The sequence below is a fragment of the Flintibacter sp. HCN-6482 genome, assembly GCF_037892565.1.
Classification (GTDB): Bacteria; Bacillota; Clostridia; order Oscillospirales; family Oscillospiraceae; genus Lawsonibacter; species Lawsonibacter aceti.
This window is the reverse complement of sequence record NZ_JBBKBK010000004.1, coordinates 112,928-203,396: the sequence shown is the minus strand read 5'-3', so window position 1 is coordinate 203,396 and position 90,469 is coordinate 112,928. Positions and strand designations below refer to the sequence as shown.

The following is a 90,469-nucleotide window of genomic DNA, read 5'->3' as shown; positions in this document are numbered from 1 at the left end:
AGTTTTCTCTACAATTTGATATGGTTTTAGTCACTTCGGTGATTAAAATAGTAGGTGCTGATTAGGGCGAGGGTCCACCCGTTCCCATTCCGAACACGGAAGTTAAGCTCGCTTCTGCCGAAAATACTTGTCTGGAGACGGACCGGGAAGATAGGTAGTGCCTACACAAAGCAGGACAGTTAAATAACTGTCCTGCTTTTTTATTATAGTATTTTGCGGTATCTCAAGTCGGTAAGGACAGTTTCAGGCGAGAGGCTGACCTTAATACCGTATCCATCCCAAGTGAAATCGTGTTTTTCATAAAACCGCCGGGCTCTGCTGTTTTCCTGGAGCACATAGAGAAAGCATCCGGGATATCCTTCCCGTTTTAGGCGTGCGAGGATCTCCCTCAGGAGCAGAGAGCCATATCCAGAGCGCCAGTGCGCTGGGTAGACATAGAGAGAAACCAGCTCTCCCCACTGGGCCAGACTGGGTAAGCCTTTGGGCTGAAGCTCCGTCCGCACAGGGCCATATACTCCACAGCACAGGGGATGCTCACCATCGTACAAGATGAGCCCTTGAAGTTTTCCAGTACCGCAGTTATCATGAAAGAAGGGCACCCAGCGGTCATCCAGGATCTCACGGTCCAAGTAGTCTTTGGGAATAAGGCCGTGATAGGCTGCCCTCCAGCCCAATGCGTGAAGGAGAGACATGTCTTTGAAATGTGTTTCCGTATGGGCTTCTAAAAAACGCAGTTGCGTCATAGCGGCTCCTCCCTTGTATGGTCTTAATTTGTTAACGAATTGATACGTATCCGCTGTCTTCCACGATCTGCTGGCCCTGTTCAGAGAGAATCCAATCCAGGAAGGCATTCAGCTTTGGATTACTCTCCCTAGGATCTGGAGCTCCAATTGGAGCGGCAGTGATGGCAAAAAAGGAGTCGGAGATAGGGTAGCTGCCGTCCCGGATAGACTCCTTAGTTGGGGATACGCCATCCAGGGCCAGCAGACGTATTTGATCGTTGGCCGCCATTTCCGAGGCGTAGAAGCGGAAGGAAAAGCCAATAGAGTTTTTATAGTTCCGATAGCTGGCCACCTGCTGGATAATACCGCCCATGCCGCCCACCCGGTCCTCTTTCTCCGGCTCTATCAGGGGAAGACCATCCATCAGGCGGAGGAGGGCTGACTGGCTGCCGCTGTTTTCCAGCCGCTGGAAGGGGCGGATGGGCTGATTCTTCCCGCCTACCTGATTCCAGTTGGTGATCTGGCCGGTGTAAATACCCTGTATCTGCTCAACCGTCAGTCCCTCCACGGGATTCCTGCTGTTGACAAAAAAGACGAAGGCTTCCCGGCCAATGGGGGTCAGGTGGAGCTCTTTTGCGGCCCGCCTGGCCATCTCCAGCTGCTCCTGGGAGGGGGCGGCGGCGAAGATCAGGTCAGTGCGGCCAGTGATGAGCCGCTCGTAGGCGTTCACAGTGCCGCTGCAGGTGACAGAGCCATAGCCTTCCGAGGTATTGTTGTCGTACAGGGGATATTCCCCCTGGGGATAGACCGCTTGCACAAAGCCGGCATAAACCGGATACAGGGCGGTGGCGCCATCCAGGCGCAGAAGGTCTTCCCGGTGAAAGCGCAGGGTGGACTGCTCCTCCAGGTTGACAGCTTTGGTGCCCTCTGAAAAGGGCTCGTACTGCCAGAGAAGCAGGTCACGGTCATCCACCGTGGGGACGCTGCTCCGCCAAAGGCCGAAGGCGCAGTAAGCGCCGCAGCCGATGGTAACAGCCGCCAGACACAGTGCAACCCCCTTTCTCCACCGCCGGGGAAGGAGAATGGCAAGTACCGCGCCTGCCAGAAGGCTGGGCAGGAGGACCCAGGACGCCCTCTGGATATAAGGGGGAGCCATGAAGGAGACATAGATAAGGAGAGTCACTAAGAGGAATCCAAGAAAAAGGCCGATGAATATAGCTGCGAATACCCGGCGGATCACTGCTTTCCAGTTGACCTTCATAAGCTGTTTCTCCTTTCTGTTCCAGATCAGATATGGGTTAGATAGGAATCGACATCAAACTCCTCCAGGACACTGTCTTTTCGCAGGTACAGGGGATGGTGGGGGTGTCCCTTTTTTGAGCGTTTTCCGGCAGACCACCAAGAGGCGTGATAGTTGTGGCCCAGCTGGACCATATCCCGGACGCAGAGAGGCAGATAGTCCCGTTTTTCAATGATCGTCCCCCAGGCCGCCCATACAGAGGGTGAGCCGGACCGGTCCAGGGACAGGGCGTATGCGAAGGCCCTCATATTTTCATGATGGAGGGTGTGATTGCAGGTTTGCTCCATGTGATCTGGGTCTGTGGCCCGCTGGGCATATACGTTAAACATGAGGAAACTGTCATATCCGTTGTGGAGGGCCACACGCTCTACCGATTTCAGGGTGTTGTCCAGGGCATCCGGAGCTGCCGTGGAGGGATTGACACCTACACAGATCAGGGGGCGATCCCCTCTGGTTCCAAGGATGTATCGGTACTCAGAATAAAAATTGGGCACATAGAGCCAGCGGGAGGAGTCATAGTCGGGATTGGGCTCTTGAGCCTCCTCTAAGGCCTGGTCGAAGGAGATGAGCTCCAGCTGGGTGGTCTGGCAGGCAGGTATATGCATGGGGTATCCTCCTTTTTCTCTCTATTTTTATTATAACAGAGAGGCAAATAGAGGACAAGGGAAGAAAAAGTCTCCCAGTCCCTGCAAATATTTTCCTTGACAACGGGATAAAATGTTGCTATGATAGAAATATAAATAGGAATAATTCTTATTAAAAGTAAGGAGGAACTCATATGAACCGCAAAGCATTCAGCCGCATCAACTATGGCCTGTTTATCGTAGGCGCCGAGTTGGACGGCAAGCCTCAGGGCTGTATCGTCAACTCTCTGCACCAGGTCACATCCTCTATGCCCTTCAAGTTTTCCCTGACAGTAAACAAGAGTAACGAGACCTTCAAAGCCATCGAGGCGAAGGGGAGCTTTGCCGCCACGGTACTGGCCAAGGATACCCCAAAGGATCTGGTCAATCTGTTTGGCTATAAGTCCGGCCGGGTAGTGAACAAGTTCGATGGCTTCGACGTAGAGCGGGATGGGGCAGGAAATCCCTATGTGAAGGATCACGCTCTAGCCCGGTTTAGCTGTAAGGTAGTGGAGAAGCTGGATCTGGGCACCTATATGCTCTATATCGCTGAAACGACGGAGGCCGAGGTGCTGGGCGAGGGGCCTGCCCTGACCGTGGACGACTTCAAGAACGACGGGGGCTCTACTCCGCCCACCGCCACTGTGGTCCGAACCCTGGAGGGCAACGAGGGCTGGAGATGCACCATCTGCGGCTATGTGGCGGAGAAGGAAACTCTGCCCGACGGCTATCAGTGCCCTATCTGCCGGGCCAACAAAGACAAATTTGTAAAACTGTAAAAGGATAAAAAGGAGCTGTCCCAGGCGGACAGCTCCTTTTATTATTCATTTGTGGTTCGATTCAGTAGAAGAATGGCCAGGAAGATGGCCCCCATGCCCAGCAGTTTATAGAAGGTGACTGACTCATGGAACAGGCAGATCCCCAACAGGGCGGCCACAAAGGGCTCTACAGTGGCAAGGATGGCGGCTTTCCCCGCCTCGGTGTACCGGAGCCCCTCAGTGTACAGCAGGTAGGGCAGGATACAGCACAGCACCCCGATGCCCAACCCGCCCAGAATAGCCCGCCAGTCCGCCAGCGCCTCCAGATGGCGGGGAAGACCAGACAGGGGCAGAGAGGCCAGGGCGGCAAAGAGAAAGGTGTAGAAAGTGACCGTAGAGGAGGCGTATTGCCTAAGGGCCAGCTTGCCAAAAATTGAATACAGAGCGTAACCAAATCCGGCTCCTAATCCATATAGTATCGTCAGATAGGACACAGACTGCTGGCCCAGCGGGAGCAGCCCGGTGACCAGGACGCAGCCTGCAAAGGTCAACGCCAGGGCGGCCACCTTGTGGGACGTGATTCTCTCTCGAAAAAAGAGGGCGGACAGAAGGGTGACGAAGACGGGGGAGGTATACAGCAGCACCGCCGCCACGGACATGGAGCTGGTGGAGATGGCGGAGAAGTAGCACCAGTTGAAAAAGACCAGGGAGCAGACACCGGAGCCAAAGAAGTAGTACCAGTGCCGGGGCTGGATTTTCAGCGCTTTACGGTCCGTAGCGGCTAGAAAGAGGCCGTAGAGCAGAGCGGCTACCGCACTGCGGAGAGCCACTCCATCCATAGAGGAGAGACCGGCGGCGGTGAGCAGCTTCAAAAAGACGCCGATACAGCCCCAGAGGGCAGCGGCGGCGATAATGTTCCAGACAGCTTTTTTCTCCATGGGACTTGCCTCGATTCCTATCATTGGCTATACTAGGGACATATTACCAGAACTCCGGGGGAAAAGACAAGATGAAATATCCCAATATCCGCGCCGGTACTTTTCTAGCCCGGCCCAACCGCTTTGTTGCGCAGGTAGAGGTGGAGGGGAACCTCCAGGTCTGCCATGTGAAAAATACCGGCCGGTGCCGGGAGCTGCTAGTCCCTGGATGCCGGGTCTATCTGGTGGACAGTCACAATCCGGTCCGTAAGACCCGCTTTGACCTGGTAGCGGTAGAGAAGGAGGGGCCGGCAGGCCCTCTCCTGATCAATATGGACTCCCAGGCGCCCAACAGAGTATTTGGGGAGTGGGCGGCCGCCGGAGGGCTGGGGTTTGTCCCCACACTGCTTCGACCAGAGATGACATATGGGAATTCTAGAATCGATTATTACTGGGAGTTTTTGAATGGGGGAGAAAAGACCTCCGATTCTACCCGTGGGTTTGTGGAGGTGAAGGGGGTCACCTTAGAGGAGGACCGGATCGCCCGGTTCCCGGACGCCCCCACCCTGCGGGGCGTGAAGCATTTGGAGGCGCTGGTGGCGGCCCGACAGGCGGGATATGGGGCTGCCGTCTGCTTTGTGGTCCAGATGGAGGGGATGCGCTGGATGGAGCCCAACGATGCCACTCACCCCGACTTTGGGGAGGCTCTGCGCCGGGCGGCCCGGGCGGGGGTGGAGGTGATAGCGCTGGAATGTGGAGTGACTCCGGATACCCTTCGGATCCTGCGGCCTATTCCGGTAAAGCTGTAAAAAACAGGCTGTGGAGTGTCCTCTCCACAGCTTTTTGTATGCTCATTTGAAACAATGGGGGACGTGAGGTGAGGGAGGATTCAGATTTCCCGCCGACCCTCCAAGGCCCGCATTAAAGTCGCGTCGTCCGCATACTCCAGATGGCTGCCCACAGGGATGCCATAGGCCAGCCGGGTCACCTTTACCTGGAACGGCTTGAGCAGACGGGATAGATACATAGCGGTGGCCTCTCCTTCTGTGTCGGGGTTGGTGGCCATGATGACCTCAGCTACACCGCCGGCGGCTACCCGCTCCACCAGGGAGCGGATATGCAGGTCGTCAGGGCCCACCCGGTTCATGGGAGATATGACCCCGTGGAGCACATGATAGACGCCGCCGTACTCCCGGCTGCGCTCCATGGCCACCACGTCCTTGGGATCGGCTACCACGCAAACGGTGGACCGGTCCCGCTTCTGGCTGGCACAGATGGCGCAGGGGCCCTCCCCCTCGGTGAGATTCTGGCATACGGGGCAGCAGTGGATCACCTTTTTGGCCTCCAGGATGGCCTGGGCGAAGGCGGACGCCTCCTCTTCAGGCAGGGACAGGACATGGAAGGCCAGCCGCTGGGCCGACTTTAGACCAATGCCGGGCAGCTTGGCGAAGTGTTCTACCAGATTTTCAAGGGCGGGGGGAAAATACTGCATGACGGAGACCTCCAGGAGAGATAGGGAGCGGGATTAAATTTCTTTTTCAAAGGTGATGACCAGCCGGTAAGCCATAGCGGTTTCCCAGAAGGTGACGGCCTTGACAGTCCAGCCCTCCCGAGCCATTTCATTCATCTGGGCTTCAGCGTCCTCTGGGGTCTTAGCGGTACGGACAGCGTAGGATTTCATAAAAGGGCTCCTCTCATACCCGCAGGGCGGCGATGGCGGCGGGGATATCCTCCTTGCCGTAGACGGCGGAGCCGGCTACCAGTACGTTGGCGCCCGCCTCCACTACCAGAGGAGCGGTCTTGGGGGCAATGCCGCCGTCCACCTCTAACTCACAGGTGGGATGATACTTCTCGATGATGGCCCGGACCTGGCGGATGGTCTCCAACTGGGACTCCATAAAGGACTGGCCGCCGAAGCCGGGCTCCACAGTCATGACCAGCACCATATCCAACTCTTCAATATAGGGCAGGATGGCGTTGGCAGAGGTGATGGGCCGCAGGGCCACCGCCTTTTTTACCCCACATTCGCCCATGACCTTCAGGGCCTGGGCGATTTGGGTGGGGTGGTCGGCCTCCAAATGGACGGACAACAGGTCGGCTCCGGCCTTGGCGAAGTCCTCGATGTACCGCACCGGCTTGTCGATCATCAGATGGACGTCCAAAAACATGTCTGTACACTGGCGGATGGACTTTACTACCGGGATGCCAATGGTAAGGTTGGGGACAAAGCAGCCGTCCATCACATCCACATGGAGATAGTCCGCGGACGACACTTTTTTGATGTCCCGCTCCAGATTGACAAAATCGGCGGACAGAATAGAGGGAGCGATCTTTACCATGGTTGATGACCTCACTTTCAAACTTCGACGGAGAGACGGGATAGGAGCGGCTGGCGCGATGGGGCAGTTTGTGGCCCGGGCGCATAGGATACAGGGCGGAGAAGGGAGGCCTATGGCTCTCCCGGGTGCCCCGGGGGAGGCGGATCGCTCCAGGCCGATCCCACGGCCAAAACCGTCCGGTTCAGCCCGCTGGCCCGCCGCTTTTCAGATAGCCGCCCGCCGGAGGCCCGCCTCCGGCGGGCGGCAGAGAAGACTCAGGTATAGAAGTCGCCGGTATCCACCTCAGACACCTGATAGCCGGCCTGCCGCAGAGCATCCAGGATCTGGGCCTTGTGGTCGTGCCCGAAGGCCTCCAGGGTGACACGCAGCTCCACACCGGACTGGCGGTTGATGTTGACGAACTGGTTGTGCTCCAGCTTAATGATATTGCCGTTGTTTTGGGACAGTACACCGGCCACCCGCATCAGCTCGCCGGGGCGGTCGGGAAGCTGGACGGCAAAGGTGAAGATACGGCCCCGGCAGATGAGCCCGTGCTGGACTAGAGAGGCCATGGTGATGACATCCATGTTGCCCCCGGACAGGACGGACACTACATTTTTCTCCTTGCAGTCCAGGTGGCGCAGAGCGGCGACGGTGAGCAGCCCCGCGTTCTCCACCACCATCTTGTGCCGCTCCATCACATCCAAAAAGGCCTCCACCAGCTCGCCGTCGTCGATGGTGAGGATGCGGTCCACATTTTGCTGGATATAGGGGAACACCTTGTCCCCCGGAGTTTTGACGGCCACGCCGTCCGCAATGGTGGTAGCGGAGGGGAGGGTGACGATGTGACCAGCCTCCAGACTGGCCTTCATGGAGGCGGCCCCAGTGGGCTCAACCCCCACGACCTCAACCTGGGGGTTGAGCAGCTTGGCTAGCGTGGCCACGCCGGCGGCCAGCCCTCCGCCGCCGATGGGGACCAGGATCACGTCCACGTCGGGCAGGTCCTGGAAGATCTCATAGGCGATGGTGCCCTGACCAGTGGCCAGTGTCAGATCGTTGAAGGGATGGACATAGGTTAATCCCTGCTCCTCTGCCATCCGGGCGGCCAGCTCGGCTGCGTCGTCAAATACCTCGCCATGGAGGATGACCTGGGCGCCGTAGTCCTTGGTGTTGTTTACCTTTACCAGAGGAGTAGTGGTGGGCATGACGATAGTGGCGGCCACGCCGGCCGCCTGGGCGGCGTAGGCCACGCCCTGAGCATGGTTGCCGGCGGAGGCGGTGACAAGACCACGGGCCTTCTCCTCATCCGTCAGAGTGCTGATCTTAAAATAGGCCCCCCGAAGCTTGTAGGCCCCGGTGACCTGCATATTTTCCGGCTTGAGATAGACGTAGTTGCCGCAGGTTTTGGACAAGTAGGGGGAGTAAATCAGAGGGGTGGGCCGAAGAACACCCTGGAGTGTGCTCCGGGCGTTTTTAAACTGTTCCAGGGTAAGCATAGGAGGTTCTCCTTTTTATCAAATCAATTCTTTAAAATCATACTCAATCTTGGGGGAGAAGTCAATGAGATAGGGCAAAAAAGGAGGGCGATTTTGGGAGAAAGTGCCCTTCGCCTTGACACTGCTCCACTCCCGGTTGTACAATAAGACTATCTATATCCGAGTTTTGCTGCCCCGCCGGGGCGATGGAGGAAATTATGGCCAAGCATATCAAACCCTCGGTACTGCCCATTTATCTGGTGGGCGTGGTCTGGCTGGGCTATGCCCTGCTGTTTCCGCTGAAGTCGGCGGCTTCCTATGGGATCTGCGCGGTCCTCTCTCTGGTCGCCTTTATCGCTGGGAAGGCCGTCTTTCCCGACAAGGCTTTTGAGCTGGCCGGTGAGAAAGAGGACAGGCCCAAGGAGGAGCCTAAAAAGGAGAAGACCACCGGCGACCCGGCTATTGACGCGCTCATCCGGGAGAGGGACAGGGCGCTGTCAGAGATGCGCCGCCTTAACGACGCCATTGTGGACGAAAAGATATCCGCTCAGATCGACCATTTGGAGGATGTCACCGGAAAGATCATCGACCAGGTGGTGTCGCAGCCCAAAAAACTGTCCCAGATCCGCCGATTTATGGACTACTACCTGCCCACGACACTGAAGATCCTGAACGCTTATGATCGGATGGACTCCACCGGCATCGCTGGGGACAATATCAGCACCACCAAAGCCAAGGTGGAGCGCATGATGGACACCATTACCCAGGCCTTTGACAAGCAGCTGGACGCCCTGTTCGGTGAGGAGGCCCTGGACATCTCCACCGATATCACTGTGATGGAGAACCTGCTGGCCCAGGAGGGGCTGGGGGGAATGACTATGGGGGGCTCATCCAAGGAGGACGGTCCCAAGCTGGAGCTGTGAGGAGGAGAATATGAGCGCGGATACCAAGCAGTCCAGGATGAACCGGGCCCTGATTTGGACCTTTCTGTGGGTTTTGTGGCTGGGGGGCGGGCTGCAGAACCGGATGCTGGTCCCCGGCGCCCCCTACTTCTGGCTCAATCTGATCATCACACTGGCTGGGGTGGTTTTCGTCGGGTTTCACTGGTACCGTTATTTCACCTTCAAGGAGGACAAAACGGGCGGCAAATGAAAGGAGAGCAGCATGGCCAATTACCGCGAATTTATAAGCAAGCGCGAATGTCTGGTTAACGCTGTACTCTGGTCTGTGATCCCGGCCTTGCAGATCGGGCTTCTGCTGTTTTTTCCTGATAGACTCAGCGGAAACATGTTCTGGTGGTATGTAGCCCTGCTTCTGCTCCAGAGCTTGAGTTGCGCCTTCCATTGGCGGCGCTGGCTGGCCTATGATAAGAGCCCCAGGAACGATTGAGGTATGACTACTTTCATTTTAGGAGGAACCCAATATGAGTGACGAACTGAACCTGACACCCAAGCTGACCCTGGACCCCAGCGGGGCGGCCGCTGCCCAGCCGCCCGCCGCCCCGGAACTGACCTTGGACCCTGCCCCCGCCCCCGGTACTGCCGCTCAACAGGAGGAGCAGGCGGCCCTCCAGGCTCAACGGGACGCCAACGCCGTCAAGCTGGATGAGTCCATGCTCACCGAGGCGGAGCGGAAGATGGTGGATGAGTTCTCCCAGAAGATCGACGTCACCGATTCCAACCTGGTCCTCCAGTACGGGGCCGCGGCCCAGAAGAACATCGCCGCCTTTTCCGAGAGCGCCCTGAACAATGTAAAGACCAAGGACCTGGGCGAGGTGGGCGAGGCGCTGTCCTCCCTGGTGGTGGAGCTTAAGACCTTTGGCGAGCCGGAGAAAAAGGGCATTGCCGGATTCTTCCAGAAGCGGAAGAATGAGCTGGAGGCCATGAAGGCCAGCTACTCCAAGGCGGAGACCAACGTGAACAAGATCGTCAAGGTGCTGGAGAATCACCAGGTGGTCCTGATGAAGGACATCGCCATGTTTGACCAGATGTATGAGCTGAACACCAAATATTACAAAGAGCTGACCATGTATATCATTGCCGGCAAGAAGCGGCTGGAGTATCTTCGGACCCACGACCTGGCCGATTTGAAGAAAAAGGCGGAGGAGAGCGGCGCCCAGGAGGATGCCCAGGCCTACAACGACCTGGCTAACCTGTGTTCCCGCTTTGAAAAGAAGCTTCATGACCTGGAGCTGACACGGATGATCTCCATACAGATGGGACCCCAGACTAGACTGCTCCAGAACAACGACACGTTGATGCTAGAGAAGATCCAGTCCTCTCTGGTCAATACCATCCCCCTGTGGAAGAGCCAGATGGTGCTGGCTCTGGGCTTGGAACACGGGCGACAGGCCACGGCTGCCCAGACAGCTGTCACCGACATGACCAATCAACTGCTCCAGAAAAACGCCGATCTGCTGAAGATGGGCACCATAGAAACCGCCAAGGAGGCGGAGCGGTCTGTGGTTTCCATCGAAACACTGCAGCATACCAACCAGCAGCTTATCTCTACCTTGGATGAGGTGATGAGGATTCAGACCGAGGGCAGCCAGAAGCGGAAAGAGGCGGAGGCGGAGCTGGGCAGGATCGAAGGGGAGCTAAAGCAGAAGCTTCTTGAGCTAAGGGGCTAAGAGGTCCTGACGGCACAAAGAGCGGAGGCGCCGAAGGATCGCGCAGTTTCTGTGGGGCGGATCTCGAATGCGCCCCTACATAAATGACAAGGGGTTCCTATATGAAATTTTTTCAAAAGACCTGGGTAGCCTGGTTGTGCACAGCCGCAATGATCGGGGCGGCGGTGGTCATCGGCCTGAACAAGGAGAGCGCTGCAGTCCCGGAGCCGGGAGAGGTGGGGCTGGATACCAGCCTGTCCACCGCCCAGTTTGCGGATTATATCTGGGACCAGGCCGGCGTGCTCTCCGATAGCCAGGAGCGGGACATCTGCCTGTATAATGCCAACTGGGTCCAGCGATATGACAGCCTCATCGCGCTGGCGGTGGTGGACGGGGTGTCCGGCGATATTGGCGATTACGCCTATTCCTTGGGGGAGGAAATCGAGCTGGCCAGCAGCGACGGCATCCTGGTCATCGATGTGAAAAATACCAATGGCTATTTGGCCGTGGGGCCGGACTATCCCATGACAGACCAGCAGGTCACCAACTATATGGACCAGTCCCTCTATGAGTATGTGGCGGCGGGAGAGTACGGAGAAGGGGTGCTCAACCTCTTTGCCGATGTCAACCAATTTTATGTGGACAACTACGGCCTGGGCTATCTGGACAACGCCAATCACTATGGCGGCACCCAGAGGACCGGGGGGCTGGTAATGATGCTGGTCATTCTTCTGGCCATCGCGCTGGTGGCGGCCACCTTGATTGACAGCGCGCGCTATACCGCTTATCGTCAGCGATATTACGGAGTGATCAATCCGCCCTATGTGTTCCGGCCTATTCTGTTCTGGCACGGCCCCTCTTACGGCTGGTACCGCCGGCGGTGGCGTCAGCCGCCCCCTCCTCCTCCGCCAAGGGGGCCTAGAGGGCCCGGCGGTGGAGGCTTCAGCGGCTTTTCGGGTCCGGGCGGCGGCTCCAGAGGGAGCGGTTTTTCCAGTGGACCGAGAGGCGGCGGCTTCTCCGGTGGTTCCCGCGGCGGCGGCTTCTCCTCCGGCTCTTTCCGTGGAGGTGGCTTCGGTGGCTCCCGGGGCGGAGGATTTTCTGGTGGCCGCGGTGGAGGCTTTGGCGGAGGCCGAGGCGGCGGGTTCGGCCGTCGATAGAAAAATAGGGGCGTGTCCGTGGGGGTGGACACGCCCTTTTTGTCGCCCCCTGGGGAACGGCTTGGGACATACCTGGCGTTTGGACTTCATATACATCAGAGGAACAAACGATTCAGGAGAGTGATGGTCCATGAGAAAGTGCTCCGCCGACGTCAACCATATCCGCCTCCATGGCGCGGTAGGGGAGGCCCCAGTCTATTCCCATCTCAACCACGGCGTGGAGTTCTATACCTTCCCACTGGTGGTCCGGCGCCTGTCAGGCGCGGAGGATCAGGTGAACGTGGTGGCTCCGTTGGAGCTGCTGGAGTGCTGCGGACCGCTGGAGCGGGAGAGCGAGCTGACGGTGTTGGGGGAAGTACGGACCTTCAACAACCGAACTGGGGTAGGCAGTAGGCTGGTCATCAGTGCCTTTGCCAGAGAGCTGCGGCAGGAGCCGGGAGAGGATGAAAACCGGCTGGAGCTCTCCGGCACCCTATGTAAAACACCGAGCCTGCGGGCCACCCCCCTGGGGCGGACCATCTGTGATATGATCCTGGCGGTCAATCGCCGGTACGGAAGAGCGGACTATCTGCCCTGCATCGCCTGGGGCAGTTTAGCCCACCGGTGCGGAGGCATGGAGGTGGGGGACCAGCTTCGGCTGACTGGACGACTTCAGAGCCGAACCTATACCAAGGTCAGCGGAGACCGCTCCGAGGAGCGGGTGGCCTTCGAGGTGTCCATTATGTCGCTGGCGGCGGAGGTGCCCACAGAAAAAGAGGAACATACGGGATAAGGGAAGAGGGCCGCTGCCTGTTTGACAGCGGCCCTCTGATTCATGTAATTATCCCAGATAGGCTTTCTTCACAGCCTCATTGCTCAACAACTCCCTGCCGGAGCCGGAGATAGTCAAGCGGCCAGTCTCCAAAACATAGGCGGTATCCGCGATGTGCAGCGCCATGTTGGCGTTCTGCTCGATGAGAAGGATAGTGACGCCCTGCTTGTTGATCTCCTTGATGATCTCAAAGATCCCCTTGACCACCAGAGGAGCCAGACCCAGGGAGGGCTCATCCATCATCATGATCTTAGGCCGGGACATGAGGGCACGGCCTACGGCCAGCATCTGCTGCTCGCCGCCGGACAGAGTGCCCGCCGCCTGCCAGGAACGCTCCTTCAACCGGGGGAACAGGTCATAGACCCACTTGATGTCGTCCTCCAGGTCGTCATGGCGCAGATAGGCGCCGATTTTCAGATTTTCCAGTACCGTCAAATCGGGGAATACATGGCGCCCCTCTGGGACTAAGGTGATGCCTTTGGACACGATCCGGTCGGGAGAGAGGGCGGTGATATCGTCCCCCTGGAGATGGATGCGGCCCGCCGCTGGCTTTACCAGTCCGGCGATAGCCCGAAGGGTGGTGGATTTCCCGGCCCCGTTCGCGCCGATCAGTGTGACGATCTCTCGCTCTGGCACTTGAAAGGTGATTCCCTTCACGGCCTCGATGCCGCCATAGTTTACCTGCAATTCGTCAATTTTCAGCATCGTCCGCCACCCCCAAATATGCCTCAATCACCCGAGGATTGTTTTGGATCTCCTCCGGTGTGCCCTGGGCGATCAGCTTGCCGAAGTCCAGGACATAGATGCGGTCGGAGATCCGCATGACCAGATCCATGTGATGCTCGATCAGCAATACGGTTAAATCATACCTTGTGTGGATTTGCCGGATAAAGTCTGTCAGTTCGTGGGTCTCCTGAGGATTCATGCCCGCGGCCGGCTCATCCAGAAGCAGGAGCTTGGGTTCGGTGGCCAAGGCCCGGGCGATCTCTAGCCGCCGTTGTAGTCCATAGGGCAGGGAGCCAGCCACCTCGTCCTGAAGGTGATCCAGATTCTGCTCCTCCAGCAGAGCTATGGCCTCCCGCCGCATCCGTGCCTCCTCCTGCCTGCTCAGACGGAAGGTGGAGGAAAACACGTTGTGCTTGGCCCGCATATGCTTGGCGATCAACACGTTGTCCAGCACAGAAAGAGAGGAAAATAGCCGGATGTTTTGAAATGTCCGGGCCATCCCCATATGGGTGATCTGATCTGGGGTGGGGGCCAGTTTGTGGGTGAACATCCCCTGGTTCTCCCCCTGGTAGGTCTTTTTCATCTTGCCCTGGGGGAAATTCTCCACCATAGGCTGCCCCAGAAAAGAGACCCTTCCGTTGGTGGGCTCGTAGACCCCGGTGATGCAGTTGAAGGCCGTGGTCTTGCCCGCGCCATTGGGGCCGATCAGCGCCACGATTTCTCCCTTGTTTACCTCCAGGGACAGGTCATTGACCGCTACCACGCCTCCAAACTGCATGGTGACGTGCTCTAAATTGAGGATACTCTCACTCATTTCGCCACCCCCTTGGCTTTCTTCCGGCGCTTAAACAGATCTGGCAGTTCCTTGTCCCCCATGATGCCTTTCCGGAAGAAGAGGACCACCACCATAATGATGACGGAGAACACCACCAGCCGGAAGCCGTTGCGGAAGATGCCTGGGGCCTCGATGCCCAGGAAAGCGCCGTTGTCTAAGCCGCGCAGCCACCACTCGGAGGCAGCGATGAATAGGGTGGCCCCAATGACCGAGCCGGAGATGGAGCCGATGCCGCCCAGCACCACCATGAGCAGGATTTCATAGGTCATGGCGGACTTGAAGTTATTAGCCTGGGCGATGCCCAGCACCATGGCCATCCCCGCTCCGGCCACGCCGGCGAAGAAGGAGGAGATACAGAAGGAGAGCATCTTGTGGCGGGCCAGGTTGATGCCCATAGCCTCCGCCGCGATCTCATTTTCCCGGATGGCTTTAAAGGCCCGCCCGTAGGAGGAGTTGATAAGCAGGACGATGATCCCGATACACACTGTGGACATCAGGACAGGGATGAAGGTGGACAGGCTGATGGTCATGTCGCCCGCCTGGATCTTAAAGTCCGCAATCCGTATAAAGCTCTTTAGAGGGTTGGAGCCATTGGTCACCGGCCCCAGCTTTCCCCACTGAAAGACCGCGCGGATGACCTCCGCAAAGCCCAGAGTGGCGATGGCCAGGTAATCGCTTTTCAGACGCAGCACCGGCAGACCGATCAGCCAGGCCACCAGGGCGGCCCCCAGGCCGGCCAGCAGGACGGCCACGATTACCCCCAGAACGGTGCCGAAGGGGCCCAGAGCGCCGCTCAACGCCTCCGGGATGGAGAAGCGAACCGCCGCGTCATAGTACTGGTACACCGCGTCCCGGCTGTCAGAGGAGATGGTAAAGATGGCGTAAATATAGGTCCCGATGAGCATAAAGCCCGCGTGTCCCAGGGAAAACAGGCCCGTAAAGCCGGTCAACAGGTTTAGGGACACAGCCGCCAGGGCATAGACCGAAGCCTTTTGCAGCACCTTGAGGAGCATTGACATGTAGTCAGTGGGCTGGATCACCTGGTCCAGAACCAGCACTACCGCCAGCATCAATGCCACCAGCGCCAGGGAGATCAGGGTTTGCCTGTTATTTTTTTGCTGTATCATTTAACCCACTCCCTCCCGTTAAACCTTGTCCGTGGCCTTCTCGCCAAACAGGCCTGTCGGCTTGAAGACCAGGATCACGATCAGCAGCACGAAGGTAAAGGCGTCGGAGAAGGTGGACAGCTCCAGAGGGGACTGGATGATGTGAAAGGTGGTCAGAATGGTATCCAGCCCCTTGATCAGAGACTCAAACACGCCGATGATGAATGCGCCGATCACCGCCCCTGGGATAGAGCCGATCCCGCCGAACACCGCGGCTACAAAGGCTTTCAGGCCGGGCATGGCTCCAGAGGTAGGTACCACACCGGGATAGTTGGAGAAATAGAGCATGGACCCGACTGCCGCTAAAAAGGAGCCGATGATAAAGGTGACGGAGATGACATTGTTAATTTTAATCCCCATCAACTGGCTGGTTTCAAAGTCCTTGGCTACCGCCCGCATAGCCATTCCAACCTTGGTGTGGTTGATCAGCTGTACCAGCAGGATGACCAGTATGATAGTCAGCACCGGAGTGATCAGAGTGACCCGCTTGGTGGTAGCCCCGAACAGATCCACCTGGTCGGAGATCCAGGGGATGGTGGGATAGGTTTTATTCAGACCACCGGTGACATATAGGGCCAGGTTCTGCAGCAGATAGCTGACCCCGATGGCGGAGATCATCACGCTCATGCGGGGAGCGGAGCGCAGAGGCTTGTAGGCGATTTTCTCGATGACAAAGCCTAGAGCCACCGTCAGCAGCGCTACCACCGGCACCGCCAGATATAAGGGCAGGGCCGCCGAGAGATAGACCATCATCAGACCCGCCACCATAAACACGTCGCCGTGGGCGAAGTTAATCAGGCGCAGGATACCATACACCATGGTATAGCCGATGGCGATTAATGCGTACTGGCCGCCTACGGAGATGCCAGACAAAATATAGGGCAGTATAACCGTTGTGAATTGTTCCATGGGATTCCTCCCTCTCCGTATCAAAATGATCCCTCAGGCCGCCGAGAAAGAGGCAAGAGATCTCACGACCTTTCCGCAGCGACCCAAAGCCTTGTGAAACCGCGCCCGGCGGGGTTTTACTGTCCCGCCGGGCGCGGTGTACGATCTGAAAGGATAAGTCGAGCGTTGACTTACACGCCCTGCTCGCCCACCAGATCCCAGGCGCCGGTTTCTGTATTGCAGTGCTTCACATAGGCCAGATCCCGCACCGCGTCGCCGTTTTCATCGTCGAAAGCGATGTGTCCGGTGATGCCGTCATAGGTCACATCCCACAGCGCCGTCATCACATCGGCGGGATTGGTGGAGCCAGCGGCCTTCAGGGCCTCCAGAGCTACATAGTAGGCGTCGTAGCCCATGACGGAAACGGCGGCGATCATGTCGTTGCCGTTGTTATTGGTCAGGTTGGTGGAGTCGGAGTTGATCCACTCCTTAAAAGCTGCGTCAAACTCCGCGTTGCCGCCCTCCTGATAGAAGGTGGTGACGTAGAGATCGATATTGCTTTTGCCCTTGGCGGCCTCGGTGATTACGTTGGAATCCCAGGTGTCGCCGGCCAGCATGGGCATCCCCAGGTCCTGGGTAGCGGCCTGATCCAGAATCAGCGCCGCCGCCTCAATGGAAACAGGGGCGAAGAATACATCGGCGCCAGAGTTCTTGGCGCTGGTCACATAGGAGCTGTAGTCAGAGGTACCCTCGGGGAAAACCTCATACACACAATTTTCCTCACCAAAGGCCTTCATGAAGTAGTTGCACAGACCCACGGAGTAGTCGTCCCCCTGCTTGGCCAGGCAGTAAGCCTTGGTGGCGGAAAACTGGTCCTTGGCGAAGTTAGCCAGGACTGTGCCCTGGAAGGGATCGATGAAGCAGATGCGGAAGTAGTGGTCGTTGCCAATGGTGATCTGGGGGTTGGTGCAGGTCACGCCGATGGCGGGCACACCCGCGTCCCCAAAGGTGTCGGAAGCGGCGATGGACACACCGGAGCCATAGGAGCCCAGCACCACCGAGCAGCCGGCGGAAACCAGAGTCTGGGCGGCGGAGGGCGCCTTGTCGTTAGCGGACTGGTTATCGGCATAGACCAACTCTACAGTATAGGTCTCGCCGCCGATCTCCACAGTGGGAGTCAGGGAGTGGGCGTACTGCATTCCCAGGATTTCCTGCTTTCCGCCGGCGCCGTTGTCGCCGGACTGGGGCTCAAACACACCAATCTTAACCACCTTGTCACCGGAGCTGGTGTTGGAGGCGGAAGAAGTCCCAGTGTTGGAAGAACCGTTGTTGGAGGAATTGTTGTTTCCGCCACAGCCGGCCAGCATGGTCAGCAGAAGGGCGGCGGACAGGGCGCTGGCAAGGATTCTTTTCATGTTCACTACTCCTTTTCATTCCGGAATCAAGCGTTTTACAGATTGTCTGCCCTGTAAAAACACTTGTACGCAGGATATGATGGCATTATACCTTGTCACACAGAAAAAAGCAATATGGAATGCAGATTATTTTTGAAAAAATTGCAAAAATAGGACGAGCCATTTTCGTTGCTAAGGAAAATAGGAGAAGTATGTTTCGACAGTGGGGCGCATATAGATGAAGGGATCAGACTGATGTGGGAGATGATGATATGAAGGAGAAAAAGTGTAGACCAAAGATATTTTTTGTTCCAAAGAGGTGGGGGATCGGAATGGTCTGCCTCTGTCTAGCGGCGGTAATGTTCTATGTGGTCAATTATCCGGCGGCCGTTGGGACCGCGGCGACTACGCGGCAGTTGCCTATATACTGTGTTCAGAGGGACCAGAAGCTGGTGTCCATCAGCTTCGACGCGGCCTGGGGCAACGAGGACACCCAACAGCTGATTGATATTTTGGAGAAATATAAGGTGAAGGCCACTTTTTTTGTAGTGGGGGAGTGGGTGGATAAATACCCTGAGTCGGTAAAAGCTTTGGCTGATGCTGGACATGAAGTGATGAACCACTCCAATACCCATGCTCACTATCCGCAGTTGTCCGCCAATCAAGTGGTGGCAGATTTGAATGCCTGCAACGATAAAATTGAGGCGGTCACCGGAGTCCGGCCCACCTTGGTACGATTGCCCTATGGGGACTATGATGACAACTCCATCAACGCCGTCCGGTCAATCGGTATGGAGCCTATCCAGTGGGATGTGGACAGCCTGGACTGGAAGGACTTGTCAGCCGCCGATATCACGCAGCGGGTGGTTAGCAAGGTACAGCCGGGCTCCATCGTGCTGTTCCACAACGCGGCCCTTCATACCCCGGAGGCCCTGCCTGGTATCCTGGAAACCCTGATACAGGACGGCTACACCTTTGTCCCGATCTCCCAAATCATTCTGGAGGGGGACTACACCATCGATCACACTGGGCGGCAGTGCCCAGCGTAAAAGAGGCCCGCCCGGTCAAAAGCCGGGCGGGCCTTGTGTTTGCCTTTATGGGCAGAGTTTAGTCTTTCAGCTCGATGAGCAGCTCAATCTCTACGGGGATATTGCCAGGCAGTACGTTGGTTGCGATAGCAGAGCGTGCGGGCCGACCAGCAGGGTCGCCAAATACATCCATCAGGAGCTGGGTAGATCCGTTCATAACGGCGGGCTGCATATGGAAATCCGGGGGGCAGGCCACAAAGCCCAGCTGCTTGACAATCTGTTTAATACGGTTCAGGTCGCCCAGATGATTGTGCAAGACGGACAACAGGTTGATTGTGGCCAGTCTGGCAGCTGCCTGCCCCTCCTCTAAGGTGAGATCAGTGCCCACCTTCCCGCTGTATACGGCGCCGCCAGTGGGATCAGTGGGGCCGACACCGGAGGTATAGACCAGGTTAGAGCCAAACAGCTTGATGGGGGAGTAGAGGCCGCCCGGAGGGGGGGCAGGAGGCAGTTCAATGCCCAGTTCCTTTAAACGCTCATAAACATCCATGACAAGATTACTCCTTTCAAAATATGATGAGATCAAGGTCTAAAATCCACACAGATCTGTGTGAACACCTCGGCCGCCTTGGCCAGGTCAGAGATCTCAATGTATTCGTCATTGGTATGGGCCTGCAGGATACTGCCAGGGCCCATAACGATGGCGGGAATACCGATGCGGGTAAATTTGCTGGCGTCGCAGCTGAAATAGCCTCCTTCGATGGTGTGCTCTCCCATGATCGCATCACAGGCGGCTATGGCGGTCCGGACAATGGGGGAGTCCTCCTCTACCTCCATGGCAAAGTCAGTGACAAAAGGTTCTTGGATTTCCACCTCGTACTCGGGGTGGGAGGATAGCAGCGACTCCAGGCAGCCCAATACCTCCTGACGGACGGATTGGTAGGTCTCGCCCGGCAAGACCCGACGGTCAATTTGTATCTCACAGTAATCCGGGACAATATTGATTAGCTTGCCGCCATGAATTAGGGAGATATTAAAGGTGGGAGGCCCCAGCAGGGGATGCTTCTTCTGTTCATAAAGGGGAAACAGCTTTTTCTCCAGCTCACAGATTACATTGGCCATGGCCACGATAGCGTTCCGTCCCTCCCAGGGGCGAGAGCTATGTCCAGCAAGACCCCTGGATACGATCTTGAAGCGGACGTTCCCCTTACAAGCGCGACAGACGTGGACGCTTGTGCCTTCCCCAACCACGGCGGCATCAAAGGGGATACCATCTTCCAAAAGGCGAAGCACTCCCTTGTAGCTAAACTCTTCCTCTGCGGCGGCAGCAAAGTAGATGTCGGAGTAGGTCTCGATCTTATGCTCTTTGAGCAGACGCATGGCGTACATCATAGCGGCCACGCTGCCCTTGTCGTCCACACTGCCCCGGCCATACAAACGGCCGTTCTGAATCACAGGCTTGAAGGGTTCGATCTCCATCTCGTCCACTGTGACCGTGTCGGTATGCGCTTCAAAGCAGAGGGCGCCCTTGCCGGTACCCTTCAGATGGGCCAGCACATTGAATCGGCCAGGCAGCGCCTCCTGAAGGATATAGGGGATCTGGTACTGGTCAAAATAGCGGCAGATATATTCTACCATATTTTTCTCACCAGTGCCCCCCTTTTCAAACAGGGGATTGACACTTTCGATGCTGACCAGGTCGCAGAGCAGGCTGACCAGCTCATCTTCCTTGGCCAGTCCCTTGATGGTCTGTTCCATGACTGGCTCCTCCCATCAGTCCTTGGAGTCGTTCAGGTAGTCATTGACAGCCGCTTTCACTGCCTCTACATCGCGGTACTTGACAAAGGGGACTTCCTTCTGACCCTGCTCCATCAGCTTCAGATCCCGCATACCGTTGCCGGAGAGAACACACAGAACAGAGTCGGTGGGCTGGATAACGCCCTTAGCTACCAGCTTTTTGGCGCAGGCCACAGAGCAGGCGCTGGCAGGCTCGGCTACCACGGCCTCCTTACTGGCAATCAGGTGCATGGCCTCCAGGATCTCCTCGTCAGTGGCCTCCTCGGCGCATCCGCCGCTCTTGGTCAGAACATCCATGGAAGTGATACCATCGTATACACATACATCGGCGATAGCGAAGGCGACAGTCTGGGGGACACCGGGCCAGATTTCGGGGTTTTTCAGCCCCTTTTGGTATGCGTCAACCAGCGGGGCGCAGCCAGAAGCCTGGGCCCCTACGAAGCGGGGTATTTTGTCGATAAGGCCCAGCTCCAGCATATCCTTACAGCCCTTATAGATTTTGTTCATCAGGGCACCGCCCCCCACAGGGACGACAATCCAGTCGGGCATCTGAAAGTTCAGCTGCTTGCCGATCTCATAGCCCACAGTTTTGTAGCCGTCAGAGGGCAGAGGATTGGTCAGCATGTTGGTGGTCAGGGATTTCCAGCCAAAAAGCGCCTCGCCCTGCTTGGCCATGCTGATACAGTCATCTATTGTATGCTCCATGCGGATCAGATTGGCCCCGTAACCCCGTACCTGCCAGCCACGTTCAGCTACCGCTCCGGGGGGCAGGATGACGAAGCAGGGCATACCGGCCTTGGCAGAGTACGCGGCCATGGCATTTGCGGCGTTGCCAGCCGACCCCAGCGCCACGGCAGGGGTGTTCCTGGCCTTCTCGATGCTCAACGCAACGGTGGCAAACCGGTCCTTATAGGTCCCGGAGGGATTCAATGTCTCATTCTTTAGAAAGAGCTGCTCCACCCCGACGATTGGGCCCAGGTTACTGGCGGTGAGCAGGGGAGTATTGCCCTCGCTCAGGGTGACAGGCGCCTCCACGCCCTCTACAGGTAACAGATCGCGGTAATCCCACACGCCGGAAACACAGCCGCCCCGGATGACCTCTCGATAGTGGCTGGCATTGGCGGCCAGATCGAACTCCGGCTCCAGGAGCCCCCCGCAGCTTTCGCAGACATAGGGCTCAGTGTCCCGCTCAAAGGGTTTGCCGCATACAGAACATACCAAACGATACTTTTTCATAGACAAGATCCTTTCTGTGCCTGGCGGATGACCGCGGAATACAGGTCAACAGCCTTATGCAACTGGTCAATCTCGATATACTCATCCACAATGTGAGCCTGGTCCATAGAGCCAGGGCCGCACAGGAGCGTTTCCGTATAGCCCGCCTTGCAGAAATAGGACATATCACAGCAGCCCTTGAAATAGGTGACCGCCGCCTCCCGGCCAAACGCCTCCTGAAAAGCGTTTTTCAGTACAGTACATACCTGACCGTCAGGCTGGGTGCTGCTGGGAGTGACATTGATGAAGTCGCAGACCTCGTAGGTCACTTGAGTGCCATCGAACAGCCGGTGGAGGATATCCAGAATACTGGCGCGCAGAGTGTCCGCAGTCTCACCGGGGACAGTTCGACAGTCCAGGATGACCTCACTGGTGCCGGGGACAGCGTTCTCTTTCACTCCGGAGTGGAGCATGGTAGCGGTTATGTTTGGAGGTGGGAGAATGCCGCAGTCCAAGGACTGGCGATCCAGGTCAAAGCGCTCGACCTCCAATAGGAAACGGGCCATCTGATTGATGGCGTTGATACCCTCATAGGGCAAGCCGGAGTGGCACTGACGGCCGTTAATAGCCACCTTGAAGCGGGTCACGCCCCGGTGGGCAATACAGGCCTCCAACATGGTAGGCTCGCCGATGATGGCGATTGTCCGGCCGCCAGGAGGCTCATGGGACACATAATACTGGGTGCCCAAACCGTCCACCTCTTCATCCACAACAAAGACAAGCCGAAGTTCGCAGTCACGGGCTTCGCCCATTTCCACAGCCCGGATGGCACTGGCCATCATAGCGGCAATGCCTCCCTTCATGTCGCAGGAACCCCGGCCATACAAACGACCGTTCTGCTCTGTCAAATGAAAGGGATCGCACACCTGCCAGTCTCCACCAGGGGGAACGACGTCCAAATGGCCGGTAAAGATAATCCGGTTATCAGAGCTTCCATAGACAGCCACGACGTTAGAGCGGTTTTCCGCAATATCCTGGAGCTGGGTACGGAAGCCATAGCCCTCCAGCACCCCCGCAATATACTGGGCCAGGGGCTTCTCATTCCCGTTGACAGTTGGGAAGGCCACCATATCCCGCAGAAATTGCTGCGCTAATTCATGATAATGGTCCATGGTTGATCAAATACTCCTTTTCGGCACACCGGCCCTCCTGAACAAAAAGGAGGGCCGGCAGTAAGCTCATAATTAGCCCATAAGGCTTGGGATCCACATGGTCAGCGGAGGGATAAAGGCCACCGCAACCACAATCAAAACACCTGCGATAAAGAAAGGAATCAAATCTTTGACGACCGATTCAATAGAGCATTTGGCAATGTTGCAGGAGATGAACAGGGTGGTGCCCACAGGAGGAGTAAACAGACCCAGGGCCAATGCACACAGGCAGATAATGGCCATCTGAATGGGATCCATCCCCATACTTTGAGCAATAGGAATATAAATGGGCAGGAAGATATACAGATTTGGGACATTGTCCATGACCATGCCGGCCACGCCCAGCAGCAGCACCATCATAATGAGCAGCAGCCAGTTGGGCAGTCCCAGCCCCAGAAGGGCGTTGGACAGCTTGGTGGGCACCTGCTGGCTGATGAGGATGAACTGCATGATCGAGGCACAGGACACCACCATCATGACCACGGTGGTGCCAATAGCGGCATCCGCCAGCGCCTTGTAGATCTTTTTCAGATTCAGAGTCTTGTAGACGAAGATACCCACAAACAAGGAGTAGATGGCGCAGATGGAGGCGGACTCGGTGACGGTAGCAATACCGGTAACTACGCTGCCTACCATGAAAACAGGAAAAACCATAGCGATCAGGGCATCTTTGGTGGCAGCCCAGATCTCCGATTTACTGGCCCGTGCTTCACGGGGATAATTGTTTTTGATACCCATATAGGCAGTAATGGCGAGAAACGCAAGACCGATGATGATGCCTGGAATAGCGCCGGCCATAAAAAGTTTAGCCACGGACAGGTTGGTAATAGCGGAGATGACGATCATGGTACTGCTGGGAGGGATGATGATGCCAACCACAGAGCTGGTGGCGTTGATGGCTGCGGAAAAGGGAGGTGGATAGCCGCGGTCATTCATTTCAGGGATCAGGATGGCGCCTACAGAGGAGGCGTCCGCCACAGAGGAGCCAGAGATGCCAGCCAGGATCATGCTGGTGACCACGGACACACAACCCAGACCGGCGGGCAGGTGGCGGACCAGAACACTGGCAAAGTTGATCAGCTTTTTGGCGATACCAGCCTCGACCATCAGAGTGCCGGCCAACACGAAAAAGGGGACGGCCAAGAAGGAGAAGGATTGTGTCTGGGTAAAGAATTTTTGGGCCGCGACAGATAAGCTAGTGCCGTTGGTCAGAAGGTACCAGATCGATGCGGTTCCCATAGAAAAGGCGATGGGTACGCCAATGCAAATCAGCGCAAAAAACATAAGCGCCATAATAAGGATCAAGGTCATTTCGCAGCACCCTCCTTGTCGATCCTTACAATCTCTATCATCACATACTTAAGCAGATTGAAGGCGAGCATGATGCATACACCTACAAAGCCGATGAACATGGAACCATATGTAAAGGCCTTGCTCAGGTGAGTAAGAGCAAGGTACTCATCCACAAGAGAAAGGGAGAGGTCAAAGGCAGACTTAGCCATGACCGCGGAAAAGAAAAACATGGTGCCGTTAATAAAGATTACGGCGATGTGACGGACGATACCCTTGAATTTATCGAAAAATAAAACCAGGGCGGTGTTCTCCTGGCGCCGGGCGATGACAATCATAGCCATACAGACGATCCAGGGGAAGAAAATCGTGGTCAACTCCACAGAAACTACAATGGGCTTCCCAATTGTGCGGAAAATCACGTTTAGGAACACGTCCAAAGTCAGGGCCGCCATCATTAACGCGGCGATCCCTGTCATAATATTACAGAGAAAGTCAACGGCCTTCTCTATCGCTGATAATACTTTCATAGAACCTCCTCTGTTCACCATGTGTACAGGGGCGCTGGAGCAGCGCCCCTGTACACAAGCACACAAATGCAGGGTTAGTTGCGGTTAGCTTTAGCGGATTGCATTTACAGCCTCAACGATACGAGGATCGCAGGTGGCGAGATAGTCGTCGTAAACACCAGCGGTAGCGGTCTTGAAGCCTTCGACATCGGGGGTGGTGATCTCCAGGAAGCAGCCTTCGTCCTTGACCTTCTGCAGATACTCTTCCTCAGCATTGGCGCAGTAAGCGCGGGCGGCTTCCTGGGCCTTAGCGGCACCGTCCATCAGGATCTGCTGAGTCTCGGCGTCATAGGACTCGAACTTATCATTGCTCATCACCAGAGCGATGCCATAAGTGTACATATTCACGATAGCCAGGTAGTCCTGAACCTCTGTGAAGCTGTTCTGATAGATGGCGTCAATAGGGTTGAACTGGCCATCGACGACGCCCTGGCTTAGACCCAGGTACAACTCAGAAAAGGCCAGCGTGGTGGTGGCACAGCCCAAAGCGTCCATGGTCTTCAGGGAAACCTCTTCGTTGGTACAGCGCATATTGATGCCCTTCATGTCCTCCACGGAGTTGATGGGACGGACATTATTGGTGATCTGAACGGTGCCCAAATCGCCCCAGGCTACGATTTTGTAGCCATTGTTTTGGGCGATGTCCTTTAAGGCGTTGCCGAAGTCGCCGTCCAGCAGGGCATGGGCCTCGTCATAGGTGTCCACTAGGAAGGGCAGCCCATAAGCGCCGAAGTTGCCGTCTACGTTAGACATGGCAGTAACGCCGGGAATGGTGAAGTCCATGGAGCCGGTCTTTACCATTTCCACCATCTCCTGCTCGCTGCCCAGGGAGGAGTTGGGGAAGATCTCAACGGTGATACGACCGCCAGAAGCCTCGTTCACATAGTCGGCGAATACGTGGGCCATTTCGCCACGGACAGAGTCTTCCACAGTGTTGAAGCCCAACTGGAAGGAGTAAGAGGGAAGTTCTTCCTGCTGGGAACCAGAGGAAGTATTGGTGTTTGTGTTCGCGTTGGTGCTGCCGCTGTCTTTACTGCCACAGCCGGCAAACAGGGAGACCATCATGGTCAGGGAGAGCGCGAGAGCAAGTGCCTTTTTCATAAATCTACCTCCATAAAAAATGTGTGATTTACCACACGGGTCAGAGGTCGGCCAAAGCCCCACGCATAAAAGGATCTTGACAATTTCCCATGGGAAATTGTCAAGGCAGATCCCTGCCTTGACCTTATCTGATCACCATTGGTATGTATTTAACAATCCCACGCCGCCGCGGGACTATTAACACAGATACTGGATGGCCAGGGTGACCATTACCATACCGTCGAAAATCAGGATACCATATGAGATTATCTAGAACGGAGACTACGACCCGCACGGTCTACCTCATGGGCGAGAAACTTCAGAAGCGCTCCACAAAAAAATATATTTTCATAATGCGGAAATAAATTCTTTATTATGAAACATTTATGTAATATTAATAGCTTGTTTAAAGAAAAAAGTCAAGTAGTGAATTAATTTTTGAAAAGCTTGCATAAAAAAGTTTTAGATATTTGTCTATTCCAGACAAATTAAGGGCTGGAATATTAACAAATTCTTTATTTGCTAAAGAATAAAAAACCTGGGAGGAAAAGTTCCTCCCAGGAAAACGCTTTATAGAGCTGTACAGCCCATCATACGGCTGATATCGCGGGTCAACCGGAGCAGTTTGGGCAGCAACTGCTCCATAAACTTATCGGTCATTCGGAAAACAGGAGCAGAGATACTGACTGCGGCTACAGGGTGGTCAGACCAGTTGAAAATTGGGGCGGCTACGCAGCGCACACCTGGCTCGTGCTCCTCGTCATCCACGGCATAGCCCAACCTACGGACCCGCTCTAGACTGGAGCGGAGTGTGTCCAGATCTGTGATGGTCTTTTCTGTGTAGGTGTGGATCTCGGAGCTGTCCCATACCTTGATGACTTCCTCATCGGGGAGATAGGCCAGTATGCTCTTGCCCACTCCGGTGCAGTACATGGGATTGCGGCAGCCGACATAGGAGGCCATTCGAACCAGAGGGCGGGCGGGCTCCGCCTTATAGATGTAGATCACGTCGCTGTTATCCCGCTCTACCAAATGGACCACTTCCTGGCAGTCGGCGGCCAGCTCGTCCAGCATGGGCTTGGCGGCGGTGAGCAGATTCAACGCAGTGGAAACGCGGCTGCCTACCTCAAACAAGCGGAGTGTCAGCCGGTATTTGCCGCTCTCCTGGTCTTTGCACGCATAGCCGCGTTCAACCAACACGCCCAGCAGCCGGTGGGTCGTGCTGATGTGCAGACCAGTGGTGGCAGCCAGGTCGGACAGGGACATCCCCTGTGGTGCAGTGGAGAGCGCCTCCGTGATATCTAACACACGGGCCACAGACTGGACCGAGCCAGAGGATCCATTCATGTGATCCGCCCCCTTTACAATTATTTTTTCCAGCATAACACAATTTGTCATAGGTCAGCAATAGTTTTTACACAAAATAGAGACAAAAATTTTATGAAAAGAGAGGATTGACATGAGAGGAAAAAAGAGATATAAATGTGTTTGGATATCATAATACGATAAAAATTTTCATAATATGAAAAATGGAGGCCGCTATGAGAGAACAAGTTATCCAGATGGTAGAAGAGGAGAAGATCATCGCCATCGTCCGCGGCATCGATGCGGAAAAGTGTATGAAGGTGGCGGACGCCCTGTATGAAGGTGGAATCCGGCTGATGGAGATCACTTTCGATCAAAAGAATCCAGACTCCTTCCCAGTGACGGCCAACGCCATAGCCGAAATCGGAGCCAAATACCAGGGACGGATGCTGGTAGGCGCCGGTACGGTCACCACACCGGAATTGGTGGAGCTGGCTGCCAAGGCTGGCGCCAAGTACATCATCTCTCCTGACGTCAACGTGGAGGTCATCCGCCGCACACGGGAGTTGGGGCTGGTGTCTATGCCCGGTGCTATGACGCCCAGCGAAGTCATGACGGCGCATAACGCTGGAGCTGACTATGTTAAGCTGTTCCCGGCAGGCGAACTAGGCACCTCCTATGTAAAGGCTATCCGGGCTCCCATCAGCCATGTAAAGCTGCTGGCAGTGGGCGGCATCAATGAAAAGAACGTAGCCGACTATATGGCAGCGGGGATGTGCGGCGCCGGTGTGGGCGGCAATCTGGCCAACAAGAAATGGATCGAGGCCGGAGAGTTTCACAAAATTACCGAAACAGCCCGTGAGCTATTAGCTGCCGCAAAAAGCGTCAAGTGAGTAAGCGAAGAACGTGAATATCGCGGAGCCAATGAAATATCATCACAACGAGGAGGAAACTACAATGAAAAGAATTATCACCTTTGGCGAGATTATGATGCGCCTGAATCCGGAGGGGTACCTCCGTTTTGTCCAGGCGGACAAGTTCGAGGCCACCTATGCTGGCGGTGAGGCCAACGTTGCCGTGTCCTTGTGCAACTATGGCATGGACGCCGCCTTTGTCTCCAAGGTTCCGGCCCATGAGATTGGTCAGGCTGCGGTCAACGAGCTGCGCCGTTACGGTGTGGACACCAGCCTGATGATCCGGGGCGGCGACCGCTTGGGCATCTACTTTGCCGAAAAGGGCGCCTCCCAGCGGGCCTCCAAGGTGATCTATGACCGGGCCAACTCCGCCATTTCTCTGGCTAAGGCCTCTGAGTTTGACTGGGAAAAGATTTTTGCTGGTGCTGACTGGTTCCATTGGACCGGCATCACCCCGGCTCTGGGCGGCGAGCTGCCCGCCATCTGCCTGGAGGCTTGTAAGGCCGCCAAAAAGTTGGGCCTGACCATCAGCTGTGACCTGAACTACCGTAAGAAGCTGTGGACCCGCGAGGAGGCCGGCAAGGTCATGGCTGAACTGGTCCCCTATGTGGACGTGTGCATCGCCAACGAGGAGGACGCTAAGGATGTGTTTGGTATCGCTGCCACTGATACCGACCTGAATACCGGTAAGCTAAGTCACGAAGGCTACATCAGTGTGGCCAAGCAGCTGACCGAGCGTTTTGGCTGTAAGAAGGTGGCTATCACCCTCCGGGGCAGCATCTCCGCCTCTGACAATGATTGGGCCGGTATGCTGTACAGCGACGGAAAGGCCTCCTTCTCTCCCACCTACCGGGTTCATATCGTGGACCGTGTGGGCGGCGGCGACAGCTTCGGCGGCGGCCTGATCTATGCCCTTCTGTCCGGTTATGACGACCAGAAAGCGATCAACTTCGCCGTGGCCGCCTCCTGCCTGAAGCACAGCATCGACCACGACTTCAATATGATGTCTGTCAGTGAAGTGGAGTCTCTGGCCGCTGGCAACACCTCTGGCCGTGTCCAGAGATAAGGGGGACATTTCTATGGATATTGTTGAAAAACTGGGTAACGCGGGCGTCGTGCCCGTAGTGGTGTTGGATAAGGCAGAGGACGCGGTTCCCACTGCCAAGGCCCTGCTGGCTGGCGGCGTGGATGTGATGGAGATTACCTTCCGCACCGCCGCTGCCGCGGATTCCATCGCCGCCGTAGCCAAGGAGTGCCCCGAGATGGTAGTGGGCGCCGGCACCGTTATTACTCTGGAGCAGTGCGAAAAGGCCGTGGAGTGCGGTGCCAAGTTCATCGTCTCCCCCGGCTATAGCGACGAAGTGGTAGCCTGGTGTGTGGAAAACGGCGTGGCCATCACTCCCGGCTGTGTCACCCCTACGGAGATCATGGCCGCCATGTCCCATGGCCTGAAAGTGGTCAAATTTTTCCCGGCCAACGTCTACGGCGGCCTGAGCGCCATGAAGGCGCTGTCCGGCCCCTTTGGCTCTATGAAGTTTATCCCCACCGGTGGGGTCAATGGGCAGAATCTGGGCGAGTATATTGCCGCTCCCTTTATCCATGCTGTGGGTGGGAGCTGGCTGTGTTCCAAGGGCGACATCGCTGCCCATGCGTTTGACAAGATCACCCGCCTGTGCCAGGAGGCCCGCCAAGCCGTTCTGGGATTTGAGGTGGCCCATATCGGCATCAATACCGCTAGTGACGAGGCATCCATGGATGTGTGCCAGGGGCTGAAGGACGCTTTTGGCTTTGAGATTAAGACGGGCAACAGCTCCAACTTTGCCAGCAGTGCTGTTGAGGTTATGAAGAGTATGTACCTGGGCCAAAACGGTCATATTGCCGTAAAGACCAACAGCATTGCCAGGGCCGCTGTGGAGCTGGAGAAGCATGGCTTCCAACTGGATGAATCCACCGCCAAATATAAGGGTGAAAAGATGATTGCTGTCTATCTGAAGCAGGAGTTTGGTGGCTTTGCTGTCCATCTGCTCCAGAAGTGACCTTCTGAACAAGATGTTTCCCATTCCTTTCTTCATGTGGAAGGCCCCCGCTCGATTGCCATTTCGAGCGGGGGCCTTCCGTATACTATATTAAGAGCTTACGGGTGCCTAGCAGGACCGCCTTACTTAACCAAGTAGCCGCCGTCCACAGGAATGACGGCCCCGTTGAGGTAGTCAGAGGCCCGGGAGGCCAGAAATACCACTGTCCCCTTCATATCCTCTGGGGTGCCCCAGCGGTGGGCGGGGATCCGGTCGGTGATCTCACGGTATCGGGGGTTGCTGACATCGGTGAGTGCCACATTCATATCTGTATCCATATAGCCGGGGGCGATGGCGTTGACCTGGATTCCCTTGGAGGCCAGCTCATTGCACAGGGCTTTGGTCATCTGGGCCACTCCCCCTTTTGAGGCGGCATAGGCGGGGACGGTCATACCGCCAAAGAAGCTGAGCATAGAGGCAATGTTGACAATCTTCCCGCAGGGCTGTTCCTTTTTTAGAAATTCTTTGGCAGCCATTTGACACAGGTCAAAGGGAGCGGTCAGGTTGACATTGAGTACGTCCTTCCAGTCCTGAAGAGGAAATTCGGGGCTGGGGTGGCGGCGCTGTATGCCGGCGGCATTGACCAGAATATCCAGGCCGCCCAGCAGAGCGACGGCTTGGTCAAAGGCCTCCTGCCTGGCCCGGTCGTCGGCCAGGTCCACGGCGATGCCTTTGCACCAATAGCCCTTTGCTTCGAATTGGGCGGCCACCTCGATCACCTTTTTGCTGGTACCAAAGATGACTACAGCGGCGCCGGCCTCCATCAGGCCCTCCGCCATGCCGTGGCCCAGTCCTCTAGTGCCGCCGGTGACAATAGCCTTTTTCCCGGTGAGATCAAATAAGCTGTTCATGGGAAAACCTTCCTTTCTCCGCAGGCCTCTAGGCCCGCGCTATCATCGTGTATCAAAGGGAATAGCCGATCAGTTCAGTCAGTCGGACCTTCACTTCCCGCAACAGATCGGCATACCGATCCTGATTCTGTCTCATACGAGCGTCCGAGCTGGAAATACTGACCGCGTAGGCCGGCCTGCCGGTCACGTCCAGGATGTCAACAGCGACACAGGAGATGCCAGGCTCCCGCTCCTCCCAGTCATAGGATACCCCCGCCAGCCTGCATTCCTCCAGCTGGCGCTCCAGCTCGGGAAGGGAAGACACCGTGTTGGGGGTATAGGTGATGATCTGGGAGCGGGACCAGATGTCCTCCACCTCCTGGCGGGACATATCGGCCATCATGGACTTGCCCACAGCAGTGCTGTACATGGGTAGCTCCATGCCCAGGCAGGAGCCCATGACGACTACACCAGAGGAGGGAATGACCTTGTCGATATACCGGATATTGGTGTCCGACCGCTCGGCGAAGTGGATGGTTTCGCAAGCCTGCTCGGATAACTGCTGGAGCAACGGGTGGGCCAGCTGGATAACTGTGCTGTGCTGGGGCACCCGCTGTCCCAGTGCGAGCATCTTATAAGTCAACCCGTACCGGCTGGTGTTCTCATTCTGCCTGACATAGCCCAGCTCTGTCAGTGTGCCTAGAATGCGATGGACCGTAGTGACGCTGAGTCCGGTAGCGCCGTGGAGCTCCCGGACGCCCATCTCTCCCTGTGCGGCCAACTGCTCCAGAATGGAGAAGGCGCGAGCAACGGACTGAATGGTATCCTCGGCCATGGAGATTCCTCCTCTTGATTGGTGAATTTCAAATTTGGTTGACCGGATACAGCACCTTTTCCCCAGTGGCAAAGCGTACGGCCTCCTCGGCCACCTTGCGCTTCATCTCCTGGGCGGCCTCCTCGGAGTACCAGGCGATGTGGGGGGTGCACAGGAAATTCTCCAGCTCCAGCAGCTTGCTGGGGCGGGGAAGAGGCTCCTTCGCTGTGACGTCCAAGGCCGCGCCGGCGATCAGGGCGGTGGTCAGGGCGGTGTACAGGTCCTCCTCATTGACGATACCACCACGGGAGGTGTTGACCAGATAGGCGCCCCGCTTCATTTTTTGGAAGGCGGCCAGGTCGAACAAATCGCGGGTGCAGGGCTGGAGAGGGCAGTGAATGCTGATCATGTCGGCCTGCTCGAGCAGGGTGTCAAAGGATACGAGTTCCACTCCGTCAACCTGAGTGCCTGGCTGATACAAGGGATCATAGGCGATGCGCCGGCAGTCGAAGCCACCCATACGCTTGGCGAAAGTACGGCCGATGCGACCCATGCCCACGATACCTACCGTCTGGCCGGGGATGCGATGGATGGGCACCCCGTAGGAGTAGTCCCAGTCGGTGCCCTTGGTGTAGTTAACCATAGTGACAGTCTTACGCACCAGGGACAGCATGAGGGCCATGGCGTGATCTGCTACCTCGTTCATGCCGTAGTCAGGGACGTTGCATACCTGTACCCCCATCTCGGCGGCCGCGACGCAGTCGATATTATCTACCCCCACACCATAACGGACAATCATTTTCAGTTCGGGGCGCAGAGCCTGGATGACCCGGCGGGTCAGGGGGGTATACTGGTTCAGAATAATCTCGGCCCCCTTCAGCTGCTGAATAGCCTCCTCCTCCGTGTGGCACTGATAGAGGGTGAAATCCATACCAGCCTTCTGAAAGACGGCCTCCTCCTGGGCTAGATTCACATGGTCGTTATCGGAAATGACAATCTTCATGTTCCTCTCCTTACCTGCGGCAGTCCACCATGACCTTGACGGTGGGGACCTGGGGATCGTGGATCATATCGAAGACGTTGGCACAGTCGGACAGGGGCAGGACATGGCTGATGAGCAGCTCCAACTCGTCAGAGATGCGCTGAGTCAGCTCCACGGCCTGGCCAAAGTCCCGTTTGGTGTAAACACGGGTAGCAGTCATGTTCAGTTCACGGAAATGCATATCGGCTAGAGCCACGGGATGGGGGGCCTTATGTACGCCTACCAGGCAGATCATGCCGTCCGTGCGGCAGGGAGTAGTCATCTCCAAAGCGGCAGATTCGGCCCCGGTACATTCAAAAACAATGTCGGCCCCGTCTCCATTGGTGGCCTGACGGACATACTGGGTCAAGTCTGCTTCCTTGGAGTTGACCGCGTCAAAGCCCAACTTGGCGGCCATCTCCAGTCTGGCCTGATCAAAGTCGGAGATGATGATGCGGGAGGCTCCGCTGTGCTTGGCTACCACACCCACTAAGGCTCCGATAGGACCGGCTCCCATGATGACAATGCTGTCCATCGGCTTAAAGCCGGCTCGGTGCAGAGTGTGGACAGCCACAGCTAGAGGCTCGATGATTCCCGCTACTTTGCTGGAGACAGAAGCCGGGACCTTGAACAGTACATCAGTGTCACAGCACACATATTCGGCTACACCACCGTCTAGGTCGATGCCGATGATCTTCAGGGTATCGCACACATGGGGCCGGCCATTCCGGCAGGCAAAGCAGTGTCCACAGGAGATCAGAGGGTAGGGAGCAACTCGGTCGCCAACCTGAAAACCATTAGAGTCACCGGAGATATCTTCAATGACGCCAACAAATTCATGGCCTAGGACGAGAGGGGCCTTGGCCCGGGGATGGGTGCCGCTATAGATGCCAATGTCAGAGCCGCAGATACCGCAGTAGTCGATGCGGATCAGGGCCTGGCCCTCCTTGGGAACGGGCTTTTCCACTTCACGGACAGCCACCTTTTTAGGGCCTTCATAGATGAGAGCTTTCACAATGAGTTTCCTCCTTTTAGTGTTCCAATATACGGAACAATGTTTCGTAAATATATTTTAACACGCAGAAATAGAGAAAGTCAATACAGAACCAAAGAAAAGGACATATACGGGCTATATCCCGCCTGTACGCTCTTGACAATCGGCTGAGGGGGTGATATAGTACCTGTGTTAAAACGGCTGAGAAGGAGAAGAAGCCTGAATCGACCACCCAGAGAGGGGCGCCCTGTGCTGAAAGTGCTCTGTGGAAGCGATGGCTGGTACCACTCCAGAGCTGCCCGGGACGACCGGGCCGGGGCTTTCCCGTTACAGGAGGTCACAAGCGGCAAGTTGTCCCGCTTTGCCTGTTCACGACGCGCAGGACTGGCGGCCTACGGCTGCCTCCCTCCGGTCCGCCCGCGTTGATCGAGACGGCGCGGTGATTCTTGCAAGCAGGGTGGAACCGTGGTGCGTATCAATACGCTTCACCCCTGACACATATCAGGGGCGGAGCGTATTTTTTTGTTCCTTCCCCTAAACGCGAGAAAGGAGCGACTGAAAATGTCCGAAGAAAACATCTATACCTTTGAAAATCCCGAATACCGCCAAACCTACTGGCATACCTGTTCCCATGTGATGGCCCAGGCGGTCAAGCGTCTGTGGCCCGAGGTAAAGCTGGCCATCGGACCCTCCATTGACGAGGGCTGGTACTACGACATGGACGCCCCCTTCGCCTTTACTCCGGAGCACCTGGAGCAGATCGAGGCAGAGATGCGGAAGATCTGCAAGGAGAAGCTGAAGCTGGAGCGGTTTGAGCTGCCCCGGTCGGAGGCGATTCAATTCATGGAGGAGAAGGGCGAGCCATACAAGGTAGAGCTCATCCATGACCTGCCCGAGGATGCGGTCATCTCCTTCTATAAGCAGGGGGAGTTTACCGACCTGTGCGCCGGCCCCCACCTAGACTCCACCGGCCGCATTAAGGGCAACGCCTTGAAGCTTACCGCCTGCAACGCCGCTTACTGGCGGGGGGACTCCAACCGGGAGACTCTCCAGCGCATCTACGGCATCGCCTTCCCCAAAAAGGACGAGTTGGACGAATATCTGGCCCGGATCGAGGAGGCCAAAAAGCGGGACCACCGGAAGCTGGGCAAGGAACTGGGCTTGTTCATGCTCCGGGACGAGGGCCCCGGCTTCCCCTTCTTCCTGCCCAAGGGCATGACCTTGAAGAATACCCTGCTGGACTACTGGCGGCAGGTCCACAAGAAGTACGGCTATGTGGAGATTTCCACCCCCATCATGCTCAACCGTCAGCTGTGGGAGAGATCCGGTCACTGGGACCACTACAAGAATAATATGTACACCACGGTCATCGATGACGTGGACTTTGCCGTCAAGCCCATGAACTGCCCCGGAGGTATGCTGGTCTATGCCAGCGAGCCCCATTCCTATCGGGAGCTGCCCCTGCGGGTGGGGGAGATCGGCCTGGTCCACCGCCACGAATTATCTGGCGCCCTTCACGGCCTGTTCCGCGTCCGCTGCTTCAACCAGGACGACGCCCATGTGTTTATGACCAGGGACCAGATGCAGGACGTGATTCAGGAGACGGTCCGCCTGTTTGACGAGGTCTACTCTGTCTTTGGGTTGAGCTATACCATTGAGCTGTCCACTATGCCGGAGGATCACATCGGCACCGTGGAGGAGTGGGAGCGCAACCAGGAGATTTTGAAAAACGCTATCACCGACATGGGCAAGGACTTTGTTATCAACGAGGGGGATGGAGCCTTCTACGGCCCCAAGCTGGACTTCCACCTGGCTGACTCTCTGGGCCGTACTTGGCAGTGCGGCACCATTCAACTGGACAGCCAGCTCCCTGAACGCTTCGAGCTGGAGTACACCGGCGAGGACGGCCAGAAGCACCGCCCTGTCATGATCCACCGAGTGGTGCTGGGCTCTATTGAGCGATTCATCGGCGTTATCACCGAGCACTTTGCCGGGGCTTTCCCCGCCTGGCTCAATCCCGTCCAGGTGAAGGTGCTCCCTGTCACCGACCGGGCCGCACAGTATGCCGATCAGGTGTGCAAGGCCCTAGACCAGGCCGGCTTCCGGGTGGAGGTGGACCACCGCAACGAGAAGATCGGAAAGAAGATTCGGGAGGCCACTATGGAGAAGGTGCCCTATATGCTGGTGGTAGGCGACCGGGACGTGGAGAACAATACCGTGTCTGTCCGGCACCGCACCGGCGAGGATCTGGGTGCCATGTCCCTGACAGATTTCTCTGCTCTGCTGGCCAACGAAGTGGACAACAAGATTATCAAATAAATCACGCAAAAACCGCCGGAAACCCGTTTCCGGCGGTTTTTTTGCGCTTTGCGGGACATACTGGAAGGAGAAAAAGCTGGCCTGGCCGCCAAGGAGGAACGCCATGAAAAACGAAAGAGCTATGTATGCTATAAGCTACGGCCTGTTTGTTCTCACCGCCCGTCAGGGGGAGCGGGACAACGGCTGTATCATTAACACCGCCGTCCAGGTGACGGCCCAGCCCAACCGCGTTACCATAGCCGTCAACAAGGGAAACCTAACCCACGACATGATTCAGGAGACCGGAAAATTTAACCTGTCAGTCCTGTCTGAAGAGGCGGACTTCCAGTTGTTCAAGCGGTTTGGCTTTCAGTCCGGCCGGGATAGCGACAAATTTGCCGGGACCGAGGACCAGGTCCGGCGGGGGGAGAACGGCCTGCTCTATCTGACACGGGGAACCAACGCCTGGCTGTCCTGCCGGGTCGTGTCCCATCTTGACCTGGGCAGCCACACCCTGTTTTTGGCGGATGTGGAGGATGGAGACCTGCTCAACGACCAGGCCAGCGCCACCTATGCCTATTACCAGGGCCACATCAAGCCTGGTGATTTTACCCACGCCACCGGGGACAAGAAGCGGTGGGTGTGTAGGATATGCGGTTATGTATACGAGGGGGACGAGCTGCCGGCGGACTATATTTGTCCCTGGTGCAAGCACCCAGCCTCGGATTTTGAGCAAGTAAAATAAAAAACCAGGGCCGGAGGGAAACCTCCGGCCCTGGTTTTCGTCTTGAGAAATAAGATGGTTGCGGCAAGACGGATTTCAGGCTAAAATACCTTTAGAGGATTGATTCTTTTGCCGCGTCCAAAAAGGAGGAGCGCCATGGAGGACCATAAGATCATCGACCTGTACTGGGCCCGGTCCCAGCAGGCTATTGTGGAGAGTGACCAGAAATACGGGCCCTACTGCCGCGCCATCGCCCTTGGGATACTGGCTATGCGGGAGGACGCTGAGGAGTGCGTCAACGACACCTGGCTCCGGGCGTGGAACGCTATGCCGCCCCAGCGCCCCTCGGTGCTGTCTGCCTTCTTCGGCAAGCTGACCCGCAACCTGTCCCTGGACCGGTGGCGGCGGGAGCGGGCGGCCAAGCGGGGCGGCGGTCAGGTGGAGGTGGCTCTCCAGGAGCTGGAGGACTGCCTGCCGGACTGTAGGGTGCCAGACCAGGAGCTGGATGCCAGGGAGACAGCCGACCTGATCTCCACCTTTTTGCGGACCCAGCCGGAGCTGGACCGCCGGCTTTTTGTCCGTCGATACTTCCATCTGGAGGCATTGTCTTCGCTGGGAAAGCGGTTTGGACTGACGGAGAGCCAGGTGAAGTCCCGGCTCTACCGGACCCGCCAAAAGCTGAAGCTGTTGTTGGAGCATGAGGGGGTGGCCATATGACATCGGAGTATTTGCTGGATGCCATGGGGCTGCTGGACGACGACATGATCCAGGACGCGGAGGAGGGGGCCAAGCCGGCCTTTGACTGGCGGAGATGGGGGGCGTGGGCCGCCTGTCTGGCTCTGGTAGTGGCTCTTGGTTATGGCGCCTCTCAGTTAGGAGCAGGCCAAGATGGAAGCAGCGCTGATACTGCTGGAGGTATTCCCTCCTCCTCTTCTGGAGAGGCCGGCGCTGCAAACAGTGACAGCACTGCTACCGCACCGGGGGAGAACTGTCAGCAGGGAGAGGGCGCTATTCTGGTATACCGGGATGGCCAGACTTACCATATCGTCCGCTCTGTGGAGAAGCTGCCGGAGGACAGCGAGCTTTTGGGTCTGCTGGAGCGGAACGACGGAGCGTTCCTGTACACGGACAGTGAGGAATATGCGGGCTGTGAAGTCTGGGAGGACGGTAGCGGATTCCTCTATGTCCAGATGCCGGACGGCACCTTCGCCCAGGCGGAGCTGGTACAGCCGTAGATACAGGCAGAACAGTGGGGAGGATTTCGTTTCGAAGTCCTCCCCATAGTTGTTTCATGACAGATGAGACAGTGGATGGGAAAGAAGGGGCTCTTTTGGTCTGCCACCATATCGTCTCCGCCCCAAAGAGCAGAGACGAATGATTTTAAGGAGAGTGAAAGAGAACGGTCTGTTTAGCTGATATAGGAAAAGTATACCGAATGCTGCGTCACGTTCTTTTTATCCTCCTCATTTTTATTGTATCAAGATAGATTTACTGGCCGCTGATCTTCCCTAGAAGATTGGCATAGCTCACAGCGGCCTCTTCCCGCGTCAGGAAGGACTTGGGGCGGGCAATAGAGCCGCCCACCTCGCTCATGACGCCCGCAGCGACGGTCCGACGGATTTGACCAGCATACCCTGGCTCTGCCTTCTGCTGGGACAGGTCGTCCAGATAGCGGTCCATATATTTTTTCCAGTCCTCGTAAGACATCTGCTCCCCCTCCTGATAGTTGGGGCGGTAAGCGCCCACGATGTATGTTTTGTCCCGCTTCCGCCGCATGACGGAGCCGCCGTTGGCCTCGCTGCCGGAGCCAGTGTTGCCGTCGATGGTGGTGATATACTGTCCGTCCCAGTCCTCGCAGAGGCCTACGTGCTGGGCATTTTTCTTCCCATCAAAGTTGAAGAAAATGACGTCGCCAGGGCGATAGTCGGACACGGCCTGCGCCCTGTGGTAGGACAGGAGAGTGGGACAGTAGGCCGTTTTTCCCCCGCCGTAGTATAGTTCGGACGCCCCGGCTTCCCGGAAGCACCACCACAGAAAGACGGCGCACCAGGCGTAGCTGCCGCCGGACACCTCTCGGCCGTAGTAGGCTGTGTTGTATTTGACCCGGTTGCTGTCGGCTGGCTGCTCCTTGATGCCCAGCTCCTTCCGGGCAGTGGATAGGAGCCGTTCCACAGTCATTCTTCTGTACCTCCATCCACCGCGTCCTGGAGCTTCTGACTCTGGGTGCCAAAGTAAAAGGCGATGATAACCGCGTAGATGGTCATGAAATCCTGGTCGATACGGGAGGAAATTGCCAGATAGGCAAATACGCCAGTTAGAACCAGGGTGACGATACTTTTGACGGAAAAGAGCACGGACAGACGTTTATAAATGTTGTTCAAGGTTATCTTCCTTCCTGTTTGTCAATATCGTTTTAAGGGACAGGAGCAGCAGCTCGCCGCCGAAAAAACCGAGGATGACGCCTAGGAGCGCCGCGGGATCACTGCCGGTCCTAGACAGGATGCGAAGGGCCCACAGGCTGCTCAGACTGCCGAAGGCGACGCAGTATACCACAGTGACCTTGGCAAACAGATGCGGTACATCCCGGAGCCACTGAAACAGTCCTCTCATGGCCGTCCTCCCTTCAAATCCCGGATATCGTGTTCCGCCTCTGTCATCCGACCCTCCAACTGGTAGGTGCGCTCGACAAGCTTGTTGTGCTCGGCTACCTTGAGTTCCAGCTGTTCGATGCGGTAGTTGGTCAGCTTGTTGGCCACCAGGATGCCGCCAAAGGTACCCACCAGAGTGCCAATCAGGGACATGGACGCGGCAGCTAGGGCTGTATAGTCTATCATGGCGCCACCTCCTGGGACAGCTTTGGGTCCGTAGGTAAAAAGAGGGTGGGATGCCGGATGTGCTGCCAGCGGGGCGATTTTTCCGCTGTCCTGCCTTCCCTGGCCTCTGACCAGCCGGGCCTGTTGTCAATATGTTTGATAGAGATCACCTCCAATCTAACAGGGCACAGGTCCGTTGGAGGACGTTTTGGGACAACTAGACAGGAAAAGTTTTGTGGGAGTGCCAGGAGAGACTAAGAGATTCGGATGGTAAAAATAGGGACACACACAAGGGGCGGAAAATGGAGCTGAAGATGTACGGCAAGCCGGGAGAAAATGAAGCGGGATAGGGGTAACCTCTGTGGGATAATTCATCATTTTTTTTGTGAAGAAACCGTAAAAATTGGGGATGATATTGACAAACAACGAGAAGATGTATTTGCATTGTAAGGGAAATCATGGTATACTAACAAACTAATATGGGACCCGTGGCCCATAATTTTATCAGGAAAGCAGAGTTGATACATTTCCAATGTTAGACAGTGCCAGTATCGGGATGATTATTGCGCTAATCATTCTGATCGCCATGTCAGCCTATTTCTCCGCGACGGAGACCGCATTTACCTCACTGAACCGCATCCGCCTAAAAAATAAGGCGGACAACGGCAGCCGCCGGGCCGTCAAGGCCCTTGAGCTGTCAGAGGAGTACGACAAGCTGTTGTCTACTATCCTCATCGGCAACAATATTGTCAACAACGTAGCGACCACCATCGGCGCGGTATTGTTTATCAAGCTGCTTAATGAAGAGAGCGGCCCCGCGGTATCCGCTGCGGTACTGACCATCGTGATCCTCATCTTTGGCGAGGTCACCCCCAAGAGCCTGGCAAAGGAAAATCCGGAGGGCTTTGCCATGTTTTCCGTCTCCCTGCTCCAAATCTTCGTGGTAGTCTTGACTCCTTTGAATTTCCTGTTTACCCAATGGAAACGCCTGATGTCCAAGATCTTTCGCAGCAGACGGGACGACGGCATCACAGAGGAGGAACTGGTGGGCATGGTAGAGCAGGCCAGGACCGAGGGCGGCCTGGACGAGCATGAGGGAGACCTAATTCGTAACGCCATCGAGTTCAATGACCTGGAGGTGTCCGAGATCCTTACCCCTCGGGTAGATTTAGTGGCTGCTGAGGAGGGAAGCACCATGGAGGAGGTGGCCTCCCTCTTCGTGGAGAGCGGCTACTCCCGCATCCCTATCTATCATGAGACTATCGACAACATCGTGGGCGTCGTCCATGAGAAGGACTTTTACGCGGCCCGATACCGGGGAGAAACTATGCTGTCTCACCTCAAATCCCCTGTGTTTTATACCACTGGAAACACCAAAATATCAGAGCTGCTCCGTATCCTGCAGAAGAACAAAGCCCATATGGCCATAGTGGTGGACGAGTACGGCGGGACAGAGGGTATCGCCACATTGGAGGACATCCTGGAGGAACTAGTGGGTGAGATCTGGGATGAGCATGACGAGGTTATTGAGATATTCCAGAAGCAGCCGGACGGCAGCTATCTTATCGCCTGCTCCGCCGATCTGGATGATATGTACGATTTGTTCCAGGTCAAAGGAGCCTGTGAAGCGGCTACCGTGTCCGGCTGGGTCATGGAGCAGGTGGGCCGGGTTCCCGAGGAGGGAGACCACTTTGAGGCTGAGGGCCTGGATGTAACCGTCACCCGGGTTGAGCACCGGCGGGTGCTGGAGATCCAGGTCCGGATGATTGACTCCGGGGAAGAATGAGCAAAAAGGGTGCCGATACCTCTGGTATCGGCACCCTTTTTACATTACCGCTGTCTAGATACAGGGAAAGAGGGAACAAGGCGTTTTATCCGTTTCCGGCGCAGCCGTGCTTGTCCTCCCCGCAGGAATGGCTATGGCAGTTATGCTCCCCATCATGATGGTGGCTGCACATGGTGTCCGGATCATACTCCAACCGGCCGGCCAGCAGGTCGGCCGCCGCTTGGTCAGCGTCGCCGGTGACGCCGGGATAGAGCTGAATGCCAGCCTGGGCCAGAGCGGTCCTGGCCCCACCACCAATGCCTCCACAGATCAGGGTGTCCACCCCAAGATTTTGAAGGAATCCAGCCAGGGCTCCGTGGCCGCTGCCAGCGGCGCTGACCACCTGGGATGAGCGGACGGATCCCTCCTCCACAGAGTACACCTTGAACTGTTCACAGTGGCCGAAGTGCTGGAATACTTGGCCGTTTTCGTAAGTGACTGCGAGTTTCATCTTATTGACCTCCCAAGATTTCGCGGAGAGGGGAGTGGGAAAGGCGTTGGCCTCTCGGCAGCCGGGGCGGCCGTCCGGACCGCAGTCCCCGCAAAGGAGCGGCGATGCCTGGGCCAGAGCTGCCAGGGCAGAGGAGACGGCCATCAGGTCCGTTCCTGCTGTCCGATAGTGGGTAAAATAGCCTCGCTTCTCACTGGAGACCAGACCGGCCTGCCTCAATACCTTTAGGTGCTGAGAAACCGCGGCCTGTGAGATGCCCAGCTGACGGGCCAGGGCGCGGACGCAGTAGTCCCGGCGGCCAAGCAGCCGAAGGATCAGCAGCCGGTTGTCGTCGGCCAGAGCCTTCAGCGCGGTGGTCAGTTCCACATCCCGCCCTCCTCTCTGTTCTGTGATGCCCCTATCATAGCACGTTTTTTAAATAAGTCAATACTTAATTAAAAAAGAAAAAAGAGAAACCGCCAAGAGGCGGTTTCTCCCGTAAAATAATCAGTTTTTCAAGCTCTGCATGGGAGCGGGGATACGGCCGCCACGGGCCACGAAGGCGTCAGCGGAGAAGGGGTGGACGGGCTGCACTGGGGCGGACCCCAGCAGCCCGCCAAACTCCACAGTATCCCCAACCCCGCAGCCAGGAGCGGGGATGATGCGGACGGCGGTAGTCTTGGAGTTGACCATACCGATGGCCGCTTCGTCAGCGATAATGGCGGAGATGGTCTGGGCCGGGGTATCCCCAGGGACGGCGATCATGTCCAGCCCCACGGAGCACACACAGGTCATGGCTTCCAGCTTGTCCAGTGTCAGGGCGCCGGACCGGGCGGCGGCAATCATCCCCTCATCCTCGCTGACCGGGATGAAAGCGCCGGACAGACCGCCCACAGAGGAGGAGGCCATGACGCCCCCCTTTTTGACTGCGTCGTTGAGCAGGGCCAGGGCGGCGGTAGTGCCGTGGGTTCCACATACCTCCAGGCCCATCTCCTCCAGGATACGGGCCACAGAGTCGCCCACTGCCGGTGTGGGGGCCAGAGACAGGTCCACAATGCCGAAGGGAGTGTCCAGCCGGCGGCTGGCCTCCTGGGCCACCAACTGACCCATGCGGGTGATGCGGAAGGCGGTCTTTTTGATGGTTTCCGCCACCACGTCGAAGGGCTGACCCCTGACCGACTGAAGGGCGTGATGGACCACGCCTGGGCCGGAAACGCCCACATTGATGACCCTTTCCGGCTCGCCCACCCCATGGAAGGCGCCGGCCATGAAGGGATTGTCCTCTACTGCGTTGCAGAACACCACCAGCTTGGCGCAGCCAAAGCCGCCCCGGTCAGCGGTGCGCTCGGCCAGCTCCTTGATGGTCCGGCCCATCATGGCCACTGCGTCCATGTCGATGCCAGCCTTGGTGGAGCCCACATTGACAGAGGAGCAGACGATGTCGGTGGTAGACAGGGCCTCTGGGATGGAGCGGATTAGGATACGGTCCGCTTCTGTCATCCCCTTTTGGACCAGGGCGGAAAAACCGCCGATAAAGTTGACTCCCGTAGCCTTAGCGGCCCGGTCCAGAGCAGCGGCGAAGGGGGCGTAATTGTCTGTCCGGGCGGCGGCAGCTACCAGGGCAATGGGAGTGACGGAGATGCGCTTGTTGACGATGGGGATACCGAACTCCTTTTCGATGGCCTCCCCTGTGGTTACCAGCTTTTCGGCATAACGGGTGATCTTGTCATAGATGTTGTCACAGGCCGCCTTCACCTCGCTGTGGGCGCAGGAGAGCAGGGAGATGCCCATGGTAATGGTACGCACATCCAGATGCTGCTGGTCGATCATCTGGATGGTCTGCATAATTTCATGTTGATTGAGCATAGTTGAACTCCTTTTATGGTCCAGCTTGGACCTTTCAATAAAATCACGCCCCGCCTTCGCGCGGATTTCCTCTAGGGCAGACCTGGAGCGAAAAGGGGTCCTACATTCGTTCCGGTCCGTCCGCGCCGCGCCGCCGAACTCTGTTCGGCGCGGAAAGGACAGCGCAGGCCATTAGATCCGATGCATCGCGTTAAAAATATCCTCTCGCTGGATGCGGATGGACAGGCCCTGCCCCTGGCCGGCCCGGTCCAGAAGGTCGGACATCTCACCGATAGAGGCGCTACAGGCGGAGGTGTCCACCAGCATGACCATGGTGAAATATTCCTGGAGTACGGTCTGGGAGATGTCCAGAATGTTGATGCTGTGTTGGGCCAGCAGGGAGCAGACGGAGGCGGTGATGCCCACCCGGTCCTTGCCGATGACAGTGACGATAGCCTTCATGACGAATACTTCCTTTCATAGATACTATGTACGCGGAGAGAGGAGCGATTAGAGTGGAGATGTTTGATCTTCATGTACAACGCCTTACTCTTCACTCAGTTCATCGAGGGTCAACTCAAACCCATCTAAAAAGCGATCCATGAAGTACCGGAGAGCGGGGATCTGGTTTTGGCACAGGGCGGCGTAGGTCTGTTCCTTGGCCTTTTTGAACTCGTTGTTGCCCGCCTTGACCTCCTCCACACATTTGAGGTAGGCGGACAGCTTGTCCGCCGCCTTGACCAGGGCACGAACCTGGGGATCGGGGATGGTGAGGGCCTCGTCATAGGCGGGGCGCAGGTCCTCCGGAAGCATGTTCAGCAGCTTCTGCTCCGCCACCGCCTCCACCTGCTTATAGGCGGACTGGATGTCGGGGTTGTCGTACTTGATGGGGGTGGGCATATCGCCGGTGAGGATCTCGCTGGCGTCGTGGTACAGAGCGGCCACCGCCACCTGCCCCGGATCGATCTGGCCCCCAAAGTAGCGGTTTTGGATCACCGCCAGGGCATGTGCCAGGACGGCTACCTGGTGGGAGTGCTCCTGGATGTTTTCCAGCCGGGTATTGCGCATGAGCCCCCAGCGGTTAATGTACCGCATCCGGGAGATCATGGGAAAGAAGTGATGGGACACATCTGGGCCTCCTTAATCAGCGATTTGAAACAAAATTGATTGTAACATAGGCGCCTGGAGATGTAAACTGCTCTTTGAGGGAGAAAGGAAAAAAGAGGCGGCTGCCGCCGCCTCTGCTTAGAGATTTATGGTTTTGCACCCGAGCCCCTTCGCCGGGCACGGATCCCCAGGAAAATCAGGAGAAGGATCAGCGAGCCCCGGAGTATCCCGATAGCGGCGGCAAAATAACTGGCGTAGTAACGAAGCTCCGGATTTGTGAGGATCCAATACAGATAGCGCATTCCTCCAAACAGCCCCCAGGGGGATACAGAGGTGTGAGGGTTGAATACCAGCAGACTGATGGCCACCGCGGTCCACCCCATCCACAGCCAGGGATGCTTTTTACAAAGCAGCAGAGGCAGGCCCAGCAGCATGAGCCCCGCCCCAATCAGGGATACGAGCCCCATACCGCCCAGCACCAGGCCCAGCAGGCCCACGACCTCCAGGGCAGCTCCCGCCTTCTGGACAGGGGAGAACCCTCTCTGTTCCGCCGCATAAACCACCTGTGGCTCCGGGGGAGCGGGGCGTTCCCCCTCCCGTACCAGCTCGTCCACGCTGATCCCGAACAGATCGGCCAGCCGGATCAGCTTGTCCAGATCAGGTACCGCCTGTCCCGTTTCCCACTTGCTGACGCTCTGCCGGGATACGCCCAACTTCTCCGCCAGGTCCAGCTGGGACAGCCCACTGCCTGTGCGCAGCTCATAAATCTTTTGAGATAGCTCCATCCTGGTTTGCTCCTTCTGATTTTAGGTTTGATACAGGCCTGTTTTATGGTATGATTATAGAGGAACGAGGGACAAACGGCAACCAATCTCCCTTGGAAATTCGCGCAACCGGCGGTTGCGCGACTGGATTTTTTCGAAAGGAGCCCCATTATGGCCAAGAAAAACACCCGAAATACCAAGGGACGAATCATCGAAGCGGCCTGGCGTCTGTTTTACCGCCAGGGCTATGACGACACCACCGTGGAGGAGATCATTGCCGAGTCAGGCACCTCCCGGGGGTCCTTCTACCATTATTTTGAAGGGAAGGACGCCTTACTGTCCACGGTGTCCTACCTCTTTGACCAGAAGTATGAGGAACTGATGGCTACCCTGGACCCGGATGGAAACCGCTTTGACCAGCTTATGTACCTGAACCGGGAGCTGTTTGCCATGATTGAAAATTCTGTCTCCCTAGACCTGCTGGCACGGTTATACTCCTCCCAGCTGATCACCCGGGGGGATAAGCATCTGCTGGACCACAACCGTACATATTACAGGCTGCTGCGGCAGATCGTCCTCCAGGGCCAGGAACGCGGGGAGCTGCGGGGAGATGTGACAGTGAACGAGATGGTACGGGTGTACGCCCTGTGCGAGCGGGCCCTGATTTATGACTGGTGCCTGTCAGGTGGGGACTACTCCCTGCTTCAGTATGGAAAGACCATGATGCCCCGTTTTTTCCGGGACTTTCGTGCGGAGGAAGAAAATTTGTAGAATTGTATAAAATTTTAATTCATAAAATGTATAGTAGATAAATAAAGCAATACCAGAGCTTTTATGAAATTCTATGGAAGCATATTCCGGAGTTTATTCTATACTCTGTTCTGTATTTTATTCTGTTCTGACTTGTGGTAGAATACCCATACTGCCCCCATGGGGGACATCGCCTTTCCGGGGGGAGCCGGAAGGGCGGCTGTGTGTAGTAAGGGCGTAACTGCCAAAAGGAGAGAGCGTATGACCACTGAACAGATCTGTATTATGGCCACCATCATCGCGTACCTGTGTTTTGTCATCTTTACCGGGGTGATGATCGGCCGACGTTCCAAAAAGAGTGCCGAGGGCTTCTACTTAGGAGGCCGGGGCATTGGCCCTCTGGTCACCGCAATGAGCGCCGAGGCCAGCGACATGAGCAGCTATCTGCTGATGGGCATCCCAGGCCTGGCCTACTTGTCTGGTGTAGCCGATGCCAGCTGGACCGCGATTGGATTGGCTTTCGGTACTTATTTGAACTTCCTTCTGGTGGCGAAGCGGCTGCGCCGGTACAGCGTCCGCTTGGATGCCATCACCATTCCCAGCTTCATCTCCAAGCGGTATGGGGAGAAGAAGCCCGTCATCATGTGCATCTCTGCTCTTGTTATCCTCATTTTCTTTGTCCCCTATGTGGCCTCCGGCCTGGCGGCCATCGGAAAGCTGTTTAACAGCTTGTTTGGCTGGGACTATATGGTGGCCGTGGTCATTGGTGCCATCGTCATTATCAGCTATACCTCTGTAGGTGGCTTCAGCGCCGTGGCCACCATGGACCTGATTCAGTCCATCATCATGACCATAGCCCTGTGCATTATCGTCATCTTTGGCGTGGTCCAGGCGGGCGGTTTTGACGCCGTTATAGACCATGCCAAGACACTGCCCGGCTTCCTGAGCTTTGGCCAGACCTATAACGAGGCCACCGGTCAGGCCGAGCCTTACGGCCTGCTCCGTATCGTATCCATGATGGCCTGGGGCCTGGGCTATTTCGGGATGCCCCATATTCTGGTGCGTTTTATGGCGATCCGGGATGAAAACGAGCTGAAGCTGTCCCGCCGAATCGCCTCCACCTGGGTGGTCATCTCCATGGCTGTGGCTGTGTTCATTGGTATTGTGGGCCACGCCGTCTCCTCCGCCGGGCGTATCCCCTTCCTGGAGGGCAGCGCCACGGAGACCGTCATCGTCCAGATGTCTAACCTGCTGTCCAAGTATGGCATCTTCCCCGCTGTCGTGGCCGGGTGTATCCTGGCCGGCATCCTGGCGGCCACCATGTCCACAGCCGACAGCCAGCTTCTGGCCGCCTCCTCCGCCTTTTCGGAGAACATCGTCCAGAATGTCTTTGGCGTCAAGCTGACCAATAAGCAGAACATGCTGATTGCCCGGCTCACTGTGGTGGTCATCGCCGTCATCGCCATCTTCCTGGCCGCTGACCCGGACAGCAACGTGTTTAAGATCGTATCCTTTGCCTGGGCCGGCTTCGGCGCCACCTTCGGCCCCGCTATGCTGTGCGCCCTGTTCTGGAGGCGGAGCAACCGGCAGGGCATCATGGCCGGTCTGGTGGTGGGCGCTGTGATGATTTTTGTATGGAAATTCCTCATCTCCCCCATCGGCGGCATCTTCAATATTTATGAGCTGCTACCCGCCTTTGTCTGTGCTACCATTGCCATCGTGGTGGTATCCCTGTTGACGCCCGCCCCGGAGAAAGCGGTGCTGGACGCCTTCGATGACTATAATCAGTAACTATAATAAAACTTCCCGCTGCCAAGCAGCGGGAAGTTTTTATGTCAGTTTTCCTGTTCTTTGGGCTCCCCCTCGATTTCCTCTCCCTCCTCGTCCCGCTTTCGCAACCAGGCGGATACCAGCAGGGTGATGGGGATGGCGGCGCCGAATAGGATAATCTGAAGGGAGCGTGTGAAGTCCCTGCCCACGAACATCCAGGCGACGGCTCCGCCGTAGACCAGGGGGACAATGCAGCCCAAATACCAGTTGGAGGAGCCTCTGCCCCTTACCCAGGCCTGGATGACTACGGCGGCAAAGGCGAGGGTAAAAATGGCCCAGGAATTCACGACAAAACGCTCCTTTCAGCAGTAAAAAGTTACTCCAGATTCAGCTTGTTTTTCAAGATATAGCTGGTGCCCAGAAACATGAGGACGGTGGGGATTAGCAGCAGAGCGATGCCGGCCCATAGGGATAGGTGGCCGTCCAGATTTAGAGCCCAGTTCATCGGATACAGGGATAGGCGGTCCAGCACGTTCAGAATAAGGCTGCCCACGATGTCCAGTCCCATATAAGCAACCACGCTCATCAGTACCCGGTGGCGATGAAACAGGTGGCCAATCGCCATGGATAGATAGACCGAGGTGAATACCATGGCGAAAAATACCAAGATCATGACTAGAAATTCCACTAGGTAGAGAATGGAGTCAGGCTGTTCCATCAGCCCCTGGACGATCATCTTCCAAAAATCGAGATCAAAGAGATCGCTCCACTTTAAGGGCATCATCAAGAACAGGGCTAGCACTGCCACGACGGTATTGACTACGGTGACCACTAAAGCACACAACAACTTAGACAGTACAAGCTGCCATGGGTGGACTGGTAGGGTGTGCATCAGATACCCCTCGTCCCCCAGCAGACCACGGTAAAATCGGGTGAGTACGAACACGACGGAAGCAACAAACATGGAGAACATTACACCAAAAAATAGGGTGATGGAGATGATGGACATCCACTCCTGAGACACCACCCAGTTGGCCCCGCTATCGCTTGAGAAGGGTAGAGTGAAGCGGTTGATCAGGCCAATGATGAGAGCCGCTGGCCAGATGATGGAAAACTGTTTCCACATGGAGCGAAAGTCATATTTCAAAAGTTTGAACAGCATCAGTACAGGCCTCCTTCCATGGGTTGGGTCCGAAAGATTTCACGGAACAGGGCGTCCACGCTCTTGCCCTGCCGCTCCCGGATGTCGTCCACTGTGCTGTGGAGCATAATCCTGCCACTTTTCAGAAAGATCACCTCATCCAGCACCTTCTCAATATCGGCGATCAGGTGGGTGGAGATCAGGACAGTGCCATCCTCGTTGTAGTTGGTCAAAATGGTGTGCAGGATAAAGTCACGGGCAGCCGGGTCTACCCCGGCGATGGGCTCATCCAGCAGATAGAGTCGGGCTTTCCGGGCCATGACCAGCACCAACTGGACCTTTTCCTTGGTGCCCTTAGACATGGACTTCAGCTTATCCTTCGGCTCCACGCCTAGACTGCGGCACATGGCAAGGGCCTTGTCATAGTCGAAGTTTTGGTAGAAATCTCGGAACAGGTCGAAAAGATCCACCGCACGCATCCAGTTGGCAAAATACATCCGGTCGGGTAGATAGCTAACCATGGCCTTGGTTTCTGGCCCAGGGGCCTGACCGTCGATGGTCAGCCCACCGGTGGTGGGCTGGATCAAGCCGCACAGCAGCTTGATTAGAGTAGTTTTGCCACTGCCGTTGGGGCCAAGCAGGCCCACGATCCTCCCCTGGCCTACCTCCAGGTCCACACCGGACAGGGCGGCCTTGTGTCCATAGGCCTTCGACAGGCCGTGACAGACGATCAGTTTTTCGTTCATTGTTCCTCCTCCTTCAGCATCGCCGTGGCCTCTTGCTGGGAGTAGCCCAGCTCTGCCATGGCGTGATAGTATTGGTTGACGACCACATGGGCCTCCGCCCTCCGTACCGCATCCAGTATAGCGGTGTCTTGGGTGACCAGCCGCCCCGCCGTCCGGTCCGCCTTGGCCAGACCGTCCTGCTCCAGCTGGGCCAGGGCCCGCTGCATAGTGTTGGGGTTGACCCCCGCCTCCGCCGCCAGCTCCCGCACTGGGGGCAGCTTGCTCCCAGGGGGATAGACCCCGGTGATGATGCGCCGGGTCATTTGCTCGGCCAGCTGGAGCCAGATGGGCCGGTCGTCATTGAGTTTCCATTCCATAGAGGCTCCCTCCTTGTACTATTGTATTAAGTGATTAGTACAATAATACATTCTGAGGGATTTGTCAAGCCCAAAATAAAAAATTTGTGTCTGTTCTGATTTGTTACCTATGTAACGGGTTTGTAGCCGCTTTGAAAGGAAATAGAGATGTTTTTCTGGGAGTAGGCGGTATAATAGTGTATCATGCCTGCATTTTCCCTTAGTCGAGGGCTTGGAAAAAGAGGTTCCAAACAGGACACGCCTTGTTTGATAAGGAGGATTACAATGAAACAATGGAAAAAACTGCTGCCCGCCCTGCTGTCGCTGGCCCTGCTGGTTTCCTGCGGACCGAAAAGGCCGGGCACCGACACCTCGGTCGGGGATGTGTCCGCCCCTGGCACGGCGGCCCCCTTTGTATTCACCAGAGACAGCCTGCCCCGGCTGGATGGCTCCACCTCCACAGCGCCCATGGCCCAGGCCATGTGCGCGGTACTGCTGGGGGAGGGGCGGGAGCAGGTGGCCGACCTGGTCCAGTTCTCCCGGACCACCCAGTCGTACCGAAATTTGATGGCAGGCGCCGCTGATTTGCTGTTGGCCGCCGAGCCGGCCCCAGAGGTGGCCCAGGAGTTGAAACAGGAGGGGGAGTGGCTGCTGACTCCCTTTGCCACGGACGCGCTGGTGTTTGTGGTCAACGAGGACAATCCGGTGGACAGCCTGACTACCGAGCAGGTGAGAAAGATATACACCGGCCAGATCACCAACTGGAAGGAGGTGGGAGGAGAGGACCTGGACATTATCCCCTTCCAGCGCAACAGCGAGGCTGGGAGCCAGACTCTGATGGAGAAGCTGGTTATGGACGGTCTGGAGATGATGGATGCCCCGGAAGCCTGGGTGCCCGACTCCATGATGGGGCTTCTGGAGGCGGTGCGGGAATATGACAACTCACCCTCCGCCATCGGCTACACCGTGTACTACTACGCCAATGATATGGAGATGGCCAAGGGGCTGAAGGTGCTGACCATCGACGGGGTGTCCCCCTCGGCCGAGGCCATTCAGGCTGGGGAGTACCCATTTTTAAACCCCTACTATGTGGCCATGGCCAAGGACCGGCCCCAGGACGACCCCACCCATATACTGTATGACTGGCTGCTGGGGCCAGATGGCCGGCGGCTGGCGGAGGAGCTGGGCTATGTCCCCGCCTCTGACGCTGGGGAGCCCCTTATCCCGGTAGAGGTGGACTGGTCAAAGCTGGATGAGCAGGAAAAGCCTCTGCCTGATATTGGCGGCCGCTGGTATCAGGAGCGTGTGGAGCAGCTTCGCCCCAGCCAGGAGTATGGTCAGCTCGTCCCCTTCGAGGGGGCGGCGGGCTACTTCTCCTGGCAGGCGGACAACTGGCCGGAAACGCTGATAGGGCTGATGACCACTGGCGGCAAGGTGGTCATGGACCCGGTGTGTAGCGAGATCAGCCGGCTGTATTATACAGATGACGCCGGGGACAGCCAGACCCTTCCAGTGTGGGAGCTGGAGAAGGGGGACCCGGAGCGGGGCAGCCCCGGTAACGGCGCCCTTATCGCCCTGGCAGCGCAGGACGGGAGCTGGGTCACTGAATTTAGGTACTGGGGTGTTAAGGGAACTCCGGTGGGTATTTTCGCGGGGGATGGGCACAAGCTCTATCTGCTGCGTCAGGAGGATGGAACAGAGAAGGCATCCTGGTCATGGGACCAGCTTGGCATCGCCCACCCGGAGAGCTTCCCTTGGTGGTTCGCCGGCGATGTATATGAAAACGCCCAGTGGTACGATGGCGGATTTTTCCTGGGCTTCTGGGGAGAGAACTGGCGTAAAGCCCTTCTTTTGGACCCGGAAACGGGAGAAGTGACCGCTCTGACTGCTCAGGATTGGTGTGATAGGATACAGAAGCGATATCAGGACACTCTCTGGTGGGACAGCAAAACAGACGGCCAGGGCCAGGTCACTCTCACCTATGGGACGGACAGCTTTACCTTCCCCTCCCCCCTGCCGGAGGAGGAATTTCCCTATGTGACCGGCGGGGACCGGGTGATCTTCAACGATACCCAGGGGGACCGGTGCGCTGTGTCCCTGCTGAACGGACAGGAGGTCCTGCCCGCCCAGGACGGCCAGGTAGAGGCCCTCCAGGGGGATGAGGCCAGCTGGCTGGCGGTGCGGAAGGACCAGGGCAGACAGTGGAACATCTACGACTGGAAGGGAGAGCTGTCCTGCACCCTGGAGGGGGAGGAGGACAGCTGGCTCTCCCTGTCCGGTCCCCTGCTGGAGCTGCGCTGCCGGAACTATACGGCCTATTATGAGCCGGAGAGCGGTACCTGTGTGTTCCGTACCTGGTTCTCCCTGGGGGACCGAGGCGGAGAGGCCCAAGAGCCCGCCGGCTGAGAATTGTAAATAATTTTTGAACCCTATTGCATTTTCCGCCTGACTGCGCTATCATATGGTTAGCACTCGGATATAACGAGTGCTAACCATTTTGTTTTCAAAAAATTTTTCATATACGGAGGCAGAAAATCATGGCAAAGAAGCAGTTTAAGGCCGAATCCAAGCGGCTGCTGGACCTGATGGTCAACTCCATCTATACCCATAAGGAGATCTTTCTCCGGGAGCTGATCTCCAACGCCAGCGACGCCGAGGACAAGCTGGCTTACAAATCGCTGACTGACGACACAGTAGAAGTAAAGCGGAAGGACCTGAAGATTACCATCGTCCCGGACAAGCAGATGCGCACCCTGACCATTTCGGACAACGGCATCGGGATGTCCAAGGAGGATTTGGAATCCAACCTGGGCACCATCGCCCGCAGCGGCTCCGGCCAGTTCAAGGCCGGACTGGCCGAAGACGACAAGGCCGCGGACAAGATCGACGTTATCGGCCAGTTCGGCGTGGGCTTTTACTCTGCCTTCATGGTGGCCGACCAGGTCACCGTTATCTCCCGTGCCTGGGGGAGCGAGGAGGCCTGGATGTGGCAGTCTGACGGGGCCGACGGCTATACTGTGACCCAGTGCGAGAAGGACGCCCCCGGTACAGATATCATCATGCATATCAAGGCCAGCGGCGAGGATGAGAACTACGATCAGTATTTGGAGACTTATAAATTACAGGAACTTATCAAGAAATACTCCGATTATATCCGCTATCCCATTGTCATGGAGGTAGAGGACTATAGGAGGAAGGACAAGCCCGCTGACGCCCCCGAGGACTACAAACCGGAATGGGAGACCGTCAAGGAGTGGAAGACCCTCAACTCCATGGTCCCCCTGTGGCAGCGGCAGAAGTCCAAGGTGAAGCCGGAGGAGTACAACGCCTTCTATAAGGAGAAATTCGGAGATTGGCAGGATCCCCTGGCCGTCATCCACACCAGTGCTGAGGGGGCTGTGACCTATAAGGCCATGCTCTATATCCCCGCCCAGACGCCCTACGACTTCTATACAAGGGAGTATCAGAAGGGGCTCCAGCTCTATTCCTCCGGCGTGCTCATCATGGACAAGTGCGCCGACCTGCTGCCCGACCACTTCCGCTTCGTGCGGGGCGTAGTGGACTCCGCCGATTTTTCCCTGAACATCAGCCGGGAGGTGCTGCAGCACACCCGTCAGCTAAAGGTTATCGCCACCGCCCTGGAGAAAAAAATCAAGTCCGAGCTGCTGAAGATGCAAAAGGAAGACCGGGAGAAGTATGAGAAGTTCTGGGCCGCCTTCGGCACCCAGCTAAAATACGGCGTGGTGGCGGAATACGGCGCTCACAAGGAGATGCTTCAGGATCTGCTGCTGTTCTGGTCCTCCAAGGAGGGGAAGAACACCACCCTGGCCGCCTATCAGGACCGCATGCCTGAGGACCAGCCTTACTACTACTACGCCTGCGGCGAGAGCGTGGACAAGATCGCCAAGCTGCCCCAGGTGGAGCGCATCCTGGACAAGGGTTATGAGATCCTGTACTGCACCGAGGACGTGGATGACTTTGTCATGAAGGCCCTGGGTGAGGTGAACGGCAAGCAGTTCAAATCTGTCAGCGATGAGGACGCCCTCCCCCAGACGGAGGAGGAGAAGAAGGCGGCCGAAGAGAAGGCCGAAGCGGGTAAGGATGTGCTGGAGGCGGTGAAGGAGGCCTTGGGCGACCAGGTAAAGAACGTCCGCGTCTCCTCTATCTTGAAGTCTGGCGCCTGCTGTCTGTCAGCCGACGGCCCTGTTTCTTTGGAGATGGAAAAGTATATGAGCAAGCTGGAGGGGAGCGACCACCCCAAGGCCGACCGGGTGCTGGAGCTCAACCCCGATGCCGCCCCCTTCGCCGCCATCAAGAAGGCGGTGGACGCTGGGGATAAGGATACTGTGGCCAAGTATGCCAAGCTGCTCTACGGCCAGTCCCTGCTGATGGCGGGCCTGCCTCTGGAGGACCCGGCGGAGTATGCCCAGATGGTCTGCTCTCTGATGGTCTAAGGGACGAAACGATAAGAAAAAGCCAGCCATGGAGGTTTGCTCCATGGCTGGCTTTCTGCTGTTTGGAGGGCCCGTCAATTCACAGTCAAGTAGTCAGCGGACACATAGCCGATGGCGGCCTGTCCGGCCCGGTTGAGATAGAGGACCTGATACCACCCGGCCTCCTGGCCCAGAATTACCACACAGGTCCCGTTGTCCAGCCCGCCGATGACGGGCCGGTCGGAGCCTGGGCCAGAGCGGACGTTAAGACCCAGCTCCGCGTCAGTGACCGTGCCGGTCTGGGCGGCCTGCTGGCAGAGAACGGTACAGCTGGCGGACAGGCCGTTCCAGCTGGCCGTGATGGTGACAGAGGCGGTGCCTGTCCCAGCGTAAAGATTGGTCACCGCGCCTTTGGAGGAGACAGGAGCGGCGGAGGGATCGCTGCTGGTCCAGGAGATCTCCGCTCCCTCCCAGGCCGGGGCGAGGGAGGCAGTGAGCGGGACGCTCTCACCGGACTTTAGAGTGACCTCGTTGTGGTCCAGGGTCAGCGTATACTGGCTGGGGTCGGGGAGCTGGGGCTCTATGGGCTCCTCAGGATCGACGGGGCCCTCTGGGTCCACCGGCTCCTCAGGCTCCACGGGATCTACCGGCTCCTCCGGGCCGGTGGGCACATCCTGAATGGGGGTATAGGTGAGGGCCTTATAGAGTAGGGCGGCCATCTCGGCACGGGTCAGATAGCCTTGGGGATCGATGCCGTCGCCCTTGCCGCTGATCACGCCTTGGGCGACCAGAGTGGCGGTATGTCCCTTGGCGTAGTCGGCGATCCGGTCACGGTCGGCGAACTGGTCCAGAACAGACAAGCTGGCGTCTGGGCAGTCCTTGCCCAGCAGAGGAAGGACCTGGCGCAAGATGGTAAAAGCCTGCTCCCGGGTAATGGGGGCGCCTGGAGAATAGGCGCCGTCCCCGGTGCCGGAGGCTAGGCCTACGCTCTGGCCCCAGGACAGGGCGGTATAGTAGTAATCAGTGGGAGCTACATCGGTGAAGGTGCAGTCCTGGGTGACGGCAGGCTTGCCCATGGCATTGTACAGCATCAGCATGAAATCGCCTCGGCGGATCTGGAGGTCACGGCCAAACTCAGTAGCGGAGATGCCGCCCACGATGCCGTGGGTGTAGCAGTAATCCACGGCGGTATAGGCCCAGTGGTCCTCCGTCACATCGGTATGGACATTGGTCATGGAAATTGCGATGGTCTGGGTCTTTCCGCCAGCAGAGGCGGTAATGGAGCCGGTGCCCCCAGTCTTGGAGGCGGTGAACAGACCGTTCTCATCCACGGTCCCCACGTCCCCCTCTGTGGTCCAGGTGACGGCGGTCCAGTCCCGGAGGGCGGTGCGGCCCCAGTAACTGCCGGTGACGGCCAGTTGGACCTGTTCTCCAGGCTCAACAGACAGAGAAGTGATGGGAGAGGCGCTGCCCTCCTTGGAAATGACCAGTTCAGTCAGGTGGTCCACCACATGGATCTGGGCCTCTCCCTCTACATCCAGGTCCCTGGAGCGCAGACGGAGGGTGTCGGTGCCGGCCCTGTCGCCGGCGGTGTATACCCCGTCCTCCACTTCGCCCAGGTCCTCCCTGGAGGTGATGGTCAGGTCACGGAGCTCTCGGTCCAGAAGGTTCAGCCCTTCGTCCAGCACAGCGGCATCCGGCAGGGTGAGGGAGGTGCCCGTCAGAAGGGTGAGGCCGTTTTGCGTCAGGGCCAGCCGGTCTGGCCGGCCGTCCCCCTCCTGGTCTGTGACCAGCAGCAGATAGGTGGCGCAGCTTCGGGGCTTGCCGTCAGAGGGCAGGTTGAGAACAGCGGGCCCCGTCTGTCCCGGCAGCCAGAGGGAGATGGCGGTGGAGCCGCCCCCATCCAGATTGACGGCCCAGACGCAGCCCCGCCGGATCATCTCCTCCGCCAGATCCTTCTGGGACAGGCCGGAGGAGTAGCCGGACTGGCGGCCATCCACGGCGTAGACCAGCAGAGTGCCGTCCTCCTTCATGCCCAGGGCGGTCCTGGGCTGACGGCCGTCCTTGGCATAGGTCCACTGGGATGAGTCAGTAAGCTGGCCGTCCCACACCATAATGTCCCCCACACCTCCGGCCCACTGGGCATGAGATAGGGCCTCATCCTCGCAGGAGGTGGTCAGGGTGATCCGGTCGCCCACCTGGAAGGACTGAAAGACGGACAGATAGCCGGAGGCATCGGCGGCGGTAAGGATGTACTCCCCATCGCCAATGGCGAGGGGCTGGTCAGACTGGAGCAGCTCCGTCACCTCCAGCTCCAGGGTGCTATTGACCGTGAGGGGCTCGTCCTCCTCCATCAGAGCCATCCGTACATACCAGCCAGGGGTGGAGGTACGGGTGGACACAGCGGAGAAGTCCTGGTTGAGCAGGTAGATGCCCCCTGACTCGCTGCGCCATTTATTCAGGTGGGAGGGCTTCACCGTGCTGTTGTCCCGCTGGTTGACCAGAGTGAGGGATACCGACGGCCCATCTACCAGGGAGACTTGACCATCGGTGATGATCATGGCGTCCTCGTGCTCCGGGCTGGACTTGTAGACACCGTCCTCGATGACGATGCCGATGGGCACGCCGGAGGCGGTGGAGAAGAAGTCGGTGTTTACCGCGCCTAGTACATGGTAACCCAGCTCCTGGGCATAGGTGACAGCTCGGTTGATGGTGGCGGCGCCGTAAACAGTGCCAGCAGCCTGAAGCAGGATGGGGTAGGCGTCGCTGTCCTTCTCCAGCTCCAGGGAAAAGCTCTCCACCCGGCGCTCGCTGTTGTCGGTGATGGTGTTGCGGTAAGTCAGACCATCCACCAGGTCGATGGAGGTCTGCAGCTTCTGTTCCCCAGCGTGGGCATAGACGGTGGGGAGGGCCAGCGCCAGGGCTAGGACCAGGGCGGCCGCCCGGCGGGATAGGGATCTGACGGTATGTTTTTTCATGGGTACTCCTTTGTAATATGTAAACCGATTGAATATGGCCTATTATAGCAGACACAAAAATCGGATTCAATGGAAAAAGAAAGAAAGTTGCGGGAAAGGAGATGTTTACAAATCGTTCAGGATCAGATGGTTGAAAAAGGGATATTCTTGGTGTACAATAAATCAGTTGTACTAATATTGCGCAGGGAACGGAGGAAGAAGCCTTGGAGGATCGGCACAGCGCCACAAGGACGATCAGCGCCGTCATGGCCATCACTCTGCTGGGAAAAGTGATGGGACTGTACCGGGACCACCTGCTGGCCGTGCATTACGGTATGGGTATGGAGGCCAACGCCTTCTATACCGCCAGCCGAATCCCACGGGTATTCTTTGACGCGGTATTCGCCTCGGCCATCGCCGCTTGCTTTATCCCGGTGTTCAGCGAGTATCTGGAACAGAAGGGAAAGAAGGAGGCCTACCGCTTCGCGGGCTGCTTTATTACCATCATCGCCCTGCTCACCGGCGTTCTTACCTTGGCGGGGATGGCCTTTCCCCAGCCGTTGGTGGCCCTCTTTGCCGACTATGAGGACCCACAGACTACGGCCCTGGCAATTTCTTTGACTAGGACCATGTTTCCCACGGTTCTGTTTTCCGGCGTGGCCTTCTCCTTGGTCGGAGTGCTCCAGGCCCAGGACCACTTCACCGCCCCCGCCCTCATGTCCGCCCTATCCAACCTGGTTATTATCGCCTACTTTCTGTTTCTGGACCAGTCTATGGGCATCTATGGTCTGGCGCTGGCCTATCTGTTGGGCTGGTTCCTCCAGGGGCTGATCCAGGTCCCGCCGCTTAGGAGGCTGGGCTACCAGTATCGGCCGGGATTGGACTTCCGGTCTCCGGGGATGAAAAAGGTGTTTGCGCTGATGGGGCCGGTGATGGTGTCCACCTGGGTCCAGCCCATCAATCTGGTCATCAATTCCCGATTCGGTTCCCGGCTATACGGGGGGGCGGGTGTGTCCGCTATGGAGTATTCCACCAACCTGTATCTGGTTATTGCCGGTACCTTTATCCTGTCGATCACCAATGTGATCTTCCCTAAGCTGTCCCGGCTCACCGCCGGCGGACAGCAGGGGGATTTCCGGGATACCCTCCGCCAGACCGTCCACAGCAGTTTGTTTTTCGTACTGCCCATGGCCGCGGGGCTGATGGCGGTAGCCAGACCCCTGGTGTCCTTCCTCTACGGAGGGGGGGAGTTTGGGCAGCGGGCAGTGGAAGTCACCGCCAGCGCCCTATCCTGGATATCCCTGGGCATGGCGGGCTATGCGCTTCAGAATATTCTAAGCCGGGCCTACTTCGCTCGGCAGCAGGGGAGAGGGCCCCTGGTAGCGGGCACCCTGTCCATCGGGGTGAATCTCCTGCTGTGCATGGCCTTGGTCGGCCCGCTGGAGGTCCGGGGGCTGGCCATCGCCTCCGCGGTCTCCTCCACGGTGTACGCGCTGCTGCTGATCGTTCCCATGGAGCGGGAAGGTCAGGGATTCCTGGACCGGGCCCTGTGCCTGGACTTCTTCAAAATGCTGGCTGCCGCCGCGGTTACGGGGCTGACCGCTTGGCTGCTTTTGGGATGGCTTGGATCGGTCCTGCCTGCCGGAAAGATGGGGGAGCTGCTCTCCCTGGCCCTGTGCGCCGGAGGCGGCGTGGCCGTCTATTTCGGCGTTACCCTGTCCATGGGCATGGAGGAGGCCGCCATGACGGCGGCCCTGATCAAACGTCTATTAAAGAGAGGATAAGGGATGGAACAGATGAAGCAAGTGTTGTCCGCCAGCCTGGTCTGGCGGTGGCTGACGGCGGTATGCCTGTGGTTTAGCCGCCAATGGGAGCGGAGCGGACTGGTCCAGTGGTTCCTCCACCCGGCGGGGTGGAATAGAGCCTCGTCCGAGCGGAGCGTCTTTTTCAAGCTCTGGTCCCTGGTGCGGAGGGGCCTGTGCTGGCTCTACGATAAGCTGAGGCTGGAAAAGCTCTTTGCCGGGAGCATCTTTACCAGAACCTGGCTGTGGTGCGCGATCCCGGTGGTGCTGGCCCCGATGCTGGCCGTGTCCCGCCCCTCTCTGATAACCATGGGGCTGGCGGCTATCGGCTATGCCTCTCTGCTGCTCAATTTGGTCCGGGACAGGGAGCGTCAGTTGGCCTGGTCCCCAGTCAACAAGTATATCATCCTCTACGCCGGCGTTTATCTGGCGGGCACTCTTTTCTCGGTGGACCTTGAGAGCAGCCTTCAGCCCGGCCTGCTGTCGGTGGCCTTCATTCTGTTCTCTATCGTGCTGTACAACGGGGTGACCAACCGAAACCAGTTGGACACGCTGGTGGCCCTGATGGTGCTGGCTGGGGCCATCGTGTCCGCTTACGGCATCCTCCAGTATATCTTCCGCTGGGGCTACCAGTCCGCCGCCTGGGTGGACAGCGATATGTTCTCCAGTATCCAGTTCCGGGTGCCCTCCACCTTGGAGAATCCCAATATGCTGGGGCAGTATCTGATCCTGCTTATCCCACTGGGGGGAGCCAAGCTGCTGGGGGCCAAGGACTGGCTGAACCGGGTCTTTTACCTCGCCTGCTGCTCTGTCATGTGCGTTTGCATGATCCTCACCTTCTCCAGAGGGGCCTGGCTGGGGCTCCTGTTCGCGGGGCTGGTCTTTGTCCTGCTCCTCAATCCCAGACTGCTCCTGCTGGCCCCCTTTGTCATGGTAGCCCTCTATTTCGTCCTACCGGATACGGTGATCTCCCGGTTTACCAGTATCGGAAACCTCACTGATAACTCCACCTCCTACCGGGTGTATATCTGGATAGGCGTACTGGCCATGCTGAAGGATTACTGGCTGTGTGGTATTGGGCCGGGGGACGGGGCCTTCAACATGGTCTATCCCGCTTACAGCTATAACACCATTGTGGCCCCCCACTCCCATAACCTATTCCTCCAGATGGTGTGCGACGCGGGTATCTGTGCCCTGGTGGTCTTTCTTCTGCTGCTGTTCAACTTCTTCCGGGATATGTGCTCTGCCATCGGCAAGGAAAAGAACTGGACCAGCCGGGTTCTTCAAATCGGCATTACGGCCGGAGTATGCGGCTTTATGGTCCAGGCCATGACGGATTACTCCTTCTATAACTACCGAGTCATGTTCCTGTTTTGGGCTTATCTGGCCCTGGGCGGTCTGGCTGCCCGGCGGGGGCAGCTCCCGGAGGGGAGGCTGCTGGTATGATCCGTGTGCTGAACATCATCAGTGATACCAATATCGGCGGGGCGGGCCGGGTCATCCTGAACTATTTGAGCTATGCCGACCGCTCCCAATATGAAACGATGGTGGCCATCCCCAGGGGAAGCATGTTAAAGGAGCCCTTGGAACAGGCGGGCGCCCAGGTCTACGAGGTGGACGGCATGGCGGACCGCTCTTACCACAGGGACGATGTGAAAGTGCTCAAAGAGCTGATCAGGCGGATCAAGCCCGATCTGGTCCACACCCATGGGGCCCTGTCGGGCCGCATCGCCGCCAAGGGCCTCCATGTACCTGTGGTGTACAGCCGGCACTCTGCCTTCCCGGTCCCGGCCAAGATAAAGTATCCGCCCGGCCGTTGGGTCAACAAGCTGGTCAACGAGCACTTTGCCGACCATATCATCGCCGTCAGCCCGGCTACCCGGGACAACCTGACCGAGGGGGGGATTTCCCCCAAAAAGATTACCGTGGTGATGAACGGCGTGGCCCCGGTGGAGGAGACCGGGCCAGAGGACCGCGCCAAGCTCCGGCAGGCGCTTTCCATCCCTCCGGACACGGTGGTATTCGGCATCCTGGCCCGGATCGAGGACTATAAGGGCCACCTGTATTTGGTTCACGCCGCAAAGCTGTTAAAGGAGCAAGGGCGCAGCGGCTTCCGGGTCCTCATCGCCGGTACTGGCTCCTTTGAGGAAGATGTGGCCCGGGCTGTGGTGGAGATGGGCGTGGAAGACGTGGTCCAGATGCTGGGCTTCCGCGCCGACGTGGCCGCCCTGCTGAATATCCTGGACGTGCAGCTCAACGCCTCCTACGGCACCGAGGCCACCAGCCTGGCCCTGCTGGAGGGGATGAGCCTGGGCCTGCCCACCATCGCCAGCGACTACGGGGGAAACCCCTGGCTGGTGACCGATGGGGAGAACGGCCTGCTATTTCCAAGCCGAGACAGCCAGAGCATGGCCAAGGCCATGGCCCATCTGATGGATAGGCCGGAGGAGCGCCGGGAGATGGGCCGTCAGGCCAGAGAGCGGTTCCAAACCAGCTTTACCGGTCAGGTGTTTGCCAAAAATATTGAGAACGTCTACCAAGGCGTGCTGAAAGGAGATCCTCATGGAAGAAAATAAGTACAAATTCCGTCTGCGGCTCAATCTGTTTGATGGCATCATTTTGGTGGTGGCCCTGGCGGTGGCCGCGGTCCTGCTGTGGATGGCCGTAAAGCCCCAGGCCGTTTCCAACGAGTCGTCAACTGCCGCCGCTACGGTCCGGTACACTATCCGCTTTCAGCGATGGATCGAAGGGACCGGCTCCATCATTCAGCCGGGGGACAAGCTGGTAGACAACATCAAGAACAATGAACTGGGCCAGGTGGTGTCCACCCAGGCGGTCCCCGCCCAGACACAGCTTCTGGACCAGGAGAGCCACAGCTATGTACTGGCCGACGTGCCAGGCTATGAGGATATCCTTGTAACGGTAGAGGCCCCCTGTACAGTCAGCGAGGAGGCGGTCATCCTGGGCAGCAATTTCCAACTGCTGGTGGGGTCCACCGCCTATATCCGGGGCGAGGGCTATATGGCCAGCGGCCCCATTATCTCCATTGAACGGGAGGGACAGGAATGAAGCTCATTGACCGGGAGGGCCGGCTGTTCGGCAAGATCAGTATTATCGACGTGCTGGTCCTGGCTGTCGTTATCGTGATGGCTGTGGCCCTGTATGTAAAGACGAATCACCGTGAGATCACCAGCACCACCACCTCGGACACCCCCTTTACTTACCAAATCCTGGTCAGCGGGGTCCGGGGCTATGTGGCCGACGCCATCCGGGAGAAGGACATGCTGTATGACGTGGACAACAGCAGCGGCGGTGCCCTGGGAGAGATCACTGACATTCAGGTGATGGAGGGGGCCAAGCTGGCCGAGTATGACGACGGCACCATGGAGATGACTCCCGTGGAGGACGGCGTCAACCTGCTGCTTACCGTAGAGGGCAGGGGCATCATCAGCGACGGCCGCTATCTAGTCAACCGGGTGTACGACCTTGGTGTCAACTCCGCCCGCAACTACCACACGCCCTATGCCCAGTTCACCGGAACAGTGGTAGCCATCGATTGAATATGACCTGGAGAGGAGGGAACCAATGAAGATCCTCATGGCCACCATGGGCATGAACATCGGTGGGGCGGAGACACATATCCTGGAGCTGTCCAAGGAGCTGAAGCACCAGGGGCACGATGTTATCATCGTATCCAATGGAGGTGTCTATGTGCCGGAGATCGAGGCGGCCGGCATCCGCCACTACCAGGCGCCCATGCACCGCCGGGGCTTTCGGGAGATGCGCCGTTCCCGGACCATTCTCCGTGACATCATTAGCAGGGAGAGGCCGGACGTGGTCCATGCCCATGCCCGGATCCCGGCGTTCCTGTGCGGCAGCCTGCAAAAACGGATGGGGTTTCCCTTTGTGACCACTGCCCACTGGGTCTTTGATACCAGCGGCATCCTGCGCTATCTGACCAACTGGGGCCAGCGGACCGTGGCGGTGTCCGAGGATATCAAGGAGTACCTGATCCGGGAGTACGGTCTGCCCCCGGAGCATATCTCTGTGACCATCAACGGCATCGATACAGAGAAGTTCTCCCCCGCTGTTTCGGGGGAGCGGGTCATCCGGGAGTTCGGGCTGGACGCCTCCCGGCCCATCCTCTCTTATGTCAGCCGGATGGATGCCGACCGGGCTCTGGTGGCCCGGCAGCTCATCCAGATCGCTCCGGAGCTGGATCGGGCTATCCCCGGCATCCAACTGCTCATCGCCGGGGGCGGCAACGTCTTTGACGAGCTGAAGGCGCTGGCCAATCAGACCAATCAAAGGCTGGGCCGCAACTGTATTACCATGACAGGCCCCCGGACAGACATCAACGAGATCGTGGCCGCTGGCGACCTTTTTGTGGGGGTATCTCGGGCGGCGCTGGAGGCCATGTCCGCCGCCAAGCCTGTCATCGTGGCGGGCAACGAGGGTTATCACGGCCTGTTTGGCCCGGACAAGCTGGCCGAGGCACAGGCGGGCAACTTCTGCTGCCGAGGCCTGCCTGTGTCGAGACCGGAGACCTTGCTGGCCGATGTGTCTGCGGCGTTCTCCCTGACGCGGGAGGAGCGGGAGCGGTTGGGGGCCTATGGCCGCCAGGTCATCTTTGACCACTATTCCGTCCGCCGCATGGCCAGTGACTGTCTAACCATGTATGAGCAGGTCCGCCGCCGGAAATATCGGGTAGTTATGAGCGGCTACTACGGCTTTTCCAACGCTGGGGACGACGCCATTTTGGAGTCCATCCAGCAGGCCATCCATGAGGCCAGCGACGAGGTGGCCGTCACCGTCCTGTCCAATGACCCGGACCTGACCCGGCGGCAGTACGGGCTGGATGCCATTCCCAGATTTCGAATGTGGCGGGTATTCTCCGCCCTGCGCCGAAGTGACGCCCTGCTGTCCGGGGGAGGAAGTCTGCTCCAGGACACCACCTCCACCCGGTCCCTGTTTTACTATCTGTCTGTCATCCGCTGCGCCGAGCTGCTGGGCAAGCCGGTGATGCTGTACGCCAACGGTATCGGTCCGGTCCATAAGCCGGCCAACCGCCGGAGGGTGAAGCGGGTGGTGGAGCGGGCCGCCCTGGTCACCCTAAGGGACCACAGCTCCGCCAGGGAGTTGCGGGACATGGGCGTGACGCGGGACGATATCAGAGTTACCGCCGACCCGGTGTTCCACCTGGCCCCTGCGGGGGAGGCGCGGTGCGCCCAGCTTCTGTCCGGCACCGGCATTCCAAACGGCAGGCCTTTTGTGGCGGTGTCCGTCCGTGGCTGGCCCGGTACGGGAGAGTTTCCCAGGGAGCTGGCCCGGCTGTGCGACCACCTGTACCAGGCCCATGGTCTGGAGATGCTCTTTTTGCTCATGCAGCCCGATAAGGACCGGGAGGCCACCCGGCAGGTGAGAGAGCGGATGAGCACTCCCTCCTATGTGCTGGATGCTCCCTGTACCCCACGGGAGCTGATGGGGGTGCTGGGGAAGGCGAAGCTCTGTCTGGCCATGCGCCTGCACACCCTGATCTTCGCCGCCCGGATGGCGGTACCCTCCATGGGACTGGTCTACGACCCCAAGGTGGACAGCTACCTGCGGGAGCTGGACCTGCCGGCGGCCGGAAATGTAGACCAATTTGACGGAGGAGAGGCCATCCGCCGGGCGGACCAGATGCTGGCCGACTACGACGGGGTACTGTACCGGCTGAAGATACGATCCGGGGAGCTGGCACAAGAGGCCAGAGAGAATGAGCGGCTGCTGCTGAAGCTGCTGGAAGAGAGTAAGCGGTAAAGACAGCGGGGGTCGGGCCTGTGTCCCAGCCCCCGCTTTTTGAAGGGAACGCTATGGAATACTACTTTGCCCCTATGGAGGGGATCACCGGCGGGGAGTTCCGCCGGGTCCACCACCGACACTTTTTCGGGGTGGACAAATACTATATGCCCTTTATCAGTCCCACCAGGGAGCACCTGTTCACCCAGCGGGAGCGGCGGAATATAGACCCGGAGGTCAACCGGGGCATCCCGGCAGTCCCCCAGCTTCTGACCAAAAGCGCCGAAGACTTCCTCTGGGCGGCTAATGCTCTGGGAGAGATGGGATATGAGGAGGTCAACTTGAACCTGGGCTGCCCCTCCGGCACCGTGGTAGCGAAAGGAAAAGGGGCGGGGATGCTGGCCCATCCTGAGGAGCTGGACCGATTTTTAGATCAGGTATTTGGCGGCGTCCGGGTGAAGGTGTCGGTCAAGACAAGGCTGGGTCTGGGGTCGCCGGAGGAGTTTGGACCTCTCCTGGAGATATTCGAAAAATACCCCCTCCATCTGCTCATCATTCATCCCCGTGTGCGGAAAGATTTTTATTCCGAGCCTGTTCGGATCGAGGCATTTTCCAGGGCGCTGGAGATGTACAGCGGGCCTGTGTGCTACAATGGCGGGCTGGTGACGGCGGAGGGATGCTGCCGTTTTCAGGAGCGATTCCCCCAGGTGGATCGGGTAATGATCGGACAGGGGCTGCTGGCTGACCCGGCCCTGGCGGCCAAGGCCAAGGGGGAACCGCCGCCGGACAGGAAAGTTCTGCGGGCCTTCCACGACGGGCTGTATCAGACCTATTTGGAGGCCTTCGGCAGCCAGCGCAATACGGTGTTCCACATGAAGGAGCTGTGGAGCTACCTGTGTCGTCTGTTCGAGGGCGGGGACAGACTGTTCAAGGACATCAGAAAGGCCCAGGACAGCAGGGACTATGAAGGGGCCGTGGCCCGTGTCTTTGGGGAACTGCCCATGCGCAAGGACGCGCTATGGGAATAAAAGGGGACCGCGCAACCTTGGCGCGGCCCCCTTTTTGTCTTTTTTCACAAAAGGGATAAGACACTGCTGTCCCCGAATTCTAGGACCCGGATGGTCCTGCGCAGGTGGGACTCCATGGCCAGCCGGGTGCCCTGGGGGTCCCGATTCCGGAGAAAACTGGTAATCAGGGCGTTGTCCTGGATCACCATATCGGGCAGAGAGGGGTAGGAGCCCACCATCCGCCAGGTGGAGGTGACCGCCCGGTTGAGGATGGGCACGAGTTGCTCCATGAACTGGTTGTGGGAGGCCGCCACAAAGGCGTGGTGGAAGTCCACGTCGGCGCTGTCCCAGTCCCTGCCGGAGCGAATCCGCCGGGCAACCTCGTCAGCACAATGGAAGATGTGGTCCAGCTCCTCCTGAGTGCCCCGATGGCAGGCCAGCATGGCGGTAGTGGGCTCGATCATCAAACGAATCTCGAACAGATCCTGGAGGCGAACCTGGACCGTTTCCAACTGGGGCAGGCCAATATCCTGACTGATGGTGGTCCGTGGTGCTACAAAGGTGCCCAGCCCCCGCCGTACCTCCACATAGCCCTGAGCGGCCAGGAAACGCACCGCCTCCCGGACAGTGGTGCGGCTGACCCCGAACAGGGCGCACAGCTCCGTTTCGTTGGGGAGCTTGGATCCAGGGCAAAGCTCCGGGTCGGAAATAATCATCTGGAACAGACGGTCAGCGGTCTGGTCGGTCAGTTTTTTTGATGTAATCCTAGCCATAGACCCACTCCCCCGTTAAAATATACAATGATTATGCCACAGATGTAGAATTTTTGCAAGCCTCTTGACATACTACATCTTAAGATATATTATGACATCATACAATAAGTAATAAAATAATATGTCTAAAGGGAGGGGGCAACAATGGACAGAATGGAGTGGCTGGAGCAGAGCCGCTTGACCGTAGTCGTGGGATACAGTGGCAGCGGAAAGACAGAGTTCTCCGTCAATCTGGCCCTGGCCCTGGCCCGGCAGGGAAAGCGGACTGCCCTGGCCGACCTGGATGTGGTCAACCCTTACTTCCGCTCCAGGGAGCGGAGAGATCTGCTCTCCCACGAGGGGGTGCGGCTCATTGCTACCTCCCAGGCATGTGTGGACGCCGACGTGCCGGCCATGCCGGCGGAGGTGAACGTTCTGTTCCAGGATCAGGACCTCTGGGGTGTGCTGGATATCGGCGGGGGCGGCGTAGGGGCACGGGTACTGGCCCGATATCGGCCGCAACTGCTGGGGTCCCAATGCCGGGTCCTATTTGTCCTCAACGCCCGCCGGCCTCAGACACGAGACGTGGAAGGAGCTCTGGCCAGTCTGGAGGAGATCCAGGCGGTCACCGGATTGAGAGTGACCGGACTGGTAGACAACACCCACCTGTGCCGGGAAACAGAGCTGGCCGACCTAGAGGCGGGAGCGGCCCTGGCCCGAACAGTTTCCAGCCAGACCGGCCTGCCGGTGGTATGCCATGTGATTCAGGAGGAACTGATCGACCAAGCAGAGGGGATGCCGGGCCCCCTGTTCCCCGTCCGGCTGTATATGAATAGACCATGGGAAATGGATGAATAAAAAGGAGGAGTGTCCCTATGCAAGCAAGATTGACCTTTGACCGGGACCGGTGTAAGGGCTGCGAGCTGTGTATTTCCGTCTGTCCCAAGCACATTTTAGCCCTGGATATGACCTCGGCCAATGTGAAGGGCTATCACCCGGCCGGAGTCACCGACCTGAGCCAGTGCATCGCCTGCGCCAGCTGCGCCAGGATCTGTCCAGACTCGGTGATTACTGTGGAAAAAGAGTAAGGGGGAAGAAGAAAATGGCAAAAGAACTTTGGAAGGGGAACGAGGCCATCGCTCAGGCGGCTATCCGAGCCGGCTGCGACTGCTTCTTCGGATACCCCATCACACCCCAGAATGAGATACCGGAATATATGTCCCTCCATATGCCCAAACTGGGCCGGGTCTTTGTCCAGTCTGAGTCAGAGGTAGCCGCCATCAACATGGTGTACGGCGCCGCCTCCTCCGGTAAGCGGGCCATGACCTCATCCTCCTCTCCGGGCGTCAGCCTGAAGCAGGAGGGCATCAGCTACCTGGCCGGCGCGGAGCTGCCCGCCGTGATCGTCAACGTGATGCGGGGCGGCCCCGGCTTGGGGTCCATCCAGCCCTCCCAGGCCGACTACTACCAGGCCACCCGTGGCGGCGGGAATGGCGACTACCGCACCATCGTTCTGGCTCCCTGCAACATCCAGGAGGCTGTGGATTTGACACAAGAGGCATTTGACTTGGCCGACTGCTACCGCAATCCAGTGGTGGTGCTGGCTGACGGTATGATTGGCCAGATGATGGAGCCCATCGAATGGCACGATATCCCCAAGCGGGAACTGCCCCCCAAGGACTGGGCGGCAAGCGGACGAAACGGAAGGGCCCACAACAACTTCGTTACCTCCCTGTTCATCGAGGCCCAGGCCTGCGAGGAGCACGACCTGGCCATCCAGGCCAAGTATGACTTGATTGAGGAGCGGGAGATCCGCTGGGAGGAGAAGAACACCCAGGACTGCCAGGTGCTGCTGGTGGCCTATGGCACGCCCTCCCGCATTGCCATGTCCGCCATCGAGCAACTGGCGGAGCGGGGCGTCAAAGCCGGTCTGTTCCGACCCATTACCCTGTGGCCCTTCCCCTATGCGGCGCTGAAAAAGGCAGCCAGTCAGGCCAGCGTCCAGGCTGTGCTGACCGTGGAGATGAGCCTGGGGCAGATGGTAGACGATGTTCGTCTGGCTGTCGAGGGGGAAAAGCCTGTTTATTTCGAGGGCCGTGCCGGCGGCAGCATTCCCACGCTGACCCAAATCGTGGACGCGGCCGAACGGGCGCTGAAGGGAGGCAAGTAAGATGACGACTGTATATAAAAAGACTGCCGGCCTCCAGGATACGGAGCTGCACTACTGCCCTGGATGCAGCCATGGCATTGTACATAAGCTGATTGGTGAGGTCATGGAGGAGCTGGGCATTATCGACAGCACCATCTGTGTGTGCCCTGTTGGCTGTTCTGTCTTTGCGGGCAGTTACTTCGCCTGCGACGCTGTCGAGGCCGCCCACGGCCGGGCTCCCGCTGCCGCCACCGGCATCAAGCGGACCCACCCGGACCAGCCTGTGTTCACCTATCAGGGGGACGGCGACCTGGCCTCTATCGGCGCCGCTGAAATCGTCCACGCCGCTATGCGGGGCGAGAAATTCACTACCATCTTTATCAACAACGCCATCTATGGCATGACGGGCGGCCAGATGGCGCCCACTACCCTGATCGGCCAGCGGGCCACCACCGCGCCCATGGGCCGGACAGAGGAACTCCACGGCAAGCCCATACGGGTGGCTGAGATGCTGTCCACTCTGGACGGCCTGGTATACGCGGAGCGGGTGTGCGTGGCCGATATCCCCAACATTGTCAAGGCCAAAAAGGCCATCAAGAAGGCATTTACCAAGCAGATGAACAACGAGGGATTCACCTTCGTGGAAGTGCTGTGTGCCTGCCCCACCAACTGGGGCATGACCACCCTGGATGCTAACCGCTGGGTGCTGGATAAGATGGCGGAGTATTATCCTTTGGGCGTCATCAAGGAGGTGGCTGACCAGTGAAAAAGGAGATCGTGATTGCCGGCTTCGGCGGTCAGGGCGTTATGTCCATCGGCAAATCTTTGGTAGAGGCCGGATTGGAGGAGGGGCTGGAGGTCTCCTGGGTCCCGTCCTACGGCCCGGAGATGCGGGGCGGTACCGCAAACTGTTCTGTCATCATGTCCGATGAGCCTGTGGGCTCCCCCATCGTCTATCACCCCACGGAGCTCATTGCCATGAACGGCCCTTCTTTGAAGAAGTTTGAGGACGAGGTGGTCCCCGGCGGCACCGTCTTTTTGAACAGTTCCATTATCAAGGAAAAGGTGGACCGGGAAGACCTGCGTGTTATCCAAGTCCCCTGCGACACCATTGCCAACGAGCTGGGCAACGGAAAGGTGGCCAACATGGTTATGCTAGGCGCCTATATCGCCGCCACCGGCGCCCTGAAGGCGGATACTCTGCGGGAGATGATCCGGCAGATGTTCACTGGGCCTAAGGCCAAGCTGGTGGACCTGAATATGACCGCTTTGGCCAGGGGCATGGAATGCGTCTGAACTGCGAAAATCGAAGAGAGGAGCGGGACCTCATCAGAGGTCCCGCTCCTCTTTTAATGTTAGGGGAGGGAGGGCTTAGAACTTGTCGTACAGGGCGCGAATCAAGATGATGGCCTCCTCCACGGTGGTGTTGGCCACAGGAGCGACGCCGTCGCCCTTGCCGCTCATCAGACCATTATTGGTCAGTTTGGCCACAGCGGGCTTGGCCCAGTCGGCAATCTGGTCCACATCGTTGAACCGGCTGGCATCCACCTGGGTGCTGGTGTCGGTCAGGGTGGTAGAGTCATTGGCCTGGTCCACATACTCAATGACCTTGTTCAGCATGACACAGATCTCCTGGCGGGTGATTTTATCGCTGGGGGCGAAGATACCCTCGCCCTTGCCGGAGGTGACGCCAGCGGCCACAGCCTTCAGTACCATGGGATCGCTGGTGTCGGTGAAGGACTGGGTAGAGGGGGTGATCTCCTTGCCGGTGGCCTCTTCAATCAGGTTGACAGCCAGCTCGGCAAACTGCAGGCGGGTGATCTGGTCCTGATACAGGCCCTCGGTGCGGTCGGTGATTAGCTTCTTGTCCTTGGCGTCGGCGATGAGCTCGGCAGCCCAGGCGGAGGGCTGTTGTGTGCCGGGCGTGGGGTCGGCAGGCTGGGTGGAGGTGCCGGGTACATTCAGGGTGTAGGTCTTGCTGGAGCGGGAGAACTGGCCGCCGCTGGCCTCTGCCTTGACGGTGTGGCTGCCGCCGCCCAGAGCGGCCAGGTCGAGCTCATAGTAGTAAGGGGCCTGGGTGCTGGTGTGGACCAGCTTATCGTCCACATAGTATTTGACTGTGTTGGTCTTCTTGCCGGGGAAGCTGACATAGGAGGCCAGCTTCAGTGTGCTGTCGCCAGCGGAAAGGGCGGTCTTGTCCAGCGTTTCCCAGCCGGTGGCGGAGCCGTCCACCTCATCCAGATAGGCGCCGTTGTTGCGGATGGCGTTCTGATAGGTGGAGGACACGGAGGAATTGCCGTTGAGCATATACTTAAATCCGCTGTCGGGGTCGGCGTTGAAGTAGAACACAGCCTTTACCTGGGGATAGACCATGTTGATATAGGAATAGAACCAGTTAAGCTGCTCCACGGCGAAGGAGGTCAGGTCGGTGCCGGAGCTGTTGCGATAGGCAAAGCCGCACTCGCTGACCATAACGGGCTTGTTGTGGGCCACGGCCAGGTCGATGATAGGCTTGATGGTGACCATGGGGTCATGGTCATAGATGCCAAGGCCGTAGTAGGCGTCATTGCCGTAGCCGGTATAGTCAAAGCTGTAAGAGGAGGTGCCGCTGTAACCGGCATAGTTGGTGTTGTGATAGGTGGACATACCGACCCAATCCACATACTGGTCTCCGGGATAGAAATCGGCAATGGTCCGGTTCCGGTTGCTGATATTGTCCGGGGAGAAAACCATCTGGATGTTGCTGTACCGGCTGGCGGCGTCGGCCACCTTGCGGAAGGCCTGGATATAGGTAGCGGGGTCACAGTCGGACCAGTTGTTCATCTCGGCGCCCACCCGGAGCAAGACAGTGGCATCCAAGCTGCCCAGAGCCCGTAAGCTTTCCTCAATATAGCTGTCAGCGGACAGAACGGCCTGGGCTCCGGCGGTGCCCTCAGGGCTGAAGTTCCAGGCAAACTCGATGACGCCGCCGTTTGCCGCCTCCCGGAAAGCGGGCGAGCAGTCCATGTAGTAGTCGATCCAGTAGTCCACAGAGTAGCTGTCACCGAAGGTGACATAGATCAGAGAGGCGGAGCCGCCGGTGGTGGAGCTGTCCGCCGGGGTGCCATACCAAGTCCCGGTCTTGGGGCCTACCGCATAGGGGGAGGCGCTGTCGTCGCTCTGGGCGTAGATGGTGACATTCTGGGCGGCTTTCAGGTAAGCCATCCGAGCGTCCACGTTGAGCAAGGTATCCTTGTAACTGCGAATGTTCTGGTCCAGCCAGCTGGCAAAGGTGCGCTGCCGTTCCAGCCACAGGATAGCGCCATCGATGTCGCCCTTCATCTCACAGGCCCAGGAGGCCCGGCCAGCCTTGGGCTCTAGGTTGTAGCACACATCCTCGCCCAGGCCCAGGGGCATCAGCAGGTCATAAGTCTGCTGGGCTACGGAGATGACTTGTTCAGGGCTCTTGGCAGCCACAGCCTCATCCCAGGCGGAATGGAGCTTCCAATAGGCGGAAGGGTAGGTGAAGGCAGAGGCGGTGAAGCACATGCCCGTCACCATGACTGCCGCCAGAGCGGCGGACAGCAGTCTGCGCATGTTTTTTTTCATCTAAAATTCCTCCCTTATCCATTTTTACCGCGCGCAAGGCGGCGCAGATATACTTAAATTATAATGTAAAAAATATTTTTAGACAATAGGGCTGGCCGCATAGGGAGAAAATCCTCCCTATTGCGGAAGAAAAACACGGGGATCGGATTGTGAACTTTTCGTGAAAAGGCTGGACAGAAAAGCTGGGTTGGATTATGATATATTCTGCTACAAAATGGAGTTTTACCACGTATTTTCTCCAAAAGAGGGAAAATACAGGGAGGTTAGTCAATGCGAGGTTCCTTTTTCGGGGGAGTACACCCCGTTACAAGAAAAGAGCTTACCCGCCGCAAGCACCTGACCCAGCTGGACCGGCCGCCGGAGCAGGTGGCTATCCCGCTGCGTATGAGTGCTGGAGAGGAATCTGTCCCTCTGGTCAAGCCTGGGGACCTGGTGGAGGTGGGACAGCCAATCGCCGGCCCGGGACCGGGCGGCGCGGCTGTCCATGCCAGCGTATCCGGCCGGGTTTCGGCGATCCGGGAACAGCCCCACCCCTGGGGCGGACAGTCGGTGGCGGTGGTGATCCGTAACGACGGACAGGATACCCCCTGGTCTGGCCGGCCAGAGCCGGTCATTTTGGAGGAGGTCACGCTAGATCTGCTGCTGGACCGGGTGCGGGAGGCTGGCGTCGTGGGCATGGGGGGCGGCGCGGTCCCCACAGTCCAAAAGCTGGAACAGGCGGCCGGAAAAGTGGACACTGTGATCATCAATGGGGCGGAGTGCGAGCCCTATGTCACCGCGGATCACCGGCTGCTGCTGGAGCGCAGTGACCAGATCTTACAGGTCACTCAGGTCCTGGCCCGCTGCCTGGGGGCCCATCGGGCGGTGGTGGTTACCGAGGGTGACAAGCTTAACGCCGCCGAGGTCATTGAGCGCCGCCTTCGAAAACGGGGCGGCAAGGTGGAACTACGTACCCTTCGGACCCGCTATCCCCTGGGGGGAGAGAAGCAGATCATCCAGACCGTCACCGGCCGCGAGGTCCCACTGGGGAAGGCGGCCTGGGAGGAGAAATGTCTGGTGCTGAATGTGGCCACGGTCTTTGCCATTCAGGAGGCCCTGGTGAAAGGAAAGGCCCTGACCCACCGGGCTGTGACGGTCACCGGTGGAGCGGTGGTCCGGCCCCGGAATCTCTGGGTGCCGATCGGCACACCACTGCGCGTTCTGCTGGAGTCCGCGGGGGGGCTGCGGGAGCGGCCTGAGCTGATCCTTACCGGCGGCCCTATGATGGGGGTAGCCCAAGAGGACCTGGAGGCCCCCGTTGTAAAAAATACCAACTGCGTCGTCTGTCTGACGCAGGAGGAGCGAAGACGGGCTGGGCCAGAAGGGGTATGTATCCGCTGTGGGAAATGCGTGGCCGCCTGCCCCATGCACCTGGCGCCTATGTTTATTGCCCGTGCCCTCCGTCAGCGGGAGTGGAGGCAGCTGGACCGCCTCCATGTAGAGGACTGTATCTCCTGCGGCTGCTGCTCCTATATCTGCCCGGCCCAGATCCCGCTGGTGGATCTAGTACGACAGGCGGCGAAGCACGTGGGAAAGGGGGTGGACAGCTATGGGGCCTGATTTGATGCCGGTCCGGCGGATGTCCCCCCAGCTGCGGCAGCCGGCCAATACGCGGGCCATGATGGTCGATGTGATGGTGGCTCTGGTGCCGGCGCTGGCTATGGGAGTCTTTATGTTTGGCGTCCGGGTGCTGGTGCTGGCTGCAATCTCTGTGGCCTCCTGTGTCCTGTTTGAGTTTCTGTACCGCCGGATGGTGGGGGAAAGCGACTCCGTCCGGGATCTGTCCGCCTGTGTCACCGGGCTGCTGCTGGCCATGAGCCTGCCGGCCACCGCCTCTTACTGGGTGCCAGTGCTGGGCGGGGCCTTCGCCATTGTGGTGGTCAAACAGTTTTACGGCGGCCTGGGCAAGAACTTTATGAACCCGGCCCTGGGGGGACGGATGCTGCTGGCCACCTTCCCCATGCTGATGACCAACTGGTCGGAGGCTATGGACCGCCTCCCCCTGCTGGGAGTGGACGCGGTGTCTGCCGCCACGCCTATGTCTTACCTCCACCAAGGAGTCCTGCCTCCTCAGGAGCTGTCCCAGCTTCTGCTGGGCCAAAGGGGGGGCTGCATGGGAGAGGTATCCGCCTTTATGCTGCTGCTGGGGGGTGGCTATCTGTTGCTGCGGCAGGTCATATCCCCCCGTATCCCTCTGGCCTATTTGGGAACAGTCGCCCTGCTTACCTTTTTGTTTCCACAGGGAAACGACCCGGTCGCCTGGATGCTGGCCCAGTTGTGCGGCGGCGGCCTTCTGTTGGGCGCCTTCTTCTTCGCCACCGACCCGGTTACGTCTCCGGTGACACCCAGGGGGCAGCTGATGTTTGGCGTGGGGTGTGGTCTGCTTACCGTGTTGCTGCGCTACCACAGCTCCTACCCCGAGGGGGTGGGCTGGGCTATTCTGACTATGAACTGCTGTGTCTGGCTGCTGGACCGGGCGGGGATGCCCAGGCGTTTTGGAGAAAAGAATCTGGCCGCGGTCCAAAGCTGGCTGGGCCGGTTCCGGGCCCATATGTCTGATATCAAATTTGTCAAACCTCAATTCTCCCTGTTCACCAAGGCGCTGCAGGAGGGCAAGATGCCCGGTGAGGCCCATCTGGACCAGATTCGGTCCCAAGCTGTCATCCTAAGCCGCCTGGGGGTGGTGGTGCTTGCTGTGGGTGTGATGATTTTCGGTGTGCACCGCTATACAGACCTGGATACTGTCCGGGCGCAAAATAGGGAACAGAGAGAACTGCTGGCCCAAGTTATGCCTCAGGCTTCCTTCAGTTCGGAAACACCCTATCGGGCCGCCGGCGCTCTCAGTATCCTGGGTGGGTACAGCGGGGAGAATGAACTGCTTGGCTATTGCGTGGAGGTCCAGTCTCAGGGCTTCGGCGGCCCCATCACTATGGTGGTGGGAGTGGACTTGGACGGTAAGGTTACCGGCGTGGCCGTCACCGACCACCGGGAGAACCGGGATACTGGAGCCAAAGCCCTGACCCCTGCCGCCCTCAGCCGATATGTTGGGAAGGCGGGTACCATCCGTGCCTCGGGCAGCAACTCAGTGGACGCGGTCAGCGGCGCGACCGCAACCTCACACGCGATTACCGCCGGAGTCAACCGGGCACTGGCCATCGTGGCTAATCTGGATACAGAAGGAGCGGACATCTACTATGAAGACAGTGAAGCGGGTTGAGTGGTCCGCTCTGGAGAGAGGGGGCGTGGCCCTGTGGCCTCTATTTTGGAACTAGCGGGGGTGGCGTTGGCCGCCCTGCTGTCCGAAAACTTTGTGCTGGTCAGCTGCATGGGCATTGGCACCAGGACCGAGGCATTCCGAGACCCAATGGACGCGGTGCGTACCGGATATTGCCTGACCGCGGTCATGGTACTGGGGGCCCTGTGCGCCTGGCTTATCGACTTTTTCCTGCTGGGGCGGTTCGGCTGGCAGCATTACCGGCTGCTGGTCCTGGCACTCCTCATTCCAGGGCTGGTCGCCGGACTGAGAAAATTTCTGAAGGTATGTATCCCGGAACTGTCCCGCCGGATTGACGGACAACTGAAATCAGTGGCCACCAACTGTGCCGCCCTGGGTTCAGCCCTGCTGATCTCACAGCGCAGTTACAGCCTGCCCGCCGCGCTGATATTCGCTCTGTGCGGAGGAATCGGCGCTACTGTGGCACTGGCCAGCTTTGCCGGCCTGCAAAACGAGGTGGACTTGGAGAGCTGTCCCAGATCCTTCCGGGGAATACCCATTCAACTCATTACGGCCGGGCTGATGGCCATGGCCCTTGTGGGCTACTATGGTCTGCACCTGGACTGAGAGCTTGAAAAGATACAAAGAGAGGCCCGGAGCCGTTGGCTCCGGGCCTCTCTTTGTCTTTGAAAAAACTGTTCAGCGGACCTGGCCCAGCTTAAAGGAAGCGCACTCAGTACCCTCGCACTTGGTGGGGGTGCAGTCGCAGCAGCCCACCTTAATGGAATCCAGAGAACAGCAGTTCTGGGGAGCATTGTGGTAGGCGCAGGAGCTTACAGTGCACTTGATGCTGGTGTTGCAGGACTTCTTATCCATATTAAAACCTCCCTTACTGTGGATGGCCTTAGTATGGATTGCCGGGGCAGGATTATTCTTTATCAGAACGATTCTTTTTCGATTTTTTTAAAAGTTTTGGGGTCCAAGGCTCCTGATCCTCGGGCTGAATATCCACAACCTGAGGGATAAACCGCCGGGCAAAGCGGCCTTTCCCACGGCTCTTGACATAGAAATAGCCGATAAAGGAGAAAACCACCGCCCCAATAAAGTTGACGAACAGGTCCTTCATGGTGTCCAGGATCCCCACATCCAGATAACCGCCCAGGCCGAGGGAGATCTCCTCCCCACTGCCTGTGACCACGATAACGTCGGCAATGTCCCGGATGATAGTGGGGGTATTGCCCCCGGTGGGGTCCAGCATGACCGAGGAGATGGAGTGGATCACCGCGTCCTTCTGCATATCCAACAGGAAAAACTGGTCCATGGCGCACTCGAAAAACTCCCACAGGACCCCGATGGTCATGGAGAAGCAGAAAGCGACAATGGCCATGAAGGCAGGAGAGAGGGACAGAGAAAACCGTTCTGTCCGGTTCAGCATATCTACCAACGCAAAGCCGATAGCGGCGCAGAGGAAGCCGTTGAGGGTGTGGAGGATGGTGTCCCACCCCCGGAAAGTGGTGTAGTAGGACTGGATTTCCCCCAAAATCTCGGCGGCAAAAATAAAAAGCAGGATGATGATTTCCATGGTGTTGGGCAAATCGATCTTTAGTGCCCGCTCGAAGATGGTAGGCAGCAGAAACAGAATGAGAGTCAGGCCGCAGAGGAACACATTTTCGTAGTTGCCATTAAAAAATTGGGCTACGGCTATGATGATGACCAGAAAGCGCAGCAGAACATAGACCATGGCTACCGTCCGCTTCCGCAGCAGGGCGGAGTTGGCGGAGGATAGCAGGTCCCGTATCTTATGTTTTGCCAAGATGGCCGACCTCCTTGATAATAAGTTTATATAAAAGAGAGTATAGTATGTCCGCGCTGGAAAGTCAAGAAATGGGTAGGCGTTCCCCCTCCTCTCTGCTCCCCTGAAAACAACACGCCCGGTTCAGGAAAGAAAATATCGTTCATCTGTCAAACCGCCGCCCTGCTGGCATAGAATGGGAAGTGGAGGTGATCTTACATGGATCTGCGTAACCAGACCATCACCGTGGGCGAGCTGTTGGACGACCCCAAGTCCAGGGCGGTCTTCCAGCGGCGGTTTGGAAAATTGATGAAACATCCCATGGTGGGGGCCGCCCGGTCCCTGACGCTGCGCCAGCTGTCCGAGATGGCGGCGGTCTATCTGCCTCAGAAGACCATCCAGGATACCCTGCGGGAACTGAGTCAGATCTAGCGCCCAAGCCAGCCGCCTTTTGGCGGAAGTGACCCGAATCCGGGGGAAAAGAAAGATGGTTTTCTTCCATGTAACGGGTTGTCAGCGGCAGGAATTTGGGATAAAATAGAACATCATGAAAAAGAGGGGGGACGGCCATGGATATCACACGTCAGCAGCGCCATGGCGTCCTTTTTTATGCCTGTATGGACCCTGCCTGGCGGGGGGCGGCCCACGGGTTTTCTACTCGGCTGGGTGGGATATCCCCCGCCCCATGGGACAGCCTGGATCTGGGGGCTAACCGGGGGGATGACCCGGCCAATGTCCGGGAGAATTTTGTCCGCTTCTGCGCTGCGGTCGGTACGGATGCCCGGAGCCTGGTGAAAAATCATCAGGTCCACAGCGATCTTGTCCGCCCTGTGACACGGGCTGATATCCAGTCCGACCCAGCCGCCCCCGGCGTCTATGAGGCGGACGGCCTGGTCACTGACGAGCCTGGTGTCTGCCTGACCATCTTTTCTGGAGACTGCATCCCTGTGCTGCTCTATGACCCGGTCCGCCGCTGCATAGCCGCTGCCCATGCGGGCTGGCGGGGCACCGCCCTGGGGATCGCCGCTCGGGCAGCGGAAAAAATGTGCGGCGACTACGGCTGCCGCCCAGCGGATATCCTGGCCGCCATTGGGCCGGGGATTGGCCCCTGCTGCTTTGAGACCCATGTGGACGTGCCCGATGGACTGCGCGGCGGCCTGGGAGTGGAAGCCGACCCCTTTATTCACCCCCTGTCACGGGCGGGGAAGTACCAGGTGGACCTGAAGGGGGCAAACCGCCGCTGGCTGGAGCTGGCCGGCCTGGACCCGGACCATATCTCCGTCTGTGACGCCTGTACCGCCTGCCGCCTGGACATCTTCTGGTCCCACCGGGTCCAGGGGAATGCCAGGGGCAGCATGGCGGCTATGATCCAGCTTCTCCCCACCCCGTGATGGGAAGAAGATACCTCTATCTTTGCCCTGTGAAAGGTTAGTGTATGAAACGATTTTGCGCCTGCCTTCTCTCCGCCGCCCTGCTCCTCTCCCTATCCGCCTGCGGCGGGGAAGGAGAGGCCAGTTCTTCTGACAGCTCCGTGGATACCAGCCAGGAGGAGGTCCGGGAGTCGGAAACGGCGACCCTGACCCTGGCGTTCTATCCTCAGCAGAGCCTGCATCCGGCGCTGTCCGCCAACCGGGCCAACCTGACATTAGCGCCTCTGCTGTACGAGGGGCTGTTCGCCGTGGACGGCTCCTTCACGGCCCAGCCGGTGCTGTGCGAGAGCTACACGGTCAGCCCGGACAAGCTGACTTGGACCTTTACCCTTCGCGGTGGAGTTACCTTTTCCGATGGCACTTCTCTAACGGGAGAGGTGGCGGCCGCCGCCCTGGAATTGGCCAGAGGGGAGGGCTCCCGTTACAGCGGCCGGCTGTCCCATGTCACCTCAATCACCGCTGGGGAGGGGACGGTGACAGTCACACTGGACGAACCAAACGGCTCACTCCCCCTGCTGCTGGACATCCCGCTGGCCCTGGGGGCAGGGGAGCGCCCTGTGGGAACCGGCCCATACCTTTTGTCGGAAAACGGGGAGGAGGCGGAGCTAACCGCACGGGAGAACTGGTGGCAGGCCAGACAGATGCCTGCTGATACGATTTCCCTGAAGATTATGAACAAGAGTGACGAGATGATTTTCGCCTTTGACGCTGGGGATATCTCCCTGGTGGAAGTAGATTTGATGGGGACCAACTCCCTGGGTTACTCTGGCAGCTATGAGACCTGGGATTACAGCACCACGTCCATGATCTACCTGGGCTTCCATACCAGGGCCGGCCTGTGCCAGTCGGCGGAGGTGCGCAAGGCTCTGGGGCGCGGAGTAGACCGGGAGTCCATCGCCCGCATTACCTACGCTACCCACGCGGTCCCCTCCGCCCTGCCTGTCCACCCGGACAGCCCCATGTACGACCGGTGGATTGCCTCCCAACTGTCCTACGACCCGGAGGCCCTGGTGAAGGAGCTGGAGGCGTTGGGCGCGGCTGGCCGGGAGCTGGTACTGTTGGTCAACACCGAGAATATGGCTAAGGCATCTGCTGCCCAGTGGATCGCCGACCAGCTGGAGTCGGCGGGGATGAAGGTCCGTGTGGACAACCTGCCCTTTGAGGAATATATCTCCGCACTGGAGGCGGGACGGTTCGACCTGTATCTGGGGGAGGTGGCGCTCACCGCCGATTTTGACCTGTCCGCGCTGCTTGCCGCGGATGGCGCGCTGAACTACGGCCGCTGGCAGGATGAACAGACCGACCAACTGCTGGCTGCTCTGGCTGCCGCGCCCATGGACAGCAGGGAGGAGGCCGCTTCCGCCCTGTACGCCTATCTGGGGCAGCGGGTCCCGCTGGTGCCGGTGTGCTTTAAAAACAACTCCGTTTTGACGAAGTGGGGAAGACTGTCCGGTTTATCCCCGGTGCGTGGAAACCTGTTTTACGACCTGGAGAACTGGGTTATCTCCTAGAAAGCTGCTGTTATATCCAGGGCGCGGGCTGGCGCCCTTTCATCGAAAGAAAGATAGGTGGAGGAAGAGAAATGAGTGTTTACCGCTGTTATTCCGTAAAAAAGCCCGGCTTTGATGTAGAGGCCAGGGGCTTGTGCAGGGCGCTCCAGGAGCAACTGGGCGTCCAGGGCCTGAAATCGGTGACCGTTTTGAACCGGTATGACGCCGACCAAATCAGTCAGGATGTCTATGACCAGGCCAAGAGTATCGTGTTTTCCGAGCCCCAGGTGGATACGGTGTATGACGAGACCTTTCCTGTCCCCGGCCACCCCCACTCCATCCTGGCGGTGGAGGCCCTGCCGGGCCAGTTTGACCAGCGGGCCGACTCCGCCGCCCAATGTATCCAGCTCATGGCCGGTGTGGACCGCCCTCTGATCGCCTATGCCAAGGTGTATCTGCTGGAGGGGGAGCTGTCCTCCGCCGACCTGGACAAGATCCGGGATTATCTCATCAACCCGGTGGAGAGCCGACAGGCCGCCATGGACAAGCCGGAAACCCTGGTCCGCACCCACGAGGCCCCCGACCATGTGGCCGTGCTGGAGGGGTTCACCGCTCTGGACGAAGGGGGGCTGTCCGACCTGCTGTCCCAGCTAGGGCTGGCTATGGACCTGGATGACTTGAAATTCCTCCAGGCATATTTCCGGGACCAGGAGAAGCGGGACCCCACCATCACCGAAGTGCGGGTAGTGGATACCTACTGGTCTGACCACTGCCGCCACACCACCTTCTCCACCCATCTGGACGAGGTAGAGATCAGCGATCCCGATGTGAAGGAGGCCTATGAGCGATATCTGGCCGCGCGGGTGGAGGTCTATGGGGAGGAGAAGGCCGCCAAGCGGCCCCAGACCCTGATGGACATCGCCACCATCGGCACCAAGACCCTGAGAAAGCGGGGACTGCTCCCCGAGCTGGACGAGAGCGAGGAGATCAATGCCTGCTCCATCAAGGTGCCCGCTGTGGTGGACGGCAAGGAGCAGGACTGGCTGCTGATGTTCAAGAATGAAACCCACAACCACCCCACTGAGATCGAGCCTTTCGGCGGCGCGGCCACCTGTATCGGCGGCTGTATCCGGGACCCCCTGTCCGGCCGGGTGTATGTCCACCAGGCCATGCGCTTCACCGGCGGAGGAGATCCAAGAGTCCCCTTTGAGCAGACGCTGGAGGGCAAGCTGCCCCAGCGGAAGCTGGCCCAGACCGCGGCGGCGGGCTATTCCTCCTACGGCAACCAGATCGGCCTGGCTACCGGCCATGTGGCTGAGGTGTACCACGATGGCTATATCGCCAAGCGTCTGGAGTGCGGCGCGGTTGTCGGCGCGGCCCCTGCGGAGAATGTCCGCCGGGAGCGGCCTGCCCCTGGGGACGTGGTCATCCTCCTGGGCGGAAGGACCGGCCGGGACGGCATCGGCGGGGCCACCGGCTCCTCCAAGAGCCACAACAAGAAGTCCCTGACCACGATGGCCTCCGAGGTCCAGAAGGGCAACGCCCCTGAGGAGCGGAAGATCCAGCGCCTGTTCCGGAACGGTGAGGTGACCCGCCTCATCAAGCGGTGCAACGACTTCGGCGCCGGCGGCGTGTCCGTGGCCATCGGTGAGCTGGCCGACGGCCTGGAGATCGACCTGGACGCGGTACGAAAGAAGTACGAGGGCCTGGACGGCACCGAGCTGGCCATCTCCGAGAGCCAGGAGCGCATGGCTGTGGTGGTGGCCCCGGAGGACGCGGCCAGATTTATCTCCGCCGCCGAGGCGGAAAATCTGGAGGCTTATCAGGTGGCCGTGGTCACCGAGAGCCCCCGGATGGTCATGCACTGGAAGGGCCAGACCGTGGCCGACCTGTCCCGTGAATTTTTGAATACCAACGGCGCGGTGAAGCACGCCAGCGTGTCTATTCCCCGCAAGAGCGATTCGGGCAGCCTTGTTGTGGACCCCGACGGAGCTTGGTTTGGGGAACATAAACGGGAGCATGTACCCTTCCACAGCCTGCGGGAGATGGCCTCCAGTCTGAAATGCGCCTCTCGCCGCGGTTTAACGGAGCGGTTCGACGGCTCCATCGGGGCAGGTAGTGTCCTGATGCCCTTCGGCGGAAAAAATCAGCGTACCCCCGCCCAGGCGATGGCCGCCCTGTTCCCCGTCCTGCCCGGTCAGGAGACCGACCAGGCCAGCGTCATGGCCTGGGGCTTCGACCCAGATCAGATGATGGAAAATCCCTTCCAGGGCGCTTACAACTCCGTAACCGTATCTCTGGCCAAAGTAGTAGCTGCCGGCGGAGACTATAAAAAAGCCTACCTGACTTTTCAGGAGTTCTTTGAGAAGCTCCGGGACGAGCCCCGGCGCTGGGGTAAGCCCTTTGCCGCCCTGTTGGGCGCTCTGAAGGCTCAACTGGACTTCGGCCGGGCTGCTATCGGCGGCAAAGATTCCATGTCCGGCTCCTTCCTGGACAAGGATGTGCCCCCCACTCTCATCTCTTTCGCCATCGCTCCGGTGAAGGCGGGGGAGGTGCTCTCCCCCGAGTTCAAGGAGGCGGGCCATCGGGTCTATCTCTTCCGTCCTTCGGACTGGCCCCGATTCCACAACCTATGTCAGAAAGGACTGGTTCGTTCCGCCTATGCGGTGGAGAGCTGTGTGGCCGAAGCTGTGATGAAGATGGCTTTTGGCAACGGGATTGGCTTCCAGGCTGCCGCTGCGGTCCACGGACCGGAGATGTGGTATGTTCCAATGCCTGGTTGGATTGTGGCCGAAGTGGATACAGATTTGGCACGGACTTTCCTCCTGGGCTTCACCGTGGATGTTGCGTCTGTTGATCTGGGCGGCGGTGACCGTGCCCCCATCCAGGAGCTGCTTTCCCTCAATGAGGGCGTGCTGGAGAAAGTTTACCCCACCAAGGCGGGCACCACCGAGACCGTCGCCCCCATCTCCTGGGACAAGCCCTCCGTGGCCGTGTGCAGGCACAAGTCGGCCCATCCGAAGGCGGTCATCCCCGTGTTCCCCGGCACCAACTGCGAGTACGATACCGCTCAGGCCTGCCTCCGGGCGGGCATCGAGCCGGAAATCGTGGTAGTTCGCAACCTGACCACCGATTTCCTTACCCAGTCTGCTCAGGCGCTGGAGAAGGCCATCCGCTCGGCCCAGATGATGGTTATCCCCGGCGGCTTCTCCGGCGGCGACGAGCCAGAGGGCTCCGGTAAGTTCATCGCCTCCTTCCTCCGTTCCCCCGCCCTGGCGGAGGCCATCATGGACCTGCTGAAACACCGGGACGGCCTGATGCTTGGTATCTGCAACGGCTTTCAGGCTCTGGTGAAGCTGGGACTGGTCCCCTACGGCGAGATCCGGGATATGGATGAAAACTGTCCCACCCTGACCTATAACCTGATTGGCCGGCACCAGAGCCGGTATGTCACCACACGGGTCTCCTCGGTCCAGTCCCCCTGGATGCTCAAGAGCAAGGTGGGCGATCTGCATACCCTGCCCATCTCCCACGGCGAGGGCCGCTTTGTAGCGCCGCCCAAGGTCATTGCCGACTTGATCGGCCGGGGCCAGGTGGCTACCCAGTATGTGGACCTGAACGGAAATCCCGCTATGGATATCAATGTGAACCCCAACGGTTCTCTGGAGGCCATTGAAGGCATCTTTTCCCCTGACGGCCGGGTGTTCGGCAAGATGGGGCATCTGGAGCGCCGTGGCCCCTATGTGGGCCGGAATATCCCCGGAAACAAGCATCAACCCCTCTTTGAGTCGGGTGCGGAGTATTTCAAATAACGCATGGCAAAGGCGGCCCCCACGGGCCGCCTCCATTTTTATCTTTTTTTAATCCGAACATAGGGGAGTTTTTAAGAATAGCATGGTAGGATAGCACTGTAAAACACAGGGAGGGATCCTCTATGATCAAACTCTTAACGCTTTCGCTGCTGTGCCTCTTTTTGATTCCAGTGATTTTAGTAGCCCTGCTGCTGTTTAGCATCCCCTTTGCCATCGTCATGGCTGTTTTGCCCTGGCTGTTGCGGATTGCGGCAATTATCCTGCTCCTCCGGGGCCTGATGGAGAGCCCCTTCCACTGGTCTGCTCTGGCGCCGGCCGGAGTAGCCTTTGCCCTGTCTGTCCTGCTGCGGTAGGCCGGGGGGGAGATGCCTCCGGCCTGCTCAGGAAAAAACAGAGGAAAAAATGAAATTTCCTGTTGACAAAGGCTGGCAAATCGGATATACTAACTCTTGCCCTGCGTAAGGGAAAAACATGGCGGCATAGCTCAGGTGGCTAGAGCATACGGTTCATACCCGTAGTGTCCCCGGTTCAAATCCAGGTGCCGCTACCATATCAATTACGGGAGTTCTCCCGTTCCCATATAAAAACGGCCCGGTGGTCAAGCGGTTAAGACTCCGCCCTTTCACGGCGGCAACACGGGTTCGAGTCCCGTCCGGGTCACCACCTTATTTATTGCCGTTTCCATATGGAGGCATAGCTCAGCCGGTAGAGCGTCCGCCTCACACGCGGAAGGTCACAGATTCGAGTTCTGTTGTCTCCACCAGGAAAAGACACCCATTCGGGTGTCTTTTCTTTTTTGATTTTTCCCCTTTATTAGCTCTGTGGATAACCTAGAGTGCCCTGTCGGTTGGCTTACTTGTGAATCAATATGACGCCAGATGAGAAATTTTGGGGCTGCAGCAGAAAAAAACTGTGGCACTTTAACGGTTTAAAGTCTTGACTTGCGCGGATGAGTGAACTATAATAATCCAGAACGCGAGTCGCGATCAAATTTATACCTTTTGTGTTGAGGAGGAAAAATCGTGGAAGGATCTACAAGCGGATTGATGCTGGTGCTGGCCAGCACGGTCCTGGTGATGCTGATCGGCTTTGGCATTGCCTTCTATTTCCAGCGCAGGACCAAAACAGCAGAGGACTGGGCCATGGGCGGACGAAGCCTGCCGTCTTATGTAATTGTCTTTACCCAGTTTGCCACCCTGGTAGGCGGCGGTGTGCTGGTGGGCCATGTGAGCATCGGCTTCAGTTATGGTATGGCTCCCTTGACTTACGGAATATGTGGCGCGGCTGGCTGTTTTATCATGGCCATCATCGCAGCTTGGCTTCGTGAGAATGAGTTTACCACTATTCCCGACATTTTTGAGAAAGTTTATGGCAAAAACCGCTTCCTTATGTTAGTGGGTGCCCTGATGGCCATGGTGGTCCCCTTTGGCTGGATCGCCTCTCAGGCCACCGCCTTTGCTAAACTATACACTTCCATAACCGGAATTGACAGCCGGATCCTTGTGGTGGGGATGATTGTAGTCAGTGTGTTGCTGACCCTTCCCTCCGGCTTTAAGGCTGTGGCCTGGACTGATTTTGTGTTTGGCGTGCTGATGCTGGCTTTGTGTCTCCTTACCGGCGTGCAGGCTCTGGATATGGCTGGCGGCTGGGAAAATATTGTGGCCAACCATCCCGCCCCTGAAACACTATCCCTTCCTGGAGGGCTGATGTCCGCTGGCTTCGCCACCACCGCACTGTGGTTCATCGCCGCCACCCCTGGCATGATGACCAACCAGATGACCCTTCAGCGGGTGTGCGCCGCAAACTCCGCAAAGAATGCCCGTCGTACTTTGATTGTGGGCGGTATACTGATTGCTGGAATTGAGTTGTGGGTGGTGGTAGTAGGCAACGCCTGCCGAGTTCTCAATCCTGGCCTGGCCCCCGAGGATGCTAGCGGCTGGTTCCTGACCCAGATTCCTACCTGGGTGCTGGCTTTGTTCTCCGGCTTTATTGCTACTACTATTCTATCGACCACGGACAGCGCCCTTCAGTCTGTGTCCGTCAATCTGACCCAGGATATCTACAAACAGTTCATAAATCCCAACGCTGAGGACAAGAAGCTGCTGTCCGTGTCCCGAATCTGCACTGTGTTTGTGGCCGTGGCTGCCGTGGCCTTGGCCATCGTATTCCCACGGGTGTTGGATCTGATCGTCGCCTCTTATGCATACTCAGCCTCCGGGCTGCTGGTGCCTATCTACTGCGGCTATGCTTTCCGAAATAAGAATTTCCTGACTCCGGCTAGCGGTGTCGCGGGCGTAGTGGGTGGAGTGATTGGCTGCGGTCTGGCCCAGGCGTTTGAAGCCTCTCTGCCTGCTGTCTTTGGGATTCAGTTGCCCTATGCCATTTATGGAATCTTGGCTTCCTTCCTCTGCCTGATTGTGGTGGCCCTGGCTACCAGGAAGTCCAAATAAGAATATTTCTGGGGCGCTTGAAGAACAGGAAAAAAAGTGATAAAATTTGAAACCAAGACAGAATGACTGTCGGCGGCGGGCCGTGCTCGCCGCCGACAAGATTACCGAAATAAGGAGGAGTTTATGATGAATACCATTCTGTTAAAGGAATCTGAGATCAAAAAGCTGGTCTCCATGCGGGACATTATTGAGATAGTGGACAAGACCTTCGTGGACTTGGGGGAGGGCAAGACGATCAATCCTACGAAGCTGAACCTGAACCTAGGGGACAGCGAGCCTACCAACCTGCCCTATAAGGCATCCCTCAATGCCATGCCCGCCTATATTGCCTGGCAGGATATGGCTGGCCAGAAGTGGGCCGGTGGCTGGGGCAAGGGCCGTCGTGAGATCGGCCGCCCCTTTATCAACGCCCTGATTATGCTGGTTCATCCCAACTACGGCGACTTCCTGGCCGTGATGGATGGCGCCTGGATTACCAATATGCGCACCGGTGCCCAGACCGCCGTTATCCTGCGCTATCTGTTGAAGGATAAGAAGGATATTACCGTTGGCCTGTATGGCGCCGGTGTCCAGGGCCGTACACAGACCGAAGCCCTGACCGCTATCTTTAATGTCCAAAAGCTGTATGTTTATGACCCCGTGCCCGCTGCCGCCGCCAAGTTTAAAGAGGACATGAAGGACTATGTCCAGGGCGAAATCATCGTGGTGGATCACCCCCAGAAAGCGGCCAAGGCGGATGCGGTCATCACTGTTACTCCTGCTACTCAGGCATTCCTGAAGGGAGAGTGGCTGGAGAAGGGCACCGTCTATTTTGCCATGGGTTCCTACCAGGAATGTGACGACCAGGCGATTCTGGGTGCTGATAAGCTGATCTGTGACCATGTGGGACAGTGTCTCCACCGCGGCAATCTAAAGCATTTGGCTGAAGAGGGTAAGATTACGGAGAATAGCGTGTACTGTACCGTGGGAGAACTGGCTGCCGGCATGAAGCAGGTGGGCGACGTGGCGGATCAGAAGCTGCTGGTGGTCCCCATCGGAATGGGCTGCCTGGATGTAGCTGTGGCTGGCATCGCCTACCGCAAGGCATTCTCCCTGGGTGTGGGGGAGACCTTCGCGTTTGACGAATAAGGAAGGCGGACTCCATGAAGCAAAATTTTGCGGTATTGGGTGCCGGCAACGGCGGACAAGTAATCTCCGCCTATTTGAAACTGTGTGGGAAACATGTGACCCTGTATGACCGCTTTCCTCAAGTCTTAGCGCCGATAAGAGCCAGAGGCGGCATTCAGCTAGAGGGAGTTTCCAAAACCGGTTTTGCCAAGCTGGATCAAATCTGTGAGGATGTGGCCCAGGCGGTAGACGAAGCGGAGATCATCTTTGTAGTACTGCCCGCTTTTGCCCATGCCTATGTGGCCCAGGAGCTGGCAGGCTGCTTGGTGGACGGCCAGACGGTCGTCGTTTGTCCCGGCGCGACCGGCGGCGCGTTAGAATTCCGGGCAATCTGGGACAGGGCCGGCTGTCGGTCCAAGGTCCGCCTGTGTGAGACGAACAGCTTGTTCTATGCTGCCCGGGCCCAGGATGCTGTAGCTACCATTTCCGGAGTGAAGGATGAGCTGTCTCTGGCGGCCCTGCCTGCACAGGATACTCAGGCTATCATTGACGATTTGTCTGATGTGTACCCACAGCTGATTCCCGCAGCCAATGTACTGGAAACCAGCCTAAACAACATGAATACGGTCGTCCACCCTCTGCCAGTTCTGCTCAACGCGGGCAGTATCGAACGAGGGGAAAAGTTCCGCCACTACTTTGACGGCATCACCCCCGCGGTGGGCGAGGTAGTGGAGCAGATGGACCGGGAGCGGGTAGCTGTGGGCAGGGCCTACGGGCTGGATATTCTCAGTCTGAGAGATGCTTATATCCACTACTACCATGTTCAGGCAGAAAAGATGTCAGACCTGTGTCATATGTCCCAGGCCCACGCCAATATTATGGCTCCTGGGGTGCTGGACTCCCGCCTGATCGTGGAGGATGTGCCCATGGGGCTGGTGCCCATCTCCGCCCTCGGCCGGGCAGCAGGGGTGCCCACCCCGATCATCGATTCGGTGATTACGCTGACGGGTGCGCTGGTCGGCCAGGATTTTTGGAAGTCCGGCCGGACGATGGAGTCACTAGGAATTGCCGGGTTGGACCGGGAACAGCTTATGGCGAGGCTGTAAAGCTGTAAATGAGGGAAAACACCTGTGGCTTGTGAACAGCCACAGGTGTTTTTTATGATAAGACTCTGCCAATCTTGGGTGTTGATAATGAAAAATAGGGAGAAAATAAATCGAACTTTAAATTACACAAACAGTTTTATAAACTTTTGGTTTATCGATACTAAGGGTTAACAGAGTGTATGATAAAAAACCAGGGCGACTCGTATGAGTTGCCCTGGTTGATTTTACTATGACCGGTTTTGCGCCTCTACCAGCCGGACGCCGCAGTATTGCTCCCGCAGCTTGGGCTTCTCAATCTTGCCGGTGGGATTCCGGGGAACGTCAGCGAAGATGAGCTTGCGGGGCCGCTTATATCGGGGGAGATCCATACAGTACTGGTTAATTTCGCTCTCGGTACAGGTCATGCCCTCTTTCAACTGGATGATGGCGGCGGCAATCTCACCCAGTCGGTGATCGGGTAGGCCAATCACAGCCACGTCGTGGACCTTGGGATAGGCGGACAGGAAGGCTTCGATTTGAACCGGGTACAGGTTCTCGCCGCCGGAGATGATCACATCCTTTTTCCGGTCTACCAGATAGATAAAGCCCTCCTCGTCCTGACGGGCCATATCCCCGGTGTGGAGCCAGCCGTTTTCCAGAACCTCGGCGGTGGCCTCCGGATTGTGGTAGTAGCACACCATAACGCCGGGTCCCTTGACACACAGCTCGCCTACATCACCCTGCTTCACCAGGGCATTCTGTTCGTCCACAATTTTTACCTTCCAGCCATAGCCGGGAACCCCGATGGCCCCCACTTTGTCCAGGTGATCCATGCCCAGATGGACACAGCCAGGGCCGGTGGACTCGGACAGGCCATAATTGGTATCGTACTTGTGGTGGGGAAAGTAGCGCATCCAGTGTTTGATGAGGGAGGGAGGGACTGGCTGGGCGCCAATGTGCATGAGCCGCCACTGGGACAGATGGTAGTCCTCCAGCTCCAGGTCCCCTCGGTCTAGGGCGGCCAGGATGTCCTGACACCAGGGGACCAACAGCCAGACGATGGTGCACCGCTCAGAGGAGGCGGCCTCGAAGATAGCCTGTGGCGTGTTGCCTTTCAGCAGAACTGCCCGGCTTCCAGTGAACAGAGAACCAAACCAGTGCATCTTGGCGCCCGTGTGGTACAGGGGCGGGATGC

Annotated in this window: 88 protein-coding genes, 3 tRNA genes, 1 rRNA gene and 1 pseudogene (1 of these 93 only partly in view); 48 read left to right on the top strand and 45 right to left on the bottom strand. The window is 58.0% G+C overall.

Features of this window, described 5'->3' with window-relative positions; genetic code table 11:
* Nucleotides 1-50 precede the first annotated feature (50 nt).
* Nucleotides 51-166: ribosomal RNA gene (gene rrf, locus WKS99_RS12585) — 5S ribosomal RNA — on the top strand.
* Nucleotides 167-203: 37 nt separating this feature from the next.
* Here the strand turns inward: rrf and WKS99_RS12580 are convergent.
* The 3 genes from WKS99_RS12580 to WKS99_RS12570 are packed head-to-tail and all read right to left on the bottom strand — an operon-like array spanning nt 204 to nt 2,627.
* A complete protein-coding gene (locus WKS99_RS12580; RefSeq protein ID WP_340406320.1) occupies nt 204-743 on the bottom strand; it encodes a GNAT family N-acetyltransferase in 540 nt (179 codons plus the stop codon).
* A 31-nt stretch (nt 744-774) separates the two neighbouring features.
* The gene (locus WKS99_RS12575; protein WP_340406318.1) at nt 775-1,983 is read right to left on the bottom strand and encodes a substrate-binding domain-containing protein; all 1,209 of its coding nucleotides are present in this window, start codon (nt 1,981-1,983) and stop codon (nt 775-777) included.
* Nucleotides 1,984-2,009: 26 nt separating this feature from the next.
* Complete coding sequence (locus tag WKS99_RS12570) at nt 2,010-2,627, bottom strand: DUF1643 domain-containing protein (protein WP_340406316.1); 618 nt, start codon at nt 2,625-2,627, stop codon at nt 2,010-2,012.
* Between the two features lie 173 nt (nt 2,628-2,800).
* Between WKS99_RS12570 and WKS99_RS12565 the strand changes: the two genes are divergently transcribed.
* On the top strand, nt 2,801-3,424 hold the full coding sequence (locus tag WKS99_RS12565; protein WP_147573050.1) for a flavin reductase: 624 nt from the start codon (nt 2,801-2,803) through the stop codon (nt 3,422-3,424).
* Between the two features lie 41 nt (nt 3,425-3,465).
* Here the strand turns inward: WKS99_RS12565 and WKS99_RS12560 are convergent, their stop codons facing one another.
* The gene (locus WKS99_RS12560) at nt 3,466-4,341 is read right to left on the bottom strand and encodes a DMT family transporter (protein WP_186851769.1); all 876 of its coding nucleotides are present in this window, start codon (nt 4,339-4,341) and stop codon (nt 3,466-3,468) included.
* A gap of 71 nt (nt 4,342-4,412) precedes the next feature.
* On the opposite strand from WKS99_RS12560, the gene sfsA reads away from it, so the two are divergent.
* Nucleotides 4,413-5,129 (top strand): DNA/RNA nuclease SfsA, encoded by a 717-nt coding sequence (gene sfsA / locus WKS99_RS12555; RefSeq protein ID WP_262669117.1) that lies wholly within the window; start codon nt 4,413-4,415, stop codon nt 5,127-5,129.
* Between the two features lie 80 nt (nt 5,130-5,209).
* On the opposite strand, the gene recR is transcribed toward sfsA, so the two are convergent.
* The 4 genes from recR to ilvA all read right to left on the bottom strand — a co-directional run bounded on the left by recR (nt 5,210) and on the right by ilvA (nt 8,134).
* The gene (gene recR, locus WKS99_RS12550) at nt 5,210-5,812 is read right to left on the bottom strand and encodes a recombination mediator RecR (protein ID WP_147573054.1); all 603 of its coding nucleotides are present in this window, start codon (nt 5,810-5,812) and stop codon (nt 5,210-5,212) included.
* A gap of 33 nt (nt 5,813-5,845) precedes the next feature.
* On the bottom strand, nt 5,846-6,001 hold the full coding sequence (locus WKS99_RS12545; RefSeq protein WP_240288542.1) for a hypothetical protein: 156 nt from the start codon (nt 5,999-6,001) through the stop codon (nt 5,846-5,848).
* 13 nt (nt 6,002-6,014) lie between these two features.
* Nucleotides 6,015-6,659 (bottom strand): ribulose-phosphate 3-epimerase, encoded by a 645-nt coding sequence (gene rpe / locus WKS99_RS12540; protein ID WP_186851772.1) that lies wholly within the window; start codon nt 6,657-6,659, stop codon nt 6,015-6,017.
* A gap of 254 nt (nt 6,660-6,913) precedes the next feature.
* The gene (gene ilvA / locus WKS99_RS12535; RefSeq protein ID WP_147573057.1) at nt 6,914-8,134 is read right to left on the bottom strand and encodes a threonine ammonia-lyase; all 1,221 of its coding nucleotides are present in this window, start codon (nt 8,132-8,134) and stop codon (nt 6,914-6,916) included.
* A gap of 197 nt (nt 8,135-8,331) precedes the next feature.
* Between ilvA and WKS99_RS12530 the strand changes: the two genes are divergently transcribed.
* From WKS99_RS12530 to WKS99_RS12505, 6 genes are all read left to right on the top strand, one after another.
* The gene (locus WKS99_RS12530) at nt 8,332-9,036 is read left to right on the top strand and encodes a 5-bromo-4-chloroindolyl phosphate hydrolysis family protein (RefSeq protein WP_262669115.1); all 705 of its coding nucleotides are present in this window, start codon (nt 8,332-8,334) and stop codon (nt 9,034-9,036) included.
* Between the two features lie 10 nt (nt 9,037-9,046).
* The gene (locus tag WKS99_RS12525; RefSeq protein ID WP_147573060.1) at nt 9,047-9,265 is read left to right on the top strand and encodes a hypothetical protein; all 219 of its coding nucleotides are present in this window, start codon (nt 9,047-9,049) and stop codon (nt 9,263-9,265) included.
* Between the two features lie 12 nt (nt 9,266-9,277).
* Nucleotides 9,278-9,502, top strand: coding sequence for a hypothetical protein (locus WKS99_RS12520; RefSeq protein ID WP_186851774.1), 225 nt, complete (start codon nt 9,278-9,280; stop codon nt 9,500-9,502).
* Between the two features lie 34 nt (nt 9,503-9,536).
* On the top strand, nt 9,537-10,742 hold the full coding sequence (locus WKS99_RS12515; RefSeq protein ID WP_147573063.1) for a toxic anion resistance protein: 1,206 nt from the start codon (nt 9,537-9,539) through the stop codon (nt 10,740-10,742).
* A 101-nt stretch (nt 10,743-10,843) separates the two neighbouring features.
* Nucleotides 10,844-11,878 carry a TPM domain-containing protein gene (locus WKS99_RS12510; protein ID WP_240288536.1) on the top strand — a complete coding sequence of 345 codons (1,035 nt, stop codon included), beginning with the start codon at nt 10,844-10,846 and terminating at the stop codon, nt 11,876-11,878.
* 130 nt (nt 11,879-12,008) lie between these two features.
* A complete protein-coding gene (locus tag WKS99_RS12505) occupies nt 12,009-12,650 on the top strand; it encodes a single-stranded DNA-binding protein (protein WP_147573067.1) in 642 nt (213 codons plus the stop codon).
* A gap of 48 nt (nt 12,651-12,698) precedes the next feature.
* Here WKS99_RS12505 and WKS99_RS12500 read toward each other — a convergent pair whose 3' ends face one another.
* From WKS99_RS12500 to WKS99_RS12480, 5 genes are all read right to left on the bottom strand, one after another.
* Nucleotides 12,699-13,394, bottom strand: coding sequence for an ABC transporter ATP-binding protein (locus tag WKS99_RS12500; RefSeq protein ID WP_147573069.1), 696 nt, complete (start codon nt 13,392-13,394; stop codon nt 12,699-12,701).
* Nucleotides 13,381-14,229, bottom strand: coding sequence for an ABC transporter ATP-binding protein (locus WKS99_RS12495; RefSeq protein WP_240288534.1), 849 nt, complete (start codon nt 14,227-14,229; stop codon nt 13,381-13,383). Before WKS99_RS12495 ends, WKS99_RS12500 begins: the two co-directional genes overlap by 14 nt.
* Nucleotides 14,226-15,377, bottom strand: coding sequence for a branched-chain amino acid ABC transporter permease (locus WKS99_RS12490; RefSeq protein ID WP_240288532.1), 1,152 nt, complete (start codon nt 15,375-15,377; stop codon nt 14,226-14,228). The genes WKS99_RS12495 and WKS99_RS12490 overlap by 4 nt, the downstream gene beginning before the upstream one ends.
* A gap of 18 nt (nt 15,378-15,395) precedes the next feature.
* Nucleotides 15,396-16,325: a branched-chain amino acid ABC transporter permease gene (locus tag WKS99_RS12485; protein WP_147573075.1), complete on the bottom strand. Its 930-nt coding sequence runs from the start codon at nt 16,323-16,325 to the stop codon at nt 15,396-15,398.
* A 170-nt stretch (nt 16,326-16,495) separates the two neighbouring features.
* On the bottom strand, nt 16,496-17,719 hold the full coding sequence (locus WKS99_RS12480) for an ABC transporter substrate-binding protein (RefSeq protein WP_147573077.1): 1,224 nt from the start codon (nt 17,717-17,719) through the stop codon (nt 16,496-16,498).
* Between the two features lie 311 nt (nt 17,720-18,030).
* Here WKS99_RS12480 and WKS99_RS12475 point away from each other — a divergent pair, with 311 nt between their 5' ends.
* Nucleotides 18,031-18,747 carry a polysaccharide deacetylase family protein gene (locus tag WKS99_RS12475; RefSeq protein ID WP_340406303.1) on the top strand — a complete coding sequence of 239 codons (717 nt, stop codon included), beginning with the start codon at nt 18,031-18,033 and terminating at the stop codon, nt 18,745-18,747.
* Nucleotides 18,748-18,805: 58 nt separating this feature from the next.
* On the opposite strand, the gene WKS99_RS12470 is transcribed toward WKS99_RS12475, so the two are convergent.
* The 8 genes from WKS99_RS12470 to WKS99_RS12435 all read right to left on the bottom strand — a co-directional run bounded on the left by WKS99_RS12470 (nt 18,806) and on the right by WKS99_RS12435 (nt 27,235).
* Entirely contained in the window at nt 18,806-19,276 is a 471-nt protein-coding gene (locus WKS99_RS12470; protein ID WP_186851779.1) for a RidA family protein, read from the bottom strand.
* Between the two features lie 32 nt (nt 19,277-19,308).
* Nucleotides 19,309-20,484, bottom strand: coding sequence for a M20 family metallopeptidase (locus WKS99_RS12465; RefSeq protein WP_186851780.1), 1,176 nt, complete (start codon nt 20,482-20,484; stop codon nt 19,309-19,311).
* Between the two features lie 15 nt (nt 20,485-20,499).
* Entirely contained in the window at nt 20,500-21,759 is a 1,260-nt protein-coding gene (gene thrC, locus WKS99_RS12460) for a threonine synthase (RefSeq protein ID WP_240288528.1), read from the bottom strand.
* The gene (locus WKS99_RS12455) at nt 21,756-22,910 is read right to left on the bottom strand and encodes a M20 family metallopeptidase (protein ID WP_340406300.1); all 1,155 of its coding nucleotides are present in this window, start codon (nt 22,908-22,910) and stop codon (nt 21,756-21,758) included. Before WKS99_RS12455 ends, thrC begins: the two co-directional genes overlap by 4 nt.
* Before the next feature lie 72 nt (nt 22,911-22,982).
* Entirely contained in the window at nt 22,983-24,260 is a 1,278-nt protein-coding gene (locus WKS99_RS12450; protein ID WP_207721872.1) for a TRAP transporter large permease, read from the bottom strand.
* Nucleotides 24,257-24,769 (bottom strand): TRAP transporter small permease, encoded by a 513-nt coding sequence (locus WKS99_RS12445; RefSeq protein ID WP_186851783.1) that lies wholly within the window; start codon nt 24,767-24,769, stop codon nt 24,257-24,259. The genes WKS99_RS12450 and WKS99_RS12445 overlap by 4 nt, the downstream gene beginning before the upstream one ends.
* A gap of 90 nt (nt 24,770-24,859) precedes the next feature.
* The gene (locus WKS99_RS12440; RefSeq protein ID WP_186851784.1) at nt 24,860-25,909 is read right to left on the bottom strand and encodes a TRAP transporter substrate-binding protein; all 1,050 of its coding nucleotides are present in this window, start codon (nt 25,907-25,909) and stop codon (nt 24,860-24,862) included.
* Nucleotides 25,910-26,458: 549 nt separating this feature from the next.
* Nucleotides 26,459-27,235, bottom strand: coding sequence for an IclR family transcriptional regulator (locus tag WKS99_RS12435; protein WP_186851785.1), 777 nt, complete (start codon nt 27,233-27,235; stop codon nt 26,459-26,461).
* Between the two features lie 194 nt (nt 27,236-27,429).
* Between WKS99_RS12435 and WKS99_RS12430 the strand changes: the two genes are divergently transcribed.
* The 3 genes from WKS99_RS12430 (at nt 27,430) to WKS99_RS12420 (ending at nt 30,143) form a co-directional block, all read left to right on the top strand.
* On the top strand, nt 27,430-28,086 hold the full coding sequence (locus WKS99_RS12430) for a bifunctional 4-hydroxy-2-oxoglutarate aldolase/2-dehydro-3-deoxy-phosphogluconate aldolase (protein WP_147573083.1): 657 nt from the start codon (nt 27,430-27,432) through the stop codon (nt 28,084-28,086).
* Nucleotides 28,087-28,150: 64 nt separating this feature from the next.
* Complete coding sequence (locus WKS99_RS12425; protein WP_147573085.1) at nt 28,151-29,173, top strand: sugar kinase; 1,023 nt, start codon at nt 28,151-28,153, stop codon at nt 29,171-29,173.
* 13 nt (nt 29,174-29,186) lie between these two features.
* Complete coding sequence (locus WKS99_RS12420; RefSeq protein WP_240288526.1) at nt 29,187-30,143, top strand: bifunctional 4-hydroxy-2-oxoglutarate aldolase/2-dehydro-3-deoxy-phosphogluconate aldolase; 957 nt, start codon at nt 29,187-29,189, stop codon at nt 30,141-30,143.
* 122 nt (nt 30,144-30,265) lie between these two features.
* Here the strand turns inward: WKS99_RS12420 and WKS99_RS12415 are convergent, their stop codons facing one another.
* From WKS99_RS12415 to WKS99_RS12400, 4 genes are read right to left on the bottom strand one after another with little or no spacing between them, the layout of a single operon-like run.
* Nucleotides 30,266-31,033 (bottom strand): SDR family NAD(P)-dependent oxidoreductase, encoded by a 768-nt coding sequence (locus WKS99_RS12415; protein WP_186851787.1) that lies wholly within the window; start codon nt 31,031-31,033, stop codon nt 30,266-30,268.
* Nucleotides 31,034-31,085: 52 nt separating this feature from the next.
* The gene (locus WKS99_RS12410) at nt 31,086-31,847 is read right to left on the bottom strand and encodes an IclR family transcriptional regulator (protein ID WP_186851788.1); all 762 of its coding nucleotides are present in this window, start codon (nt 31,845-31,847) and stop codon (nt 31,086-31,088) included.
* A 28-nt stretch (nt 31,848-31,875) separates the two neighbouring features.
* Nucleotides 31,876-32,829, bottom strand: coding sequence for a C-terminal binding protein (locus WKS99_RS12405; RefSeq protein WP_240288524.1), 954 nt, complete (start codon nt 32,827-32,829; stop codon nt 31,876-31,878).
* Between the two features lie 10 nt (nt 32,830-32,839).
* Nucleotides 32,840-33,862: a zinc-dependent alcohol dehydrogenase gene (locus tag WKS99_RS12400; protein WP_240288522.1), complete on the bottom strand. Its 1,023-nt coding sequence runs from the start codon at nt 33,860-33,862 to the stop codon at nt 32,840-32,842.
* A gap of 540 nt (nt 33,863-34,402) precedes the next feature.
* Between WKS99_RS12400 and thrS the strand changes: the two genes are divergently transcribed.
* From thrS to WKS99_RS12380, 4 genes are all read left to right on the top strand, one after another.
* Nucleotides 34,403-36,160 carry a threonine--tRNA ligase gene (gene thrS / locus WKS99_RS12395; protein ID WP_340406291.1) on the top strand — a complete coding sequence of 586 codons (1,758 nt, stop codon included), beginning with the start codon at nt 34,403-34,405 and terminating at the stop codon, nt 36,158-36,160.
* 103 nt (nt 36,161-36,263) lie between these two features.
* Nucleotides 36,264-36,884, top strand: coding sequence for a flavin reductase (locus WKS99_RS12390; protein ID WP_147573092.1), 621 nt, complete (start codon nt 36,264-36,266; stop codon nt 36,882-36,884).
* 135 nt (nt 36,885-37,019) lie between these two features.
* Nucleotides 37,020-37,580 carry an RNA polymerase sigma factor gene (locus WKS99_RS12385; RefSeq protein ID WP_147573094.1) on the top strand — a complete coding sequence of 187 codons (561 nt, stop codon included), beginning with the start codon at nt 37,020-37,022 and terminating at the stop codon, nt 37,578-37,580.
* Nucleotides 37,577-38,098 (top strand): hypothetical protein, encoded by a 522-nt coding sequence (locus tag WKS99_RS12380; protein WP_340406287.1) that lies wholly within the window; start codon nt 37,577-37,579, stop codon nt 38,096-38,098. The genes WKS99_RS12385 and WKS99_RS12380 overlap by 4 nt, the downstream gene beginning before the upstream one ends.
* 253 nt (nt 38,099-38,351) lie before the next feature.
* Here the strand turns inward: WKS99_RS12380 and WKS99_RS12375 are convergent, their stop codons facing one another.
* From WKS99_RS12375 to WKS99_RS12360, 4 genes are read right to left on the bottom strand one after another with little or no spacing between them, the layout of a single operon-like run.
* Nucleotides 38,352-39,041, bottom strand: coding sequence for a CHAP domain-containing protein (locus tag WKS99_RS12375; RefSeq protein WP_340406285.1), 690 nt, complete (start codon nt 39,039-39,041; stop codon nt 38,352-38,354).
* Entirely contained in the window at nt 39,038-39,244 is a 207-nt protein-coding gene (locus tag WKS99_RS12370; RefSeq protein WP_147573100.1) for a hypothetical protein, read from the bottom strand. Before WKS99_RS12370 ends, WKS99_RS12375 begins: the two co-directional genes overlap by 4 nt.
* Nucleotides 39,228-39,473 (bottom strand): hypothetical protein, encoded by a 246-nt coding sequence (locus WKS99_RS12365; protein ID WP_147573102.1) that lies wholly within the window; start codon nt 39,471-39,473, stop codon nt 39,228-39,230. Before WKS99_RS12365 ends, WKS99_RS12370 begins: the two co-directional genes overlap by 17 nt.
* Nucleotides 39,470-39,697, bottom strand: coding sequence for a hypothetical protein (locus WKS99_RS12360; protein ID WP_186851795.1), 228 nt, complete (start codon nt 39,695-39,697; stop codon nt 39,470-39,472). Before WKS99_RS12360 ends, WKS99_RS12365 begins: the two co-directional genes overlap by 4 nt.
* Nucleotides 39,698-40,232: 535 nt before the next feature.
* On the opposite strand from WKS99_RS12360, the gene WKS99_RS12355 reads away from it, so the two are divergent.
* Nucleotides 40,233-41,462: an HlyC/CorC family transporter gene (locus WKS99_RS12355; protein WP_243200880.1), complete on the top strand. Its 1,230-nt coding sequence runs from the start codon at nt 40,233-40,235 to the stop codon at nt 41,460-41,462.
* Between the two features lie 85 nt (nt 41,463-41,547).
* Here WKS99_RS12355 and WKS99_RS12350 read toward each other — a convergent pair whose 3' ends face one another.
* The 6 genes and pseudogenes from WKS99_RS12350 to WKS99_RS12325 all read right to left on the bottom strand — a co-directional run bounded on the left by WKS99_RS12350 (nt 41,548) and on the right by WKS99_RS12325 (nt 45,668).
* The gene (locus tag WKS99_RS12350; RefSeq protein WP_240288925.1) at nt 41,548-41,952 is read right to left on the bottom strand and encodes a NifB/NifX family molybdenum-iron cluster-binding protein; all 405 of its coding nucleotides are present in this window, start codon (nt 41,950-41,952) and stop codon (nt 41,548-41,550) included.
* A 153-nt stretch (nt 41,953-42,105) separates the two neighbouring features.
* A pseudogene (locus WKS99_RS12345) lies at nt 42,106-42,318 on the bottom strand (ArsR/SmtB family transcription factor); the annotation flags it as partial.
* 120 nt (nt 42,319-42,438) lie between these two features.
* Nucleotides 42,439-43,797, bottom strand: coding sequence for a PFL family protein (locus tag WKS99_RS12340; RefSeq protein WP_340406281.1), 1,359 nt, complete (start codon nt 43,795-43,797; stop codon nt 42,439-42,441).
* Between the two features lie 171 nt (nt 43,798-43,968).
* On the bottom strand, nt 43,969-44,238 hold the full coding sequence (locus WKS99_RS12335; RefSeq protein ID WP_340406279.1) for an ACT domain-containing protein: 270 nt from the start codon (nt 44,236-44,238) through the stop codon (nt 43,969-43,971).
* Nucleotides 44,239-44,322: 84 nt separating this feature from the next.
* Nucleotides 44,323-44,904 carry a 5'-deoxynucleotidase gene (gene yfbR / locus WKS99_RS12330; protein WP_186851797.1) on the bottom strand — a complete coding sequence of 194 codons (582 nt, stop codon included), beginning with the start codon at nt 44,902-44,904 and terminating at the stop codon, nt 44,323-44,325.
* 125 nt (nt 44,905-45,029) lie between these two features.
* Nucleotides 45,030-45,668 carry a helix-turn-helix domain-containing protein gene (locus tag WKS99_RS12325; protein ID WP_340406276.1) on the bottom strand — a complete coding sequence of 213 codons (639 nt, stop codon included), beginning with the start codon at nt 45,666-45,668 and terminating at the stop codon, nt 45,030-45,032.
* Nucleotides 45,669-45,818: 150 nt separating this feature from the next.
* Here WKS99_RS12325 and WKS99_RS12320 point away from each other — a divergent pair, with 150 nt between their 5' ends.
* Entirely contained in the window at nt 45,819-46,418 is a 600-nt protein-coding gene (locus tag WKS99_RS12320) for a TetR/AcrR family transcriptional regulator (protein WP_147573113.1), read from the top strand.
* 240 nt (nt 46,419-46,658) lie between these two features.
* Entirely contained in the window at nt 46,659-48,188 is a 1,530-nt protein-coding gene (locus WKS99_RS12315) for a sodium/proline symporter (RefSeq protein WP_340406273.1), read from the top strand.
* Between the two features lie 44 nt (nt 48,189-48,232).
* On the opposite strand, the gene WKS99_RS12310 is transcribed toward WKS99_RS12315, so the two are convergent.
* From WKS99_RS12310 to WKS99_RS12295, 4 genes are read right to left on the bottom strand one after another with little or no spacing between them, the layout of a single operon-like run.
* On the bottom strand, nt 48,233-48,514 hold the full coding sequence (locus WKS99_RS12310) for a hypothetical protein (RefSeq protein WP_147573117.1): 282 nt from the start codon (nt 48,512-48,514) through the stop codon (nt 48,233-48,235).
* A gap of 29 nt (nt 48,515-48,543) precedes the next feature.
* A complete protein-coding gene (locus tag WKS99_RS12305; RefSeq protein ID WP_147573119.1) occupies nt 48,544-49,329 on the bottom strand; it encodes a hypothetical protein in 786 nt (261 codons plus the stop codon).
* On the bottom strand, nt 49,329-50,054 hold the full coding sequence (locus WKS99_RS12300) for an ABC transporter ATP-binding protein (protein WP_186851801.1): 726 nt from the start codon (nt 50,052-50,054) through the stop codon (nt 49,329-49,331). The genes WKS99_RS12305 and WKS99_RS12300 overlap by 1 nt, the downstream gene beginning before the upstream one ends.
* Nucleotides 50,051-50,410: a GntR family transcriptional regulator gene (locus WKS99_RS12295; RefSeq protein ID WP_262670209.1), complete on the bottom strand. Its 360-nt coding sequence runs from the start codon at nt 50,408-50,410 to the stop codon at nt 50,051-50,053. The genes WKS99_RS12300 and WKS99_RS12295 overlap by 4 nt, the downstream gene beginning before the upstream one ends.
* 264 nt (nt 50,411-50,674) lie before the next feature.
* On the opposite strand from WKS99_RS12295, the gene WKS99_RS12290 reads away from it, so the two are divergent.
* Entirely contained in the window at nt 50,675-52,795 is a 2,121-nt protein-coding gene (locus WKS99_RS12290) for a PstS family phosphate ABC transporter substrate-binding protein (RefSeq protein ID WP_340406268.1), read from the top strand.
* Nucleotides 52,796-52,926: 131 nt separating this feature from the next.
* On the top strand, nt 52,927-54,843 hold the full coding sequence (htpG, locus tag WKS99_RS12285; protein WP_340406266.1) for a molecular chaperone HtpG: 1,917 nt from the start codon (nt 52,927-52,929) through the stop codon (nt 54,841-54,843).
* Between the two features lie 74 nt (nt 54,844-54,917).
* On the opposite strand, the gene WKS99_RS12280 is transcribed toward htpG, so the two are convergent.
* Nucleotides 54,918-57,800, bottom strand: a complete 2,883-nt coding sequence (locus WKS99_RS12280) for a phosphodiester glycosidase family protein (RefSeq protein WP_340406263.1) — start codon at nt 57,798-57,800, stop codon at nt 54,918-54,920.
* Between the two features lie 203 nt (nt 57,801-58,003).
* Here WKS99_RS12280 and murJ point away from each other — a divergent pair, with 203 nt between their 5' ends.
* Genes murJ through WKS99_RS12245 form a run of 7 tightly spaced genes read left to right on the top strand, consistent with a single transcriptional unit; the run spans nt 58,004 to nt 66,387 of the window.
* Complete coding sequence (gene murJ / locus WKS99_RS12275; RefSeq protein ID WP_340406261.1) at nt 58,004-59,563, top strand: murein biosynthesis integral membrane protein MurJ; 1,560 nt, start codon at nt 58,004-58,006, stop codon at nt 59,561-59,563.
* A gap of 3 nt (nt 59,564-59,566) precedes the next feature.
* The gene (locus tag WKS99_RS12270) at nt 59,567-61,027 is read left to right on the top strand and encodes an O-antigen ligase family protein (protein WP_147573133.1); all 1,461 of its coding nucleotides are present in this window, start codon (nt 59,567-59,569) and stop codon (nt 61,025-61,027) included.
* The gene (locus tag WKS99_RS12265) at nt 61,024-62,157 is read left to right on the top strand and encodes a glycosyltransferase family 4 protein (protein WP_340406258.1); all 1,134 of its coding nucleotides are present in this window, start codon (nt 61,024-61,026) and stop codon (nt 62,155-62,157) included. The genes WKS99_RS12270 and WKS99_RS12265 overlap by 4 nt, the downstream gene beginning before the upstream one ends.
* Nucleotides 62,144-62,650 carry a DUF4330 domain-containing protein gene (locus WKS99_RS12260; RefSeq protein WP_262670202.1) on the top strand — a complete coding sequence of 169 codons (507 nt, stop codon included), beginning with the start codon at nt 62,144-62,146 and terminating at the stop codon, nt 62,648-62,650. The genes WKS99_RS12265 and WKS99_RS12260 overlap by 14 nt, the downstream gene beginning before the upstream one ends.
* Nucleotides 62,647-63,141 carry a DUF4330 domain-containing protein gene (locus tag WKS99_RS12255; RefSeq protein WP_147573139.1) on the top strand — a complete coding sequence of 165 codons (495 nt, stop codon included), beginning with the start codon at nt 62,647-62,649 and terminating at the stop codon, nt 63,139-63,141. The genes WKS99_RS12260 and WKS99_RS12255 overlap by 4 nt, the downstream gene beginning before the upstream one ends.
* A gap of 25 nt (nt 63,142-63,166) precedes the next feature.
* Nucleotides 63,167-65,380, top strand: a complete 2,214-nt coding sequence (gene csaB, locus WKS99_RS12250; RefSeq protein ID WP_340406254.1) for a polysaccharide pyruvyl transferase CsaB — start codon at nt 63,167-63,169, stop codon at nt 65,378-65,380.
* Nucleotides 65,381-65,433: 53 nt separating this feature from the next.
* Nucleotides 65,434-66,387 (top strand): tRNA dihydrouridine synthase, encoded by a 954-nt coding sequence (locus tag WKS99_RS12245; protein WP_340406252.1) that lies wholly within the window; start codon nt 65,434-65,436, stop codon nt 66,385-66,387.
* Nucleotides 66,388-66,431: 44 nt separating this feature from the next.
* On the opposite strand, the gene WKS99_RS12240 is transcribed toward WKS99_RS12245, so the two are convergent.
* Nucleotides 66,432-67,139: a FadR/GntR family transcriptional regulator gene (locus tag WKS99_RS12240; protein WP_147573145.1), complete on the bottom strand. Its 708-nt coding sequence runs from the start codon at nt 67,137-67,139 to the stop codon at nt 66,432-66,434.
* Between the two features lie 144 nt (nt 67,140-67,283).
* On the opposite strand from WKS99_RS12240, the gene WKS99_RS12235 reads away from it, so the two are divergent.
* The 5 genes from WKS99_RS12235 to WKS99_RS12215 are packed head-to-tail and all read left to right on the top strand — an operon-like array spanning nt 67,284 to nt 70,563.
* The gene (locus tag WKS99_RS12235) at nt 67,284-67,976 is read left to right on the top strand and encodes a nucleotide-binding protein (protein WP_262670199.1); all 693 of its coding nucleotides are present in this window, start codon (nt 67,284-67,286) and stop codon (nt 67,974-67,976) included.
* A gap of 17 nt (nt 67,977-67,993) precedes the next feature.
* Nucleotides 67,994-68,206: a 4Fe-4S dicluster domain-containing protein gene (locus tag WKS99_RS12230; protein WP_147573147.1), complete on the top strand. Its 213-nt coding sequence runs from the start codon at nt 67,994-67,996 to the stop codon at nt 68,204-68,206.
* A gap of 14 nt (nt 68,207-68,220) precedes the next feature.
* Entirely contained in the window at nt 68,221-69,288 is a 1,068-nt protein-coding gene (locus WKS99_RS12225; RefSeq protein WP_186851812.1) for a 3-methyl-2-oxobutanoate dehydrogenase subunit VorB, read from the top strand.
* Nucleotide 69,289: 1 nt separating this feature from the next.
* A complete protein-coding gene (locus tag WKS99_RS12220; protein ID WP_147573151.1) occupies nt 69,290-70,033 on the top strand; it encodes a thiamine pyrophosphate-dependent enzyme in 744 nt (247 codons plus the stop codon).
* Nucleotides 70,030-70,563: a 2-oxoacid:acceptor oxidoreductase family protein gene (locus WKS99_RS12215; RefSeq protein ID WP_147573153.1), complete on the top strand. Its 534-nt coding sequence runs from the start codon at nt 70,030-70,032 to the stop codon at nt 70,561-70,563. Before WKS99_RS12220 ends, WKS99_RS12215 begins: the two co-directional genes overlap by 4 nt.
* 75 nt (nt 70,564-70,638) lie before the next feature.
* Here WKS99_RS12215 and WKS99_RS12210 read toward each other — a convergent pair whose 3' ends face one another.
* Nucleotides 70,639-72,855: an S-layer homology domain-containing protein gene (locus WKS99_RS12210; RefSeq protein WP_340406246.1), complete on the bottom strand. Its 2,217-nt coding sequence runs from the start codon at nt 72,853-72,855 to the stop codon at nt 70,639-70,641.
* 270 nt (nt 72,856-73,125) lie between these two features.
* On the opposite strand from WKS99_RS12210, the gene rsxC reads away from it, so the two are divergent.
* The 3 genes from rsxC to WKS99_RS12195 are packed head-to-tail and all read left to right on the top strand — an operon-like array spanning nt 73,126 to nt 76,735.
* The gene (gene rsxC / locus WKS99_RS12205) at nt 73,126-74,454 is read left to right on the top strand and encodes an electron transport complex subunit RsxC (protein WP_340406244.1); all 1,329 of its coding nucleotides are present in this window, start codon (nt 73,126-73,128) and stop codon (nt 74,452-74,454) included.
* Nucleotides 74,444-76,111: an RnfABCDGE type electron transport complex subunit D gene (locus WKS99_RS12200; protein WP_186851814.1), complete on the top strand. Its 1,668-nt coding sequence runs from the start codon at nt 74,444-74,446 to the stop codon at nt 76,109-76,111. Before rsxC ends, WKS99_RS12200 begins: the two co-directional genes overlap by 11 nt.
* Nucleotides 76,112-76,144: 33 nt before the next feature.
* Nucleotides 76,145-76,735, top strand: coding sequence for an Rnf-Nqr domain containing protein (locus WKS99_RS12195; protein WP_186851815.1), 591 nt, complete (start codon nt 76,145-76,147; stop codon nt 76,733-76,735).
* Between the two features lie 72 nt (nt 76,736-76,807).
* Here WKS99_RS12195 and WKS99_RS12190 read toward each other — a convergent pair whose 3' ends face one another.
* Nucleotides 76,808-76,984 (bottom strand): DUF1540 domain-containing protein, encoded by a 177-nt coding sequence (locus WKS99_RS12190; RefSeq protein ID WP_147573160.1) that lies wholly within the window; start codon nt 76,982-76,984, stop codon nt 76,808-76,810.
* 52 nt (nt 76,985-77,036) lie between these two features.
* On the bottom strand, nt 77,037-77,921 hold the full coding sequence (locus tag WKS99_RS12185; RefSeq protein ID WP_240288486.1) for a hypothetical protein: 885 nt from the start codon (nt 77,919-77,921) through the stop codon (nt 77,037-77,039).
* Nucleotides 77,922-78,119: 198 nt separating this feature from the next.
* Between WKS99_RS12185 and WKS99_RS12180 the strand changes: the two genes are divergently transcribed.
* The 11 genes from WKS99_RS12180 to WKS99_RS12130 all read left to right on the top strand — a co-directional run bounded on the left by WKS99_RS12180 (nt 78,120) and on the right by WKS99_RS12130 (nt 89,295).
* On the top strand, nt 78,120-78,332 hold the full coding sequence (locus WKS99_RS12180) for a hypothetical protein (protein WP_240288484.1): 213 nt from the start codon (nt 78,120-78,122) through the stop codon (nt 78,330-78,332).
* A 137-nt stretch (nt 78,333-78,469) separates the two neighbouring features.
* Nucleotides 78,470-79,291: a peptidoglycan editing factor PgeF gene (gene pgeF, locus WKS99_RS12175; protein ID WP_186851816.1), complete on the top strand. Its 822-nt coding sequence runs from the start codon at nt 78,470-78,472 to the stop codon at nt 79,289-79,291.
* Between the two features lie 44 nt (nt 79,292-79,335).
* On the top strand, nt 79,336-80,841 hold the full coding sequence (locus tag WKS99_RS12170) for an ABC transporter substrate-binding protein (RefSeq protein WP_340406237.1): 1,506 nt from the start codon (nt 79,336-79,338) through the stop codon (nt 80,839-80,841).
* Between the two features lie 71 nt (nt 80,842-80,912).
* A complete protein-coding gene (locus WKS99_RS12165; RefSeq protein WP_340406235.1) occupies nt 80,913-84,632 on the top strand; it encodes a phosphoribosylformylglycinamidine synthase in 3,720 nt (1,239 codons plus the stop codon).
* 122 nt (nt 84,633-84,754) lie between these two features.
* A complete protein-coding gene (locus WKS99_RS12160) occupies nt 84,755-84,985 on the top strand; it encodes a phage-shock protein (protein ID WP_147573170.1) in 231 nt (76 codons plus the stop codon).
* A 120-nt stretch (nt 84,986-85,105) separates the two neighbouring features.
* Nucleotides 85,106-85,182: transfer RNA gene (locus tag WKS99_RS12155), tRNA-Met, on the top strand.
* A 38-nt stretch (nt 85,183-85,220) separates the two neighbouring features.
* A tRNA-Glu gene (locus tag WKS99_RS12150) sits at nt 85,221-85,295 on the top strand.
* Between the two features lie 24 nt (nt 85,296-85,319).
* Nucleotides 85,320-85,395, top strand: a tRNA-Val gene (locus tag WKS99_RS12145).
* Nucleotides 85,396-85,654: 259 nt separating this feature from the next.
* Nucleotides 85,655-87,082 carry a sodium:solute symporter family protein gene (locus tag WKS99_RS12140; RefSeq protein WP_147573172.1) on the top strand — a complete coding sequence of 476 codons (1,428 nt, stop codon included), beginning with the start codon at nt 85,655-85,657 and terminating at the stop codon, nt 87,080-87,082.
* Between the two features lie 123 nt (nt 87,083-87,205).
* Entirely contained in the window at nt 87,206-88,210 is a 1,005-nt protein-coding gene (locus WKS99_RS12135; protein ID WP_147573174.1) for an ornithine cyclodeaminase family protein, read from the top strand.
* A 14-nt stretch (nt 88,211-88,224) separates the two neighbouring features.
* Nucleotides 88,225-89,295 (top strand): NAD/NADP octopine/nopaline dehydrogenase family protein, encoded by a 1,071-nt coding sequence (locus tag WKS99_RS12130; protein WP_340406230.1) that lies wholly within the window; start codon nt 88,225-88,227, stop codon nt 89,293-89,295.
* 227 nt (nt 89,296-89,522) lie between these two features.
* On the opposite strand, the gene WKS99_RS12125 is transcribed toward WKS99_RS12130, so the two are convergent.
* Nucleotides 89,523-90,469, bottom strand: partial view of a class I adenylate-forming enzyme family protein gene (locus WKS99_RS12125; protein WP_186851821.1) — the 3' portion only. 688 nt of this gene lie beyond the right edge of the window; only the last 947 of its 1,635 coding nucleotides appear in the window; its start codon lies beyond the right edge, outside the window — the gene reads right to left on this strand; the stop codon is at nt 89,523-89,525.

Bases quoted from the DNA above. Each gene is read 5' to 3' on its own strand.
- WKS99_RS12240 (WP_147573145.1), bottom strand. From the start codon at position 67,139: ATGGCTAGGATTACATCAAAAAAACTGACCGACCAGACCGCTGACCGT.
- WKS99_RS12130 (WP_340406230.1), top strand. From the start codon at position 88,225: ATGAAGCAAAATTTTGCGGTATTGGGTGCCGGCAACGGCGGACAAGTA.
- WKS99_RS12580 (WP_340406320.1), bottom strand. From the start codon at position 743: ATGACGCAACTGCGTTTTTTAGAAGCCCATACGGAAACACATTTCAAA.
- rpe (WP_186851772.1), bottom strand. From the start codon at position 6,659: ATGGTAAAGATCGCTCCCTCTATTCTGTCCGCCGATTTTGTCAATCTG.
- WKS99_RS12160 (WP_147573170.1), top strand. From the start codon at position 84,755: ATGATCAAACTCTTAACGCTTTCGCTGCTGTGCCTCTTTTTGATTCCA.
- WKS99_RS12245 (WP_340406252.1), top strand. From the start codon at position 65,434: ATGGAATACTACTTTGCCCCTATGGAGGGGATCACCGGCGGGGAGTTC.
- WKS99_RS12320 (WP_147573113.1), top strand. From the start codon at position 45,819: ATGGCCAAGAAAAACACCCGAAATACCAAGGGACGAATCATCGAAGCG.
- WKS99_RS12430 (WP_147573083.1), top strand. From the start codon at position 27,430: ATGAGAGAACAAGTTATCCAGATGGTAGAAGAGGAGAAGATCATCGCC.
- WKS99_RS12505 (WP_147573067.1), top strand. From the start codon at position 12,009: ATGAGAAAGTGCTCCGCCGACGTCAACCATATCCGCCTCCATGGCGCG.
- WKS99_RS12180 (WP_240288484.1), top strand. From the start codon at position 78,120: ATGGATCTGCGTAACCAGACCATCACCGTGGGCGAGCTGTTGGACGAC.
- WKS99_RS12225 (WP_186851812.1), top strand. From the start codon at position 68,221: ATGGCAAAAGAACTTTGGAAGGGGAACGAGGCCATCGCTCAGGCGGCT.
- WKS99_RS12390 (WP_147573092.1), top strand. From the start codon at position 36,264: ATGAAAAACGAAAGAGCTATGTATGCTATAAGCTACGGCCTGTTTGTT.
- WKS99_RS12440 (WP_186851784.1), bottom strand. From the start codon at position 25,909: ATGAAAAAGGCACTTGCTCTCGCGCTCTCCCTGACCATGATGGTCTCC.
- WKS99_RS12495 (WP_240288534.1), bottom strand. From the start codon at position 14,229: ATGAGTGAGAGTATCCTCAATTTAGAGCACGTCACCATGCAGTTTGGA.
- WKS99_RS12335 (WP_340406279.1), bottom strand. From the start codon at position 44,238: ATGAAGGCTATCGTCACTGTCATCGGCAAGGACCGGGTGGGCATCACC.
- WKS99_RS12300 (WP_186851801.1), bottom strand. From the start codon at position 50,054: ATGAACGAAAAACTGATCGTCTGTCACGGCCTGTCGAAGGCCTATGGA.
- WKS99_RS12325 (WP_340406276.1), bottom strand. From the start codon at position 45,668: ATGGAGCTATCTCAAAAGATTTATGAGCTGCGCACAGGCAGTGGGCTG.
- WKS99_RS12170 (WP_340406237.1), top strand. From the start codon at position 79,336: ATGAAACGATTTTGCGCCTGCCTTCTCTCCGCCGCCCTGCTCCTCTCC.
- WKS99_RS12545 (WP_240288542.1), bottom strand. From the start codon at position 6,001: ATGAAATCCTACGCTGTCCGTACCGCTAAGACCCCAGAGGACGCTGAA.
- WKS99_RS12420 (WP_240288526.1), top strand. From the start codon at position 29,187: ATGGATATTGTTGAAAAACTGGGTAACGCGGGCGTCGTGCCCGTAGTG.
- WKS99_RS12410 (WP_186851788.1), bottom strand. From the start codon at position 31,847: ATGGCCGAGGATACCATTCAGTCCGTTGCTCGCGCCTTCTCCATTCTG.
- WKS99_RS12340 (WP_340406281.1), bottom strand. From the start codon at position 43,797: ATGCTCAATCAACATGAAATTATGCAGACCATCCAGATGATCGACCAG.
- WKS99_RS12375 (WP_340406285.1), bottom strand. From the start codon at position 39,041: ATGACTGTGGAACGGCTCCTATCCACTGCCCGGAAGGAGCTGGGCATC.
- WKS99_RS12405 (WP_240288524.1), bottom strand. From the start codon at position 32,829: ATGAAGATTGTCATTTCCGATAACGACCATGTGAATCTAGCCCAGGAG.
- WKS99_RS12475 (WP_340406303.1), top strand. From the start codon at position 18,031: ATGGTCTGCCTCTGTCTAGCGGCGGTAATGTTCTATGTGGTCAATTAT.
- WKS99_RS12480 (WP_147573077.1), bottom strand. From the start codon at position 17,719: ATGAAAAGAATCCTTGCCAGCGCCCTGTCCGCCGCCCTTCTGCTGACC.
- WKS99_RS12280 (WP_340406263.1), bottom strand. From the start codon at position 57,800: ATGAAAAAACATACCGTCAGATCCCTATCCCGCCGGGCGGCCGCCCTG.
- WKS99_RS12435 (WP_186851785.1), bottom strand. From the start codon at position 27,235: ATGAATGGATCCTCTGGCTCGGTCCAGTCTGTGGCCCGTGTGTTAGAT.
- WKS99_RS12425 (WP_147573085.1), top strand. From the start codon at position 28,151: ATGAAAAGAATTATCACCTTTGGCGAGATTATGATGCGCCTGAATCCG.
- WKS99_RS12490 (WP_240288532.1), bottom strand. From the start codon at position 15,377: ATGATACAGCAAAAAAATAACAGGCAAACCCTGATCTCCCTGGCGCTG.
- WKS99_RS12235 (WP_262670199.1), top strand. From the start codon at position 67,284: ATGGACAGAATGGAGTGGCTGGAGCAGAGCCGCTTGACCGTAGTCGTG.
- WKS99_RS12295 (WP_262670209.1), bottom strand. From the start codon at position 50,410: ATGGAATGGAAACTCAATGACGACCGGCCCATCTGGCTCCAGCTGGCC.
- WKS99_RS12350 (WP_240288925.1), bottom strand. From the start codon at position 41,952: ATGAAACTCGCAGTCACTTACGAAAACGGCCAAGTATTCCAGCACTTC.
- WKS99_RS12365 (WP_147573102.1), bottom strand. From the start codon at position 39,473: ATGAGAGGACTGTTTCAGTGGCTCCGGGATGTACCGCATCTGTTTGCC.
- WKS99_RS12260 (WP_262670202.1), top strand. From the start codon at position 62,144: ATGGAAGAAAATAAGTACAAATTCCGTCTGCGGCTCAATCTGTTTGAT.
- WKS99_RS12255 (WP_147573139.1), top strand. From the start codon at position 62,647: ATGAAGCTCATTGACCGGGAGGGCCGGCTGTTCGGCAAGATCAGTATT.
- WKS99_RS12560 (WP_186851769.1), bottom strand. From the start codon at position 4,341: ATGGAGAAAAAAGCTGTCTGGAACATTATCGCCGCCGCTGCCCTCTGG.
- WKS99_RS12165 (WP_340406235.1), top strand. From the start codon at position 80,913: ATGAGTGTTTACCGCTGTTATTCCGTAAAAAAGCCCGGCTTTGATGTA.
- WKS99_RS12415 (WP_186851787.1), bottom strand. From the start codon at position 31,033: ATGAACAGCTTATTTGATCTCACCGGGAAAAAGGCTATTGTCACCGGC.
- WKS99_RS12445 (WP_186851783.1), bottom strand. From the start codon at position 24,769: ATGAAAGTATTATCAGCGATAGAGAAGGCCGTTGACTTTCTCTGTAAT.
- WKS99_RS12515 (WP_147573063.1), top strand. From the start codon at position 9,537: ATGAGTGACGAACTGAACCTGACACCCAAGCTGACCCTGGACCCCAGC.
- WKS99_RS12530 (WP_262669115.1), top strand. From the start codon at position 8,332: ATGGCCAAGCATATCAAACCCTCGGTACTGCCCATTTATCTGGTGGGC.
- thrC (WP_240288528.1), bottom strand. From the start codon at position 21,759: ATGAAAAAGTATCGTTTGGTATGTTCTGTATGCGGCAAACCCTTTGAG.
- WKS99_RS12385 (WP_147573094.1), top strand. From the start codon at position 37,020: ATGGAGGACCATAAGATCATCGACCTGTACTGGGCCCGGTCCCAGCAG.
- WKS99_RS12465 (WP_186851780.1), bottom strand. From the start codon at position 20,484: ATGGAACAGACCATCAAGGGACTGGCCAAGGAAGATGAGCTGGTCAGC.
- WKS99_RS12315 (WP_340406273.1), top strand. From the start codon at position 46,659: ATGACCACTGAACAGATCTGTATTATGGCCACCATCATCGCGTACCTG.
- WKS99_RS12265 (WP_340406258.1), top strand. From the start codon at position 61,024: ATGATCCGTGTGCTGAACATCATCAGTGATACCAATATCGGCGGGGCG.
- WKS99_RS12200 (WP_186851814.1), top strand. From the start codon at position 74,444: ATGGGGCCTGATTTGATGCCGGTCCGGCGGATGTCCCCCCAGCTGCGG.
- WKS99_RS12525 (WP_147573060.1), top strand. From the start codon at position 9,047: ATGAGCGCGGATACCAAGCAGTCCAGGATGAACCGGGCCCTGATTTGG.
- WKS99_RS12135 (WP_147573174.1), top strand. From the start codon at position 87,206: ATGATGAATACCATTCTGTTAAAGGAATCTGAGATCAAAAAGCTGGTC.
- WKS99_RS12500 (WP_147573069.1), bottom strand. From the start codon at position 13,394: ATGCTGAAAATTGACGAATTGCAGGTAAACTATGGCGGCATCGAGGCC.
- pgeF (WP_186851816.1), top strand. From the start codon at position 78,470: ATGGATATCACACGTCAGCAGCGCCATGGCGTCCTTTTTTATGCCTGT.
- WKS99_RS12270 (WP_147573133.1), top strand. From the start codon at position 59,567: ATGGAACAGATGAAGCAAGTGTTGTCCGCCAGCCTGGTCTGGCGGTGG.
- WKS99_RS12450 (WP_207721872.1), bottom strand. From the start codon at position 24,260: ATGACCTTGATCCTTATTATGGCGCTTATGTTTTTTGCGCTGATTTGC.
- WKS99_RS12305 (WP_147573119.1), bottom strand. From the start codon at position 49,329: ATGCTGTTCAAACTTTTGAAATATGACTTTCGCTCCATGTGGAAACAG.
- WKS99_RS12485 (WP_147573075.1), bottom strand. From the start codon at position 16,325: ATGGAACAATTCACAACGGTTATACTGCCCTATATTTTGTCTGGCATC.
- WKS99_RS12190 (WP_147573160.1), bottom strand. From the start codon at position 76,984: ATGGATAAGAAGTCCTGCAACACCAGCATCAAGTGCACTGTAAGCTCC.
- WKS99_RS12455 (WP_340406300.1), bottom strand. From the start codon at position 22,910: ATGGACCATTATCATGAATTAGCGCAGCAATTTCTGCGGGATATGGTG.
- thrS (WP_340406291.1), top strand. From the start codon at position 34,403: ATGTCCGAAGAAAACATCTATACCTTTGAAAATCCCGAATACCGCCAA.
- WKS99_RS12210 (WP_340406246.1), bottom strand. From the start codon at position 72,855: ATGAAAAAAAACATGCGCAGACTGCTGTCCGCCGCTCTGGCGGCAGTC.
- recR (WP_147573054.1), bottom strand. From the start codon at position 5,812: ATGCAGTATTTTCCCCCCGCCCTTGAAAATCTGGTAGAACACTTCGCC.
- WKS99_RS12380 (WP_340406287.1), top strand. From the start codon at position 37,577: ATGACATCGGAGTATTTGCTGGATGCCATGGGGCTGCTGGACGACGAC.
- WKS99_RS12570 (WP_340406316.1), bottom strand. From the start codon at position 2,627: ATGCATATACCTGCCTGCCAGACCACCCAGCTGGAGCTCATCTCCTTC.
- sfsA (WP_262669117.1), top strand. From the start codon at position 4,413: ATGAAATATCCCAATATCCGCGCCGGTACTTTTCTAGCCCGGCCCAAC.
- htpG (WP_340406266.1), top strand. From the start codon at position 52,927: ATGGCAAAGAAGCAGTTTAAGGCCGAATCCAAGCGGCTGCTGGACCTG.
- rsxC (WP_340406244.1), top strand. From the start codon at position 73,126: ATGCGAGGTTCCTTTTTCGGGGGAGTACACCCCGTTACAAGAAAAGAG.
- WKS99_RS12220 (WP_147573151.1), top strand. From the start codon at position 69,290: ATGACGACTGTATATAAAAAGACTGCCGGCCTCCAGGATACGGAGCTG.
- ilvA (WP_147573057.1), bottom strand. From the start codon at position 8,134: ATGCTTACCCTGGAACAGTTTAAAAACGCCCGGAGCACACTCCAGGGT.
- WKS99_RS12575 (WP_340406318.1), bottom strand. From the start codon at position 1,983: ATGAAGGTCAACTGGAAAGCAGTGATCCGCCGGGTATTCGCAGCTATA.
- WKS99_RS12565 (WP_147573050.1), top strand. From the start codon at position 2,801: ATGAACCGCAAAGCATTCAGCCGCATCAACTATGGCCTGTTTATCGTA.
- WKS99_RS12470 (WP_186851779.1), bottom strand. From the start codon at position 19,276: ATGGATGTTTATGAGCGTTTAAAGGAACTGGGCATTGAACTGCCTCCT.
- WKS99_RS12290 (WP_340406268.1), top strand. From the start codon at position 50,675: ATGAAACAATGGAAAAAACTGCTGCCCGCCCTGCTGTCGCTGGCCCTG.
- WKS99_RS12360 (WP_186851795.1), bottom strand. From the start codon at position 39,697: ATGATAGACTATACAGCCCTAGCTGCCGCGTCCATGTCCCTGATTGGC.
- WKS99_RS12520 (WP_186851774.1), top strand. From the start codon at position 9,278: ATGGCCAATTACCGCGAATTTATAAGCAAGCGCGAATGTCTGGTTAAC.
- WKS99_RS12355 (WP_243200880.1), top strand. From the start codon at position 40,233: ATGATTATTGCGCTAATCATTCTGATCGCCATGTCAGCCTATTTCTCC.
- csaB (WP_340406254.1), top strand. From the start codon at position 63,167: ATGAAGATCCTCATGGCCACCATGGGCATGAACATCGGTGGGGCGGAG.
- WKS99_RS12510 (WP_240288536.1), top strand. From the start codon at position 10,844: ATGAAATTTTTTCAAAAGACCTGGGTAGCCTGGTTGTGCACAGCCGCA.
- WKS99_RS12230 (WP_147573147.1), top strand. From the start codon at position 67,994: ATGCAAGCAAGATTGACCTTTGACCGGGACCGGTGTAAGGGCTGCGAG.